General features: G+C 69.6%; 93 protein-coding genes and 4 pseudogenes (1 of these 97 cut by a window edge). 45 read left to right on the forward strand and 52 right to left on the reverse strand.

What is annotated here, in order from left to right; translation table 11 throughout:
* The 22 genes from AB0I53_RS02585 to AB0I53_RS02690 all read right to left on the reverse strand — a co-directional run.
* Window positions 1-8,378: the 5' portion of a non-ribosomal peptide synthase/polyketide synthase gene (locus tag AB0I53_RS02585; RefSeq protein ID WP_358595292.1), read on the reverse strand. 9,556 nt of this gene lie to the left of the window's left edge; the window shows 8,378 of its 17,934 coding nt (coding positions 1-8,378); its start codon is at window positions 8,376-8,378; the stop codon falls past the left edge of the window.
* A 93-nt stretch (window positions 8,379-8,471) separates the two neighbouring features.
* Entirely contained in the window at window positions 8,472-8,603 is a 132-nt protein-coding gene (locus AB0I53_RS02590; protein ID WP_358595295.1) for a hypothetical protein, read from the reverse strand.
* Window positions 8,604-8,645: 42 nt separating this feature from the next.
* A complete protein-coding gene (locus AB0I53_RS02595) occupies window positions 8,646-10,244 on the reverse strand; it encodes a thioester reductase domain-containing protein (RefSeq protein ID WP_358595298.1) in 1,599 nt (532 codons plus the stop codon).
* A complete protein-coding gene (locus AB0I53_RS02600) occupies window positions 10,241-13,780 on the reverse strand; it encodes a MupA/Atu3671 family FMN-dependent luciferase-like monooxygenase (RefSeq protein WP_358595301.1) in 3,540 nt (1,179 codons plus the stop codon). Before AB0I53_RS02600 ends, AB0I53_RS02595 begins: the two co-directional genes overlap by 4 nt.
* Window positions 13,781-13,807: 27 nt before the next feature.
* Window positions 13,808-15,367 (reverse strand): long-chain fatty acid--CoA ligase, encoded by a 1,560-nt coding sequence (locus AB0I53_RS02605; protein WP_358595303.1) that lies wholly within the window; start codon window positions 15,365-15,367, stop codon window positions 13,808-13,810.
* Between the two features lie 30 nt (window positions 15,368-15,397).
* Window positions 15,398-16,099 (reverse strand): DsbA family protein, encoded by a 702-nt coding sequence (locus tag AB0I53_RS02610; protein ID WP_358595306.1) that lies wholly within the window; start codon window positions 16,097-16,099, stop codon window positions 15,398-15,400.
* Between the two features lie 143 nt (window positions 16,100-16,242).
* Entirely contained in the window at window positions 16,243-16,983 is a 741-nt protein-coding gene (fabG, locus tag AB0I53_RS02615; protein ID WP_358595309.1) for a 3-oxoacyl-[acyl-carrier-protein] reductase, read from the reverse strand.
* On the reverse strand, window positions 16,980-17,495 hold the full coding sequence (locus AB0I53_RS02620; RefSeq protein WP_358595312.1) for a 3-hydroxyacyl-ACP dehydratase: 516 nt from the start codon (window positions 17,493-17,495) through the stop codon (window positions 16,980-16,982). The genes fabG and AB0I53_RS02620 overlap by 4 nt, the downstream gene beginning before the upstream one ends.
* Complete coding sequence (locus AB0I53_RS02625; RefSeq protein ID WP_358595315.1) at window positions 17,492-17,863, reverse strand: hypothetical protein; 372 nt, start codon at window positions 17,861-17,863, stop codon at window positions 17,492-17,494. The genes AB0I53_RS02620 and AB0I53_RS02625 overlap by 4 nt, the downstream gene beginning before the upstream one ends.
* A complete protein-coding gene (locus AB0I53_RS02630) occupies window positions 17,863-18,123 on the reverse strand; it encodes a phosphopantetheine-binding protein (RefSeq protein WP_358595318.1) in 261 nt (86 codons plus the stop codon). Before AB0I53_RS02630 ends, AB0I53_RS02625 begins: the two co-directional genes overlap by 1 nt.
* Window positions 18,124-18,153: 30 nt before the next feature.
* Window positions 18,154-19,284, reverse strand: a complete 1,131-nt coding sequence (locus tag AB0I53_RS02635) for a beta-ketoacyl synthase N-terminal-like domain-containing protein (protein WP_358595321.1) — start codon at window positions 19,282-19,284, stop codon at window positions 18,154-18,156.
* Between the two features lie 43 nt (window positions 19,285-19,327).
* Window positions 19,328-19,699 carry a hypothetical protein gene (locus tag AB0I53_RS02640; RefSeq protein WP_358595324.1) on the reverse strand — a complete coding sequence of 124 codons (372 nt, stop codon included), beginning with the start codon at window positions 19,697-19,699 and terminating at the stop codon, window positions 19,328-19,330.
* A gap of 26 nt (window positions 19,700-19,725) precedes the next feature.
* Complete coding sequence (locus AB0I53_RS02645; RefSeq protein WP_358595326.1) at window positions 19,726-20,133, reverse strand: hypothetical protein; 408 nt, start codon at window positions 20,131-20,133, stop codon at window positions 19,726-19,728.
* A gap of 1 nt (window position 20,134) precedes the next feature.
* Window positions 20,135-20,461 carry a hypothetical protein gene (locus tag AB0I53_RS02650; protein ID WP_358595329.1) on the reverse strand — a complete coding sequence of 109 codons (327 nt, stop codon included), beginning with the start codon at window positions 20,459-20,461 and terminating at the stop codon, window positions 20,135-20,137.
* 30 nt (window positions 20,462-20,491) lie between these two features.
* The gene (locus AB0I53_RS02655) at window positions 20,492-21,496 is read right to left on the reverse strand and encodes a hypothetical protein (protein WP_358595332.1); all 1,005 of its coding nucleotides are present in this window, start codon (window positions 21,494-21,496) and stop codon (window positions 20,492-20,494) included.
* 40 nt (window positions 21,497-21,536) lie between these two features.
* Window positions 21,537-22,385: an alpha/beta fold hydrolase gene (locus AB0I53_RS02660; protein ID WP_358595335.1), complete on the reverse strand. Its 849-nt coding sequence runs from the start codon at window positions 22,383-22,385 to the stop codon at window positions 21,537-21,539.
* Entirely contained in the window at window positions 22,382-23,326 is a 945-nt protein-coding gene (locus tag AB0I53_RS02665) for a beta-ketoacyl synthase N-terminal-like domain-containing protein (RefSeq protein WP_358595337.1), read from the reverse strand. The genes AB0I53_RS02660 and AB0I53_RS02665 overlap by 4 nt, the downstream gene beginning before the upstream one ends.
* Complete coding sequence (locus AB0I53_RS02670) at window positions 23,326-24,468, reverse strand: beta-ketoacyl synthase N-terminal-like domain-containing protein (RefSeq protein WP_358595340.1); 1,143 nt, start codon at window positions 24,466-24,468, stop codon at window positions 23,326-23,328. The genes AB0I53_RS02665 and AB0I53_RS02670 overlap by 1 nt, the downstream gene beginning before the upstream one ends.
* A gap of 31 nt (window positions 24,469-24,499) precedes the next feature.
* On the reverse strand, window positions 24,500-25,735 hold the full coding sequence (locus AB0I53_RS02675; RefSeq protein ID WP_358595342.1) for a beta-ketoacyl-[acyl-carrier-protein] synthase family protein: 1,236 nt from the start codon (window positions 25,733-25,735) through the stop codon (window positions 24,500-24,502).
* Window positions 25,736-25,823: 88 nt separating this feature from the next.
* Entirely contained in the window at window positions 25,824-26,075 is a 252-nt protein-coding gene (locus AB0I53_RS02680; protein WP_358595344.1) for an acyl carrier protein, read from the reverse strand.
* 203 nt (window positions 26,076-26,278) lie between these two features.
* Window positions 26,279-27,073 carry a hypothetical protein gene (locus AB0I53_RS02685; RefSeq protein ID WP_358595347.1) on the reverse strand — a complete coding sequence of 265 codons (795 nt, stop codon included), beginning with the start codon at window positions 27,071-27,073 and terminating at the stop codon, window positions 26,279-26,281.
* A gap of 46 nt (window positions 27,074-27,119) precedes the next feature.
* Window positions 27,120-27,938 carry a hypothetical protein gene (locus AB0I53_RS02690; RefSeq protein WP_358595350.1) on the reverse strand — a complete coding sequence of 273 codons (819 nt, stop codon included), beginning with the start codon at window positions 27,936-27,938 and terminating at the stop codon, window positions 27,120-27,122.
* A gap of 1,840 nt (window positions 27,939-29,778) precedes the next feature.
* Here AB0I53_RS02690 and AB0I53_RS02695 point away from each other — a divergent pair.
* Window positions 29,779-31,338, forward strand: a complete 1,560-nt coding sequence (locus AB0I53_RS02695) for an FAD-dependent monooxygenase (RefSeq protein ID WP_358595353.1) — start codon at window positions 29,779-29,781, stop codon at window positions 31,336-31,338.
* Window positions 31,339-31,955: 617 nt separating this feature from the next.
* Here the strand turns inward: AB0I53_RS02695 and AB0I53_RS02700 are convergent.
* The 5 genes and pseudogenes from AB0I53_RS02700 to AB0I53_RS02720 form a co-directional block, all read right to left on the reverse strand.
* Window positions 31,956-32,384 carry a hypothetical protein gene (locus AB0I53_RS02700; protein ID WP_358595356.1) on the reverse strand — a complete coding sequence of 143 codons (429 nt, stop codon included), beginning with the start codon at window positions 32,382-32,384 and terminating at the stop codon, window positions 31,956-31,958.
* Window positions 32,384-33,157, reverse strand: coding sequence for an NAD(P)H-binding protein (locus tag AB0I53_RS02705; protein WP_358595359.1), 774 nt, complete (start codon window positions 33,155-33,157; stop codon window positions 32,384-32,386). The genes AB0I53_RS02700 and AB0I53_RS02705 overlap by 1 nt, the downstream gene beginning before the upstream one ends.
* 38 nt (window positions 33,158-33,195) lie before the next feature.
* Window positions 33,196-34,020, reverse strand: a complete 825-nt coding sequence (locus AB0I53_RS02710; RefSeq protein ID WP_358595362.1) for a sigma factor-like helix-turn-helix DNA-binding protein — start codon at window positions 34,018-34,020, stop codon at window positions 33,196-33,198.
* 286 nt (window positions 34,021-34,306) lie between these two features.
* Window positions 34,307-34,528: pseudogene (locus AB0I53_RS02715) on the reverse strand (transposase); the annotation flags it as partial.
* A 107-nt stretch (window positions 34,529-34,635) separates the two neighbouring features.
* Entirely contained in the window at window positions 34,636-36,537 is a 1,902-nt protein-coding gene (locus AB0I53_RS02720) for a TIGR04222 domain-containing membrane protein (RefSeq protein WP_358595365.1), read from the reverse strand.
* Window positions 36,538-37,281: 744 nt separating this feature from the next.
* On the opposite strand from AB0I53_RS02720, the pseudogene AB0I53_RS02725 reads away from it, so the two are divergent.
* Window positions 37,282-37,991, forward strand: a pseudogene (locus tag AB0I53_RS02725) (SRPBCC family protein).
* Window positions 37,992-38,112: 121 nt separating this feature from the next.
* Entirely contained in the window at window positions 38,113-38,565 is a 453-nt protein-coding gene (locus AB0I53_RS02730) for a hypothetical protein (protein WP_358595368.1), read from the forward strand.
* A 109-nt stretch (window positions 38,566-38,674) separates the two neighbouring features.
* Here AB0I53_RS02730 and AB0I53_RS02735 read toward each other — a convergent pair whose 3' ends face one another.
* Window positions 38,675-39,151: a nitroreductase family deazaflavin-dependent oxidoreductase gene (locus tag AB0I53_RS02735; protein ID WP_358595371.1), complete on the reverse strand. Its 477-nt coding sequence runs from the start codon at window positions 39,149-39,151 to the stop codon at window positions 38,675-38,677.
* A gap of 231 nt (window positions 39,152-39,382) precedes the next feature.
* Entirely contained in the window at window positions 39,383-39,928 is a 546-nt protein-coding gene (locus AB0I53_RS02740) for a helix-turn-helix domain-containing protein (RefSeq protein ID WP_358595374.1), read from the reverse strand.
* A gap of 145 nt (window positions 39,929-40,073) precedes the next feature.
* On the opposite strand from AB0I53_RS02740, the gene AB0I53_RS02745 reads away from it, so the two are divergent.
* Window positions 40,074-41,249 carry a cytochrome P450 gene (locus AB0I53_RS02745; protein ID WP_358595377.1) on the forward strand — a complete coding sequence of 392 codons (1,176 nt, stop codon included), beginning with the start codon at window positions 40,074-40,076 and terminating at the stop codon, window positions 41,247-41,249.
* 45 nt (window positions 41,250-41,294) lie between these two features.
* On the opposite strand, the gene AB0I53_RS02750 is transcribed toward AB0I53_RS02745, so the two are convergent.
* On the reverse strand, window positions 41,295-41,894 hold the full coding sequence (locus AB0I53_RS02750; protein WP_358595380.1) for an XRE family transcriptional regulator: 600 nt from the start codon (window positions 41,892-41,894) through the stop codon (window positions 41,295-41,297).
* 154 nt (window positions 41,895-42,048) lie between these two features.
* On the opposite strand from AB0I53_RS02750, the gene argH reads away from it, so the two are divergent.
* From argH to AB0I53_RS02785, 7 genes are all read left to right on the forward strand, one after another.
* Complete coding sequence (gene argH / locus AB0I53_RS02755) at window positions 42,049-43,473, forward strand: argininosuccinate lyase (protein ID WP_358595383.1); 1,425 nt, start codon at window positions 42,049-42,051, stop codon at window positions 43,471-43,473.
* Window positions 43,470-44,384 carry an amino acid ABC transporter permease gene (locus AB0I53_RS02760; protein ID WP_358595386.1) on the forward strand — a complete coding sequence of 305 codons (915 nt, stop codon included), beginning with the start codon at window positions 43,470-43,472 and terminating at the stop codon, window positions 44,382-44,384. Before argH ends, AB0I53_RS02760 begins: the two co-directional genes overlap by 4 nt.
* Complete coding sequence (locus AB0I53_RS02765; RefSeq protein WP_358595389.1) at window positions 44,384-45,148, forward strand: amino acid ABC transporter ATP-binding protein; 765 nt, start codon at window positions 44,384-44,386, stop codon at window positions 45,146-45,148. Before AB0I53_RS02760 ends, AB0I53_RS02765 begins: the two co-directional genes overlap by 1 nt.
* Window positions 45,149-45,406: 258 nt before the next feature.
* The gene (locus AB0I53_RS02770; RefSeq protein WP_358595392.1) at window positions 45,407-46,285 is read left to right on the forward strand and encodes an ABC transporter substrate-binding protein; all 879 of its coding nucleotides are present in this window, start codon (window positions 45,407-45,409) and stop codon (window positions 46,283-46,285) included.
* A complete protein-coding gene (locus AB0I53_RS02775; RefSeq protein WP_358595395.1) occupies window positions 46,282-47,136 on the forward strand; it encodes a polysaccharide deacetylase in 855 nt (284 codons plus the stop codon). Before AB0I53_RS02770 ends, AB0I53_RS02775 begins: the two co-directional genes overlap by 4 nt.
* Before the next feature lies 1 nt (window position 47,137).
* Window positions 47,138-48,025 (forward strand): polysaccharide deacetylase, encoded by an 888-nt coding sequence (locus tag AB0I53_RS02780; protein ID WP_358595398.1) that lies wholly within the window; start codon window positions 47,138-47,140, stop codon window positions 48,023-48,025.
* On the forward strand, window positions 48,018-49,364 hold the full coding sequence (locus tag AB0I53_RS02785) for an MmgE/PrpD family protein (RefSeq protein ID WP_358595401.1): 1,347 nt from the start codon (window positions 48,018-48,020) through the stop codon (window positions 49,362-49,364). The genes AB0I53_RS02780 and AB0I53_RS02785 overlap by 8 nt, the downstream gene beginning before the upstream one ends.
* Window positions 49,365-49,373: 9 nt before the next feature.
* Here the strand turns inward: AB0I53_RS02785 and AB0I53_RS02790 are convergent, their stop codons facing one another.
* The 5 genes and pseudogenes from AB0I53_RS02790 to AB0I53_RS02810 all read right to left on the reverse strand — a co-directional run bounded on the left by AB0I53_RS02790 (window position 49,374) and on the right by AB0I53_RS02810 (window position 53,248).
* A complete protein-coding gene (locus AB0I53_RS02790; RefSeq protein ID WP_358595673.1) occupies window positions 49,374-50,996 on the reverse strand; it encodes a thiamine pyrophosphate-binding protein in 1,623 nt (540 codons plus the stop codon).
* Between the two features lie 109 nt (window positions 50,997-51,105).
* Window positions 51,106-51,353 (reverse strand): annotated as a pseudogene (locus AB0I53_RS02795) (MFS transporter); the annotation flags it as partial.
* A 36-nt stretch (window positions 51,354-51,389) separates the two neighbouring features.
* A pseudogene (locus tag AB0I53_RS02800) lies at window positions 51,390-51,842 on the reverse strand (siderophore-interacting protein); the annotation flags it as partial.
* Entirely contained in the window at window positions 51,839-52,057 is a 219-nt protein-coding gene (locus AB0I53_RS02805) for an MbtH family protein (protein WP_358595675.1), read from the reverse strand. The gene AB0I53_RS02805 and the pseudogene AB0I53_RS02800, both read right to left, overlap by 4 nt.
* A gap of 54 nt (window positions 52,058-52,111) precedes the next feature.
* Entirely contained in the window at window positions 52,112-53,248 is a 1,137-nt protein-coding gene (locus AB0I53_RS02810; RefSeq protein ID WP_358595404.1) for a 3-deoxy-7-phosphoheptulonate synthase, read from the reverse strand.
* A gap of 224 nt (window positions 53,249-53,472) precedes the next feature.
* Here AB0I53_RS02810 and AB0I53_RS02815 point away from each other — a divergent pair, with 224 nt between their 5' ends.
* The 3 genes from AB0I53_RS02815 to AB0I53_RS02825 all read left to right on the forward strand — a co-directional run bounded on the left by AB0I53_RS02815 (window position 53,473) and on the right by AB0I53_RS02825 (window position 55,689).
* Window positions 53,473-53,796, forward strand: a complete 324-nt coding sequence (locus AB0I53_RS02815; RefSeq protein WP_358595406.1) for a hypothetical protein — start codon at window positions 53,473-53,475, stop codon at window positions 53,794-53,796.
* A 387-nt stretch (window positions 53,797-54,183) separates the two neighbouring features.
* Window positions 54,184-54,411 carry a hypothetical protein gene (locus AB0I53_RS02820; protein WP_358595408.1) on the forward strand — a complete coding sequence of 76 codons (228 nt, stop codon included), beginning with the start codon at window positions 54,184-54,186 and terminating at the stop codon, window positions 54,409-54,411.
* Between the two features lie 327 nt (window positions 54,412-54,738).
* Window positions 54,739-55,689, forward strand: coding sequence for an ATP-binding protein (locus AB0I53_RS02825; RefSeq protein ID WP_358595410.1), 951 nt, complete (start codon window positions 54,739-54,741; stop codon window positions 55,687-55,689).
* Here the strand turns inward: AB0I53_RS02825 and AB0I53_RS02830 are convergent.
* From AB0I53_RS02830 to AB0I53_RS02840, 3 genes are read right to left on the reverse strand one after another with little or no spacing between them, the layout of a single operon-like run.
* The gene (locus AB0I53_RS02830; protein WP_358595413.1) at window positions 55,667-57,490 is read right to left on the reverse strand and encodes a hypothetical protein; all 1,824 of its coding nucleotides are present in this window, start codon (window positions 57,488-57,490) and stop codon (window positions 55,667-55,669) included. The two genes, AB0I53_RS02825 and AB0I53_RS02830, sit on opposite strands and share 23 nt — an antisense overlap.
* Window positions 57,491-57,496: 6 nt before the next feature.
* Complete coding sequence (locus AB0I53_RS02835; RefSeq protein ID WP_358595416.1) at window positions 57,497-58,162, reverse strand: response regulator transcription factor; 666 nt, start codon at window positions 58,160-58,162, stop codon at window positions 57,497-57,499.
* Window positions 58,159-58,698, reverse strand: coding sequence for a histidine kinase (locus AB0I53_RS02840; RefSeq protein ID WP_358595419.1), 540 nt, complete (start codon window positions 58,696-58,698; stop codon window positions 58,159-58,161). The genes AB0I53_RS02835 and AB0I53_RS02840 overlap by 4 nt, the downstream gene beginning before the upstream one ends.
* 160 nt (window positions 58,699-58,858) lie before the next feature.
* Between AB0I53_RS02840 and AB0I53_RS02845 the strand changes: the two genes are divergently transcribed.
* A complete protein-coding gene (locus AB0I53_RS02845) occupies window positions 58,859-60,724 on the forward strand; it encodes an Hsp70 family protein (protein WP_358595422.1) in 1,866 nt (621 codons plus the stop codon).
* A 16-nt stretch (window positions 60,725-60,740) separates the two neighbouring features.
* Here the strand turns inward: AB0I53_RS02845 and AB0I53_RS02850 are convergent, their stop codons facing one another.
* Window positions 60,741-61,247, reverse strand: a complete 507-nt coding sequence (locus AB0I53_RS02850) for a sigma-70 family RNA polymerase sigma factor (RefSeq protein ID WP_358595425.1) — start codon at window positions 61,245-61,247, stop codon at window positions 60,741-60,743.
* Between the two features lie 424 nt (window positions 61,248-61,671).
* Between AB0I53_RS02850 and AB0I53_RS02855 the strand changes: the two genes are divergently transcribed.
* Genes AB0I53_RS02855 through AB0I53_RS02865 form a run of 3 tightly spaced genes read left to right on the forward strand, consistent with a single transcriptional unit; the run spans window position 61,672 to window position 66,623 of the window.
* Entirely contained in the window at window positions 61,672-64,347 is a 2,676-nt protein-coding gene (locus tag AB0I53_RS02855) for a P-loop NTPase fold protein (RefSeq protein WP_358595428.1), read from the forward strand.
* Window position 64,348: 1 nt separating this feature from the next.
* Entirely contained in the window at window positions 64,349-66,103 is a 1,755-nt protein-coding gene (locus tag AB0I53_RS02860; RefSeq protein WP_358595431.1) for a substrate-binding and VWA domain-containing protein, read from the forward strand.
* A 4-nt stretch (window positions 66,104-66,107) separates the two neighbouring features.
* On the forward strand, window positions 66,108-66,623 hold the full coding sequence (locus AB0I53_RS02865; RefSeq protein ID WP_358595434.1) for a hypothetical protein: 516 nt from the start codon (window positions 66,108-66,110) through the stop codon (window positions 66,621-66,623).
* A 64-nt stretch (window positions 66,624-66,687) separates the two neighbouring features.
* Here AB0I53_RS02865 and AB0I53_RS02870 read toward each other — a convergent pair whose 3' ends face one another.
* Entirely contained in the window at window positions 66,688-69,870 is a 3,183-nt protein-coding gene (locus AB0I53_RS02870) for a right-handed parallel beta-helix repeat-containing protein (RefSeq protein ID WP_358595437.1), read from the reverse strand.
* Window positions 69,871-69,944: 74 nt separating this feature from the next.
* On the opposite strand from AB0I53_RS02870, the gene AB0I53_RS02875 reads away from it, so the two are divergent.
* The 4 genes from AB0I53_RS02875 (at window position 69,945) to AB0I53_RS02890 (ending at window position 73,921) form a co-directional block, all read left to right on the forward strand.
* Window positions 69,945-70,262: a hypothetical protein gene (locus tag AB0I53_RS02875; RefSeq protein ID WP_358595440.1), complete on the forward strand. Its 318-nt coding sequence runs from the start codon at window positions 69,945-69,947 to the stop codon at window positions 70,260-70,262.
* A complete protein-coding gene (locus AB0I53_RS02880) occupies window positions 70,259-71,434 on the forward strand; it encodes a S8 family serine peptidase (RefSeq protein WP_358595443.1) in 1,176 nt (391 codons plus the stop codon). The genes AB0I53_RS02875 and AB0I53_RS02880 overlap by 4 nt, the downstream gene beginning before the upstream one ends.
* Before the next feature lie 250 nt (window positions 71,435-71,684).
* Complete coding sequence (locus AB0I53_RS02885; RefSeq protein ID WP_358595446.1) at window positions 71,685-73,037, forward strand: DUF2252 domain-containing protein; 1,353 nt, start codon at window positions 71,685-71,687, stop codon at window positions 73,035-73,037.
* A gap of 170 nt (window positions 73,038-73,207) precedes the next feature.
* Window positions 73,208-73,921: a hypothetical protein gene (locus AB0I53_RS02890; protein ID WP_358595449.1), complete on the forward strand. Its 714-nt coding sequence runs from the start codon at window positions 73,208-73,210 to the stop codon at window positions 73,919-73,921.
* Between the two features lie 153 nt (window positions 73,922-74,074).
* Here AB0I53_RS02890 and AB0I53_RS02895 read toward each other — a convergent pair whose 3' ends face one another.
* Together AB0I53_RS02895 and AB0I53_RS02900 are read right to left on the reverse strand one after the other, a co-directional pair.
* Complete coding sequence (locus AB0I53_RS02895) at window positions 74,075-74,746, reverse strand: DNA alkylation repair protein (protein ID WP_358595677.1); 672 nt, start codon at window positions 74,744-74,746, stop codon at window positions 74,075-74,077.
* A gap of 163 nt (window positions 74,747-74,909) precedes the next feature.
* A complete protein-coding gene (locus tag AB0I53_RS02900) occupies window positions 74,910-75,932 on the reverse strand; it encodes an AsnC family transcriptional regulator (RefSeq protein ID WP_358595452.1) in 1,023 nt (340 codons plus the stop codon).
* A gap of 118 nt (window positions 75,933-76,050) precedes the next feature.
* Between AB0I53_RS02900 and AB0I53_RS02905 the strand changes: the two genes are divergently transcribed.
* The 3 genes from AB0I53_RS02905 to AB0I53_RS02915 all read left to right on the forward strand — a co-directional run bounded on the left by AB0I53_RS02905 (window position 76,051) and on the right by AB0I53_RS02915 (window position 80,183).
* Complete coding sequence (locus AB0I53_RS02905; RefSeq protein WP_358595455.1) at window positions 76,051-77,589, forward strand: AbgT family transporter; 1,539 nt, start codon at window positions 76,051-76,053, stop codon at window positions 77,587-77,589.
* 117 nt (window positions 77,590-77,706) lie between these two features.
* Complete coding sequence (locus AB0I53_RS02910; RefSeq protein ID WP_358595680.1) at window positions 77,707-78,843, forward strand: amidohydrolase; 1,137 nt, start codon at window positions 77,707-77,709, stop codon at window positions 78,841-78,843.
* Window positions 78,844-78,917: 74 nt separating this feature from the next.
* Complete coding sequence (locus AB0I53_RS02915) at window positions 78,918-80,183, forward strand: amidohydrolase family protein (RefSeq protein WP_358595458.1); 1,266 nt, start codon at window positions 78,918-78,920, stop codon at window positions 80,181-80,183.
* Window positions 80,184-80,323: 140 nt separating this feature from the next.
* On the opposite strand, the gene AB0I53_RS02920 is transcribed toward AB0I53_RS02915, so the two are convergent.
* The gene (locus tag AB0I53_RS02920; RefSeq protein ID WP_358595461.1) at window positions 80,324-80,911 is read right to left on the reverse strand and encodes a hypothetical protein; all 588 of its coding nucleotides are present in this window, start codon (window positions 80,909-80,911) and stop codon (window positions 80,324-80,326) included.
* A gap of 200 nt (window positions 80,912-81,111) precedes the next feature.
* Entirely contained in the window at window positions 81,112-81,828 is a 717-nt protein-coding gene (locus tag AB0I53_RS02925; RefSeq protein ID WP_358595464.1) for a YoaK family protein, read from the reverse strand.
* A gap of 481 nt (window positions 81,829-82,309) precedes the next feature.
* On the opposite strand from AB0I53_RS02925, the gene AB0I53_RS02930 reads away from it, so the two are divergent.
* The 5 genes from AB0I53_RS02930 to AB0I53_RS02950 all read left to right on the forward strand — a co-directional run bounded on the left by AB0I53_RS02930 (window position 82,310) and on the right by AB0I53_RS02950 (window position 86,875).
* On the forward strand, window positions 82,310-83,224 hold the full coding sequence (locus AB0I53_RS02930; RefSeq protein ID WP_358595467.1) for an alpha/beta hydrolase: 915 nt from the start codon (window positions 82,310-82,312) through the stop codon (window positions 83,222-83,224).
* A gap of 537 nt (window positions 83,225-83,761) precedes the next feature.
* Window positions 83,762-84,793 carry a P1 family peptidase gene (locus AB0I53_RS02935; RefSeq protein ID WP_358595470.1) on the forward strand — a complete coding sequence of 344 codons (1,032 nt, stop codon included), beginning with the start codon at window positions 83,762-83,764 and terminating at the stop codon, window positions 84,791-84,793.
* A 98-nt stretch (window positions 84,794-84,891) separates the two neighbouring features.
* Window positions 84,892-85,347: a M67 family metallopeptidase gene (locus AB0I53_RS02940; RefSeq protein ID WP_358595473.1), complete on the forward strand. Its 456-nt coding sequence runs from the start codon at window positions 84,892-84,894 to the stop codon at window positions 85,345-85,347.
* Window positions 85,348-85,416: 69 nt separating this feature from the next.
* Complete coding sequence (locus tag AB0I53_RS02945; protein WP_358595476.1) at window positions 85,417-85,695, forward strand: MoaD/ThiS family protein; 279 nt, start codon at window positions 85,417-85,419, stop codon at window positions 85,693-85,695.
* Between the two features lie 229 nt (window positions 85,696-85,924).
* Window positions 85,925-86,875, forward strand: coding sequence for a cysteine synthase (locus tag AB0I53_RS02950; RefSeq protein ID WP_358595478.1), 951 nt, complete (start codon window positions 85,925-85,927; stop codon window positions 86,873-86,875).
* Window positions 86,876-86,943: 68 nt separating this feature from the next.
* Here AB0I53_RS02950 and AB0I53_RS02955 read toward each other — a convergent pair whose 3' ends face one another.
* Window positions 86,944-87,774: an SMP-30/gluconolactonase/LRE family protein gene (locus tag AB0I53_RS02955; protein ID WP_358595481.1), complete on the reverse strand. Its 831-nt coding sequence runs from the start codon at window positions 87,772-87,774 to the stop codon at window positions 86,944-86,946.
* A gap of 185 nt (window positions 87,775-87,959) precedes the next feature.
* Here AB0I53_RS02955 and AB0I53_RS02960 point away from each other — a divergent pair, with 185 nt between their 5' ends.
* From AB0I53_RS02960 to AB0I53_RS02990, 7 genes are all read left to right on the forward strand, one after another.
* On the forward strand, window positions 87,960-88,556 hold the full coding sequence (locus AB0I53_RS02960) for a rhomboid family intramembrane serine protease (protein WP_358595682.1): 597 nt from the start codon (window positions 87,960-87,962) through the stop codon (window positions 88,554-88,556).
* Window positions 88,553-89,368 carry a glutamate racemase gene (gene murI, locus AB0I53_RS02965; RefSeq protein WP_358595483.1) on the forward strand — a complete coding sequence of 272 codons (816 nt, stop codon included), beginning with the start codon at window positions 88,553-88,555 and terminating at the stop codon, window positions 89,366-89,368. The genes AB0I53_RS02960 and murI overlap by 4 nt, the downstream gene beginning before the upstream one ends.
* Window positions 89,365-90,135, forward strand: a complete 771-nt coding sequence (locus tag AB0I53_RS02970) for an MBL fold metallo-hydrolase (RefSeq protein WP_358595486.1) — start codon at window positions 89,365-89,367, stop codon at window positions 90,133-90,135. Before murI ends, AB0I53_RS02970 begins: the two co-directional genes overlap by 4 nt.
* Before the next feature lie 45 nt (window positions 90,136-90,180).
* Window positions 90,181-90,936 (forward strand): ribonuclease PH, encoded by a 756-nt coding sequence (gene rph, locus AB0I53_RS02975; protein ID WP_358595489.1) that lies wholly within the window; start codon window positions 90,181-90,183, stop codon window positions 90,934-90,936.
* Window positions 90,933-91,538: an RdgB/HAM1 family non-canonical purine NTP pyrophosphatase gene (gene rdgB / locus AB0I53_RS02980; RefSeq protein ID WP_358595492.1), complete on the forward strand. Its 606-nt coding sequence runs from the start codon at window positions 90,933-90,935 to the stop codon at window positions 91,536-91,538. The genes rph and rdgB overlap by 4 nt, the downstream gene beginning before the upstream one ends.
* 518 nt (window positions 91,539-92,056) lie before the next feature.
* Window positions 92,057-93,181 (forward strand): Ig-like domain-containing protein, encoded by a 1,125-nt coding sequence (locus AB0I53_RS02985; RefSeq protein WP_358595494.1) that lies wholly within the window; start codon window positions 92,057-92,059, stop codon window positions 93,179-93,181.
* A 28-nt stretch (window positions 93,182-93,209) separates the two neighbouring features.
* Window positions 93,210-93,908, forward strand: a complete 699-nt coding sequence (locus AB0I53_RS02990) for an MOSC N-terminal beta barrel domain-containing protein (protein WP_358595685.1) — start codon at window positions 93,210-93,212, stop codon at window positions 93,906-93,908.
* A gap of 96 nt (window positions 93,909-94,004) precedes the next feature.
* Here the strand turns inward: AB0I53_RS02990 and AB0I53_RS02995 are convergent, their stop codons facing one another.
* A complete protein-coding gene (locus AB0I53_RS02995) occupies window positions 94,005-95,432 on the reverse strand; it encodes a carotenoid oxygenase family protein (protein ID WP_358595497.1) in 1,428 nt (475 codons plus the stop codon).
* A 153-nt stretch (window positions 95,433-95,585) separates the two neighbouring features.
* Between AB0I53_RS02995 and AB0I53_RS03000 the strand changes: the two genes are divergently transcribed.
* The gene (locus AB0I53_RS03000; protein ID WP_358595500.1) at window positions 95,586-96,344 is read left to right on the forward strand and encodes a sulfite exporter TauE/SafE family protein; all 759 of its coding nucleotides are present in this window, start codon (window positions 95,586-95,588) and stop codon (window positions 96,342-96,344) included.
* 222 nt (window positions 96,345-96,566) lie between these two features.
* On the opposite strand, the gene bcp is transcribed toward AB0I53_RS03000, so the two are convergent.
* The gene (gene bcp / locus AB0I53_RS03005; RefSeq protein WP_358595503.1) at window positions 96,567-97,040 is read right to left on the reverse strand and encodes a thioredoxin-dependent thiol peroxidase; all 474 of its coding nucleotides are present in this window, start codon (window positions 97,038-97,040) and stop codon (window positions 96,567-96,569) included.
* Between the two features lie 54 nt (window positions 97,041-97,094).
* Window positions 97,095-97,262 (reverse strand): hypothetical protein, encoded by a 168-nt coding sequence (locus AB0I53_RS03010; protein WP_358595506.1) that lies wholly within the window; start codon window positions 97,260-97,262, stop codon window positions 97,095-97,097.
* Window positions 97,263-97,447: 185 nt separating this feature from the next.
* On the opposite strand from AB0I53_RS03010, the gene AB0I53_RS03015 reads away from it, so the two are divergent.
* The 3 genes from AB0I53_RS03015 (at window position 97,448) to AB0I53_RS03025 (ending at window position 100,449) form a co-directional block, all read left to right on the forward strand.
* On the forward strand, window positions 97,448-99,181 hold the full coding sequence (locus AB0I53_RS03015) for a pyruvate dehydrogenase (RefSeq protein ID WP_358595508.1): 1,734 nt from the start codon (window positions 97,448-97,450) through the stop codon (window positions 99,179-99,181).
* Window positions 99,182-99,408: 227 nt separating this feature from the next.
* Window positions 99,409-100,257 carry a helix-turn-helix transcriptional regulator gene (locus tag AB0I53_RS03020; protein WP_358595510.1) on the forward strand — a complete coding sequence of 283 codons (849 nt, stop codon included), beginning with the start codon at window positions 99,409-99,411 and terminating at the stop codon, window positions 100,255-100,257.
* Window positions 100,258-100,449: a DUF397 domain-containing protein gene (locus tag AB0I53_RS03025; protein ID WP_358595512.1), complete on the forward strand. Its 192-nt coding sequence runs from the start codon at window positions 100,258-100,260 to the stop codon at window positions 100,447-100,449.
* Between the two features lie 63 nt (window positions 100,450-100,512).
* Here the strand turns inward: AB0I53_RS03025 and AB0I53_RS03030 are convergent, their stop codons facing one another.
* The 3 genes from AB0I53_RS03030 to AB0I53_RS03040 form a co-directional block, all read right to left on the reverse strand.
* Complete coding sequence (locus AB0I53_RS03030; RefSeq protein WP_358595514.1) at window positions 100,513-102,099, reverse strand: PH domain-containing protein; 1,587 nt, start codon at window positions 102,097-102,099, stop codon at window positions 100,513-100,515.
* Window positions 102,096-102,611: a PH domain-containing protein gene (locus AB0I53_RS03035; RefSeq protein ID WP_358595516.1), complete on the reverse strand. Its 516-nt coding sequence runs from the start codon at window positions 102,609-102,611 to the stop codon at window positions 102,096-102,098. Before AB0I53_RS03035 ends, AB0I53_RS03030 begins: the two co-directional genes overlap by 4 nt.
* 104 nt (window positions 102,612-102,715) lie before the next feature.
* Entirely contained in the window at window positions 102,716-104,188 is a 1,473-nt protein-coding gene (locus AB0I53_RS03040; RefSeq protein WP_358595519.1) for a glycosyltransferase family 39 protein, read from the reverse strand.
* A gap of 195 nt (window positions 104,189-104,383) precedes the next feature.
* On the opposite strand from AB0I53_RS03040, the gene AB0I53_RS03045 reads away from it, so the two are divergent.
* The 3 genes from AB0I53_RS03045 to AB0I53_RS03055 all read left to right on the forward strand — a co-directional run bounded on the left by AB0I53_RS03045 (window position 104,384) and on the right by AB0I53_RS03055 (window position 107,905).
* A complete protein-coding gene (locus AB0I53_RS03045) occupies window positions 104,384-105,646 on the forward strand; it encodes a histidine kinase (protein WP_358595521.1) in 1,263 nt (420 codons plus the stop codon).
* The gene (locus AB0I53_RS03050; protein ID WP_358595525.1) at window positions 105,639-106,298 is read left to right on the forward strand and encodes a response regulator transcription factor; all 660 of its coding nucleotides are present in this window, start codon (window positions 105,639-105,641) and stop codon (window positions 106,296-106,298) included. The genes AB0I53_RS03045 and AB0I53_RS03050 overlap by 8 nt, the downstream gene beginning before the upstream one ends.
* An 818-nt stretch (window positions 106,299-107,116) precedes the next feature.
* Window positions 107,117-107,905 carry a serine protease gene (locus tag AB0I53_RS03055; RefSeq protein WP_358595527.1) on the forward strand — a complete coding sequence of 263 codons (789 nt, stop codon included), beginning with the start codon at window positions 107,117-107,119 and terminating at the stop codon, window positions 107,903-107,905.
* A 90-nt stretch (window positions 107,906-107,995) separates the two neighbouring features.
* Here the strand turns inward: AB0I53_RS03055 and ileS are convergent, their stop codons facing one another.
* Window positions 107,996-111,136 carry an isoleucine--tRNA ligase gene (gene ileS, locus AB0I53_RS03060; RefSeq protein ID WP_358595530.1) on the reverse strand — a complete coding sequence of 1,047 codons (3,141 nt, stop codon included), beginning with the start codon at window positions 111,134-111,136 and terminating at the stop codon, window positions 107,996-107,998.
* A 98-nt stretch (window positions 111,137-111,234) separates the two neighbouring features.
* Between ileS and AB0I53_RS03065 the strand changes: the two genes are divergently transcribed.
* Entirely contained in the window at window positions 111,235-112,146 is a 912-nt protein-coding gene (locus tag AB0I53_RS03065; protein ID WP_358595533.1) for a pseudouridine-5'-phosphate glycosidase, read from the forward strand.
* Window positions 112,147-112,266: the final 120 nt, after the last annotated feature.

The following is a 112,266-nucleotide window of genomic DNA, read 5'->3' on the forward strand; positions in this document are numbered from 1 at the left end:
GCCAGCGCCCCCCACATCTCCCACACCGAGAAGTCGAACGCGTACGAGTGGAACAAGGTCCACACATCGCCTGGACCCGCATCGATCCGGGAGTCGGCGACCGCCAGCAACCTCGCCACGTTCGCGTGATCGACCACCACGCCCTTCGGCCGTCCCGACGAACCCGACGTGTAGAGGAAGTACGCCGCGTTGCCCACGTGCAGCGGGGCCGCGCGATCGGCATCGGAGAGATCCGCATCCGACATCTCGGCAAGCACGTCGGCCGGGCCTGGGTCATCGACCACCAGACGGGGCGTTCCGGGAGGCAGGGCGTGCTCGACCTCGGTGGTAGTCAGCACTACCGAGGGCTCAGCGTCGGCGAGCATGAACGCGATCCGATCGGCGGGATGGTCCGGATCGATGGGCAAGTAGGCGGCGCCGGCTTTGAGCACGGCCAACATCGCCGAGACCATCGCAGGCGATCGCGGAAACGCCAACCCCACAACACATTCCGGGCCCACTCCGCGATCCGCCAAGCACCGCGCCAGCCGGTTCGCGCGGGAGTTCAGCTCCGCGTAGGTCACCGACTCATCGCCGCACACCACCGCCACGGCATCCGGCGACTCCGCCACCCGAGCCTCGAACAGCTCCGGCAACGTGGAGACCGGAACATCCGTTTCCTGCCCGTTCCACGCTTCGAGCAGCCGGCGCCGCTCCGCCCCGGACAGGACCTCGACCTCCCCGACTCGGACATCGGGGTCGGCCGCGACTGCTTCCAGCACCCGAACCAGCCGCCGGAGCAGGGCCTCGGCGGTGTTCGGCCGGAACAGGTCCGCGCTGAATTCGAGGAAGAGGTCGAGCCCGCCGTCGCTGCCACCGGGCTCGAGTGCGGTGACGGCGAGGTCGAACTTGGCCGTTCGGGTCGCGACCGCCACCCCCTCGACATGGATACCGGGCAGCTGGAGCGACCCGGTTGGTGCGTTGTCGGCCGTGAGCAGGACCTGGAACAGCGGGTGGCGGGCGAGGGATCGCTGCGGGTTGAGTGCTTCGACGAGCCGCTCGAAGGGCAGGTCCTGATGGGCGTACGCGGCCAGGTTCGTCTCCCGGACTCGCGCGAGCAGTTCACGGAAACTCGGATCACCGGAGGTGTCGGTCCGCAACACCAGCGTGTTCACGAAGAACCCCACCAGATCCTCGGTCGCCTGCTCCGTACGCCCGGCGATCGGACTTCCGATCGGGATGTCCGTACCCGCACCCAACCGCGTCAACAACGTTGCCAGCGCAGCCTGGAGCACCATGAAGGTGCTCGCCTGAGACGCCTGGGCCAGCTCGACCAACCGCCGATGCGCCTCGGGTCCGACGGAGGCCGAGTGGGTCCGCCCCTGGTACGAGGCGATTGCCGGGCGGGGCCAGTCGGTGGGGAGGGCGATTTCTTCCGGAAGATCCCGCAGGGTGTCTTCCCAGAACTCCAGCTGGCGGGAGATCACGCTGCCCGGATCTTCTTCACCGCCCAGGATTTCCCGCTGCCACAAAGCAAAATCCGCATACTGCACCGACAGTTCCTGCCAACCCGGCGCCTCACCAGTGCACCGCGCCGCATATGCCGTGGCCAGATCCTGCAGCAACGGACCCACCGACCAGCCGTCACCGGCGATGTGGTGCAACACCACCGACAGCACGACCTCGTGCTCGTCCACCACGAGAATTCGCGCACGGATCGGTGCCTCGCAGGACAGGTCGAAATCCCGCTCGACGTGATCGGCGACCACTTTCTCGACTTCATCAGCCGAGACCTCAAGCACCGGAACGTCCAGGACTTCGCGGGCATCGCCGACCACGCGCTGCAACGGCACTCCCTCCACATCGGGGAACGCCGTCCGCAGGACTTCGTGACGATCGACCACGTTCCACACCGCCGCCTGCAACGCAGGAACGTCGACGTCGCCGGTCAGACGCCACGCCAGCGGAATGTGGTACGCCGAACCAACCGCGTCCAACTTGTCCACGAACCACAACCGGTACTGGGCGAACGAGAGCGGCACCCGCTCCGGCCGCACCATTCCCGCAATCGCGGGGCGCACCGACTCGTCATAGCCATCCAACCGCGCAGCCAGCTCCGCCACCGTCGGCGCCTCGAACACCGCACGCACCGACAACTCGACGGCGAACGCACCACGGATGCGACTCACCAACCGAGTCGCCAACAACGAATGACCACCCAGATCGAAGAAGCTGTCGGCTATCCCCACCTCGTCCACGTCCAGGACTTCGGCGAACAACCCGCACAGCAGTTCCTCGCGCGGCGTCCGCGGTGGCGTTTTCGCCTTCCCGGAGCCGAAGTCGGGAGCAGGCAACGCCTTTCGGTCCAGTTTCCCGTTGGCCGTCAGCGGAAGGCTGTCCAGCAGGACCACCGCTGAAGGCACCATGTGATCCGGTCGGCTGCGGGCCACCTGAGCCCGCACCTCCGCCGGATCGCACCCTCCGGCCTCGGAGACGACATAGGCGATCAGGCGCTTGTCGCCCTCCTGGTCCTCTTTCGCCACGACCACGCACTGCGCCACCCGCGGGTGCGCAGCGACCGCCGCCTCGATTTCGCCCAGTTCGATGCGGAAACCACGAACCTTGACCTGGTCGTCGGCCCGACCGAGGAACTCCAGCTCCCCGTTCCGGTTCCAGCGCACCCGGTCGCCGGTCCGGTACATCCGCCCGCCGGCGGGGCCGAACGGATCGGCCACGAACCGCTGCCCCGTCAAGCCGGGGCGACCCGAATAGCCCCGCGCCACCCCGCCACCGGCGATGTACAGCTCGCCCACCACCCCGGCGGGCACCAGCTCCAGAGCGGGATCCAGCACGTACGCCCTGGTGTTCGGCACCGGCGGGCCGATCGGCACCACCGGCGGCTCGTCACCGTCGGAGTACCAGACCGCGGAGTAGACCGTCGCCTCGGTCGGCCCGTAGAAGTTCATGATCCGGCAGTTCGGGAAGACCGCGCGGATGTCCCGGACCAGCTGGGCGGTGAAGGATTCGCCGCCCAGGATCACCGTGTGCACGCCGTCCGCCCGCGCCTGGCCCCGAATCACCTTCGCCAGGACCGACGGCACGGCGCTGACGAGGCCGCCGTCCGACAGCACCCGCGGGCGCTCCGCCAGGGTCAGCAGATCGGGCACCACCTCGATCCCCCCGCCGGAGGTCAGCGGGGGGAAGATCTCCAGCACCGAGGTGTCGAAGCTCAGCGACGTCGAGGCAAGCACGCGGGCGAGTCGTGCCGGGCCGACGACCGCGTGTGCGCACGCGACGGAATCCGCCATCCCCGAGTGCGTTACGACGACTCCCTTGGGGGTTCCGGTCGAGCCGGAGGTGTACATGACGTAGGCCGGGTTCGCCGGATCCAACGGCCCCTTGCGCTCCGCGTCGGTCAGGTCGGTGTCGGGGTACCCGGACAGCACCTCGACGACGTCGGGATCGTCCAAGACCATTCGGTCGGCCTCGAACTCCTGCTCAACGTCGCCACGGGTGAGCAGGAGTACCGGTGCGGAGTCGGCCACCATGAACGCGAGCCGATCGGCCGGATATGCCGGATCCAGCGGCACATATGCGGCTCCCGCCTTCAGGACGGCGAGCAGCGCCACCACCATCTCCACCGACCGGGGAATCGCCAGCCCCACCGCGGTCTCCGGCCCGGCCCCCTTCTCGACCAGGCATCGGGCCAACCGGTTGGCCCGCGCGTTCAGCTCGGCGTACGTCACCGCGGTCCCGTCGCACAGCACCGCGACCGCGTCTGGGGCACGGGCGACCTGCGCTTCGAAGAGGTCGGGCACGACGGCATCAGGGGCTTCGTGACCGCCGTTCCATTCGTGGAGGAGCCGGTGGCGCTCGGCTGCCGTGAGGACGTCGAGCTCGTGCAGTGGTCGATCGGCATCGGTGGTCGCCCGTTCCAGCATTCGCAGCAATCGCTGGAGGAGCTCCTCGGCGGTGTCCGCGTCGAACAGGTCCACGCTGTACTCCACGGACAGCGCCAGGCCGTCGGGGCAATCTGCCGAGGCCGGGAGTTCAACCGCGGTGAAGGCGAGGTCGAACTTGGCGGTGTTGATGGGGACGGCAATCGGCTCGGCGCTCCCGCCGGGTAGGTCGAGCGCGGCGGTGGGCCCGTTGTTGAGCGCGAGAGCCACCTGGAACAGCGGGTGACGGGCGAGGGATCGCTGCGGGTTGAGCGCTTCGACGAGCCGCTCGAACGGCAAGTCCTGATGGGCGTATGCGGCCAGGTTCGTCTCCCTGACCCGCGCCAACAGTTCACGGAAGCTCGGATCACCCGACGTATCGGTCCGCAACACCAGCGTGTTGACGAACGCACCGACAAGATCGTGCAGCGCCTCATCATCACGCCCAGCGATCGGACTGCCGATCGGGATGTCCGTACCCGCCCCCAACCGCGTCAGCAACGCGGCGAGCGCGGCCTGGAGCACCATGAAGGTGCTCGCCTGGCACTCCCGGGCCAGCTCGACCAATCGGCGGTGCGCACCCGGCTCGACGACGGCCGAAAGAGTCCGACCCCGATACGACGACACCGCCGGCCGAGACCTGTCCACCGGAAGCGCCAGCTCCTCCGGAAGGCCCCGCAGAGCCTGCTTCCAGAAATCCAACTGGCGCGAAATCGCGCTGCCGGGGTCGTCCTCGCTGCCCAGTGTTCTCCGCTGCCACAACGCGAAATCCGAGTACTGCACCGGCAATTCCCGCCAGTCCGGTGCCTCGCCGGTGCACCGTCCCGCGTATGCGGCGGCCAAGTCCCGCACCAGCGGTCCCACCGACCAACCGTCACCGGCGATGTGGTGCAACACCACCAGCAGGACACGGCTACCGCCGGCGATCTCCCAGGACCGCACCCTGATCGGCGGCTCTACCTCCAGGTCGAAGGCCTGCGCAGAATGCTCGGCGACCACCCGCTCAACGTCGTCGGAGCTGATCCTCGCGTCGGTAGTGCCGAAGGCTCGTTCCAGCGCGGTGTCGGCGTCCAGGACCTGCTGCCAGGGGGCGCTGTCCTCGCCCAGTGGGAACACGGTCCGCAGCGCCTCGTGGCGCGCGAGAACGTCCCGCACCGCCGTTTGCAGGGCGGCCATGTCGGTCTCACCGGGGATCCGCCACGCCAGGGGGATGTGGTACGCCGAGCCGGTCGCGTCGAGCTCGCCCACGAACCACAAGCGGTGTTGGGAGAAGGACAGCGGAACCCGTTCCGGCCGCTGCTCGGCGCGCAGCGCCACCTGGTGATGCACGCCCGCCTCGGTGTCGATCCGGATGGCCAGCTGCGCCACTGTTGGCGCCTCGAACACCGCGCGTACTGACAACTCCACGCCGCACTCGGCGCGGACACGGCCGGCCAACCGAGTCGCCAACAACGAATGGCCGCCCAGGTCGAAGAAGCTGTCTCCTACCCCCACCTCCGCAACGCCCAGCACCTGGGCGAACAACCCGCACAACAACACCTCACGCTCAGTCCGAGGCGGGGTTTTCACCTTCCCAGAACCGAAATCGGGAGCAGGCAACGCCTTTCGATCCAGCTTCCCGTTCGCCGTCGACGGAAGGCCGTCGAGAACGACAACCGCCGACGGAACCATGTAGTCGGGCAGGCGCCGAGCAGCGTGCGCCCGCAATTCGGCCGGGTCGCACCCGCCGGCATCGGCCACCACGTAGGCGACCAGGCGCGCTTCGCCCGGCTGGTCCTCTCGGGCGGCCACCACGCACTGAGCTACCGCGGGGTGGGCAGCCAGGGTGGCCTCGACTTCGCCGAGCTCGATGCGGAAACCACGTACCTTGACCTGGTCATCAACGCGGCCAACGAACTCCAGCTCACCACCGTGGTTCCAGCGAGCCAGATCTCCGGTCCGGTACATCCGCCCACCAGGCGGACCGAACGGATCAGCCACGAAACGCTCCGCCGTCAACCCGGCGCGCCCGAGATAGCCCCGCGCCACACCGGAGCCGGCGATGAACAGCTCACCGGTCACTCCGGGAAGCACCGGCCGCAGGTTCGGGCCGAGGACGTAGACGCGGCTGTTGCCCAACGGGTGGCCGATGGTCACCCGACCATCGCTGTCGACCTCCGCCGCCGTCGACCACACCGTGGCCTCCGTGGGCCCGTAGAGGTTGACGACCTCACAAGCCAACTCGCGCAGTCGGACCGCCAGGTGCTCCGGCAAGGCCTCACCACCGGTCAAGACCCGCAACCCGTGAAGCATCCCGGGAGCTTCGGACAGCAGCGCCTGCCACAAAGCGGGTGTCGCCTGCATGACCGTTACCGCGTGGTCGGCCACCAACGCCGCCAACGCCCGCGGATCCCCGACCGCGCCACCACCGGCCACAACCACTGCCGCACCGGCGAGCAGCGGCGCCAGCAACTCCACCACGGCGATGTCGAACGACAACGTCGTCACCGCCAACAGCCGATCCCCCGGCCCCACCTCCAACCACGGATCAACAGCCGCAACGAACCCGCACACATTCCGATGAGTGACCACCACACCCTTCGGCCACCCCGACGAACCCGACGTGAACAACACATACGCCGCATCATCGAGACCCACAGCAACCCGGTCCCCGCCAACGAGATCCGCATCCGAGAGCCCGGCCACCACAGGCTCAGTACCCGGATCATCCACCACGAGAACCGAAAAACCCTGTGGAACCACGTGTTCGGCTTCGACAGTCGTCACCACCAGCACCGGGTCGGCATCGGCGAGCACGAACCCGATGCGCTCAGCCGGAAAACCCGGATCGACCGGCAGATACGCAGCGCCCGCCTTGAGCACCGCCCACACCGCCACGACCATCTCCACCGAACGCGGAACAGCAAGCCCCACAACACAACCCGGCCCGGCACCACGATCGATCAGACACCGAGCCAGCCGATTCACCCGAGCATTCAACTCGGCGTACGACACCGACTCATCGCCACACACCACCGCCGTGGCATCCGGCGACTCCGCCACCTGGGACTCGAACAGCTCCGGCAAAGTCGACTCAGCGGCGACCACACCTTGCCCGTTCCACACCTCAAGCTGCTGGTACCGCTCTTCCTCGGTGAGGACGTCGATATCCGCCACGAGCATGTCGGGATCGGCCGCCATCGACTCCAGCACGCGGACGAATCGCTGAAGAACGACCGCTGCTTCCTCGGCGGTGAAGCAATCCGGCCGGTAGTCCAGGCGCAACGTCAGCTGCTCGTCCCCCGGCAGCACCACCAACGCCAGCCCGTAGTGCGTCGAATCGAGACCTTCGACGTTCGCGACGCGCAGCGAAGCTCCCCCCGCCGCATGGTCTCCCCCGTCGACTGCTGTTCCTGGCTTGGTCGGGTAGTTCTCGTAGATGACCACCGAATCGAACAGCTCACCAACACCAACCGCGCCCTGGATCTCCGGCAACCCCACTTGCCGGTACGGCATCAAGTCAACCTGCGCGGACTGAACCTCCCCCAGCAGATCACCGACACATGTCCCGGACGACCACCGGACTCTCGTCGGAAGCGTGTTGATGCACAACCCCACCAGCGACTCGACACCCCGGACCTCCGGAGGCCGAACCGCCACCACAGAGCCGAAAACCACGTCCCCACAACCGACCAACCCGCCGAGCAACACCCCCCAACCGACCTGAACCACCGACGACAACGTCACACCGCGCTCGGCCGCCAGACTCCGCAATCCACCCAACAAACCCGTCGAGACACCAGCCACCACGCGACCCGGCACCACTCCGGCCCGCCCCGCACCCGGAGCCACCAAAGTCGGCTGTTCCACCCCCGAAAGAGCCTCACCCCACGCCCGAACAGCCCCCGCACCGTCCTGGCCGGACAACCACGCCAAATACTCCCGCCACGCCGGAGCCGGCGGGAGCCCGCTCGCGTCACCGTTGCGGGAGTACAGCTCGACCAGCTCATCGACCACGATCGGCAGCGACCAACCGTCGAACAGCACGTGGTGGCACGTCATCACCAGGCGGACGCGGTCAGCGGCGAACCGCACCGCCACGAAGCGCACGAGCGGCGGTCGCCCCAGGTCGAACCGCTCGTTCCGGTCAGCCGCGAGGAAATCCGCGAAGGCCGTCTCCGGATCGGCTTCCGCCGCCAGGTCGAGCTCGCGCCAGGGCACCCGCACCCGCCGGGCGATCACCTGCACCGGCTCCCGGCCTCCGCGGCGCACGAACGCCGCGCGCAAGCTCGCGTGCCGGTCCGCCAACGCCTGAGCGGCTGCCCGCAACCTCGGGACCTGGCAATCACCTTCGAGCTCGACGCACAGCTGGACGATGTAGACGTCCGGCCCCTGCCCGTCGTACCAGGCGTGGAACAGCAACCCCTCCTGCAGCGGGGTCAGCGGGAGAATGTCCTCGACGGCTGATTTCTTCGCGGTCACGGCAAACCTCACCAGTCCAGCCGGATATCCACTGCAAGGCTAGAACGACAACATCCGAAAGCAAACAGTTGAGATCACCCGGAGGCACACCTTTCAGCGACGGCGGAAACCATGCGACGAAATGTCGGCCACCAATTCGACCATACGGGATTTCACGAGCGCTCGAACGCCACCCAACAGCACACGAAGCAGCCGAATGCCGGAATATTGCTGCTTTTCGAACACCGCCGGGACGCTACCGCCGCCCTCTGCAATTCGCGTTCCAATTCACTCAGCGACCATCGGCGGCTCCACGTGCCCGATCGCGATCAGGTAGTCCAGGCAGCCCGATATCAGTTCCGAGACATCCGCCGGAGGAGCTAGTTCCGAGCCGCCCGCCCGACCCGTTTCAAATTGGTGGCCGCCATTCCGGAGCGGCAGGTCCGGCGCCGGTCCCTCCGCACCCAACAGCGGCAGGAACGGGATCAACGCATTCTCCGCACCTGCTTCCACCGCAGCGCGCAAATCCCGACGCCACTCCTCGTACGGCTTGCGCGACACCCGGTACCCCGAATCGGCGAGTAGGTCCACGATCTCCGCCCAGCGCACGGGCGGAGCGCCCGGCAGGTGGTGCGCTTGACCCAACCCGGTTCCGCTCAACGCGATGTGCGCGATGGACGCAGCCACGAAGTCGACCGGAACCGCGTCGACGAGCAGGTTCAGATCCGGCGCTGATCCTAGCTGGATGCAGCCCTTCAGCCAGGCGCACAAGAACAGCTCCGGCGGGCAGGCACCGGCCGCTCGGGCTCCGACGACCTGCCCGGGACGGTGGATCGCGACCGGGAGGCCGCGCCGCCCAGCCTGTGCGACGAAGCGGTCCGCCACCCACTTGGTCTGCGCGCGACCGCCGATCACATCGTCCGCAGAAGACAGTTCTGCCTCGTCGAAGAGCCGCGCACCCCGGGCGTCGGGGAACGCCTCAAGCGATGACACGTAGTGCACCGGCTTCACGCGGCCTCGGAACGCCAGCCGCAGGACCTCCAAGGTTCCCAACACATTTGTCGTCTTGAGCTGCTGGTAGGGCAGCACGGCGCTCGTCCCGGCGCCGCTGTGCAGCACCAGATCGGCTTGCCGCGCCAGTTCCTCGAACGCGGGACGGCCCAGGCCGAGGTAGGGGCGGCTGAGGTCGGCGGGGACACCGACCAGACGCCGGGCATCCGCCCTGCGCCACAGGCCGTAGGCGGCCAGGTTCTTCCTGACCCGGTTCACCGCGCCGTCCCGGTCGCCGGCCCGCACGAGGACGTGCACGTCGGCATCGGAGCGGTCCAGCACTTCGCGGAGCAGGAAGGCACCCACGAACCCGGTCGCGCCGGTCAGCACGACGTTCCGGAAGGACGCGACCGGCTCGGCGGCCCGTTCTGGCCGGACATCGTCCGGCAGCAGCGCTTCCGCGGCCAGGGCGTCGGGGTCGATACCGCGCGAGAGGTCGCTGGCCACGGTTTCATCGCCGACCAGCCGCGCCAGCTCGGCGATGACGGGCCGTGCGTACAGGTCGTGCAACCCGACTTCGACACCGCACTCCTCCCGCACCCTGGCCAGCAAGTGCGTGGCGGTGAGGGAATTGCCGCCCAGATCGAAGAAGTCGTCCGCCACGCCGACCCGGTGCACGCCGAGCACGTCCTGCCAGATGCCGACCAGCCGAGCTTCGACCGGGCCGGTGGGCGCGGCGTACGCGGTTCCGGTCAGCCCGTCGAGAGACCGGTCGCCGACCACGATCCGCCCCGGGACCATGGCTCCGGGAAGGTGTTCCCGGGCGAAGGCGCGCAGTGCGGCGCGGAACCCGGGCGCCCGCGCCACGGCCAGCGGATCGGTTGCCTCGGTGTTCATGAGCGCCGCTCCACCGGCTCGAAGACGGCGTCGAACTCGTCCAGGCCCCCGTGTTCCGGGACCAGCAACCGGACTCTCGCGCCGTGCCGCTCGCCGAACTCCACGACGCTCTCCGGGTCGACGGCCGACGACTCGTCGACCTCGCACAGCAGCCGCTCCAGCTCCCAGGCGGTGGTGTCGTCCGCAGCCTCGCCGAGCAGTTGGAGCAGCGCCCGCGGGCGCACCAGCCGGCGGTTGGGGATGCCGGTGACGGTCAGGGGGTCGATGCCGATCCGCCGGCCGAGGCCGTCCAGCCCGGCCGGGAGTGCCGACCAGGCCACCGCATCGAAGGCCGGGCCGCCGGGCGGTTCGTCGAGCAGCAGGGTGACGTCGTAGCGGAAGCAGGTCAGCTCGTTGACCGCATGTCCACGCTTGAGCTCGACCCGCGCCTCGCCGACCGCGTCGAGTCTCCTGAAGTACGCGGGCGAAAGGCACAACTCCGGTTCGCCCGCAACGCCTCGCCAGATCGCCGCGGCGATTTCCGCCGCCGACGCCAGCGGCGGGCAGCTCTTGAGTTCCGCCGCCGCGTAGCAGGCATCCAGCTCTGCCAAGCCCCGCACGTCGCCGACGAAAACCGCGTGCCGACCGACCCGGGCGGCCTCGGCGAGAACGCGCTCCAGGTAACCGGTGCTCGGGAAGTACTGGACGACGGAGTTCAGCACCACCACGTCGGCGCTGCCGGTCGGCATGTCGGTGAGAGCGGCAGCGTCGGCTTGGTCGATGACGACGTTGCGCGGTGGCGCAGGCCCGAGCGACTGCCTGGCCGCTCCGATGGCCGTCGAGGAGGGCTCGAATCCGCGATATTCCTTGATGTGCGGGAGCAGCGCGCGCAGCAGCAGTCCGGGGCCGGCACCGACGTCGACGACCGACCGCGGCGCCAGGTCCGCGATGCGGCCGGCGGTGTGGTCCAGCCACTCGCGCATCTCCTGGGGCGGAATCGGTTCGACGGAACCAATTCCCGGGTCGGCAGCGGCGTAGATCCGTTCCCACTCCTGGCCCCAACGTCGCACGTGGGCCTCTTCGGCGACGTGGCCGGACGGCTGGGCCACCGGGGTGACCCGCGCGACCAGCTCCGCGCCATCGGACCGACCGGTACTCGCGGTCACCTCGACGGATTCCACCTGGGCGTGCCGGGAGAGCACGTCCTCCACCTCGGCGGGTTCGACCAGGTGTCCGAGGACGGTCACTCGTCGGTCATCGCGCGCCTGGAGACCCAGGGTTCCGTCCGCCTCGCGACGGACTCGGTCCCCGGTCCGATACGCGGTTCCGGACCGGCTCGCGACGAACCACTGCGCGGTGAGCCCGGGCTGGTCGAGGTAGCCCGCGGCGATCCCGGCCCCGCCGATCAGGAGCTCACCGACGGCTCCGACCGGCACCTCTCGCAGGTCCTCGTCCACCACGAGCACCTCGGTGTCCGGCAGCGGTCGGCCGATGGACGCAGCCGCACCCGGGGCGACTTCGTGGACCGCGGCCGAGAAGGTCGACTCGGGTGATCCGTATGCCGCGAACAACCGCACCCCGGGCAAAGCAGCCGACAGGCGTCGCGCCAGATCCGCCGGGATCGCCTCCCCGCCGACGAGCAGCGCGCGGGCGCCACGCAGCGATTCCAGAGCAGTCGACTGCGCGACCAGCGCAGACAGGAAGGACGGCGTGCACTGCAGCAAGGTGACGTTGTACCGTCGGCAAAGCTGCGCGAACGAGTGCTCGGCGTCGGCGACCTCCTCCTCGTGCAGTTCTTTCAGGCGGTTCAACGTGGGCAGGCCGGCGATCACCTCGTCGACGGCGACCCCGAAGTCGATCAGGCACGCGATCTCGTCCGCACCCGCGGCTTCCAACCTGCGCACCACTTCGGCGCCCTCCGCCGGCGAACCGAACAGGCCGGACCGCTCCAAGTACCTGTCGAGCGCCAGGTCCAGCACCGATTCGAGATCCTCGTCGTTGACGGCGGCGCCGGAGCCGAACAACACCCGGCTGAGCTCCGCGGAGCTGCGCAGGTACTCCCGGAACGGTCCCCTCGCCTGCGCCTTCGCCCGCTCCGCGTCGTCGAGCAGGAACGTGTGCACCATGACCGAGACCCGGCCCGGCCCGGCGAACCCGCAGTCGGCCCTGGCGCGCCGGTACGCCTCGATCTTCACCGCCAGCTCGTCGAGGTCCTGCCCGAGCAGGTGGGTGAGCACGTTCACCCCGGCCGCCCCCGCGCGCTCGAAGGTCTCCACCGAGCCCGCCGAGGTGAGCCAGATCTGGGGCTCGTCCTGCACCGGCGATGGGAAGACCCGCACGTCGACCTGCTGGCCGTCGCCGCCCCGCCGCCGCACCGGTTCCCCGCGCCACAGCCGCCGGAACTCGTCCAGCTGCTCGGCCATCCGCTGCTTGCGGCGCGGGAAGTCGTCCGGGAAGAACACGAAGTCGTTGGTGTTCCAGCCGGATGCGAACGCGAGGCCGACCCGCCCGTTGGAGAGGTTGTCCACCAAGGACCACTCCTCGGCGATGCGAACCGTGTCGTGCAGCGGTGCGACCACGCTGCCGCACCGCAACCCGATCCGATCGGTCACCGTCGCCAGCGCTGCGGCCATCACCGCGGGGTTCGGGTACAGGCCGCCGAAGGAGTGGAAGTGCCGTTCGGGGGTCCACACGGCCTCGAACCCGTGGGCGTCGCCGAACTTCGCGGCCTCCAGCACCAGGCGGTAGCCGTCGCGCCGCTGCTCGTCGGCCGTGGCGGCGGCGAAGAAGAACAAGCTGAAGCCGAGCGGTCGTGCCGGAGGCGCAGCGGCGGGTGCCAGGTTCTCGATCAACCGGTCCCCGGCGACCACGACCTTCGCGCCGCCGGTCAGCGGCCACAGCAGTTCTAGCACCGCAGCGTCGAAGGAGATGCCCGTCAACGCGAGGACGACGTCCGATTCCGTGCAACCGATCCGGTCGCGCATCCCGGCGAAGCGGCTGAGCGCGTTGCGGTGCCGGACCACGATTCCCAACGGCCGACCGTGCGGTCCTGACGTGTACGTGACGTACGCCGGATGTTCACCGTCCACATCGGACTCGGGCGGTGTGGTGGGACGCTGGGCGATCTTCGCCTCGCGCGCGTCAATGCGCACGAGGTGGCGGGCGGGCAGCTCCGCTGCGCCTGCACCGCTGGTGATCAGGCAGTGCAGGTCGGAGTCGGCTGCGATGAGCGCCAGCCGCTTGGCCGGTTCGGCGGGGTCGAGCGGCACGAACGCGCCACCGGCCTTGAGCACCGCCAACAGCGCCACGACCAGGTCCGGCCCACGGCGCAGGCTCACGCCGACCAGGCAGCCCGGCCCCGTGCCCAGCGCGCGCAGGTGGTGTGCGAGCTGGTTCGCCCTGGCGTTGAGCGCCGCGTAGCTCAGCTCGGACCAGCGATGCGCGATCGCCACCGCATCCGGGCTCCGCAGCACCTGGTCCTCGACCGCGCGGTGGATCGTGGACGGTGTCGGGTCCGCGGTGCGATCCGAAGCGGTGCCATCACGAACGCCGACCATGTCGCGCCCCTCCCGGCCTGGCTCGCGTCATCGGTCTGCGGCGACCAGTTCGTGCTCGCCGGTCAGCCGCGCCCGCAGCCCCGCCTTGTCGACCTTCCCGGTGCCGTTGCGCGGCAGGACGTCGCAGTGGTGCACCGCGGTGGGGAGCTTGAACCGCGCCAACCGCTCTCCGAGGAACGCGCGGATCTCCTCCAGGGTGGCCGCGCCGTCCTGGCAGACGACCACGACCGGCGTCTCGTCCCACTTCGGGTGCGGCACGCCCACCACGGCCACCTCGCGGACGCCCGGGAATTCGGCCAGCAGCCGCTCGATCTCGGCGGGGTAGATGTTCTCCCCGCCGCTGATGATCACGTCCTTGAGCCGGTCGACGACGTAGAGGTGGCCCTGCTCGTCCAGGTGGCCGATGTCGCCGGAGTGGAACCAGCCCGCGTCGTCCACCGCCTTGCGAGTCGTGTCCGGGTCGTTCCAGTACCCGGAGATCACGTTCGGCCCGCGGACGCAGATCTCGCCGGCCTCACCCGGTTCGGCGACCACGGCCCCGGTCGTCGGGTCGATCAGCCGGATCTCGGTGTGCGGCATGGGAAAACCCGCCGATCCGGGATGGCCGTCCACCAACTGCGGCGGCAGGTACGTCGCCAGCGGCGCGGTCTCGGTGAGGCCCCACGCCTGCTGCAGCTTCACGCCCCGCGCCGAGTAGTCGCGGACGAGCTGGTCCGGGACCGGCGCGCCACCGACGATCGCGGCGCGCAACGCGGACAGGTCAGCCCGCTCGAAACCGGGGGTCCGGGCTATGGCGTCGAACATCGTCGGAACCGCGATCAGGTTGGCCACCCGGTGCTCCACCAGGTCTTCCAGGCACTGCTCGGCGTTGAACGCGCGGCGGACCACCAAGGTCCCGCCGTGCGCGAGGGTGCCCAGGGTGAAACCGCTGAGTCCGGCGATGTGGAACATGGGCGCGACGACCAAGGCCGTGTCGCGGAACCGGGTTTCGATCGCGGTCGCCGTGTTGACCTGGTTCCACCACAGGTTTCCGTGGGTCAGCAGTGCGCCCTTGGGCCGCCCGGTGGTCCCGGACGTGTACATGAGCAGGGCGACGTCCGCCTCCCGGACGTCGACCGGCTCGTCGTCCCGGTCCGGCGCAGCCGCGGCCGACAAGCTCTCCCAGCGCGGGTGCGCGGGTTCGGCCGCCGAGTCGAGCAGGAAGCGGCGCACCGGGACCGAGTCGGCGATGCCGTCGACCAACGCCCGCTGCTCGTCCTCGACGACCAGCGTGTGCGCGCCGGAATCGTCGAGCAGGAACGCCACTTCGTCGCTGGCCAGCCGGAAGCTCAGCGGCAGGAAGAGCACGCCGAGGTGCGCCGCGGCGAGCGCGGTCTCCAGCAGCAGTGCGCTGTTCCGGCCGAGGTAGGCGACCCGATCACCGCGGCGGAGTCCGCCACCGGACAGCACCGCCGCCAGCCGCCGCACCCGGGCGGACAGCTGCGCGTAGCTGATCTCGGTGCCCTCGTAGACGATCGCCGTGGTGTCACCGGCGACCCGAGCCCACCGGTGGACGGCCGCGGCCGAACTGATGTTGCCTTCCCTCATCTCGCCCTCCAGGTCGCGCGGAATGGTCGTTCAGCCGCAGCCACCGGCATGCCCCTGGTCGCCGCCGAGACCCGGGTCCGGCTCCGCGGCCGCAACGGGCACCGGCGCGGCGGGCGTGCCGGCCATCGAACGGACGAAGGCCGGCAGCCGGTCCACGCCCCAGAACTTGCTGAAGCGGTCCACGAAGAACGGGACCCCGAACACGCCGTCCTCGTCGATGTCGAGCAGCGCTGCGGTCCCTCGCCGACGCAGCTCCTCGTCGTCGACCGCGTTCGAGACGCGGTCCCGCGGAAGCCCGAGCTCGGCGGCGATCTCCGCCATGGTGGCGCGGTCGCAGATGTCGCGCCCTTCCTGCCAACGGGCGCGGTAGACGCGGTCGACGAACTCCCGCCCCCGTCCCTCGTCCAGCGCGACGAAGTAGGGCAGGTGCGGCACCTCCCACACCGGGTCGCGGTCGACCGGCCAGGTCGGTTCGAGACCGCGCTCGCGGGTGAGCCGGCGCACGTCCTGGAGGATGTAGAGGCTCTTGGCGCGGGACATCGCCGCGTACGGGAAGCTGCCGCCCGCATCCGCCAGCATCTGCTCGCTGCGGGCGTCCGGTTCCCAGAACGGTCGCCACTCGACCGCGGCCGCCACCTCGGGGTGCCGGTCCACCAGGTCCCGGTAGGCGAGCCAGGAATACGGGCTGCGCAACGAGAAGTAGAACCTGGGGATGCTGTTCTTCCTCGGCATGACGGGGTTCTCCGCTCCTCGTCCGTATCAGAGCCTGTTGGTGAATGGTCTGGGTGGGTGGTCGCTAAGCGGAACCTGAGAGGTTCCCTGGACTGTGGGCGCCCTCCTTATGTATGTCCAGGACGGCATTCGCCGGCAGGCTCTCAGATGACGATGCCGCCATCGATCTGCAGCACGCTGCCGGTCACGTACTCGGCGGACACCAGGTAGCCGACCATGTCGGCCACCTCTTCCGGTCGGCCGAACCGTCCCAGCGCGATGTTCTCCGCCGCGGCCGCGCGGGTGCTCTCGGACAGTCCGGCGGTCATGTCGGTCTCGATGAAGCCCGGCGCCACCACGTTCGCGCGGATGCCGTACTTCCCGACCTCCTTGGCGAGCGCCTTGGTGAAGCCGATGATCCCGGCCTTGGACGCCGAGTAGTTGGTCTGCGTGGCGTTGCCGTGGACCCCGGCCACCGACGAGATGTTGACGATGCAGCCCCGCTTTCGCTTCATCATCTCGAAGACGACCGAGCGGCAGACGTGGTACGTGCCGTCCAGGTTGGTGTCCAGGACCTGGTGCCAGTCCTCGTCCTTCATCAGCAGCAGCGGGTTGTCCCGGACGATGCCCGCGGAGGTCACCGCGACGTCGATGGACCCGAGTTCGTCCTGGGCGTCGGCGACCAGCGCGCGCACCGCTTCCGCCCGCGACACGTCCGCCTGCTTGGCGACCACCCGCGATCCCAGGTCGCCTGCTTCCTTCTCCAGCAGCGCAGCCGCTTCGGGGTTCGACGCGTAGCAGAACGCCACGTCGAACCCGTCCCGCGCCAGCCGCAGCACGGTCGCCCTGCCGATGCCCCGCGATCCGCCCGTGACCAGGGCGACCCGCCTGCCTGTCCCCGTCATCCGCCTGTCCCCTCCGCTCCGGCCGCGGCCGCGCCGGTGAGTTCGGATGCCGGTCGCAGCGCCATCACCACCTGGTCGATCTCCATCACGGCCTCGCCGCCGACCGCGCTCTCCCCTTCGAAGATCGCCGTGTCGGTGAACGTCCGCGCCAGGCGGACCCGGTGCTCCACGACGTCGCCGGGGCGGACCCGCCCGGTGCGGCGCACGCCGGCGACCCCGCCGAAGAGCATCACCGCGCCGGTGCGCACGTCGGGGTTCGGTTTCGCGCCGACGATGAGCAATCCCGCCGCCTGGCACCAGGATTCGAGCAGGAGCACGGCTGGGTAGTCGTAGTCCTCGTCGTCGGCGTCGTCCGCGATCTCCCGGTACCACGGCTCGTTGCAGGTGACCGCCTTCAGCGCGGTCAGCCGCTCGCCAGGCACGAGATCGACGACCCGGTCGACGAGCAGCATCGGGTGACGGTGCGGCAGGATCCGCTTGATCTCGGCGATTCCGCTGACTCCCGCGGTCACCGCGGCCGCCTCTCCGCGAAGCTGATCCGGACCTGCGCGGCGGGCCCGCGCTCGGTGGCGACCGAGGCTGCGCAGGTCCAGCCCGCACTGCGCCGCCGCCACTTGAGGTCCGCGGTCAACGAATCGCCCGGGAAGACGGGACTGGTGAACCGGACCTTGTCGATGCCCGAAAGTTCCCACCGCCGCTCGGGTTCCGGGACGGTGGCCAGCGCGCCGCGGTGGACGAACTCGACGATGCACACCCCGGGGAAGATGGGGAATCCCGGGTAGTGGCCGGCGAAAACGGGTTCGCCGGGCTCGACGACCATCGCGAGCTCCTGGCCCTCGATCTCGATCGCGCCCGCGATCGGGCTGCACGCCGCATTCATCAGGCGACCCCCAGTTTGGCCGCGAGCAGGTCGTGGGTCCTCGGCAGGGATGTCAGGCCCTGCACCTCCGGCTCGGTGAACTTCACCCCGTACTTCTTCTCCAGCACGACGATGACCTCCAACGCCAGCAGCGAATCGCCGCCGAGGTCCTCCACGAACCGGGCGTCATCGGTCACGTCGGACACCTCGACGTCGAGCACCTCTGCGACGGTGCGCCGCAGGTCCTCCAGGTCGATGGGCGTCGCGTTTGTGTCGGGCATCGTGTGCATCCCTTTCGTGGCGGTACTGCGCTACTTCCCGGATCGGGCGGCTTCCGGGTGGTCGACCAGCTTCAGCAGGGCGGCTCCGACGACGCCGTTCGACTCCGCCGAGGTGACCAGGACCGTCCGGGCACCGGCTGCTCCGCCGTCCTCCGCGAGCGCCAGAACAGCGGCGATCTGGAACGCCGCGGACGCCGCGGAGGTGTCCCCGATGAACTCCGCGCACGGCACGCGCCGGGGGACGGCGGTGCCGAGCACGCCGGCAATGGCCGCGCGTTCCGCCTCGCCGTCGGCCCCGGGCGCCTGCGAGTCGGCGACCGCCCAGATCTCCTCCGGTGCCACCCCGGCCCGGTCCAGCAGGCGGCGCAGGCCGGCCCCGAGGACCGGGCGGATCTCCTGCCCGTCCCGCGCGAAACCGAACTCCAGGCCGACGACTTCGGCGATGCCCGGCCTGCCGTTGGCCCGGGCGGTGTCGGCGCGCTCCAGCAACCACACCGCGGCGCCCTCGCCCAGCACGTTGTCCCGGCGATCGGTGGCGTGCCATTCGAGCCAGGCGCGCGCAGTCGAGAACTCCTCGACCGCGCCGCACAGCAAGGTTTCCGCCCGACCAGCCTTCTGCAGCCGCAGCGCGTACTGGAGGGCCAGCAGCCCGGTGGCCCTCCCGCCGGCGATGGTGGTGTTCGGTCCTTTGAGGCGGTGCCAGATGGCGGACTGACCGGCGGCGCAGTTCATCACCGTGTTCGGGAAGCGCGCCGGGTCGACCAGGTAGGGCCGCTCGCCGACCAGCGAGTCCCGGGTGAAGTCCATCATGCTCTGGGCGCTCCCGGTGCTGGTTCCCAGCGCGAGCCCGGTGTCCTCGCCGACCCCCGGCAACCGCTCGCCGCCGTCGCCGCCCAGCAGGCGGCCGACCGCGGCCACGGCCAGCCCGCTGGCCCGGTCCATCGAGCGGGTGCCGCGCCTGCCCAGCACCGATCTGGTGTCGAAGCCGGGCACCAGGTGCGCCTCCTCGAACGGCACCCGCCACTCGTCGCGGTCGAGCCGGACCGCGGCCTTGCGCCCCGAGCGCACCCCCTCGGCGAACTCGGCACTGCTCAACCCGAAGGGGGAAATGGTGGACCACGCGGAGATGACCGGGTTGCCGACGGCGGTGGTGGGGGCCATTCGTGTTTCCTCCGGCTTGACGGGCGGATCGGGGCGGTCGGGCTCAGAAGAACCAGACCCGTTCGTAGTCGGACCAGCGCGAAGCCGGCTCGTGCGCGGGAACGACGTGCACGCCGGGAACCAGCCGTCCCCGCGCGCTGGGGCCGAGGGCAGCCAGGTCCGGCTCCTCGACCCAGACCCCGACGCCGTCGTCGAGCAGCTGCCGCAGCGAGCGGCGGGGGTCGGGCAGCGCGTCGAGCACCCGGCCCGCGATGCTGATGGCCGGCTCGAACTCGGTGTCCACCGCGTAGGCGGCCGCCGGCCCGCGCAGCGCGATGTCGACACCACCACTCTGGCGGTGCAGTTCGCGGACGAAGTAGAGGACGTCGGCGAACTGCGTCTCGACCGATCCCCGGTAGGCGCGCTCGATGATCATCAGTACGCTTCTGCTCGCCGCCAACGTCAGCACACCCCCATCGCCAGGATCTTGTCGGTCGCTTGCACGTGCTCCCAGAACCTGGCCGGCGGGCGCTTGCGCACCTCCGGGATCTGCTCGGCCGCGCCGCGGTCTTCGCAGCAGAAGCGGCAGACGTACCAGTTGAGCCGGTCCGGGTGCGCGCCGAGCAGGTCACGCACGAGCCGCGCTGTCGACGGGTGATCGGCGTGCCGATCGGCGACGTTGATCGGTTTACTGTCGCCGAGGCTGACCCGGGTCAGGCCGGTGGCGTCGCCGCACGTCCAGACCTGCACGGCGGCACCGCGGTCGAGTAGCGCATCCGCCAGCCGGAACACGCTGGTCACCAGCTCGGTCTGGTGCGGTGCGCCCAGCACCTTCAGCAGCACGTCCGTGGGGGGAACCGTCCACACCATCTCAGTGCCACACCGCCCGCAGTCCGGTCTCCAGCAGTTTCTCGGCGACGTCGGCCATTTCCACCACCCGGGCGCCGGAGACCAGATCTTCGGCGCGCACGGCCCGCTGTTGCAGGGAGAACGAATCCACCCAGAGTTCGCCGCCGTTGCGCAGGAACCCGTCGATGCTCGGGAATGCGTCCCGCACCGCAGCTGGCGCGGCGTTCTCGATGAGCAGGAGCGCCACCGCGTCGCCGCCTTCGAGCAACCGGACCGCGTCGCCGACGAACCGGTCGCATTCGGCGCCCGCTCGGGGGCCGCCGCTGTCGATCAGCAAGTACTCGTGCATGGGTCTCCGTTCCCGCGCCGCCTGGGCCCGTCAACCGCCCAGCGCGCGCACCACGCGCTCGTCGAAGTTGACCAGTCGCCAGTCGCTGCGGCTCTCGATCAGGGCGTAGCCGTGGGTGATCCGCCCGGTGGCGGTCTGCACGAGCCTGCCGTCGCGAACGACGTAGCAGTCCATCCGCGAGGTGTAGGTGAAGTCCTTGAACACGCCCTCGACGGTGTAGGTGGTGTAGAGATCCTCCTCCATCAGGGCCTCGTCCAGGATCTGGATGTTCGAGTGCGGGACGACCGGGATCCACCTGCGGTCGGCCAGCAGTTCCCTGATGGAGATGCCGCGGTCGGCGAGGAACAGGTCGACGACCTCCTCCATCTGCCGCAGGTAGCCCGACATCTGCAGCCGCTCGGTGAAGTGGCAGTACGGGTAGGGGATACGCCACTTCCAGCCGAAGGCGTTCTCCCCGGCGGTGAGCCGCTCCAGGACCGGGTCACCGCCGGTGGTCCCGCGCCCCTGCTGGAGGGCGGTGTTGTCGGCGGGCTCGACGGTCGCGGTGGGGCGCTTGGCGGGCAGGTGCGCGCCGAGCTTGGGCACGACGAAACCGGCCAGTTCTGCGGGTGGTGAGCCGGTGGCGGGCAGGTAGTCCGTTGGGCGCAGCGAAACCTTGACCTTGGCGACCACCGCCTTGGTCGGTTGACCGGCGCGCTCCAGGCTCAGCGTGACGCGAAAGCCGAGCACCGCATCGCCCGGTTTCGTCACCGAGACGACCTCCGCCTCGGCGAGGTCGTCCATGTGCAGCGCGTGCAGGATGCGGGTGTCCAGGTCGACGATGTCCAGCCCCAGGCCGTATTCCTCGAACAGGCTGCGGGCGCCCAGGCCCGCACTGCGGAAGTGCTCCAGCACGGCCTCCTCGACGAGGTAGTTGACGTGCTTGAAGCCGATCCACGTGCAGATGTTGGAGCCCTCGTAGCGGGGCCGCAGCGCCACGTGGGTGGTGTTGGCGAACAGGGACTTCGTCAGTACCGGCTCGGTGTCGGCGGTCATCGGTTGCGCTCCATGTTGGGTGACGGGCTCCTGGCGGTGATCAGGCCGAGAGGGTGCGGAGGAACGTGTTTGCCAGGTCGGCGAACGACTCCGCCGACGCGACCATCGGGAAGTGCTCGCTGCCCGGGAGGATGTGCACCGACGCGTCCGGCAGCGCCTTGCCGAGGGCTTCCGAGTCGGCGGGGAAGGCGATGGAATCCGACTCGCCGCCGATGACGAGGAACGGCATCAGCAGCCGTTCGGTGCGCACCTCCGGCATGCGCAGGTAGGTATCGAGGAACCGGATCCAGCCGTAGGGCCCGATGAGGTCGCGCACCTTCACCGCGATGGCCAGCCGCTGCTCGGGCGAGAGGCGCCTGCTGCCCGGCCGCACCCGCATGCCCGCGGCCAGGATCTGGTCGAAGTTGTGCAGGTAGTAGCCGATCGAATCCCAGTCGAAGTCCTCCTGTTCGGCGCGGTAGAGCGGCGAGACGAGGACGACGCCGCGCATTTCCCGCTCCCCGACCGCGATCCGGCCGCTGGGTCCGGTGTCCTGCCGGTCGAGCCAGCTGAGCACGGCGTTGGTCCCGAAGGAATGAGCGACGACCACGTCCGGGCCGCTCGGAAGTTGGGCGACCGCCTGGTCGATCCACTCCTCGACCGGCTGCGAGGTCCAGCCGGCGATTCCCGTGCCGCGCCAAGGCAGTTCGGCGACCCAGAGCTCGCACCTGGGGTCGGCCAGCGCGACGAACGCGTCCCAGATCGCGGCGTTGCTGCCCAGCCCGTGCACCAGGAGGACGCGAATCGGGTCGTCGGGCACCTCCGCCGTCCTCGCGCACCGCACCGTGACCGGTTTCCGGCCGCCGAGAAGGGCTACCTGGCTCGGCGAAGCCGACGTGTCAGCACTCATCGCTCCCCTTTTCCCGCTGACCGCAACACCATTCCGGCGACCCCGTCGGCCGCGTCGTCGCCCGCGGTGACCAGCGCGGAACCGCCTCCGCCTGCGCCGAACCAGCCGATCGCGGCGGCGCACTGCAGCACGCCGAGCGCGCCGGAGGCGAGCCCGAAGGCACCCGTCACGTCGTGGCGCGGTGTTCCCGGGGTGACCTCTGGCCGTTCGTCGGCGTCCGGGGTGAACCAGATGCCGGGCACGCCTCCGCCAGCGAGCACCCGGTCGACGCATGCGGCGACGCTGCCCTCTCGGGAGTACTGCCCGAGTTCGGCGACCGCCCGGGCACCGCGCGCCCGTGCCGCCTCATCGCTTTCCACCACCAGCGCGACCGCACCGTCCAGCAGGTCGACCTCGCCGGTGAGCGCCTCGACCACGTGGTTGCGCGTCTCCACCCCGACGACGAGGGCGCGTTCGCAACGCCCGGCGGCGACCAGGGCCGCACCCCAGTGCACGGCGTCCAAGCCTGAGGTCGGACCGTTGCAGAGCATCAGGTTCGGGCCGCGCAGGCCGAACTTCATGGCGACCGACGACGCGACGACGTTGCTCGAAGCGTTGGGCAGGGCCATCGGGCTGATGCGATCCGTGGACTCCTCGGCGATGGCCGACGCGACGTCGCAGACGGTGTCCAGGTTGCCGAGGTTCGAGCTCGCCACGACGGCTACCGATTCACCGGCGACGGTCAACCCGCCGTCTGCCGGGAGCAGACCGGCGTCGGCCAGCACCTCCGCTGCCGCACACAAGGCGAGCTGTGAGGCGCGGTCCTTGTAGCGCAAGCCGCGACGTCCGATCCGGGCCCCCGGGTCCACTGGCTCGCCGCGCTGCCCGTCGGTGCGCAGCAGCGCCGCGGGGTCTTCAGCGCCGGGCAGCGCCAGGCCGACACCCGTTACGACGATCCGCATCAGCCGTCCACTCCTTCCACGACGGCGACCGCGTTGACACCGCCGAAGCCGAAGGCGTTGACCTGGGCCAGCCTGAGGTCCGCGTACCGGCGTCGGTCACGGACGAACCGGAAGCGCTCGGCATCGGCCGTCGGGTCGGTCAGGCCGGTGGCGGGTGGGATCTGGCCGGATGCCAGCGCCCGCACGGCGACGATCAGGCTCAACAGCCCCGACCCGCCCGAGGTGTGGCCGGTCATCGACTTCAGCGCCGTCAGCAGCGGCAGCTCGATGTCGGCACCGAAGACCTCGCTGAGCGCGGTTGCCTCCGCCTCGTCGTTGAGCGGGGTTCCGGTGCCGTGCAAAAGGATCAGGTCGATGTCACGAGCTTTGACGCCGGCCAGCTCGTGCGCCGCGCGAATGGCGTCGGCGATGCTGTGCGCGTCGGGCGCGGTCGCGTGGGCCGCGTCGCAGTTCATGCTCGCGGCACGCAGCCGACCGCTGGCTTCGGCCAGCGCCGCGGGGTCGTCCCGGCGCAGCACCACCGCCGCCGCCCCGTCGCCCATGAGCGTGCCCCGGCGGGCCCGGTCGAATGGCCTCACACGGTCCGGTGGATCGAGCTGGACCCGGTCGAGCAGCCCGAACATGCTTTCCGTGACGGTGTCCACGCCGGCGACGACGACGGTGTCGGCGAGCCCGGCGGCGATCATATCGCTGCCCATCGCCAACGTGTGCAGGGAAGCCGAGCAGGCATTGGAGAACGTGTAGGTCCGGGCGGCTCCGAAGCGTTCCCGCAGCGCCGTGCCGAAGTGCAGCCGGTCCAGGTCGAACTCGGCGCCGTCGCGCCACTTCAGCTCGACGGACCGCAGTTCGCGCAGCCCCGTTCCGACGAGCACGGGCACGTCGGACAAGTCTTCGCCGAGGCCGGCGTCCCGCAACGCCTCGGCAACCGCCCGCAGCAGCCAGTCCGTGGCGCGCGATGGCACGTCACCTCCCGACGCCGGGCGGTCATCGATCTCGTAGGCGTTGTTGGCGCGGAACTTGTCGCTGTCGAAGCCCCGCAGCGGTGCCAGGCCGCTGCGGCCCGCGCAGAGCGCGTCGAAGACCTCGTCGGCGGTGTTCCCGATGCTCGCCACCGCTCCGGTGCCGGTGATCAGGCAGCTCATCGGGAACGCCTCTTGTGCGCGCAAAGCCGTGTCACACCCGCTCCTCTTCGTACTTGCCGTAGATCACGACGGCGTTGTTGCCGCCGAACGCGAGGCCGTTGTTCTGCACGATCCGCGGTTGCGCGTCGACCGCCTCGTTGGGCACGCAGTCGACTCCGCACTCCGGGTCGGTCTCGACGTGGTTGATCGTCGGCGGGATGAAGTTCTCGGTGATCGCGAGCACGCAGGCGATCGAGGCGAGCGCGCTCGCAGCGCCCATGGTGTGCCCTAGCATCGATTTGATCGAGATCGTGCGCGGTGCGGTGTCCGCGCCGAACACCCGCCGGATCGCCGAGGCCTCGGTGACGTCGTTGGCCTTGGTCCCGGTGCCGTGCGCGGAGATGAAGTCGACCTCGCCCGGCTTGACGCCCGCGTCGTCGAGGGCGAGCCGCATGCACCGGGCCACGCTGTCCTCGTTCGGCGCGACCGGGTGGAACGCATCGCAGTTGAGCCCGAACCCGAGCACCTCGGCGTGGATGCGGGCTCCACGGGCCAGAGCGGACTCCAGGCTTTCCAGGACGAGGACGCCCGCGCCCTCTCCGGTGAGGATCCCCTTGCGGTCCTTGTCGAAGGGCTGGCACCGCTCCGGGGCGATGGTCCCGATGCGGTAGAACCCGGTGAACGTCTTGCGGCACAGGGCATCCGCGCCGCCGCAGAGCGCGAAGTCCACGTCGCCCGCCCTGATGGCGTCGAAGCCGTAGCCGATGGCGTAGTTCCCGGCGGCGCAGGCGGTCGGGAGGGTCACCGCCTCGACGTCGCGCAGCCCGAACTCGCCGGCGACAGCGGTCGAGAGCCGGCCTGCCGGGACTCGCGCGGCCACCGCCGGGTCCATGTCGTCGGGCCCGGACCGCAGTTCGGTTTCGACCAGCTGGTCCAGGTCGCGTGCCTCGCCGTCGGTCGTGCCGATCGCGCTCACGCAGCGCCGGTCGCGCAGGTCCTCTTCGCTGAGCCCGGCGTCGTCGACGGCCATGCGGGCGGCGGCGACCGAGAACTGGCTCGCCCTGCCGAGGCCGTCGGGCGCGATGTTGCGAATCCACTGCTGCGGTTCGAAATCATCGATCTCGCATCCCAAGGAATGCTCGTACCCGCTGGTGTCGAACGCGCTTATCGGTTTGACCGCACTGTCGCCCGCGCGCAGTCCCGCCAGGAATTCCGGCGCCCCGATGCCGATGCTGGAAACCGCACCGATACCGGTGATGACAACGCGATGGGTCGTGGCGTCGCGCATGGTTTCCTCGCCTCCTAGGCGTTCTGCTTGGGCGTTCGGCAGGAGATTTCGAAGCCGAGAACGGGATCCCGGCGAGCCAGGGCACCGGCTACTTGTCGGCCGCCTCAACGAAAACCGAGTACACACCTTCGAGGTTCACCATCCGACCCAGTTCGGACTGGTCGATGACGACGCCGAACTTCTTCTCCAGGGCCGCGAGGATCTCGATCGCGCGCAGGGAGTCCGCGTCGTGCTCCTCCTTGAAGAGGCTCACGTCCGTCAGCTCGTCGGGATCGATCTCCAGGATGTCGCAGACGATGTCCTTGATCTCTTCCTTGCGTTCTTCCAAAAGCGCAGCCATAACGCCCCTTCCGCCCCAACTCGTGGTTCGCGACTTCCGCGCGAGCGTGGCTCGACGCTATTGCCGGCCCGGATCGAACAACAAGGCCTGCGGCCACAAGCTGCCATCAGCCGCCGGCCGCGCACCGCCGAACAACCTGGTTGGCAACCAACTGCCATTCGAATCCCTTGGTGCACAGGAAGAAACTTTCGAGCAGTGCCCCTTCACGACGCGGGCAGCAATCCGATCTCGGCAGCCCGCACGCCGGCTTGGAAACGCGAGTTCGCCCCCAACAGCTCCACGATTTCGGCTACATAGCGCCGGTACGTGCGGACCGACACGGCGAGTTCCCGCGCGGCCACCTCGTCGGTGTGGCCGTCGTAGAGCATCTTCAACACCCGCTGCGCGAACTCGGTGTGCGCCCGGCCGCCGAAGTCGACGGGCTTCGCCACGGGCCGCGCATTGCGCCAAACGTCGGCGAACAGGTCCCCCAGCGCACGGATCACCGGTGCGGCACGGACGACGACCGCCTGCTCGTCGCACGTCCCGTCCGAACGCACGAGCGCGGTCCGTCCGTCGACGACGACGGCCTCCAGCGAACTGATCCGACCGAACCGCGCCTCGAACGGCGCCCGCTGCTCGTCACCCGCCCGCAAGAGCGTCAGGTCGAGCACCGCCGGGGCGCAGAGCAATCTGACCCGCACCTGGTCGCCCGCGAAGCGAGCGAGGGTGCGCAGCACCGAATGCGCCGACATGCGCAACTCCGAGTTCGAGGCGAGCACCACGTCGACGTTGTTCCGCGCCCGGCCGACCAGGTGCGCCATCGCCTTCAGCGCCGCGTCGACGTCCCGGCCCACGACCGGGAACGCCGGGTCGGACGCGGATTTCTCCCGGTGCTCGGCGACGGTGGCCCCGATGAGCGCACGCACCTCCAGCAACGCCTGCTCGATCCCATCCACCAGGTGCCCCAACTCCGCCTGCTCGCAGGCACCCCCGTGCGTCGCATGGTCCCCGACCATCGAATGCTCCACTGCGTTCGCCTCTCCGCAAACCCGACCCGAGATGTCACGAATCCTGCGCCGTACCCCGCGCGTCCAGCAGGCCCGCTTCGACCGCGAGGGCACCGGCCTGGAACCTCGATTTGGCCCCGAGCTCCTGCATGATGCAGGCCACCTGACGGCGGTAGGTCCGGAGCGAGATGCCGAGCTTCTGCGCCGATTGGGTGTCGGTGTGCCCCGCCCTCAGGTGCTCCAAGATCCGCTGCACCGGCTCCTCGCGCCGGCGTTCGAGGGGAAGCAAGTGGTCCGGCAGCGGCCTGCCGGTCTCCCAGGAGGCGACGAACAGCGACTCCAAGGCCCGGACCACCGCGGGCAGGCGGATGATCGACGCCTGCCGGTCCGCAGGTCCCGAGTTCGACCGCAGCAACGCGACCTGGCCGTCCACCAGGACGACACCCTGCAAGGAGCTCCGGGACAGCCTGATCTCGCATTCCGGCCGACGCAGCATCTCCTTCGCGCGGTCCACCCCCAGTGCTTGCGGCGTGCTGAGCACCCGGACGTCCACCGCGGCGCCGATTCCTGTTTCCGAACAAAGGAGTTCTGCATCGGAGGGCATGGAAACGGCGACGGACAAGGATCTCTCGGCCCGCGCCACCAGCTGTCCCACCGTGCACCGCAGATCCTCGTCGAGCCCGACCATCACGAAGGAGCTCTGCGACGATCGCCGGCGGTGTTCGTGCACCGCGGTCTCGATCAGCTCGTTTGCCTGCAACAGCGAGCGTTCCAGCCCGTCGTCGACGTCACCGACGTCGTCGACATCGCCCCGCCGCACCTTCGCGGCAATCTCGCGCAGGCTCCTTACCGAACCTTCAGAAGCGAAAGCCAATTCGAACACTATTCAACTCCTGGACCATCCAAGTCGCATTCGATCAGCACGAACTGCCAACAAGCCCACCCGACCTTCCCACGAACACAGGAAGTAACCGCTTCGCCGAACGGCGAAACCACGGAACCGATAGCGCCGAATACGCGGAAGAACGGCGCCCACTGCAAACTCCGAGCAGCGGACTACGCCGTCGTGACCGAAATCTTCAGCCACCCACCTGGTCCAACACTAGCCAGCGAGTGGGAAGGCCACCAACCACCTTTCACCCCAGGGTGAACTGACACCGCATTACCGCTTCCCGGCGCCCATCCTCAAAGTCGAACGCGAACCGAGGAACACGACCGGGACGCGTGCCGGCCGCACGGAGCCCACCGGGGAGCCGGTCTCGCGGCCGGCTCCCCGGCCGTTCCCACGACGGACGACGCCCCGCTCCCCGCTGCCTGCCGTCGGCTGCACGATGCGGCGGCCGGCGACGAATTCCTCGTGCGCACGAACAGGATCCGCATTCGGACCTGGCGCAGCTCCACCGTCCGAACGGCACGATCGCCGTTGGAGCGGAAGCCCTTCGGCCGGACGAGCCGACGGCCGCCCGGCCCACCGGCACCGACGGGATTGCTCATCTGCACACCCCCGACGAATGGGAATCGCGACCTAATCGCCGCAAGCGCGATGGTGCTGGCGCTTCTTCGGCAAAAGCACTCGATTGTGATTTCGCACACACCGCGTAGCCGCCACCTTTCACGCTGCCTCGAAAGGATTGCCGGAGGCTGTTCGGGTGATCCAAGCTCGCTTGACCTGCCACTCAGGTGACCGGCGACAAGACGGAACTCACCCGACGAAAGGAATGGACGAGCGGCTCGCAGAAGGTGGGCGCGATGCGAACTCACCCGCTGCCGCGGTTTCGCCCCAACTCCGCCATCGCAGTTCGAACCGGCCCGCACCGCGGCCGGAGCGCTCGTGCGGCGGACCAGGTCGAACATTGCCCTTGCCGCAGGTTCCAACCTCCGCAGTTGCGCCGCGCCCGTCCTTCGCCTCGAACAGTCGCGCATCGATGACGGCGCGGGCCCCATCTTCGTCGGCGACACGGCGTTGCGGCGAAATCGCATCCGGTTCCGTCGCCGAAGGGCCTGATTTTCCGGACGCTGATCACGGCGATATATTGTGGACTGCCTTGATCCGCGCACTCCAGCAGATCGCGCCAAATGACACCCGGTCATTGAGTTGGAGCGCGCTGGCGATCACCAAACGGGACCGCGCCAGCATTGATCGCGTCAGTTCGCGCCGCTCGCTGAACAGTTCTTTCCAGAAATGTCTCTTGTGGACAACTGGGGCGACACCGGACGTCGGCGGTGGCAGGTAACTGCCACCCCTCCGAGGCGCCGTTCGGTGACACGCGAAGCGGTGGCAACTTGCTGTCCAAACGCTTGTGCACAAGATCGCGATCTTCCTACATTCTGCACATTCTCGCAGGAAATCCGGAAGGAGTGGGAACAGTGGCAACCGAAATCCGCGCGGGGGGAAACGGCCTGAGAACCACCCGTCCCGTCGCGGAGCCGGCGTGCCGATCAGGATCGTCCAGCCGGTCAGCGGGACCCGAATCCGGGCCCGCCCAGGGCACCCGCCCGAACGGCATGTGAAAAGCGTGATCAACAGCCCTCGCCACCGCTGTCCCCGGACCAGATCCCGGAGGCGGCCGGAGCGCCGGTTCTACGCCAGCGAAATCCCGCCGCGCCCGGACAACCGCGCGGCGACCGGCGTCCTCGCTGGATCAAGGCCTGGACGCGGTGCTGCGAAGGCAATCGTCGCAAGGTCCCGATAAATCACCCCCGTGGAGCCCAGAATGAGCAGTAAATCAACGACAGACGTGCTGGTGATCGGCGCCGGACCGGCGGGCCTGACGCTCGCCAACTACCTGGCGCTCCAGGGCGTTTCGGTACGACTGATGGACCGGGCCCCCAGCGCGCCCGTGCGGGTGTCGAGCTCGGTGCACGGTCCGGGATCCGAAGTGATGCAGCGGATGGGTTCGCTGGGCAACCTGCCCAACGAGACGCCGCTGCTCACCAGGGCCACCGCCCACCTGGGGCGGCAGCCGATCCGGCTGCGCTACACCACGCCGGGCAAGGAGAACCTGGCTCCCCCGATGCTGATCAACCAGGGGAAGATCGAGGGCGCCCTGCGGGAGCACTGGGCGGGCTTCGGCGGAGCCGTCGAATGGGACTGCGGACTGGTCGACATCGAGCAGGAGCCGACCGGCGTGACCGCGGTGCTCGCCAACGGCGAGAAGGTCCGCGCGCGCTGGCTGGTCGGCTGCGACGGTGCCGAGAGCATGGTCCGGAAGGCCGCCGGGATCGGCTACATCGGCCGCAGCAAGCGCTACCTGTTGGTCGACGCGCACATCGACTGGGACCTCGACCGGGGCGGTCTGACGAGCTGGATCCACCCCGACGGGCGGGTCGGCGCCATGCCGATGATCGACCCGGACGGCGGCAACAACCTGTGGCGCCTCCTGGCGCTCGACCCCGACCAGGGCACCGAGAAGCCCACCGACGACGAGATCGTTTCGCGGGTGCGGACCGTGCTGGCCGAGCGTTCCCCCTACGGCGGCATCGAGTTCCGCGACACGACCACGAAGCTCACGTTCGTCTCGCACGCCAGGATCGTGGACAACTACCGCGAAGGCCGCGTCCTGGTGGCCGGTGACGCGGCCCACCCGCACGTGCCGTTCGGCGGGCCCGCGATCCACACCGGCATGGGCGACGCGGAGAACCTGGCCTGGAAGCTCTCCCTCGTCATCCAGGGCAAGGCGAGCGAGGCGCTGCTGGAGACCTACCAGGGCGAGCGCCGCCCGATCGCGGCCGAGATCGTCCTCGGCAAGACCGCACCCAGCCAGATCGAGAAGATGCGCAACCCGATCGTGCGGTTCGTGCGGGACCAGGTGGTCGCGCCGCTGGTCAAGCTCCCCGGCTTCGAAACCCTGAGCACCTACACCCACTCGCAGCTGTGGGAGACGTACCGGGGCGGCCCGCTGGGCGGTGGATCCCGGTTCGACTCCAAGCCGGTGCCCGGCGACACGGTCGGCGACTTCGAGTGCGTTCGGTCGTCGGACCGTCGCCGCACCCGGCTGTACGACGAGTTCCACGGGCGTTGGGTGCTGCTCGTGCCCGCGGGCGGCGCGGACCCGTGCGTCGACGTGGTCCGGCAGCGGCTGGGCGAAGAGCACTTCGTGGTGCTGGAGCGCAAGGCGTCGAACGCTGCCAGCAAGAAGGGCCGTGGGGAGGCCGACGAGGTCTGGTTGGTGCGACCGGACGGCCACCTGGCGTGGCGCGGTGAACCCCAGTCGGACGGCCTCGACCAGTGGCTGGAAGGCATGCTGCGGTACGGCCGCGCGAAGAAGAAGTGACGCTGCTCCGCGGAAGGGCCGTTGAACGGGCCTTCGCGGCGTGCGACGTCCTCCGGGACACCGCACCGCGGGGCCCGCTCCTCGCCTGACCGAGGCGCGGCGAACCGGAAGGGCCCTCGCAGGATCACTCCTGCGAGGGCCCTTCCGTCACCGCTACCACAAGTCCGGGCGGTTCGAGCACTGACGGCGCCGGGGTCGTGAGTGCGCGCGACGAGCGCTTCGCGGCGCTGGTGGGCCGCGAAGTTCCCGTGCAAGTGGTGAAGGAAATCCTCCAGCGGCCGGTCCACTCGTGTGGTCCGGTTGCCGATTGACGTCGGCTGCATGACAGGGACACCCAAGCCGTCCAACAGCATTCTGACGACGTTGCCGCACCTGCTGCCGCCGTCCATCCCGGAGTCCGCGGAGGTGATGACCGCGACGGTCAAACTGCCGTCGGGCGATCCGGGCACCGCGAGAACCATCACGTCGGCGCAGGCTTCGTCAAACCGTTGCGCGGCCGTCAGGCCTGCCAAGCCGGCTCCGACGACCAACGCCGTCCCGTTCGCCGAGCGCTCTTCATGGCTGCGCGAACTGCGACCCGATGCTCGCCGCCTGGTGCTTTGCCAGCGGCCCGTCGATCACCGATCGGTTCCGGAGCCGGTCCTCGAATCGTCGAAGGTCCGGGGTTCCCGCTCGGTGAGCACGAGCAAACCGGCCGGCAAGGCGATCGCGAGGCCGAGCGCGACCATGAGAAGCGTGGCGGTCGACGGCGCGAGGTGATCGAGCATGGTCAGGTGCACGAGAAAGTGCGGGACCGCCCAAGCCAGGTACATGACGAACGCGGTCCGGGTCATCCACTGTCCCATGTGGATGGTCGCGGCGCCGAGCACGACGGCACTGGCAAGCGTCATGGCGCCGTAGTCACGCATCAGATGCTCGTTGTAGGCCATGCCCATGCCGACCACCTCGAGCGCGAAGAACCGCGCCGGGAGGAATAGCGCCCACACGCCAACGACGGTCTGGGTCGCGGCGAGAAAGCCGAGACCCGCGCGAAGCAGCCGCCGCATCACCGGCTCCGTCCGTGCGCACGGTCTCCGGCCAGGAAGTCGTCGAACGTGACGCGTCCGACCGCCCGCCCCGGGGTGAGGTGATGGCCCGCGCGATAGTCCCGGATTGCCTTGCCAGGCAAGGGAACTGACCACACCGGTCGGCGACGGCCGATCGCCCGGAGATAGGTCCGGGCGAGCTCGGCGGCATCCCGCACCTCCGGCCCGCCCAGGTCCGGCACCCGCTGCGCGGCCGGGCCGTCCGCGATCGCGACGAGTCGGCCGGCCACCTCGGTGACGTCGATCGGCTGGAAACGCACTTTCGACGGCGCCATGTTCACCGGCAGCGCGCGCTGCGCGTCGCAGATCGCGGTGATCAGGTCGTGAAACTGGGTCGTGCGCAGGATCGTCCACGGCAGCCCGGACCGCTCGACCAGTCGTTCGCACGCCAACTTCGCCCGGTAGTAGCCGAGCGCGACCTTGTCGATGCCGACGATCGACACGTACACCAGGTGCGGTTGACCGGCCGCCTCCGCGGCCTCGATCAGATTGCGGGTCGCGGCAACGTCGCCACGTCCGTTGGTGGTCGCCAGGTGGATGATCACGTCCACGTCGGCGACGGCAGCGGCCAGCCCGCGCCCGGTGCGCAGATCGCCGACCACCCACCCGTGCGCGACCTGCTCATGCTCCCGGCGGGTCAGCACCCGCAAGTCGTCGCCCGAGTCGAGCAGCCGCGGCACCAATGCGCGCCCGAGCCGTCCGGTGCCCCCGGTAACCAGAACCTGTTTCGTCATCTCTTGCTCCGTGTGGCCGGAAATCTCGCCTTGCACCACTAGGAACCGGACAACTCCCCGGAATGTGACAGCCGGGCCAACTGCGCGCCGAGGAACCGGAGTTTGTCCGGGTTGGCCACGATCCGGATGCCGGTGATCCGGCCGTCCGCAATCTCCGGGACGAACACGCCGAGCAGTGTCGGCCCGAACCAGCCGAGCAACGCAGGCGTCCCGTTCACCTCCCGGATCGACACCGTGAGGCCTTCGGCGTATCGGCCGGTGACGGTCGCCAGGTACCGCGCCACCTTCTCCGCGCCGCGCACCGGCAACCGGGCGACACCGGGCGTGCCGCCACCGTCGGCGACCGACGTGACGTCCTCGGCGAGCATCCGCTCCAGGCTGGCCAGGTCACCGCCGCGCGCGGCGTCGAGGAACCGCTCGACCAGCGCACGATTCTCGGGGACGTCGCCCCCAGACCGCAGGAGCCGGGCGTCGGCTAGCCGTTTGCGCGCGCGACTGTGCAACTGCCGGCAGTTCGGCTCCGAAAGCTCGACCAGCTCAGCCACCTCGCGATGGCTGTAGCCGAACGCCTCACGCAGCACGAAAACCGCCCGCTCCCCCGGAGTGAGCCGTTCGGCGAGCACCAGGAAGGCCAGCAACACCATGTCTCGTTGCTCGGCCGTCTCCATCGGCCCCAACTCGCCGTCAGAGGTCAGCACGGGCTCGGGCAGCCACGGCCCGGCATGGAGTTCTCGACGACTCGGAGCCGACCCGAGCCGGTTCAGACACAGGTTGGTGGTGACCTTGACCAGCCACGCGGACGGCTTCTCGACCGAGCCGGGCTCGGTGCGGTGGCCACCGCAGGAAAACGTCCTGAACGACATCCTCCGCGTCCGCGGCCGAACCGAGCATCCGGTACGCCAACCCGAACAGCCGTGGCCGCTGCCGCTCGAACTCCACGACCAGCACTGATCCTGGATCTCCCGCTGCGGGGCTCACCGCCGTGGCTCCCACATGACACCGCTGCTGACCACGATCACCATGTTACTTGCGGCGCCGGGCCAGCCTGTCTGGCGCGCTCGTCGTGCCGGACAACGCCCGTTGATCTACTGGGTGATGCGCTATTCGGCCCGCCATCGCGCTGCTGGATTCGTGCTTCCCGCAGTCACCGAGATGTTCCACCGCGATCTCCCGCACGTCCTCGCGCACCTCGTCGGCCTCCCACGCCCCTCGCGACAGTAGGTGCTGCATCCCGTCCGGCGTCGCCTCTTCAGCATGCTGGGCAATCGTCCAGCAGTTCTTGCGCGGCAGATCCGACAGCAAACCCTCCACGAACGCTCGCACCCGCCGACGCGGCTCCACTCGCCTGAACCGCTTCGCCACCCGCGCCATCAGCTCGTCGAACTTGTCCTGCCAGCCCAACCATTCATGATCAACTGGTGGCCGCCCCTGCCTTCCAGCGCCCCCACCAGCCGAGATCACGAAGCCCGGCTGGAGCACTAGCCGGTGAAGCTGGACACCACGGCAGCCGCGATGCTCAGCACCACGGCGAGCAGCAGTGCCCTCGCAACGGACAATCCCGGGACGACTCGATGACGGCTGGCCCGGCCGAAGGGAACGGGAAGCACGATGCCCGGCCAGCCGACCCGGTTGCTGCGGAAGACCGGATACAGCGCATGTGTCAGCCGGTTCCGCACCCGGCGCAGGCTGGGGCGGATCACGATCCGGCCCAGGTGCAGTTGCAGGAGTGCGTGGCGGCGGAACGCGACGAAATGCGGCGTCCAGTCACGGTCGAAGTAGATCAGCCCGTGGATCTGCTCCTTATTCCGGACAGAGCGTTTGCGCGGGTCGGCGGGCAGACCCGCGCGGAAGTACATGTGGGTGCGCTCCCGGAATCGCGCGTATTCCTCGCGGTTGAGCGGGACGAGGACCACCAGTCGTTCCGGCGGCATCAGCGAAGTCGCCTGCGCGAACTCCCACCGCAGACCCTCGCTGTGTCCCGCCGAGATCAGCACGAGCGAGGCGCCGTGCATCAGATTGAGTACTTCGGCCTGCCACCGCTGGAGATCCGGGCCGGGATCCGGTTCCGGCGGAACGTAGATGTGCGCGGGTCCCAGCGCGGGCAGCGGGTTACCGGGATTCCCGATCGCGACGAACGTGCCGAAACGACGGACCGCGGTGGCCAGTTCCTCGAGATACGAGCCTCCGGAGCCCAGAGCGGCCATGAGCGACCGGAACGGCGCATGCCGTTCGAGCAGGGCGTCATGGGCGAACGACCGGAGATACAGCACCGGCGGGGCATAGCTGGTGCGCAACACCTCGCGCCCGTCCGCGGCGAGATGTTTCTTCCCTCGCATCGCCAGCCGGGCGCCGACCGCACTGCAAACCAGGAACAGCGGGATGGAGAACACATTCAGGAACAGCATTCCGGGAAACACAACTCCCAGCGCGAGCACGCCGCATGCCACACCCAGGGCCCGGTAGCGCCATCCGAGATCGCGGCGTGGCCCGGATTTCGGCCTGGCCCTCCGGGTGCCCGGTGTCCAGTACCGTTGGGGTTCAAGATGTTCGCCCCGTTCGGCGCTGTACCCGCTCCAGCCGAGGAAGGGCACCATGCCGGTCGCGGAGTCGATCCATCCGGGAGCCAGACCCCACTCCCCGGCACGCGCGGTGACTGCCTCGCGCACCTTCCGCACCACCGTTTCCGCCGGGACCTTGTCTTTTTTCTTCTGTCTGTCCGTGGGCCGGTACTTGCGCTCCACCGATGCGATCATCGCCCTCAGCCGCTTCGCTCGCCGAGTGCCCGTCAACGGCAGCGACATTCCCCACCAGATGGCGGCGGCAGCGGACACGAAGACCTCGGGGAACAGGGGCAGGCCGGTCGCTTTCGACGCCCATTGCCAGACCACCATCGTGAGCACTGTGAGCGGGAGCAGCGCCCAGGTGATCCATGTGAGGAGCTCGCGTCCTGGGTAGCTGAGCAGGAATCCCGCGGACACCAGCCTGCGCCGCAAGCCGGCGGCGGTCTCGGTCCGGGTGAACGCCCTGGTCAGCGAGTGCAGGTTCGCATGGCTCGGCAACAGCTCGAGTACCTGCCGCTGCACGGGATCCTGAACACGCTGCCCGGCGTCGGGTCGGGGACGGAATTCGGTGGGATCGCCGGGATGGACGGTGACCGCGCCCGAATCCACCAGGCCCGCCAGCGCGGTCTCGACGACCCGGTACGAATAACCGGACACCGCGGCCACGTCGTAGGGCCCCAACGAAGGTGCCGTGCGAGCGACCGCCCTGGACTGCGCCCAGAAGTAGGCGCCCACCCGGACGGCCGAAACCGCGCAGAGCAGGACGGCATACACGGCCACGTACGGCCCGGCCTCGATCGCTTCCGGCGTAAACCCCATGCGAACTCCACCATGCGCATCGTGTCCGGTGGATCCGGCGGACGAATCCGGTGTCCCCACACCGAAGCATTCGTGGTCGAGTCCCCAGAACTCGATACCGGTCCCCGCGACGGCTCGGCAGTCTACCGGCTCCGGCCCGGCCACGAACACCGAACCCGGCCGTCATCCGGGAAAAATACCTTGCGGCGTAAAATATTCGGTGGCCGGATGATCCTCCGGCCACCGACACACGGTTTCCGGCTGGCCGGCCGCGGTCTGGTTCACCGAGTTCGCCGAGAAGTCCGCCGATCCACCCGTTTGCGGGACCAGCGTCCTGATACTCCAACCGTAGATCGTAAGTTCACTGTTCCTGGTCCGTGGCCGCGCCCGTCTTCGCCGGCCTCACCTGCCAAGATCACGAAGTCCGACTGGAGTACTAGGACTGTCGCCCAGGTCGGAATGCCCGGGAACCATTCGTGAGCGAAGAAGCCAGCCCACTGATTGATTCCTCGACCAGGCCGGTGACCGACGCGACGATCATGGAAGGTGCTTGATCTCCACGTGCGACTGGCCTGGTAGCGCTCCCACGGGCTCGTCCCGCCCGCGCCCATCGTCGGTCACCTTCAGGCCGGTCAGCACCACCAACCTCTAGTTAGAGGCTATTACTTTCGCTATTGACACTCACTGCAAGCTGGTTATACCTTCTAACCATCGTTATTAGATATAACACAACGCGAGACCAGCCGCCCAACGAGGAGAAGAATCATGTCCGGCATCCACCCGAGCACCTCGCCGAACCCGCAGGCCCTGCCCCACACCGCACGGACCCGTCGCCGCCGGGGTGGTGCACGTGCCGCCCTGCTCGCGATTCCGCTGGCCGCAGGCATTCTCGGCGCCACCGTCGCTCCAGCCCAGGCCGCCGCGGCCGGTCATGCCGCCGGCCCGGCTTCGCTGACCTGCCGCGGGGAGAAGGTGTCGACCCCGCCGCCAAGGTCCGGTACCGGACCGAGACCTTCATCAAGGCACCGTTGAGCACCGTCTGGAATCTGCAGACCGACGTGGCGCGCTGGCCGTCCTGGCAGGAGCCCGTCGCCTCCGCGAAACGCCTGGACCCGGGCCCGTTCCGGAAGCACTCGCGGTTCCGGTGGACCACCCCGGTGCCTCCCACCCCGGTCAGCCCCGCCACCGCGCTGGTCATCACCTCCACCGTCCAGCAACTGCAGCACAACAAGTGCATCCGCTGGACCGGGCCCGCGGTCGGCGAAGGGCTGCACATCGACGGCGTCCACGTCTGGAACTTCACCAAGGTCAACGGCGGTGTCCTGGTGCGCACCGAGGAAACCCACACCGGCCCGCAGGTCGACGCCAACGTGCCCCTGGCAACCGATCACCTCGGAAAGGGCCTGGAGGCATGGCTGGCGGCCCTCAAGGCCACCGTCGAGTCCGGCAACCACCACCCGACGGACAACGCCTGACGCGCCCCCAGCGGCACCACGCCAAAGAGATCGCGCCGGAGGCATGGCCGTCCGATCAACGCGAACTTAGTCGCGCAGCAACGGATTCCACGCGCTACGCCTCGACTCCAGGAGGAGACGAATGGTCACCGCAACACCGCACCGCAACCGCTTCCCCGCCGCAAGGCTCGTCACCATCTCGGCGTGGGCCACGCCGGTCCTGATCATCGGCCAGTTCGCCATGGTGGCGGTGGTCCCGGTCGTGCTCGTGCTGATCGGCACCCTCAGCGATACACGCCTCCGAGCACTCCGGTGGTGGGCCGCCGCGCTCGCGGCGGTCTACGCCATACCCCTAGCCCTCTGGGCGATCGGACCGGACCGAGCACCAAGCCTGTCCAAGGACATGAACCCGGCCTTCGCGGCCCTCGTAGTCGCCACGGCGATCGCGGTCGCCATAGCCAACCACCGCCAGCGCAGGAATCCCCCGCCGCTTCGCCAGGCGGCAGAACGACCCCGAACGGAACCTGCGGAGGGAGACGGTTCCCGCAGGTACGACGCAGCCCCGGAAAATCACGCCGAGCCACCCCTTGGATGATGCCTCTCGCGATCGGCCAAGCCCGCTCATGAACGACTGGCGGGACGCCTGAGCGACAGGTTTCGGAACTTCGGATTCCTCTCGGCTCCAACGGAAATCCCCGCTGTGTTCAGCGGGATGGTTTGAATGCTATTGCGCGGGTGGCTTCGGCTACCTCGGGCCAGCGGGGGTCCGTTGGGGTTGCCGGGAAGCCGAGGAGTGGCGCGAGGCGCTTCCAGGCTTTCGGGTGGGCCTTCTGGTAGGCCAGCAGCACCTTCTGGACCTCTCGGCCTTCGAGGAAGCGGTGGTCGGGCTCCGGCCATCGGCGTGCGCCGAGGCGCACATCGATGGCCGGGGCCGCTTGGATGTTCCGGTACCAGTCGGGGTTCTTGCCCCACGCCGCCACCACCACGACTTCCGGGACCTCCGGGTCGTAGCCCACGACCTCCACGACCACTTCCCGCCGGGCGCCGGTTCGCCGGCCCCGGTGGGCCAGGTAGAGCAACCGGTGCCCGGCCAGCCACCCGAGTCTCGCCCGGTAGAGCCAGATCGGCGCGCGCAGCAGGATGCGCAGCGCGCCACGCGGTTTCCGGTCGGTCACGGCCATGCTCACTCCCGTCGGCTCTCGGCCGGTCGATTCGCCAGGCATGCCTGGGCTGGGGCTGGCCCTGTCTGGCAGATGATAGGCGCGACGCCCCCGGTCACGGGTACGCGCGTTTCGTCGCTGCCGCCGGGACCGATGACGCTCAGCCTCGCCTGCATGCGGCGTCACCTTCGGGCGCTAGGAGGTATGCGCGGCGAGCAGGCCCGAGCATGCTCGCCGCCCTCCTTGCCGAGTTCAGCGTGATTGGGCGGCTTGGATCACGGCGTGGATCACTCGGGAGATCCGGTCTGCGGCGTGATCGGGGTCGGGTTGACCGGCGTCCAGCCAGGCGATGATCGCTTCGTGGGCGACGGTGGGGACCAGCCGCGCCGCCCAGTCGCGCCACCGGCCTTCCGGGATCACCTCGCTGACATGTCGCTCGGCGATCTCGGTCGACGCGGTTCGGATTGCGTCGACGACGTCCCGGAATTCCGGTTCGCGGGCCGCGTGGCGGAACAGCAGCCGAAACCCATCGGGGTCCGCACCCGCGGCCCGCAGCAACGCGGGGATGCTGGTGTCGTCGAAATCGTCGTCGCCGACGGCCTCGGTGAGCCGGACGCAGGCGCGGTCGAGCACGGCCCGGTAGAGGTCGGCCTTCGAGTCGAAGTGCTGGTAGAGGATCATGCGGCTGACCTCGGCTTCGGCAGCCACGTCGTCGAGCCCGGTCGCCCGGTAGCCACCGCGAGCGAACGATCTGGTGGCCGCCTCCAGGATCTGTGCACGCCGCTGCGCCCGAGCCATGCGCCGCGTCGGTGTCGCAGTCCCCGACGCCGCGGCTCCAGTCGTCCGGCCCGCCATCGTCACCATCCCCTCTTGTTAACTTCAAAGTCTACATCTACATTTATTTACGACAGTGTATACAACCTTGGGTAAATATGGGGGTGTCATGATCGCTCCGATCCAGTTGCCGTTCGAACAGCGGCATCCACTGGAGGTAGCGCCGCAGCTGCGCGACCTGCAGTCACGGCGCGCGGTGCACGAGGTGCGCACCGCGGTGGGCGACAGGGCCTGGCTGGTCACCAGCCATGCCTTGGTGCGCCGACTGCTCGCCGACGAGCGGCTCGGGCGCTCACATCCCGCACCGGAACACGCATCCCGCACCGGGGAGTCCGCGCTGTTCGGCGGCCCGCAGGGCGACTTCGACACCGAGCAGGTCGACCACGCCAGGATGCGCGCACTGCTGCAGCCGCACTTCTCGCCCAGGCAGATGCGCCGGCTGCGGGCCCGCGTCGAGGCGCTGACCGCCCAGCTGCTCGACGACTTGGCCGAACAAGGCCCACCGGCGGACCTGCACGCCGCGCTCGCGCTCCCGCTCCCGATCCTGGTGATCTGCGAACTGATCGGCGTGCCCTACGACGACCGCGACCAGTTCCGCGCGTGGACGCAGGCGGCGGCCGATATCACCGACCGGACGCGCTCCGAACAGGGACTCGCCGACCTGTTCGCCTACGGCCGGCAGCTCGTCGCCCGCAAGCGCCGGGATCCCGGCGACGACATGATCTCCCGGCTGTGCGCCACCGACTCGGTGGGCGATGACGAGATCGCCATGCTTTCCATGGCCCTGCTGTTCGCCGGACACGAGACCACGGTCGTGCAGATCGGCATGGGCGCCCTGCTGCTGTTGGCCGACCCGGCGCAGTGGCGGACGCTGCTGGAACAACCCGGCCTGGTGCCGAACGCGGTGGAGGAAGTCCTGCGCGCCCCTGGCCGAGGCGGCGACGGGATTCCCCGCTACGCCCGGACCGACTTCGACATCGAAGGCGCGACCGTCCACAAAGGAGACCTGGTTCTGCTGCACTCCGGGGCGGCCAACCGCGACGAGACCGTCTTCTCCGATCCCGATCGCTTCGACATCACCCGCGGGACCGCCGGCCACCTGGCATTCGGCCACGGCCCGCGGTACTGCATAGGCGCCCCGCTGGCCCGCATCGAACTCCAGGCGGTGTTCGGCCAGCTGGTTCCCCGGTTCCCGACGATGCAGCTGGCAGTTCCCACCGAGGAGCTGACACTGCGCCGGGACGTGCTCACCGGCGGGCTGGTCGCACTCCCGGTGACCTGGTGAGCACCAGGCCGGCACGTCCGGTCGAGCAGCGCACCCCGCCGTCGCTCAGCCGGTCTTCGGCGTCGTGAGCGCCGGGGCGAGGACCCAGAGGACCCTGGTCGGACTGCCGTCGTCGGTGACGCTGGTGAACGTGTGCGCGGTGTCTCCGGCGAAGGTGAGCGCGTCGCCGGTTTCCAGGGTGATCTCCTCCCCGGCGAGGACGACGCGGAGGCGGCCTTCGAGCACGAAGACGAACTCGACCCCGGTGGGCAGGACGTACGGTTCGTCGCCGCTGCCGCCGCCGGGGCCGATCACGCTCAGGATCGCCTGCACGCGGCGCTCGCCTTCGGGCGTCAGGAGGTACTCGCGCATGCCTTCGCCGCCGAAGCGGATGGACGGGTAGGCGTCGTGCCGGACCACTTCGCCCGCGGCGGCGGCGAAGAAGGTCGATACGGAGACCTCCAGCGCCTCGCAGAGCCGCATCAGCGACGCCACCGACGGGTTGACCTGATCGCGCTCCACTTTGGATAGATAGCCCTTGGTCAGGCCGCTGCGGTCCGCCAGTTCGGCGAGCGTCTTGCGCCTGGACATCCGGATGGCCTTCAGCTGTGCGCCGATGCCTTCGCCGCGCTGTTCGCCGGTGGGTGCCTTGTGGGTACCTGCCACGGGTCGGGACTCCTTGCTCTCGGGCTGGAGTTCCAGGTTGCCATCCCGCGCACTGATGAAACTCGTGTTTCTTATGAAAAACAAGAGTTGACTTGAGGCGTTCGCGGAGCCAGGCTCCCCGTTACTTGGCGCACAGGGGAAGGGCGATGGGACATTGGCTGACACGATTCGCTTGTGGGGCGGGCGGTTTCGCACGCCGTCGGATCCCGCGCTGACCGAACTCTCCCGATCCGACCCGTCGTACTTCCGGATGGCCCCCTACGACCTCGCCGGCTCCCGTGCCCACGTTCGCGAGTTGCAACGAGGGGGCATCCTGGACGAGTCCGAGTGCACGACCGTGCTGGCCGCGATCGACGAGTTGGACGCGGATGTCCGCGCCGGCCGAGTCGCGTCGACGCCGGACGACGAGGACGTGCACACCTTCATCGAGCGGGTCCTGCTCCAGCGACTCGGGCCGCTCGGCGGCAAGGTCAGGGCCGGCCGGTCGCGCAACGACCAGGCCGCCAACGACCTGCGCCTGTTCCTCCGGGACCGGGTGCGCACGATCGTCGCCGAGGTCGCCGACCTGCAGGACGCCCTGATCGCGCAGGCGCGGCAGCACGTCCGGTCGATCGCTCCGGGGTTCACGCACCTGCAGCCGGCGCAGCCGGTGGTGTTCGCCCACCAGCTCCTCGCCCACGCGCAGTCCTTCTCCCGGGACGTCGAGCGCTTGCAGGACTGGGACCGGCGCAGCGCCCGCTCGCCGCTGGGCGCGGCGGCGTTGGCGGGTTCCTCCGTCGCGGTGCGACCGGAGCTCTCGGCGGCCGAGCTCGGATACGCGGCGCCGTGCGAGAACTCCATCGACGCCGTCGCCAGCCGCGACCACGTCGCCGAGTTCCTGTTCGCCACCTCGATGCTCGCGGTCAACGTGTCGCGGTTGGGCGAGGAATTCTGCCTGTGGACCTCGCGGCAGTTCGGTTGGGTGGTGCTCGACGACGGGTTCTCCACCGGCAGTTCGATCATGCCTCAGAAGAAGAATCCCGACATCGCCGAGCTCGCCCGCGGCAAGGCGGGGCGCCTGCTCGGCGACCTGGCCGGTTTGATGTCGGTGCTGAAATCCCTGCCGCTGGCCTACAACCGCGACCTCGCCGAGGACAAGCGGGCGGCGCTGGACAGCGTGGACACGTTGGCGTTGGTGCTACCGGCGATGGCGGGCATGGTGCGCACGATGCGCGTCAACGTGGAGGTGCTGCGCGAGCAGGCCACCGCCGGGTTCACGCTCGCGACCGAGGTGGCGGATTGGCTTGCGGAGCAAGGAGTTCCGTTCAGCGAGGCCCACGAGGTCACCGGCGCCTTGGTCCAGCTGTGCGAGGACAAGGACATCGAGCTGGAAGAGGTGACGGACGCCGACCTGCAGGCCGTGGACGAGCGGCTCGCGCCGGCCGTGCGGGATCGGCTGACGCCGGAGGCGGCCGTGGCGGCCCGCATCGGCTACGGCGGGACCGCTCCGGACCGGGTCGTCGAGCAGATCGACCGGTTGGCGGCGGTCACGGCCGCGCAGCGCGTGTGGTCCGCGGAGTACGAGGGGCCGAGATCATGAGCCCACTGCATCAGGCCGAGTCCGCGGCGGTCGCGGGCGCGGACTGGGAAACGGTGCCGCGCAAGCACCTCGGCCGCTGGGTCGCCGCGGTCGTCGTGCTGGCAGGGGTCGCCTGGTTCGCGCATTCCTTCGCCAACGCCCAGATCGAGTGGTCGGTCGTCCGCGAGTACCTCGCGGCACCCGTGCTGCTCAAGGGCTTGGTGCTCACGGTGGTCCTCACGATCGTCGCGATGGTGCTGGGGATCGTCCTCGGCGTGGTCGTCGCGGTGATGCGCTTGTCGAAGAACCCCATCACCAGCGGTGTCGCCTGGGTCTACGTGTGGATCTTCCGCGGGACCCCGGTGTACCTGCAGCTGCTGATGTGGTTCAACCTGGCGCTGATCTTCCCGGTCGTCTCGATCCCGGGCCTCTACACCGGCCGCACGGTCGAGCTGGTGACGCCGTTCGTCGCCGCCGCGCTCGGCCTGGGCATCAACCAGGGCGCCTACACCAGCGAAGTCGTGCGCGCCGGGATCCTGTCCGTCGACGAGGGCCAGCTGGAGGCGGCACGGGCGATCGGGATGACCCGGCTGAAGGCGTTGCGGCGAATCGTGTTGCCGCAGGCGATGCGGGTGATCATCCCGCCGGTGGGCAACGAGACGATCAGCATGCTGAAGACGACGTCGCTTGCCTCGGCCGTGGGCGTCACCGAGATCGTGCTGGAAGCGCAGCACATCTACTTCGTCAACAACCGGATCATGGAGCTGCTCATCGTCTGTGCCGTCTGGTACCTGGCCGCCGTGTCGGTGCTGTCCGCGCTGCAGTTCTACCTCGAACGGCACTACGCGCGCGGTGCCACGAGCCGTGCGCTGCCGCCTACCCCGCTGCAGAGGTTGCGGGCAGCCGTGCTGCGGCAGAAAGCAGGTGCGTGATGGCGACCGCATTGGTCCGGGCCGAGGGCGTGCACAAGAGCTTCAGCGACCTGCACGTCCTCAAGGGCATCGACCTCGAAGTCGCCGATGGTGAGGTGTTGTGCCTCCTCGGCCCCTCCGGCTCGGGCAAGAGCACCTTCCTGCGCTGCATCAACCACCTGGAGCAGATCAGCCGCGGCCGGATCTGGGTCGGCGACCAGGTCATCGGCTACGAACCGCGCGGCGGGAAGCTCCACGAGCTGGACGAACGGTCGATCGCCCGGCAGCGGCAGTCCATCGGCATGGTTTTCCAGCGCTTCAACCTATTCCCGCACCTGACCGCGCTGCAGAACGTGATCGAGGGCCCGGTGCAGGTCAAGCGGGAGACCAAGGCCACGGCCATCGAGCGAGCCGAGAAGCTCCTGGCTCGCGTCGGGTTGGCCGACAAGCGCGACGCGTATCCGCGGCAGCTCTCGGGCGGTCAGCAGCAGCGCGTGGCGATCGCGCGGGCGCTGGCGATGGAGCCGTCCCTGCTGCTGTTCGACGAACCCACTTCGGCGCTGGATCCCGAACTGGTCGGCGAGGTCCTCGCGGTGATGAAGGACCTGGCGAAGTCGGGCCTGACGATGATCGTGGTCACCCACGAGATCGGCTTCGCCCGCGAGGTGGCCGACCGGGTCGCCTTCATGGATGCCGGCGCGATCGTCGAGATCGGCGCGCCCGGGGCCGTGCTCGACCATCCCGAACATCCCCGCACCCAGGCGTTTCTGCAACGGGTGCTCTGAGGGGTGGTTGCAGATTCGGTTTGCGTGGCGGTGCGGGTAGCGGCCCCCCTGCGGGAGTTACAGACGCCGCCTGGACTGTGGGAGCCCCGACTTACGTAATGCCCAATACGCGGCATCGGGGCTGTCCTCGCCAAGAACCCCGGCGGGGTGGGCACTGTCTGAGAACCCGCGGCGGTGCGAGCTGAGTCCCTCACCGCATGCGGCTGACGCCGCATTCTTAAAGAACCTCTAACCCCCGATTCGTCGAAAGAGGTAGTCATGCTTCGAAATGGGCCGAAGGCTCCCCGGATCCTCACCGCTGCGCTGCTCACCGGGCTGCTCGCCACGGCAGGCTGCGCGGGCGGCAGCACGAACACCGGAGCACCGAACAGCAGCGGATTACCGGATGTCGTGGCGCAATCCGGGACGATCCGGATCGGGATGTCCCCGGATCTGCCGCCGATGGAGTTCCGCGACGAAGCCACCGGTCAGGTGGTCGGCGTCGACGTCGAGATCGCGAACGCCATGGCGCAGCAGCTCGGCGTCAAGGCCGAGTTCGTCGAGCAGCCCTTCGACCAGCTGCTCAACTCCGTGGCCACCGGCCGCGTCGACATCGTCATGTCCGGGCTGTCGGACACCACCGAGCGGCAGAAGACGGTCGACTTCGTCGACTACTTCCTCTCCCGCGCCCAGTTCTACTCGTTGCAGGAGCGCGCCGCCGAGTTCGCCTCGCCGGAGTCGTTGTGCGGCAAGAAACTCGCGGTGAGCAAGAAGACCGACTACTACCTGATGGTGCAGAAGTACGACGCGGAAACGTGCGGCGGCAAGGGACTTCCGGCGATCGAGCTGTTGCCGACCGATTCCGGGTCGGCGGCCCGCCTGCAGCTGGAGCAGCGCCGCGCGGACGTCGCGGTGCAAAGCGGCGAGAACCTGGCGTTCTTCGAGAAGAAGGACCCGGCGAAGTTCGAAACCGTCCTGGAACCGCTGCCCGGCAAGCCCTTCGGCGTGGTGGTCAAGAAGGGCGACCAGCAGATGGCCTCCGCGGTGCAGAAGGCCCTGACCGCGGTGGTCGACAACGGCTCCTACCAGTCGATCCTCGACAAGTGGGGCCTGAGCTACGGCGCCACCAGGCCCGTGGTCAACGGCGTCAAGCCGTGACCGGTGACCGGTTGGTGTGGCGGGGCGGCGCCCAGGTGGCTGTCGCCCTCGCCTTCGACCTCGACGGGCCGACCGGGACGGCCATGCTCGACGGCAGCATCTGGCGGAAGCCGGAGTACTTCACCCTCGGCTCGTACGGCCCGTGGCGGGCGCTGCCGCGGATCCTCGACCTCCTCGACGCGGCCGGTGTTCCGGCCACGTTCTTCATCCCCGCGTGGGTCGTGGAGACGTGGCCGGAGCGCTGCCGGGACGTCGTGGCGCGCGGTCACGAGGTCGCCCACCACGGCTACCAGCACGAATCGTTCCGCGATCTCGACACCGACCAGCAGCGGCGGGTGCTCCGGCGCAGCCAGGAGATCTTCGAGGACGTGCTGGGCGCGCCCGCGGTCGGCTACCGCACTCCGTCCGGGGACTGGGCCGTCGACACTCCGCAACTACTGGTCGAGCACGGCTTCCGCTATTCCAGTTCGATGCGCGGCGACGACCGGCCCTACCGGCACCGCATCGACGGGCGACCGTCACCGCTGGTGGAGATACCGGCGCGCTGGGAACTCGACGACTACGCGTACCTCGCGTACCACCGCCGGCCGGACTACCCGTCCGGGCAGGACCGCATCGCCGGCTATGCGACGACCCTGGACAACTGGCAGCGCGAGTTCGACGGGCACCGAGCCGAAGGGCTGTGCATGACAACTCTGTTCCACCCCAAGGTGGTCGGCAAACCCGGGCGGCTGCAGCTGTTGGAGCGGTTCCTGGCGCACATGCGAACACCGAGCGACGTGTGGTTCGCGACCTGCCGCGACGTCGCCGAGTGGCATCGCGAGGTGCAGGACGTTCCGGAGGCGAGGTGAAATGGCGGCACGAGAACCAACCTGGCCACCCGGGCAGAAGTGCGCCGTAGCGATCACGGTGGATTTCGACGGCGACCTCGCCCTGCTTTCGGCGGATCCCTCGCTGAAGTCGCGAGAAAAGACGCTGTCGCAGTTCCGCTACGGCGCAACACGCGGCGTCGACCGGCTCCTCGACCTGTTCGCCGAGCTTGAGGTGCCGGCGACGTGGTTCATCCCGGGCGCGAATGCCCGCGAACACGGGAAGTTGGTGGAACGCGTCCACAACGCCGGTCATGAGATCGGCAATCACGGCTTCACGCACGAGGACTTCGACCGGCTCGACCTCGCCGGCCAGCGCCGTGCGATCACCGCCGGTCAAGACGCGCTCGCCGAGATCACCGGCGCATGGCCCCGGGGATTCCGCATCCCGCAGGGCGACTTCGCCCGCGGACTTCCCGAAGCGCTGGCGGAAGCAGGAATCGACTGGTCCTCGTCGTGGCGCGGCGACGACCTGCCGTACGTCCACCCCGCCGGGCTGGTGGAAATCCCGCTGCACTACGAGCTCGAAGACGCCCCGTACTTCGTGTTCAACCTCGACCCTCCGATGCCCGCCGGTCAGTGCCGGATCGCCGGCTACGCCGACGTGCTGGACAACTGGTGGCAGGAATTCCAGGCCCACCACCGCTTCGGGCTCTGCTACGTCCTCCGGCTGCACCCGGAGGTCTCCGGAACTCCCGGACGCATCGGGCTCGTCCGCGAACTCCTCCAACGCATCCGCGCCACCGGCGGGGCGTGGTTCGCGACCGGCAGCGAGATCGCCGACTGGTGGCACGAGAACCACCCCGTCAACGAGCCCGGACACCCGGCGGACGTCTTCGCCCGACTGACCGGAGATGGTTTCGATGCCTGAACCCACCGCAAACCTCCTCGGCGAGTTCATCGCCGGAACCACCTTCGCGGGTCTCCCCGGAAGCGTCGCGGACAAGGCCAAACGACACCTCCTCGACACCCTCGGCGCGGCCCTGGCCGGTGCCAGGACACCGGAAACGACCAGGATCACGGCAACCCTCACCGCGCCGACCACCACGGGAGCCGCGATCTGGGGAACCGGCCTGCTCGCCTCGCCTCGCGACGCCGCGCTGGCCAATGGCGTGGCGGCACACGCGCTGGAACTCGACGACACCGGCGGCTGCGACCACTCCGGCGCGGTCGTCGTTCCCGCCGCCCTCGCCGCTCTTTCGCTGACGGACCGAGTCGTTTCCGGCGCAGAACTGCTCGTCGCGATCGTCGTGGGCTACGACCTCGCCAGACGCGCTCTGGAAGGCTGTGGCGGCTACCAAGAGCACAACCAGGCGGGCTGGCACTCCACCGGCACCTGCGGCCCCTTCGGATCGGCCGCCGCGGCAGCCCGCATTCTGGCGCTAGCCCCGGAACAATGCTCCGCGGCGGTCGGCTTCGCCGCCTCGATGAGCGGTGGCCTCTGGGCATTCGTCCACAATGGTGCCTTGAGCAAGCGGCTGCACGCGGGTCGGGCCGCGGAAGCCGGTGTCACCGCTGCCGCGCTCGCCGGAAGCGGAACCTCGGGCCCGGTCCACGCTCTCGACGACGTCTGGGGTGGCTTCCTCAACACCTTCGCCCCGGAAACCGCACAACACTCCGCGCTCACCGACGGGCTCGGTGAGCAGTGGCGAATCCAGCGGTGTGCCATCAAGCCCCACGCATCGTGCCGCGGCACGCACTCGGCCATCGACGCCGTCGCGCAACTCATGCGGGACCACGACCTGCATGCCGACGAGATCCGGGAGGTGCGCGTCCGCCTCAGCCCGTTCCTGGCGGACATGTGCAGCGGCCGCGACACGCGAACCCTCGGCACAGCGCAGCTCAGCCTGCCGTACGCGGTCTCCGCTCAGATCGCGTACGGCACCGCGGACCTCTCGGCATACAGCCCGCAGCGCCGCAGCGACGAGCGGGTGCGAGCCATCATGGATTGCGTCTCGCTCGACGTGGATGCGTCGATGCCGGCTTCCGCCGAACCGATCATCGACCTCATCACCGAAGACGGCAGCCACCCGTGCCAGGTCACCGATCCGCTGGGCTCACCTGCCAACCCGATCGGCGACGACGCCCTGATCGCCAAGTTCCGCAGCCTCGCGGCCGTCCCGGAGCCGACCATCGGGCGGCTGGTCGACACCGTGATGCGCCTCGACGAGTTGCCGGATGCTCGGCAACTGCTGGAACACCTGGTTTGAGCCTCGGCCTCATCCAGGCAGGTGCGTCGGCGCGAACATGCGCAAATTCGCCGGCAACACCACGACGTTCGGCCCCGGCTCCGCCAACGCGGCGGCGAGGTCCCGCTCCAGGCAGTCCGGTGTGGACTTTCGCGCAGGAACTCCGAAAGACTCTGCGAGCGCGACGAAATCGGGCCGGGCGAGCTCGGTCCCGTAGGCGGACCCGAAGGCGTCGGTCATGTACTCGCGGAGGATTCCGTAGCCGCCGTCGTCCACGATCAACCAGGTCACGTTCAACCCCAGCTGCCGGGCCGTGGCCAGCTCGCTGATGCCGTACATCGCGCCGCCATCACCGGAAACCGCCAATGCCGGCCGCCGATCGCCCAGCGCGACAGCTGCACCCAACGCGGCGGGAAACCCGTAGCCGAGTCCACCGGCGCCCTGCGCTGACTGCATCGCGCCCGGGACTCGCGCGTCGAAAGCCGACCAGGCCCAGTAAGCGAGGATCGTCATGTCCCAGAAGCTCGGCGCATCATCGGGCAACGCGGCGCGAACCGCCTCGACTAGTGCGCGTTCGGTTCCCAGGTCCTGGCTGTCGAGCCGTTGCCGGATCTTCGTCAGCAGCTCGCCGACACGCGCCTCCGCCACGCCGTCGGACTCACGCGCGGAGACCGCCGAAGCCAGCGCCGCGAGGGCGAGCCGCGCATCGGCGTGGATGCCCAGCGCCGGGACGTTGGCCTCCAGCTTGGCCAGGTCCGCTTCGACCTGGATGACCCGCCCCCGCGGCCGGAACGTGTGGTAGTTGCTCGACAACTCCCCGAGCCCGCTGCCGACCACGAGCAGAACGTCCGCATCGGCCAGGAAATCCGTGGTGTGCTGATCCTCCAACCAGGACTGCGCCGACAACGGATGCAGCCAGGGGAACGCACCTTTGGCTCCGAAGGTCGTCGCCACCGGGGCGCGCAGCTTCTCGGCGAGTTCCAGCAGGGCGTGCTCGGCCCCGGCGCGCACCACTCCACCACCTGCGAGGATCACCGGGCGCTGCGCGCGATCCAGGTCGGCTGCCGCGGCATGGACCAACTCCGGCAGCGGTGCCGGTACCTGCGGCGTCGCGGTCAGCCCGCGCACGGGCGGAAAATCGGCCTCGGCCAGCAGGACGTCCTGTGGGATCTCGACCCAGACCGGGCCGTGCGGCGGGGTGAGCGCGATCTCCCAGGCGCGGGCGATCGCGCTCGGGATCTGGGACGGGTGCCGGGCCGTTTCGGCGGATTTCACCACCTGTGCGACGCACGCGCGCTGGTCGGGCAGTTCGTGCAGGAAACCCCTGCGCGGGCCGCCCAAACCGGCCGACGGGACCTGACTGCCGATGACGATCACCGGAACCGAGGAGGATGCCGCCTCCTGGAGCGCTGCGAGGCTGATCAGGGCGCCCGGGCCGGTCGACACCAGCAGCGGAGCCGGACGACCGGTGGCGCAGGCGAAACCCGCCGCCGCGAACCCGGCGTTGAGCTCGGTGCGGAAACCCGCGTACCGCAGCCCGGACCCGGCCAGGGCCTGGAAGATCCCGAGCGCGTGCTGGCCGGGCTCGCCGAATACGGTGTCCGCGCCCAAAGCCGCCAGCGACTCGACGACGAGCGATCCTCCGGTGCGCATCACGCGACGAGCTCTCCCTCCGCCACTGCAACAGGCCTGCCGAACTACGAGTAAGACCACCATGAAACATCACGAGTTCTACGGGAAACAAGTGTTTCCTACAGCAGGTGCGCCTGCCGCCGAACCGGCCCGCCAGCCAGCCCGACGCCGGGACGGCCGTGACGACCGCGAGCAGGTGTACGCCGTGGTCACCCATTGGATCTCGGTGACCGAGGCATCGAAGTCGGCGATCGGTTCCCGGATGCCGACGCTGACGATCGTCGCGTCCAGCGTCGCCATGAACGTGCCGAGCACCAGCACGAACGCGGTGCGCCACAACGCCGGGTCGATGCGCTCGCGGGTGGACGCCTCAGCCATCGCTGCTCCGCAGCTGCCCGACGAACCCGGCCGCGTCGGAATCCAGGGCCCGCCGGGCGGGCCGGCCACGTGCATGACGTCGCCGGGCGTGACCGCGCGCGCTCACTCCGAGGCGAGACCGCCGGGGTGCAGCACCATGTCGATGTCGATCTCGCCCGCGACGGGGTCGTACCGGCGCACGGTGTACTCACGCGACGTCGGAGACGGCTTGGGCCAGCGCAACAACAGCCCGTTCTGCTCGGGCAGCCGCAGCCTGCCGTCCGGGTCCGGGAACATGAGCTTGACGTGCTCGCACGGGGCGTGCGCCTCGAAGCCCTCGGTGCCCGCGCCGAGGGTGACGCGGATGAGCCCGGCCCCGAGCATCTCGGTGCGCACGACCTCGGTCTGGCGGATCCGGATCGGGTAGCCCACCTTCTCCGCGTGCCGGCCGGCTCGCACCTGCGCGATCCGGTCCAGGTGCCCGACCCGCTCCGCTTCCGCGCGCGTCATGCGTCCCCCTCCCCCATCGCCACCCGCAGGCTCCTCGGCCGCAGGTCGGTCCAGTTCGCTCGGATGTGGTCCAGGCACGCCTCGCGGGCTTCCGGACCGAACACCCGTCGGCAGCCCGCCGGAACCTCGGCGAACTCCGGCCAGAGCGAGTGCTGCTCCTCGTCGTTGACCAGCACCAGGAAGGTGCCCTCCGGGTCGTCGAACGGGTTCGTCAGGACGTGCTCACCTCGCTCGGATAGTGCTTGACGCCGGCTCGGTGCGCAGGCCGCTCACAGCCCGACCGACCGAGCTCGGGGACGCACCGGCGAAATCCGCCTGCGACGCGCCGCCTCCGCGAGGATGTCCAGGCAGCGCGCGGTCGCGGGCAAGTCCAGGCAGCCGTCGGTGACGCTGACTCCGTAGCGCAGCGGCTTCGCCGCGATGTCCTGACTGCCCGGCTCGAGGAAGGACTCGATCATGAGTCCGCGCAGGCCGCGGTTCCCGGCCGCGACCTGCGCCGCCACGTCCTCGACGACCCCCGGCTGCCGCCGGTAGTCCTTCCCGCTGTTGCCGTGCGAGGCGTCGACCACCACGCCAGCCTCGACGCCCGCGGCGCGCAGTTCGTCCAGCGCCGCGCCAACGGACGTGGCGTCGTAGTTGGGCCGCGCGCCACCGCGAAGCACGACGTGGCAAGCGGAATTTCCCGCGCCGACCACCGCGGACAGAGCTCCGTCGACCGCCAGCGAGGGGAAGGTGTGCGGCGCCCGCGCGGCGCGCACCGCGGCGATCGCGACCTCGACGTCCCCGGTCACGCCGTTCTTCATGCCGACGGGCATCGGCAGCGCCGAGGCGAGCTGCCGGTGCGGCTGGGAGGCCACCGTGCGCGCGCCGAGCGCGCCCCACGACACCAGGTCGAGCACGTACGGGGCGAGGAACGGATCCACGAACTCGTACGCCAGCGGGAGGCCGGAATTCGCTGCGCGCACGAGGAATTCGCGCCCGATCGCCAGCCCCTCGGCCAGGTCTTCGCGGCCGTCCAGGCGCGGGTCGTGCAGCAGCCCCTTCCAACCGACCGAGGTTCGCGGCTTCTCCAGGTACGCACGCAGCACCACCAGCAGGTCGCGGTCGTGCGCCGCGGCGGCGGCCGCCAGTTCGCGCGCATATCGCAACGCGGCGTCCGGGTCGTGCACCGAGCACGGCCCGACGACGACCAGCAGCCGGTCGTCCGTGCCGTCGACGATCTCCCGCACGGCCCGTCGGTGCCCGGCCACCTGGGCACGCAGCCGTTCGCCGCGCGGGAAGCGCTCGGCCAGCTCGGCCGGCGTGGGCAGCGGCCCGAGGATTCGCGCCGAGTCGTCCGGCCATGCCAGGGCGAGCGGTTCGTCCGCGATGGCGGGCAGTTCGAGGGGTACCGCGGGTCCAGCCATGCCGGCGAGCTCCTCCTCCGTCGTGATTCCCGAAGCGGTCGACGCCGGGAGCACGAAGCCCGGCAGGACACTTGGGTTAGCCTAACCTAATAAATTCGGCCGCAGCACTCAAGTGATCAAGGGAACAGCACGGCACGAAAAGGATCATCCAGACGCACGACGGAAACGTGCGTGGCGGCGGACACAGGCTTCCACCATCCCGGCCCCTCGGCAAGACTGAGGGCATGCCGCCGCAAGAACTGCTCGCAAGACCGCAATGGCGACGAACAGGTGACCCGCGCTTCCCGGTCGCCGCCATCGTCGACGGCCGATCTTGGGCCCTGCGGCTCAACAGCTTCCCAGATCATCCACTCTGGACGTTGTTCGTCGATGGCGCGAGGCGCTTCGACATCGACGACCTGCCGTCCACCTGGGGAAAGCCGTCACCCCGGACGGACCCGCCGCTGGACGCCCGTACCGCCGAGGAGATCCTCGCCCCCATCCGGACCTTCGTGGCCTACGGCAGCGAGATCGGCGACCCCTGCGACAACCCGTTCTGCTGCGGTTGAGACTCACCGGCCCGGACTCGGAGCCTTCCCCACCCTCACTCGAATAGAGCACCGCCATCCCCGCAGTCGCTCCCCGCGCCAGCGTGATCATCGGCATTCCCAAGCCCGACGCAACGGTGCGGCGCATCGTTCAGCGTGCGCTCCCCGCAAGGGCCACGGGGCAAATGCGCTGCCCATTCTTCCCTCGCCCGCGACAATTCCGACCGCCCGGGTCACCGCGCTGTTAACTTCGGCCGCAGCGATCAAGTTCGCGGATCGCATTCATCCGCAAGGTCGCCGCAGCGTTGAACCCCGGCTGATCGCGAGCCGGGAATGCCGGTGCGCACCGGCAGCAATCCACTGCGGAAACGCGAATTCGGCGTTTCCCGAGCGATGGAAGGATCCATGATGAAGAAGCTCCTGGCCGGCACCCTCCTGGGGTTCGGCATGCTCGTGGCCACCGCGACGTCCGCGAGCGCGGCCGAGTGGTACTACACCGGCTACTGGTACCACACCGCGGCCGCGTGCGAAGAGGGCTACCAGGATATGGTCGGCGGCCCGGGAGGCCCGGGTGTGGACCTGCCGCACGAATGCAGGTCGGTGAACGGCGTTTACGAGCTGTGGCGGATGCGGTGACGGCTCAGCCCTGACCGAGCGCCCCGAAGCGGGGGCGCGTCCGGCGATCATCGGACGCGCCCCCGCTTTCTGCCGCTAGCCGACAATCCGAGCGGCAAGATCACGAATGCATGAACATCCTCGAAACCCGCACATCCTTCACCGCGGATTTCTCCACCCCTTGGCTCCTCGCCGGACTCAGCGCGGCCCGCCGGACTCCAATTCATATTGTGATCCAGAACACAATTCCCCGAAGAAATGAGCCCTGAGCACGCCATATCCGCAGTTTCCGCCGACGCGCGCCCGGTGGGCCCTCCTGCGCCTCGCGCCACGCGATACCTTCGCAGAGTGCGTGCGCAGGAGAAGCAAGCGATCGAGGCGGTGTCGGACCACCTCGCCAATCTGCAGCGCGCCCCGGACCCGCACGCCCTGGCCCGCGTGATCGGTACCACGCTCGGGGCCACCGGCTGCGCGCTCACCATTGCCGGCGACTGCTACCGGTGGGGGCACGGGGCCGGGCCGTGGCTCGAGCACACCGTCGAGTACGGCGGTCAGCCGCAGGGGATCCTCGCGGTCGCGCCGGAGTCCGCCGGGCCGGTGGCCGCGCTCGCCGCGGTGCTCGGCGCTCCGCTGGCGGAGGTGCGCCTGGCCGCCGAGACCGACCGGCTGCGCCGCGACGGCGATGCCGCGGCGCACGAACTGGTCGACGACCGGTGGCGGGCGACGGTGGAGATGGAGCAGGAACGACGTGGACTGGAACGCGACCTCCACGACGGCGCCCAGCACCACCTCGTCGCGCTGCGGATGGCGCTCGCGCTCGTCGAGCACGCCGGTGCCGCGACGGAGCAGCGACTCGACACCTTGATGTCCAAATTGGACACCGCGGAGAAGGTCCTCGTCGGCACCGCCGCCGGAATACTGCCGATCGCGCTGGCCACCGAAGGCCTGGCGGCCGCGCTCAAGGCCGAACTCGCCGGCCACGAGGACGTCATGCTCAACACCGCGGGATTGCGGCACCGTTACGCGCCCCTGGTCGAGTCCACCGTGTACTTCGCGTGCCTGGAGGCGGTGAACAACGCGCACAAGCACGCGCCGGGCGCGTCCATCGCGGCCACCGTCCGCGACAGCCACCTCGGGCTCGAGTTCGTGGTGTCCGACGACGGCCCCGGATTCACCGTCACCGCACTGAATTCCGGGCTGCCCAACCTGTCCGCGCGGCTCGCGACCGTCGGCGGCACCGTCACGATCCGCTCCGCGCCGGGCCGCGGCACCACGATCACGGGGTTCGTGCCGCGCTGAGCAGTCCCTCCGCCGTGCGCACCAGCACCTCGCACGCCATCCCGTCCCGCCCGCCGGTGCCCGGCTTCCCGGCGTGAGCCCGCCACCGCAGCACCGCCTGCTGCGCCGCGGCCTGCACCTGTTCGTCGTTCGCGTCCGAGTCCAAACCGAGCCGGGCGCGCGGATCGGCGCCGTGCGCGCCGAGCAGCCGCGCGGCGTCCGCGGCAACTCCGTGCAGCACCCGGGTGTCGCCGCTGGAGAGTTCGTCGAGCAGGTCCAGCTCGGTGATCTCGTGCGCCTCGGCGGCGATCCGGTCCACCTCCCACCGCAGCGGATGATCCCCGGGCAGCCCCGGCAACAGCGCGCGCACCGCGACGATGGCGCGGCGGGCGGCGATCACCGGTGCCCACGCGATCAGCTTGCGCGCCAACTGATCCAGGCTCGCGGACTCGCTCAGCTCCACCCGCTGCCGACCCCGGCGCAGCGTCGCCCGGAACGCGGGAGCGGGCGGCACCAGGCACAGCACCGCGTCGACCGATCCGTGCGGGCCGTCATCGGCGAGGAATTCCTCCGCCAGCGCCCAGTCGGCCGGCCCGTCGGCGAAGACCACCGTGACCCCGAGCGCGGACGCGCGGGCCACCTCGGCCGGGTCCACTGCCGCGTCGGCCACCACGGCCAGGCGCGCCGGCTGCGCGAGTCTCGCCGCGATGGCGTCCCAGCGGGGCCGGTCCGGGCCGTCGCCCGCGGCGCGCCGGCCCTGCCGCACCAGGTCCCACACCCGCTGGTACAGGGCGCTGACCTCGGCCCGGGGCGGGGTCGTCGTCGGCGCCATCCGGTCCGCGAGCTGCACCGTGACCACGGCCTCGCCGCCGGTCACCGCGAAGTCCATCGCGCCGCCCAGCACCGCGAGGCGTTCGGCGTCGTGGTCGAGCGCGGCGCGCAAGTCGCTCGCCGACAGCTGTCCGGCCGCGGCGGTCATCCGCGCCCGCAGCGCATCGTCCCGCCCGAACTCCACCACGACGGCGGGATCGGGGCTGATTCCCTTGCCCGCCAACAGGTTCAGCACCGCCGCGACGGCGTGGTAGAAACCGGACTCGACCTGCCAGCCGGCGCGCCGCCCGAGTTCGCCGCCGAACCGGACCGGGTGGGGCAACGTCGCCGCCAGCTCCTCGAGCGCCGCCCGCGAGCCGCGATCCGGCAGCATCGCCGGAAACACCCCGCGCACGACCGTCCGGAAGTTGTCCAGCATTTCGTCCACCGCGGTGCCGAGCTCCGCGAGCTGCGGCAGCGCGGCGTCCTCGGCCAGCAGCTCGCTGAGACCGCGCAGCCGTCGGCGCACGTCGTCGAGATCCTGCTGGGTCGTCGTGGTGATCGCCCGGACGAGCCGGCGCCGCTCGAGATCGCGCACCTGAGCCAGCCGCTCGCGCGCGGTCGTCACCTCCACGCGCAGCCCGCGGGCGCGAGCCTCGGCACAGTCGCGATCCGCGCGCAGCCGGTCCACCTCGGCCGTGACGCCCAGCCAGCCCGCGGTCTCCCGGATCGCGGCCTGCTCGTTCGCGCCCCAACGCCGGGTGCCGGCGACGAGCAGCAGCCCGCCGCCGCGCACCGGCTCCCTGGCGGACTCGCCGGCGAGTCCGCCGCGCACCGAAACGTGCTCCGGCGACGCTGCGACGACATTCAGATCCGCAGGCCGGCCGGCCGCGGGAACGCAGTAGGCGGCCTGCCCGCCGACCGTCTCGGCCAACTGCTGCACCAGCGCGGCGACCAGCCGATGGGGCGGCACGGATGCGACGAGCTCGTGCGCACGCCGGAGCTTCGGCATGCCGGCCTAGCCTTCGATCCGGCTCGCCCGCAGATAGGCGAGCACGGCAAGGACGCGGCGGTGGTGCATGACCTGGTCACGCGGCAGGCCGAGCTTGGTGAAGATCGACGCGATGTGCTTCTCGACGACCTTGGCGGAGACGAACAACTCCTTGGCGATCGCGTTGTTGGCGTGCCCCTCGGCCATCAGGCGCAGCACGTCGAGCTCCCGCTCGGTCAGCGAGGCGATGGGACTGTCCGCGCGACCGGCCGGCGCCTCGACGAGGCGCTTGGCGAGCACCGGTTCGATCACGATTTCACCCGCGGCGATGCGGTCCAGTGTGTCGGCGAGCACCTGCACGCCCGCGACGCGCTCCTTGAGCCGGTAACCGATGCGCTCCGCGTCGATCTCCAGCACGCGCATCAGGTAGTGCGTCTCGGCGTAGTGCGACAGCAGCAGCAGGCCGGTCTCGGGGCTGCGGGCCCGAATCCGCTCCGCGGTGATCAGTCCGCCGTCGGGCTCGGGTGGCATTCGGATGTCGAGGATCGCGACGTCCACCGGCTCGGTGGCGACGATCGCCAGCAGCGCGTCACCGTCGCCGACGCAGCCGACCACCTCGTGTCCCGCCGCCTCCAGCAGCATGACCAGGCCTTCCCGGAACAGCGCGCCGTCCTCTGCGATGGCCACCCTCATCCCAGCACCGCCCGGAAATGCCGCCGCTGCGCCGAACCCGGCCGCTGCTCGGTGATGTGCACGCGCACGAACCTCCTGCCCCGCACTCGCACCTGCACGATGGTGCCCGACTCCAGGGTACGCAGGTGATCGGCGACGAGGAGACCCATCCGGGCCGATGCGTGTGCACCGAGATCGTGGTCCGGCAGGTCCAGCCGCAACCGCAGGTCGCAGTGCTCGGCGACGGACAACCACGCCGGTTCGAGGCCGGCGACGAGCGCCGGCGGATGGATGGTCGCGCCGAGCAGCCGCACGCGGTCGACGAGTAGGCAGACAGCGTCCCGCAGTGCGTCGACCCGGGCCGCGAGCTGCGGATCACCAGCCGCGGCGGAGATCAGACCCAACTCGATGGCCAGCGCCGACAGACCCGCCGCCGGGCCGTCGTGCAGCTCCCGTTCCAGCTCACACCGGAACTCGGCGGCACCCCGGCCGGGCGCGCGCAGCCAGCCTGGCAGCCGCCTGCCCAGCCCGGTGATCTTGCGCGCGATGCCGCCCATCACACCAGCCTCACCCTCGCGAGAATCGGGAGAAAGGGTGCAAACCCCCTGTGGGGGTAGGGATATCCCCCATTTCGCGTGCACCATAGGATTGATCTCGCTTGGGTTGTGTTGGGTTGTGGTTGTCTTCGCTTTCGCAGGCGTGAAAGGGGCGCACGTAGTGCGGTATGGCGTTGGTATCGATCTCGGAACCTCATTCGCCTCCGCCGCGATCAGCGGCCCGGACGGTACCCGCATGGTGCCGATGTCCCCTGCCATGGTCGTACCGTCGGTAGCCTACCGGGCACCTGACGGTGAGTTGCTGACCGGCGACGCGGCGCTGAACGCCGCGTCCGACCCGGCGCGGACCGCCCGCAACTTCAAGCGCCGCCTCGGCGACCCGACGCCGCTGGTGCTCGGCGGGTCCACCTACTCCCCCGCCGCGCTGATGGCCGCGCAGCTGCGCGACGTGCTCGCCGCCGTGACCCGGGGCGCGGGCAGCCCGCCGGAGTCGGTCGTGCTGACCTACCCGGCGATCTGGGGCCCGTACCGGCGGGAGCACTTCACCGAGGTTCCTCGGCTGGCAGGCGTGGACGACTTCCGCCTGATCACCGAGCCGGAGGCGGCGGCGACGCACTACTCCAGCGAGCGCAGGCTCGGTGACGGCGAGGTGGTCGCCGTCTACGACCTCGGCGGCGGCACGTTCGACACCACCATCCTGCGGATGCGCGCGGGCCGGATGGAGATCCTCGGCACACCGGAAGGCATCGAGCACCTCGGCGGCATCGACTTCGACGAGGCGCTGCTCGCCCACATCGATCAGCGGCTCGACCGCGCGATCAGCGACCTGGACGTGACCGATCCGGAGGCGGCGGCCGCGCTCGCGGCGATCCAGGCGATTTGCGTGCGCGCCAAGGAAGAACTGTCCATCGAGCCGGACGTGCGGCTGACCATCCCGCTGCCCTCCGGACCGCGCGAGGTGACCATCACGCGGCTGGAGTTCAACGAGATGATCAAGCCGTCGGTGCGGTTGACCACCGATGCGCTGCACCGCACCACGGCGTCGGCCGGGCTGCGGGTCGACGACCTGTCCGCGGTGCTGCTCGCCGGCGGCTCGTCCCGCGTCCCGCTGGTGGCCCAGCAGGTGGCGCAGGAGTTCAACAAGCCGGTGCGGGTGACGCTGCACCCGAAGTTCACCGTGGCGCTCGGAGCCGCCCTCATTTCCGCGCAACCGCGGCCCGCCACCCCGCCGCCGAACCCGCGCCCGGCACCCGTCGGCCCCCCGCCACCCGCGGGCCGGCCCCCCGCCGGTCCCCCGCAGTCGGCCGCGCCGCGGCCGAGCCGCCGGAAGTGGCTGGTGCCCGCGATCGCGGCGGGGGCCGCCCTGATCATCGGCATCGCCGTGACGACGTTCCTCACCACCGGCGACGACACGCCCGGCGCGGCCGAGAAGCCGGTCGCCGCGAAGTCCTCGCCACCGAACGGTCCGCTGAAGATCTACGACGGCAAGGCCGTCAACCCGTTCGTCGGTTTCGTCGCCTCCGACGTCAACTGGGGCGGCACCAAGCTCTCCGCGAGCGGCGCGGAGCAGCCGCCGATGATCAAGGCGACGCCCGACCCGGGCAGCAACGGCGTGCGGGTGGCCTGGACGGCTGACTCGCCGGGGCAGTTCTACCTGCAGACCTCGAACCAGAACGACTCGATCGACCTCTCGCCCTATGTGGACAACGGGGGCGCGCTGGTCTTCGACGCGGTGCTGCACGCGCCGCCGACCGGCGACACCACGCAGATCGCGGTGCACTGCCATCACCCGTGCAAAGCCGAGCTGCCGGCCACCGGGCTGTTCACCAAGCTGCCGGTGGAGCAGCAGGCCACGGTGAAGATCCCGCTGTCCTGCTTCGTGTCGGAGGGACTGGATCCGAGGGCGGTCAACACCCCGTTCGTGGTGTACTCGCAGCGGCGGATGGACGTCACGTTCTCGAACGTGCGCTTGGAAACCGGCGCCGCGGACGACGCCGACGCCACGCCCTGCACCGAATTGCGCTGACCGGCCGGCGCAGCCGTCACGCGGCTTCCATGAGCGGGCGGGGGAACTGGTCGCGCAACGTGCGAAGTGCGTTGTGCAGCCTGCTTTTCACGGTGCCGACGGGAACGCCGAGCGCGGAGGCCACGGACGTCGCGGTGCGATCGGTGAAGTAGACCTCCACCACCGCGCTGCGGTGCACCGGGGAGAGGTGATCGAGGAGCTCGCCCACGACCATGCGGTTCTCCACCTCGTCGCTGGGCGCCGACTGCACGGCGGTGTTCGCCAGCGCTTCGCCGTCGAAGCCGACCTCGGTCGGCCGGGCCCGCCGGCCGCGGTGCAGGTCGATGGCGACGTTGTGCGCGATGCGCAGCAGCCAGCCGCGCACCGAGCCGTTGCCGTTGGTGAGGCGGTCGGCGTGGCGCCAGGCCCGCAGCCACGTTTCCTGCACGACGTCCTCGGCCAGGTACCGGTCGCCGGTGAGGCGGGTGGCGTAGGAAAGCAGCGCGGCACCGTGTTCCCGGATGACACTGTCCATGGTGTTCATTTCGCATTCCCTTCCCGGCGGATGTGCTGGGCGATCCCCTGGTGTCGACAGGAATGCTTCCGTTGATCGGCGCGGGAATCGTCGGGTCTGTCCCTCCGTTCCCCGGTGCTGTCCCGCTGGTTTTCCGGTGGCTGCCCCACCCCGCGAGGTAGGGCTGTCCCCCAGGCCGGACCCGTTCCCGGACTCGTCCGCGCGCCTTCTCCTGGAGTCACGGCAGCGTGATGCCGTTCGGTTCAGAACTGCTCGCAGGTGGTTTCCCGCGGCCGGGGCCGGTCTTCCCGGATCAGCAGCCACCACACCCCGTTTCCCCTGGTAAGGCCGTGGCGCGGGCCGACCGGTCTCGGGGTCTGCACGGCGAAGGCGTTGCCTTTCTTCCCGAATCCGCGTGTGCCCGGTCTTGATCGCGATAGTGTCGGTGATCACTATGACGAGCACTCCGGAACCGTTCGCGGGCCATCGCGGCGCCGTTCGCGCCATCGCCGTTTTCCCGGACGGCCGCAGGTTCGTCACCGGCGGCGACGACGCCACGGTCCGGGTCTGGGACCTGCGCACCGGCGTGCTGCTGGACAAGCACTCCGAGCACGATGACGCCGTGCTCGCCGTCTCGGTCACCGCCGACGACCGAGTCGTTTCGTGCGGCCGGACCGCGACGGTCGACTGGACGGTCCCGAACCGTGGGACTTCCCCCGCGCGGCACCGCGTTCGCGTCACGGCAGCCGCCATCTCGCCCAGCGGCGACGCCGTCGCGGCCATCGACCTCGCGGGAACCGTCCTGCAACCGCCCGACGGCAGCAGCTGGCCCAGCGGGCACCGGCTCGTCGAGAGCATCGCGGTGACCAGGAATCGGCAGGTCGTCACCGCCGGCTCCGACCCGCTCATCCGCGTCACGGACTGGTCCGGCGAGGAACTGGGCCGGCTGAACGGCCATGCTCCCGGCAACGCCGCGGTGGCGGCTTCCCCCGGCGGCACGCGCGTCGCCTGCGCAACCCTGGACGGCGTGCTCTGCTGGAACCGCGGGCAGAAGGAAAGCACGGTGCAGCTGACCGGCTGCGAAGACGTGGTCGCGGTGGCCGTGACGCACGACGGGCGACAGGTCGTCGCGGGCGATTTCAACGGCGGGGTCTGGGCCTGGGAACCGGAGCGCCCCACCAAGCCGATGCAGATGCACGGCAGGCACGACGGCGCCGTGCGATCCTTCGCCGTCACTCCCAACAGCAGGCTGCTCATCAGCGGGGCCGAGGACGGCTCGATCCGCGTCTGGGACCTGACGACGGGCGGCCCCGCGGATCCTGGCACGAAGCAGCGCCCGCAGGCCGGGCTCGCCAGCGACCAGGAGAGCGACGAAGACCTGCTCGACTTCGCCGACGACGTGCGCGGCCTCGCCGAGCTCGTCCTCGACCGGGAAACCAGGCCACCGCTGGCGATCGCACTGCTCGGCCGCTGGGGATCGGGCAAGTCGAGTTTCCTGCGCCAGCTCGAGAAGAACGTCGATCGGCTCGCGAGGGAAGCCGGCCGGAATCCGGCGCGCAGCGTCTTCGCGACGGCGGTGCGCCAGGTGCGCTTCGACGCGTGGCACTACAACGACGACCACCTGTGGGTCGGGATCGTGGAGCACCTGTTCGCCACCCTCGCCGAACCCGTGCCCCCCGACGCCGATGACGTCCGCACCGAACGCACCACCCTCCGCAAGGAGCTCCACGCCCTCGAAGAGCTGGCCGATCCCGAAGCCGGCCTCGGCCGGCGGCTGCGTGCGCGCATGCGGTTGTGGTGGGCGAAGCTCGTGCCCCGGCGTGCTCGTCTCGCATGGGCAGGCGGATTCGCACTGCTGCTCGCCGCCGCGACCGGCTTGGTGGTGTGGCTGACCGGCGGCGCCGTCTGGGCGTGGCTGGTGGGCGCGGTGAGCACCGTGCTGCCGGTCATCGAACTGATCACCACGACGTGGCCCACGGCCCGACGGCTCACCGCGGGCGACTGCCCGAACCTGGACAGCCGCGTGCGGGACACCAAGATGCAGCTCGCGAAGCTCGACGCCGCCCAGGAGCTGGCGCTGGTGATCGAGGAGGCCCGGTCCGGCGGTTACGAGCAGTACCGCGGGTTGTTCGGCCGCGCGCACGCCGATCTGCGCAGGCTCAGCGAATCCGCCGAGAAGGCGTTCGCGGAGTGGGACCAGGCCGACGAGCAGCAGCGGGCGGCCTCCGCGGGTTCGCCGCCGCTGGAACGGGTCATCCTCCACATCGACGACCTCGACCGCTGCTCGCCGCGCAAGGCCGTAGACGTGCTCGCCGCCGTGCACATGCTGCTCGCGCTCCGGCTTTTCGTCGTGGTCGTCGCGGTGGATCCCCGGTGGCTGCGGCGCTGCCTGGAGCAGTACCACTCGGAACTGTTCGGCGGCCACGCCGATGGGGAGGACGGCGCGACGCCGCTGGACTACCTCGACAAGATCTTCCAGGTGGTGTTCGGCTTGCGCCCCATGGGAACCGAGGCCGAGCGGTTCGTCGAGGCGCTCGTGCCGACCGAAACCGCGTTGCCGACGGCACCGGCGCCGGACGCCCCGCGGTCGGGCGGTGTCAGTCCGGAGATGTTCGCGCCGGAGGGCGCAAGACCGGCCGAGTCCCGGCCGCGGTCGCCCGATCCGCAGCCGGAGAAGCTGTGGCTGCAGACCGACGAGCTGGAGTTCATCCAGCGGCTCCGCCCGCTGCTGGCCACTCCTCGCGCGGTGAAGCGGTTCGTGAACCTCTACCGCCTCGTGCGCACGACCGTCCTCGACGAGAAGGACTTCATCCGCACCGGGGAGTACCAGGCCGTTCTCGTGCTCCTGGCGGTGCTCGTCGCCGCACCGGAAGGATGCCGGGCCCTCATCGCGATGCTGCGCGACCCGAGCCACGTGGGGGATGTCGTTGCGCTGGTGGAGGAACTCGCCGCCGCCGAACAGTCGGCACGAGTGCGCGACATCTGGGCGCGGTTGCTGGGCGTGCTGAGCCGAGGACCCGCAGTGCACGGGAATCCTTCGACCTACCGCCGCTGGGCGGGTACGATCGCTCGGTTCAGCTTCGAGACCTGGGACCTGACCGAGCCTCGCACGCGATCTGGGGAGGACTGACGTGGCTCGACTCGTTCAGCGACGTCACGTGCTCGGCGGGATCGCCGGTGTCGCGCTGGCCGGCGCGGCCGGCGCCATTTCGCTGTCCACCTCGACCGGATGCAGCCGGACGGAGACCATCCGCGTCAGCTCGTCGTCGGAGAAGGCCGCCCTCATGGCGGAACTCATCAAGAAGTACAACGACGCGCACCGCGCGGTGGGCGATCTGTGCGCGCGCGTGGAAATGAGCGCGCTCACCTCGGGGAAGATGAAGAACCTGCTCGCCGAGGGCGCGAAACCGCCGGAGGTGTGGCTGCCGACGTCATCGATGTGGTTGCGGCTGCTCGAACACGAGGGCCACGGCGACCTGCTGGTGCCGGGCGCCCGGTCGATCACCAGGAGCACGCTGGTCATCGCCATGCCGGGGTCGGTGGCCGCGGCGCTCGAACAGCGCAACAGGCCGCTCAGCACGTGGGCCGACGTGCTCCAGCTGGCCCAGTCCGGTTGGTCCAACTACGGAAAGCCGGACTGGGACGACTTCATCCTCGGCAGGGACAACGCCGAGACCTCGACCTCCGGCTTGGCCGCCACGGTCGTCACCTACAACGCGGCACCGGGCGAGTTGACCCGGGAACGGCTGAACGCCGTCGAGGTTCAGCAGTTCGTGCGCGACATCGAGCTGTCGGTGTCCAACTACGGCGACGAGGCCGTGCAGTACATGCAGACGATCTACGACCAGGAACAGCGCTGGGACAGCAACGACCCGGCTTACCGGCCGTACCTCGACGCCGTCGTGATCCAGGAGCAGATGGCTTACGTCTACAACCTCGGCGCGCCGACCGGTGACCCCGGTCAGATCAACAGCCAGGGCCCGAAGAATCCGCTGCGCGCGGTGCACCCGCGGGACGGGACGCTGGAGCTCGATCATCCTTTCGTCGTCATGTCGGCGGCGACCGGTGAACAGCGGGCCATCGCGGAGGACTTCTACCGGTTCCTGATCGAGCCCGACCAGCAGAAGCGCTTCGCCGACCTCGGCTTCCGCCCCCTCGACGACGCGACGCGGCCGACCGATCAGCTCAGGCGAACCCTTCACGTGCCGGCCGATCAGCAGCTGAACTTCGTGCCGCCGCCCGACGGCCAGTTGCTGGCGGCGATGCTGGAGAGCTGGCAGAACGTGCGCCGCAAGGCACGCGTGCTGCTGCTGCTCGACCTCTCGGGGTCCATGAAGGAATCCGTCAACGACCCGGACACGAACCAGGATCCGTCGAAGCTGCAGCTGATGATCCCGGCGGCCCAGCGGGCGCTGGATCTGCTCAACGTCGACGACGAGGTGGGCCTGTGGACGTTCTCGTCGAACCCGTCCGTCATCAAGGTGGTGCCGGTCTCCCGCGTCGGTGACGTGCGCGAGGAGCTCAAGGCCAAGATCCAGGGTCTGACGGCGGTCGGGGAAACGGCGTTGTACCAGGCGATCGATGAGGCGTACCAGACGATGACGAGAGATGCGAACCCGGATCGCATCAACGCGATCGTGCTGCTCAGCGACGGCGCGAACACCGAGCCCTACGCCGGCGGCGCACCGGCACTGCTGGCGAAGCTCGACCCGCGGATCCGGGAAACGACGATCCCCATCTTCACCATCCCCTATGGACGGTCGGGGGATGAGAACATCAAAACGCTGCAGGAGATTTCCAGGATCACCAAGGCCACGTACAACGACACGACCAATCCCCTGGACATCGACCAGACGTTTGAACGCGTCTTCCGGAACTTCGGGTGAGCACATGCCGTTTCCAGAGCGGTTCCGCGATCGGGTGGCGGTCGCCGAGGCGGTCATCTTCGGATTGCTGGGCGGGATCTTCGCGCTGTGGTGGCCGTGGCCGTGGCTGGCGGCGGTCACCGGACCGGCGATCGCCGTCGTGGTGTTCCTGATCGCCACGTGGCGCAAGCGCACGCCGGCCCCGCCCCGGCCGGACCACACCGAGTTCGACATCGAGGAACGGGTCCGCGTCTGGGCGAGGAACGCCGGCGACAACGCCCGCGGGCACGCCGACCAGGCCGTCGAGCTGGCCGGTGACATCGTGATCCTGAAGTTCCAGTGCGAGCGGGCCATGCAGTTCGTCGAAGACGACTCCGCGCGAGCGGAGGCGGCGAAGCGGCTGCGCACGATCGTCGACTTCGTCGAGACGCGCAAGCACGCCCCGGAACAAGCGGTCGGGTGGGACGTGCTGGTGAGGCACCTCCGGACGGCCCGCGAAGAACTCGAGGGAGAACTCCAGAAACTCCCCCGGAACTCGTGAACAGCGAACGGGCCGGCTCCGCTCGCGCAGAGCCGGCCCGTTCGCCACGTCGCATCCCGGCAGCTCAGCCGCTGGCGACCTCGCCCGCGGCGGGCACGTCCTCCGGCAGCAGCAGGCAGAGGTCCTCCAGCGTCGGCGACGCGGTCAACCGCAGCCGCTTGGCGTGCCGGGTCACCGCCGCGTCCATCACCTGCCGCGCATACCGGCCGTTGCCGAACGACGGGCCGCGCTGCGCGGCAACGAAGTGCGAGCGCAGCGCCGCGACGGTCGGGCCGGTGCACTCGTAGCCCGCCGACGCGGCGTGCTGGGTGACGATGGTGACCAGCTCGTCGTTGCTGTAGTCGGCGAACCTGACCCGCTGGGAGAACCGGGAGGACAGGCCCGGGTTGGCCGCCAGGAACTCCTCCATCTGCTCCTCGTACCCGGCCGCGACCACCACCACCTCGTCGCGGTGGTCCTCCATCAGCTTCACGAGGGTGTCGATCGCCTCCTGCCCGAAGTCCCCGCCCGAGGATCGCTTCACGGACAGCGTGTAGGCCTCGTCGATGAACAGCACGCCGCCGCGCGCCCGGTCGAACGCCTCGGTCGTCCGGTGCGCCGTGTGTCCGATGTATTCGCCCACCAGGTCCGCGCGGCCGACCTCGACCACCTGGCCGCGCGCCAGGATCCCCAGCGCGGCGAGGATTTCGCCGTAGAGCCGGGCGATGGTCGTCTTGCCGGTGCCGGGCGGGCCGCCGAAGATCAGGTGCCTGCTCAACGACGGCACCGGCAGGCCGGCGGCCTGGCGCTGCCGCGCCGAGGCGAGCAGGTCGACCATGTTGCCGACCTCCTGCTTGACGTCGCCGAGCCCGACCATCTGGTGCAGCTTGTTGAGCAGGTGGTCCACCTTGGCCAGGTCGGCGTTCGCCGCGCCGGCCCCGACGCCGCTGCCGGGCAGCGCGCCGATGTCCTCCGGAAGCAGCCGGGTCATCGCGACGGGGTTCAGCTCCGGATCGTCGGCCAGCCGGTACGCCTGGCGCCCGATCATCTCCTCGAAGACCTTCCTGGCGGTTCGACCGTTGCCGAAGGACTCGTCGCGCGGCAGCTTGTCGAAGTAGGACAGCACCGCCTCCTTCGTCTCGAACTCCAGCCGGTAGTCGTTCGACCGGCACATACCCTCGACGATCGTGACCAGTTCCGCCGAGGAGTAGTCGGCGAACTCGATCGTGCGGGAGAACCGGGAGCCGAGCCCCGGGTTGGTGGCCAGGAACTTGCGCATCTCGAGGGTGTAACCGGCGACGATCACCACGACGTCGTCGCGGTGGTCCTCCATCAGCTTGACCAGGGTGTCGACCGCTTCCTGCCCGAAGTCCGGGCCGCCACCACCGGCCGCCGACAGGGTGTAGGCCTCGTCGATGAACAGCACGCCGCCCAACGCCTTCTCGAAGCACTCGGTCGTCTTCAGCGCCGTGCCGCCGACGATGCTGGCCACGAGGTCGGCGCGGCCCACCTCGATGAGCTGGCCGGTGCGCAGCACCCCCAGCTCCGCCAGGATCTTGCCGTAGAGCCGGGCGACGGTGGTCTTGCCCGTACCGGGCGCGCCGGCGAACACCAGGTGCCTGCTCATCGGCGGCATCGGCAGGCCGACCGCCGCCCGCTTCTCGGCCATCTGCTCCAGCCGGGTCAGCACCTCCACCTCGCGCTTGACGTCGGTGAGCCCGACCAGCGCGTCCAGCTCGCCGAGCAGGTCGCCGAGCGGTCCCTCGGAACTCCGCTTGACCGGCGCGTCCGCGGTGGACGCCGGCTTCTCCGGGCCGGACGGTTCCTGCGGTGTCCGCGAGCTGCCGAACTGCTGCGGTTCGGTGGGCGCTGCGGGTTCGGCCGCGGACGAGTCGTCGCTTTCCGGGTCCCCGTTCTGCCTGCTGGTGAGGGCGTTGACCCGCAGGTTGTCCCGCCGGACGAGCACCCGAACCCCGGCGCCGCCGTTGTCCCGGGTGAGGCAGTCGCGGACGGTGATGGACTCGGTGGAGCCGACGGTGACGCCGTCGGCTCCGTTGCCGAAGATCTCGCAACTGTCCAGCACGCCGGAGGAACCGGCCGACCATTCCAGGCCGCTGCCTTCGGAATCCCGGATCCTGCTCCGCTCCAAGGCGATCGAGGAAGCACCGGAGGCCAACAGCCCTTGCTGCCCCGCCGCCGAGAGCTCGCAGCCGCGCAGGACAGCCTGGCCGTCCGACACCAGCACGTTGATCTCGCCGCTGTCGGACACGGTGACGTCGCGCAGATCCGCCGACGCCTCCGCCGAAATCTTGACGCCGTTCCCCGCGGCGCCCGAAATCACGACGTCATCGACTTCCAGGCGCGCCTTCTCGAGCAGCAGCACACCGTCGGCTGCCGGTTCGGTCACGGTGCCGCCGTTGATGGTCGCCGTCGCGGACCGGATCTCCATCGCGGACCCACCTGCTCGCCGCAGGCTGAGGTCGCGGAAGGAGGCCTTGCCGTTGTCGGTGACGACCACCGCCTGTCCACCGGAGCCGCTCACGGTCAGGTCGGCGAAGGACGGGGCCGAGTCGGAGATCCACACGCCCGCGTCGTGCGGCTCCGAAACCGAGCATTCGGCGAAGGTTCCGCCCGACCGCTCCACCACGTGCACGCCGTACCCGCCGGGCTTGTGGACCTGCAGACCGCGAACTTCGGGCTCGGCCTGCTGCATCAGCACCAGGCCCTGCGAGACGGGGGAATCGATCCGGCAGTTCTCGATCAGCGGCGTGGACTGCGATGCGACCAGCAATCCCACGCCATTGGTTTCGGCGATCGTGGTTCCGGTGACCCGCAACGCGCTGCGGCCCTCGACGACCACGGCCGGGCTGCCGGCCCGCATGATCCGGCAGTCGCGCACCGCGCCTTGCGCACGCTCGGCGGCCAGCACGGCGCTGCCTTCGATGTCGACGATCGTGCAGTCGACGAACTGCGGGCTCGCGCCCGTGCGGATCACCACCGCGGCGGACTTGAAGCCGCTGAGCTCGCAGCCGGTGAACTGGCCCTGCGCACCGTCCACCGCGATCACACCGGCGCCGACCGGGTTGGTGAACTCGCAGCCCGTGGCGCTGCCTTCCACCTGCCCGTGCGCGTATAACGCCGCCGCGGACGCCGCCTCGACGCGGCACTCCTCCAGCCGCAGCCGCCCGGTGGGCAGATCGATCGCGGAGGTTTCGAGACCACTGTGGACGATGGTGAGCCCGGACAGGACCGCCGTTTCGGCGGCCATCACGATCGTCGGGTCGCCGCTGGACTCGATCCGGGTTCATCCTCGTCGACGACTACGACCTGCTGGCCTCCGGCATGGGCGGACCGCTGGACGCCCTGCTGGACCTGCTCCCGCAGGCCACCGACATCGGCCTGCACGTCATCCTGGCCCGCAGCGCGGCCGGGTCGTCCCGGTTGTCGATGGATTCCGTGGTGCGGCGCATGCAGGAGTCCAACACGCCGGACCTGGCGCTGTCCTGCCCGCCGACGGAAATGCCGCTGCTGAACGGGATGCGCCCGCAGCAGTTGCCCGCCGGGCGCGCGCATCTGGTGACCCGCCGGAGCGCGACGCTGCTGCAGACCGGCTGGCTCGAACCGCGCGGTGCGGCGGCGGAGATCGGGAGCCGGGCATGAGGGGCCGAGCCCTTGCGGTGACAACAGCGCTCGTGGTGTCGGCGCTCGCCTGGGTCGCACCGCCGCTGGCCGCGCAGCAGCAGTGCGCCCCGCCCGCCGACAAGGTGAGCCAGGCGGCGGGATGGTCCCTGCAGCGGCTGGCCCCGGAGCGCGTGTGGGGTTTCAGCCGCGGTGAATCGACGATCGTCGCCGTCGTCGGGACCGGCGTCAGCGCCGCGAGCCCGGCCCTGGCCGGGTCCGTCCACTCCGGACAGAACCTGGCCGGGGCGGGACCGGCCGACAACGACTGCTCCGGCCGCGACACGTTCATAGCCGGGGTGATCGCGGCCCACCCGATGCCCGGAACCGGATTCACCGGGATCGCGCCGGGAGCGCAGATCCTGCCGATCCGGGTGACCGACGATGCGTCGAAGGTCGACCCGGGCAGGCTGGCCGCGGGCATCCGGCAGGCCGCCGATTCGGGCGCCCGGGTCATCGCGGTCACGGTCGGCACGCCGGTCGCGGCGCCGGACCTGCGAGCCGCGGTGACCTACGCCCTCTCCCGCGACGCGCTGGTCGTCGCCGCCGCCGACGCGGATGCCGGAAAGGACGCGATCCCGTATCCGGCCGGTTTCCCGGAGGCGCTCGCGGTCGCGGGCATCGACGAACAAGGATCACCGATCACGTCGGCGGTGCGCCCCTCGCTGGTGGCGCCGGGCAAGAACGTCGTCAGCATCGGTCCCGCCGGTGCCGGGCACCTCGTCGCCTCCGCGGGAGGCATCGGCGTCGGGTTCGTCGCCGGTGCCGCCGCGCTGGTGCGCGACTACCACCGCGACCTCTCGCCCGCGGAGGTCCGGCACCGCCTGGAGTCGACCGCGGACCACCCGTCGACGGCGCTGCCCGATCCGCAGCGCGGCTACGGAGTGGTCAATCCGCATGCCGCGGTCACAACGGTGCTGCCCGCCGAATCCGGGGAACAGCCGATGCCCGTCCGAGCACCGAGCGTCCAGCTCCCATCTGTTCCCGTGGTCGACCCGCTACCCAACGCGGTGGCGCTGGTGGTGACGACCGTGGTGGGCGCGGCGATGCTGACCGGCGCGATCGCGGCCGCGCTCGTCCGGCGCGCCCGCAAGCGAGGCTGGCGATCGGCCTGGAACGCGCCGCCGAAGGACGGCCAGCCAGCGCGCTCCTGACCCGGCTGGCCCGGCACTCGCGGTAGCCGGCCGTGCTCGTTCGGCGAGCGCGGCACAGCGCCGCTCCCAGGTGACCGGCAGGTGTCGCGTTTCCTTCCGCACGATGGATTGCCGAAAACGCTTGGTACGCAAGTGAACACCCGTGACCAAATGGGACTTCCCAGTCGAATCTACCGAAATCAGGGCATGTTCGCGCTCCCACGCGCCGGTCTAGGCTTGCGGTCGGCGACAGATGCACGGAGGGTGTGCCATGGCTGAATTCGAGCGCCTCCTCGAGGCGGACGCCCCTGCGGAGCGCAGGAGCTGGATCGTCGAAACCCTGGTGGGCACGTTCTCCGAATTGATGGAACGCGATCCGTCGGCATTCCGGACGAAGTTCCGGAAGATGGCCGCGGACCCGTTCGCCTTCTACCGCGGCAGCGCCTGCCTGTTCTACGCCGATGTGATCCGCTTGCCCGATCCGTGGGCGGACGAGCGCACCAGCCGGGTGTGGATCCAAGGCGACCTGCACGCGCAGAACTTCGGCACCTACATGGACGGCTCCGGTGTCCTGGTCTTCGACGTCAACGACTTCGACGAGGCCTACCTCGGGCACTTCACCTGGGACCTGCAGCGATTCGCAGCCAGCCTGGCCCTGCTGGGGTGGAGCAAGGCCCTGCCCGACGACGACATCGTCGCGTTCGTCGAGCGCGCTGCGGCGTCCTATCTGGACCAGGTGCGGATCTTCGCCGAGGGCAACAGCGACTCGCAGTACTCGCTGCGGCTGGCGACCACCGAGGGAACGATCCACGAACTGCTGCAGCAGACGCGGCTGAGCAACCGGGCCGCCATGCTGGACCGGATGACCGAGCCCGAGGGGTACGACCGGCGTTTCCGCGACGCCGGCGGAGTCCGCCGGATCGGCGCCGCGGAGCGCGAGAAGGTCGAGGCGGCATTCCAGCAGTACCTCGGCACGATTCCGCCCGAGGCCCGGATGCGCGATGTCGCCTACACCATCAAGGACGTGGTCGGCAGGAGCGGGTTCGGCATCGGCAGCGCGGGCCTGCCCGCGTACAACATCCTCATCGAGGGGCGGACGGAGGCGCTCGAGAACGACATCGTGCTGTCGATGAAGCAGGGCAACGTTGCCGCGCCCTCGCGCGTCGTGACCGACGAGCGCATCCGCGACTACTTCCTCCACCACGGCCACCGCACCGCGGTGTCCCAGCGCGCCCTGCAGGCGCACGCGGATCCGCTGCTGGGCTACGCCGAGATCGACGGGGTCGGTTACGTCGTCGACGAACTGTCCCCGTACGAAGAGGACCTGGACTGGCAGGAACTGACCGAGCCCGAGGAGATTCTCCCGGTGCTGGACTACCTGGGGCGGGCGATCGCCAAGGTCCACTGCGTCTCGGACGCCCAATCCGACACCCAGCTGGTGCAGTTCCAGACCGAGGACGCGATCACGGCGGCGGTCGGCGGGCGGGAGAAGGACTTCACCGCTTGGCTGGCCGAATTCGCGCTCCGCTACGCCGACGTGGTGCGCGACGACCACCGCCTGTTCGTCGAGGCGTTCCGAAACGGCGAGATCGGCGGTGTCAAGTCCACCGCCGTCGACGACTGACCCACCTCAACCACTCGGTAGCCCACTGGCCACCCTGCGTTTGCCGCGGGCAGCCGGGGCCGCGGCAGGCACAGCACGCTGGGTAAGTCAACCCACGCGCTGCGTGAGCAACCGTGAATTTTCGCTCACCTGGAACACCGATCGGCGCAGGTGTGCCAGGGTCTGGGCTCATGCTGATAGCTGAGCTCGCCACGTGGATCTCCGCCGGCCTGGCGATCGTGGCCGTCGGGCTCGCAGGCTGGCAGCTCTGGCTGGCCCGCCGCGCGGCCCGCGAAGCGCTGGAACGAGCGGAGGTGATGCGCCGACTGGCGACGGCCTCCGAAGGCAACGCCGCCAAGGCGGCGGGAGCTGCCCAAGCCGCACGCGCACAGGCCGAACGCGCCTGGGAACAGGTCAAGCTGGCCGACCGGCAACTCGACGAGGCGCGGCAGGAGCGCCAGGCCAGCACCCAGACGGAACAATGGGAATGGGCCTACGCGGTGACCACGGTCGCCCGGGAGCTCGTCGACACCGGCCAGGAACTGATCCGCAGCGCCCTGGACACCCACGTGGCCCCGCACCACCGCGTCGCCGCCGAACGGTACTACCGCCAAACCTCCAGGCGCTGGCAAGAAACGATGATCAAGGCGGTGGCCCGCACGTCTCCGCCGCTGGAGGTGCAGCAGCAGTTCGTCACGTTCGCCGACGTGCACCAACGCCTGCACGGCCACCTCGGCGTGCTGCTGCGCGCGGTCGAAACGAGCACGCTCGCCGAGAACGACGCCCTGACCAAGCAGATCCTGGGCCTGCGCCACGAGCTGAACAACGCGCACCGGAACCTGCAGCGAACCGTCAGCGCAAGCCTGACGGCCCCGGACTCTCCAACCCAGCAGATCACCGCCTGACCACCGTTGCGGGACTGCTTGGCGTCAGCGAGGTCGTCTCCGCAACGCGACGGTTGCGGTGTGTGACGGCTTTCGGTGGTCTGCGCGGACGAAGGTCACGTTCCGCACCGCAAGCTCGTCGCCCGGGGCCCGCGAACCCGTGGCGGGATCTCGCTATTTCTCGTGCTGACGGCGCACCATCTCGGCGATCCAGACGGGCGCGAACGGAGACGTGCAGTTCGGGGGTGTCGGGTAGTCCTTGAGCACTTCCAGGCGCTCGCCGATGTCGATCGCGCGGGCGCGGAGCTCGGCGTGCTGAATCCCGATCTGAGCCAGGCAGTTGTTCATCGCCCACTGCAGACGATCCGGGGCGTCCTTCATCTCCGCCTCGATGACATCGAGCAATCCCGCGAGGTCGAGGCCCTCGGGCTTCTTCGCCACCCGCTCGGCGGTCAGCGCCCATCCGGCGCTCGCGACCACTGGATCCGGATCCTCGAACCAGGCGAGGCGCAGCTCTTCGGAGCACGGGTTCTTCTTCACCACGTAGTTCACGAGCCAGTCGTGCACCTTGGGGGTACGCGCCTCGCGCAGCATGGTGTCCAGCTCGTCGCGCTCGAACGCCTTCGGACGACAGATCAGGATCGCCAGGAGCCTCGCCGCGGTGTCACCCGTCGCCCAGAGCTCGCGCGCGAGATCCTGCTGCGTCTTGAGCTGCTTCGCGAGCGCGCGTAGCTTGCCGAGGTTCACGCCGTGATCGTCACCGTGCTTCTCGTTCACCGCGCGAATCTTCGGGTCCTCGAGCACGGCCAGCTCGGCCATCACCTCCGCCACCGTCGTCCCGGCCACCTCAGCCTCCTGTCCGTCGCGCATGAATGTCACCCTACGACTGAACGCTCCCGCCTCGCCAAATGCGCGCCGCACCGCACTCCGGCCAACGCCGAAGGGACGTTCCTCAATCCTGTCGCGAGTAGCGCGATGTCGATCACGGAGTGGTCCGTTTCGCCTGTCGTCAGTCGTTCCACATGGCCAGCGGGACCATGTCGCCGGCGAGGTCGCCGTCGTGCAGCAGTCGCCCCGCGCGCTTCACGTGGCGGAGGCAGAGGGCTCGGTCCACGATGCTCAGTTGCGGGGACAGGTCGGCGAGTCGGCGCTCGATGAGCTGGAGTTCTTTCGGCCTGCGGAGCCAGACGCTGAACAGGAGGTTCGCCGCGCCGCCGGTGATCCCGGCGCACGCCCTCGTTTCGGGCAGCGATGCGATCAGCGCGGCGGCGTTGGACAGGTCGGCGGGCGGCACGTTCGCCCAGACCGTGGCCGACATCGGAACCTCGGCGAGCACCCGGGACACCTCACAGCGCATGCCGACCATCCCGGACGCCAGCAGCGCGTCGACACGGCGGCGCGCCGTGCTGACGCTGATTCCCGCCTCCTTGGCGAGATCCGTGTACGACGCGCGCGGCGATTTCGCCAACAACCGCACCAGGTTTCGGTCGACCGGCCGAAGCGCTTGGATCGAGAATCCCGTGCTGCTGGGCCGCGAGCGCCTGATCCGCTCCTGCTGAGCGGCATCGAGCCCGCCGAGGTTCCAGTCCCCGCCCTGGGCGTACAGCTCCGTGACGACCTGCACCCGGGTGGTCTGCGCGCCCGGGATCCGCTGCAGGTCACCGAGCAGGAACTCGGTCAGCTCGCCGAGATCGCCGACCATCACCGTGAAGTACAGATCACGGCCGCCGGTGACGTGCTCCGCGGTGACCACGGCCGACAAATGCGAGGCCTGTTCGGCCACCGCCAGCGCCTGCCCCTGGGCGCAGTCGACCTCGATGAAGGCCATGCAGACCGGATCCGGGTAGCACGGGCCGGGATAGCAGGTCAGCCAGACCGCCCCGGCCTCGCTCAGGCGCTCCCAGCGCCGGGCCGCGGTTGCCGCGTCGACCTGCAGCACCTCGCCGACCAGCGCCCACGGAGCACGCGGAGCGATCTGCAGGGCACTGATCAGATCCAGATCCAGCTCGTCGAGATTGACAACTTCTCGCATTCGATCTTCCTAGAAACCATTTTCACGCATCTTAGCCCGGTCAGCCGAAAACAGTACCCAGGATGTGCGCACGAACGACCACCCATAAGCACTAGGGGACTCAGTGGCGAGGACCAAGTTGAGAACGAAGCCAGGGGCCGGCGGCAGGGCGTTGGCAACGACGTTGAACGTCGTGGAGCGGATCGGCAACGCGTTGCCGCACCCGTTCATGCTGTTCGTGTACCTGTCGATCTTGATCGCGGCGTTGTCGGCGGTGGCCAGCTGGTTCGGGGCGTCGGTGGTGCACCCGGGGACCGGCAAGCAGGTCGTGATCCACAGCATCCTCTCCGGCGAGGGCCTGACCTACGTGGTGACCAGCGCGCTGGAGAACTTCGTGAGTTTCCCACCGCTGCCGCTGGTCGTGGTGCTCATGCTCGGCATCGGCCTCGCCCAGCAAGTCGGGCTCATCGAGGCGGTCCTGCGCAAGGCACTCGCCGGCGTGAAGCCCCGGTACGTGACGCTCACGGTGATGCTGGTCGGCATCATCAGCCACCTGGCCTCGGACGCCTCGGCGCTCATCGTTCCGCCGCTCGCGGCGATGGTCTTCCTCAAGATGGGCCGGCATCCGCTGGCCGGGCTGGCCGCCGGCTTCGCCGCCACCGGCGCGGCGTTCACGGCGAACTTCGTGATCACCAGTACCGATGTGCTGCTGTCCGGCATCACCACCGCTGCCGCCGGGATCGTCGCCCCCGGAACCACCGTGTCGCCGCTGGCGAACTACTTCTTCATGCCCGCATCGGCGGTCATGCTCGCGATCGTCGGCACGATCGTCACGGAGAAGATCATCGAGCCCCGGCTGGGCACCTACGTCCCCGATCCGGACGACGACGCCGAAAGCCCGGCCGCGGAGCCCACGCTGAACGGCAAAGCCCTGCGCAACGCCGGGATCACCGCCGTGCTGTACGTGCTCGCGGTCGCGATCGTCACCGCTTTACCCGGTTCCCCGCTCCGCAATCCGGAAACCGGTGGCCTGCTCAAGTCCCCGCTGCTGGAAGGGATCGTGCCGATCCTGCTGATGTTCTTCGTCAGCACTGCCATCGCCTACGGCGTCACCGCCCGCACGATCACCAGCACCTCCGACATCCCCGCGCTGATGAGCAAGTCGATCAAGGAGCTCTCCGGCTTCCTCGTGCTGATCTTCGTCGCGGCCCAGGCGATCGCCTGGTTCACCTGGTCCAACCTCGGGCTGCTGCTGGCCGTCCACGGTGCCGCGCTGCTGAAGTCCCTCGGCATCGGCGGCATCCTCGGGCTGGTCGGCTTCAGCCTGCTCACCGCCGCGCTGAGCCTGGTCATCGCCAGCGGATCGGCGTTGTGGTCGCTGGAGGCGCCGACGTTCGTGCCGATGTTCATGCTCCAGGGCGTCAACCCGGCTTACGTCCAGGCCGCCTACCGCATCGCGGACTCCTCGACCAACATGATGGTGCCGCTGAGTCCGTACATCGCCATCCTGCTCGGCTTCATCCAGCGCTACGACAAGAAAGCGCGCCTGGGCACGCTGTTCTCGCTCATGCTGCCTTACACGGCCGCGTTCTACGCCAGCTGGCTGCTGTTCTTCATCGTGTGGACAGCGCTCGGCATCCCCATCGGGCCGGGCGAGACGTTCCACATCGGACGCTGACCTGCCACTCCCAACATCGGAAAATCGCTCATCCAGGAGGAAGCCCTGTCCACCCAGAATTCCGGCACCGCCCTGCTCGACACCATCACCGGCCTGGTCGAGGGGCTGCGAACGGAGATCCTCGACGTCAGCCACCGGATCCACGAACAGCCCGAGATTCGTTTCACCGAGCACCACGCCGCCAAGCTGCTCTGCGACTCGCTGCGCGCGCACGGGTTCGACGTCCGGGAGCGGGTCGCTGATCTGGACACCGCGTTCGTCGCGGAGTTCACCAACGCCGGCGACCACGACGGCCACCTGCCGACGATCGCGATCTTCCTGGAGTACGACGCGTTGGAGGGCCTGGGGCATGGTTGCGGGCACAACACGATCGCCGCGGCCGGCCTCGGAGCCGCGATCGCCGCGAAGCGCTGGCTGGCCGAGCACCCGGACGTCGCTGCGCGAATCCTCGCGGTCGGCAGCCCCGGCGAGGAAGGCGGTGGCGGCAAGGCCTATCTGATCGAGGCGGGCGTGCTGTCCGATGTGGACGCCGCCATGATGGTCCACCCGACCGGTGGGAACCGCGTCCACATGCCCTCGTTGGCGCGCGAGGCCGTGGAATTCGTGTTCACCGGCGTCCCCGCGCACGCCGCCGACACTCCCCACGAGGGACGCAACGCCCTGGACGCCGCCACGCTCGCGCTCAACGCCATCGGCCTGTTGCGCCAGCAGATCCGCCCGGAATCCCGCGTCCACGCGATCATCACCGACGGCGGGCAGGCGCCCAACATCATCCCGGAGCGGGCAGCGATCAAGGCCTTCGTCCGCTCCCCCGACACCCGCTACCTCACCGATCGACTGGTCCCCGCGGTCCACGACTGCGCACGGGGAGCCGCGCTGGCCACCGGAACCGAGGTCGAGATCCGCCGGTCCGCACCCGCCTACGCCGCCATGCGCAGCAACGCCGTGCTCGCCGAACTCATCACCGGCACGCTCGTCGCGATGGGCCGGGAGCCCGGCGCGGAACTGCCGAACCGCGCCGGGGGCTCGACCGACATGGGCAACGTCAGCCAGATGGTGCCATCGGCGCATCCGCTCCTCGAGCTGGTCCCCGGCGTCACCATGCACACCCACGAAGCCGCCGAGGCGGCCGGAACCGAAGCCGGCGACCGGGTCGTCTTGGACGGAGCGACGCTGCTGGCCACCACGACGATCCAGCTGCTGACCACGCCGGATCTGCTGCAGCAGGCGAAGAACGCGTTCGCCCAGGAGTGATCGGCGAATCGACCAGTGCTGCCCCGCAGTTTCAGGTCTCCTGCCGAACGAATCCAACGAGAGAGCGAGGAACTATGAGTCACGGCGGAACGATCCGGTTGACCAACGTGCGCATCATCGACGGCACCGGCGGGTCCCCCGTGGAGAACGGCGAGGTCGTTGCGACGGATGGGCGGTTGACCTACGTCGGTCCCCGGCGCGAGCAGGCCGCCGAGACCGGTCCGGTCCGGACGGTCGACGGGGGTGGCCGCACCGTGCTGCCCGGCTTCTTCGACACCCACGTGCACGCCACCATCGCGGTCGAGGAGAACGCGCGGAACGTGGTGTCCGACGCCGGAAGCTACGCGACGCTCAAGACCGCCCAGCGGCTGCGCCGGACGCTCGACGCCGGCATCACCACCATCCGCGACCTCGGCGGACTCGACCACGGGCTGCAGCGCGCCCTGAACGACGGGCTGATCACCGGCCCCCGAGCCCGGATCGCGGTCCAGGTGATCTCGCCGACCGGTGGCCACGCCGACCTGACCCTGCCCAACGGCAAGGTCATGCCGCTGGTGAACGTTCCAAGCCTCTGCGTGGCCGATACCGACGAGGAAGTGCTCACCACGGTGCGCACCCTGATCCGCTCCGGCGCCGACGTCATCAAGGTCTGCACCACCGGCGGAGTGTCGAGCCCGACCGACCAGCCGGACGACCTCGGGATCACCGAACACCAGATCGCGCTGATCCGAGCCGAGCTCGACCGCCACTCGCGGCCCCGCCAGATCGCCGCGCACGCGCAGGGCACCGCCGGCATCCTGGCGGCGATCCGTGGCGGCGTCGACAGCGTCGAGCACGGCTACGAGATCGACGACGAGGGCATTGAACTGATGCTCGAGAAGGGCACCTTCCTGGTTCCGACGCTCAGCGCGGCCCTGCGGGTACCGGATCCGGCGCTCGTGCCGCCGTACCTGTACGAGAAGAAGGTGCGGTGGTCGGAGATCGCCCGCGAGAACCTCGCCAGGGCCGTCCAGGCCGGGGTCGAGGTCGCGCTCGGCACCGACGCCGGCGTCTGCCCGCACGCGCGCAACCTGCTCGAACTGGCGCACATGGTGGACCTGGGAATGTCCCCGACGGACGCCATCGTCGCCGGCACCGCCAACGCGGCCCGGCTGCTAGGACTCGCCGGCGAACTCGGCACCCTAGAGGCCGGCAAGATCGCCGACCTGGTGGCCGTGTCGGTCGGCCCGCTGACCGACATCGCCGCCCTCGCCGACCCGGATGCCATCGAACTGGTCATCAAGGACGGTGCGGTCGTCAAGGACCTCACCACCGCCACAGCGGCCGACATGGCCGCGTGACGTTCGACGAGGCCCGCCGACCTGCGCTCCTGCGCCGTGTCGGCGGGCACTTCGTCGGCACCTCTTGATCAAGTCCATAAGAGACAGTGGACAGCGAAAACGCCGGAACCGCGTGACAAGCTGGTGCAGCGAAGCCGCGGTCATTCCTGGTCTTCTCGCCAGCTGTCGAATTCCGCCGCGGTGGTCACGCCGTGGTCCAGCACGGCGCGGTACACCTCGTAGCTGGCAACGCCGTCGGCCGGTCGACTCGCGAGTTCTTCCTTGATGGCCAGCACCAGGGCGCGGTGGTCGTCGTCGAGCCGCGGCGCGAGGGTGCGCAGGTGTTCGAGGTCCGGCTGCCGGTCGGGGCGGTCGACGAACCAGATGTCCAGCGTCCAGTCCGCCCCGTCCAGCGCGCGGTAGGACACGCCAAGGTACAGGCCGTCCGGGTAGCGGGGATCGGTGTTCCACATCCCGGTGTCGTCGCGGAACCGGACCTCCCGAACCCGTTCCAGCACGGCGAGATCCGCACCGATGCGCGCGACGGCCAGGTGAGCGGCCCGGTCCAGTTCCCGGCAGACGACGGTGACATCGAGATCCCGCCGCACCATGACCCCCAGCGCCGAGCTGCCGACCCGCACCGGCTCACCGACCGCGCCGAGGATCGCCATCAGGTCGAGTTCGGCGGCTACCTGGTGAGCTTCACTGCTGATGCTTTCTTGCCGTTCCAGAAGGCGTTTCGTCGTCACGACCCGGATTCTGCCGTGACCACCCGCCCGCCTCGCACGGGGAGGGGCTGTCTGCCCATGAATGCCCGGCCACTCGCCGGTGCGACCGCGCTCTACGGTTCCGCGGTGTATTCGAATCGATCTCTACCGGTGACATAGGTCGTGCTTGGTGCGGCGATCCCGACGACAGACCACTGTGGACACCAATCGGACGGTCTACGTCACTTTCCCGCGCGGCTGGATCGCCGGACGGCGCGGTGGTGGAACGTGGCGGTGCCAATGACCACCGCCAGGGCCGCCAGTGGTAGCAGCGGCAACGCCCACGGCACCACGAGCATCGCGATCCCGCCCGATGCGGCGCCGGCCACCACCGCCAGCAGGATCGCCGTTCCCCGCACGTCGAACGACCTCGGCCGGTCGCCGGTCGCGAGCCCCGCGACCACGCCGGTCAACGTGCCGGTCAGGTACGTCGTGGACACCTTCGTCCGGCTCCCCAGCCCGCGCATCGCCGCGCTCTGCAGCCCCATCCCGACCGATGCCAGCACCAGCAGTCCGAGCTGCCAGGCCCCACTCGGCCGCGCGCCGGTGGCGACCCAGCCACCGGCGAACCCGGCGAGCACGACCGCTTCGACCAGCAGGACCGCGGTGACCCGCACCGGCCAGAGCGGGCCGTGCGGAGGCGGCGACCCGGTGATGCGGCTACCCGCCGCCACACCCGCGACGTAGCCCGCGAAAGCGACGAGTGCGTGCACTGCCAGCGGAGCAGAAGCGCTCGCGATCGCAAGACCGAGCAGCACCAGATTGCCGGTCATCACACTGCTGAACACATCTCCGAGCCGGGTGAAGCTCGCGACGTCCACGGCTCCGGCACCGAATGCCAGCACCACCGTCATCGCACCCAACGACGGAATTCCGTCCTCATTCCGGGCAGCGCTCAAAACAGCCCCTCCGCCGCTGCGCCCGCGCGGCTGGATCGCCGCGGCGCACCCCGCCGCGCTCGATCGACGAAAGCACCGTCGCAGCCCACACCGACCTTCACGGCGCACCACCCTCCGGGAAGCGAAGTTCCGGGTCAGTCCCCCTGTGTACCGCCACCGGCCGGCTCCCGCCCGCCCACACCGGAATGGCGGCCGATTGCGACCGGCGAATCCAGCGATCAGTTGTCGGCGCTGTGCCATATTCGGGTTTGGTGTGCTGATGCCGCTCGTGGAACACGTGTCGCGGAGATCGCAACTTGAGAGCGGGGGTCAGTTCCATCCCTGGATAGCCGTGTCCGGGGATGAGAACTTCCATTGCAGCAGTGCAGAACGCGTGTGAGTCTTGATGACGTGGCCGAGGGGACTTCCCGGCCGACAGGAATTGCAGGAATTCCATTTCCGCAATTCCAATCTTGATCCTGCGAAAGAAGACGCGAAGTAGATGAAGACGAACGTCACCTTCCCCAGCGCCGGCCTCGCCCTCGCCGGCCTTGTGTTCACCCCGGACGACCACACGGGCGCTCCGCTGCCGGCCGTCGTCGTCTCCCACCCCGGCGGCGGCGTCAAGGAGCAGACCGCCAGCATCTACGCAGAGCACCTGGCCCGGGCCGGCTACGCCGCCCTCGTCTTCGACGCCGCCTACCAGGGCGAGAGCGAAGGCACTCCGCGCGGCTTGGAGAACCCGTTCCAGCGCGCCGAGGACGTCCGGGCCGCGGTGACCTACCTGACCACCCGCGACGACATCGATCCCGCCCGCATCGGCGCCCTGGGCATCTGCGCCTCCGGTGGTTACGTCCCGTTCGCCGCCCAGACCGACCACCGCATCAAGGCGGTCGCCACCGTCAGCGCCGTCGACATCCGCAGCCTGCTGGTCGAGGGGCTCGGCCGCACCCAGGGCCCGGAGGTCCTGCAGGCCATGCTCGACCAGGCCGGCGCCCTGCGCACCGCCGAGGCCCGCGGCGAGGCCCCGGCCGTGCAGAACTGGGCTCCCGAAAGCCCCGAGGGCCTGGAGAACGCCCCCACCCTGTACCGCGAAGCCCAGGACTACTACCGCACTTCACGGGGCGGGCACTGCAACTCCACCAACGAATGGCCGCTGCGCAGCATCGACCAGATCGCCCAGTACGACTCGTACGCGATGATCGAGCTCATCTCGCCACGCCCGCTGCTGATGATCATCGGCTCCGAAGCGGACACCGGCTACTTCAGCCGCGAGGCCATCGAGAAGGCCAACGAGCCCAAGGAACTGTTCGTCATCGACGGCGCCACCCACGTCGCCCTCTACGACGAGGACGAGTACGTCAGCCCGGCCGTGGCCAAGCTCGGCGAGTTCTTCGGCGACAACCTGACCGCCTGATCTGAGGAGACCAGAAAATGGAATCGGTGCGATTCAAGAACCGGACCTGGGACGTGGCAGCAGACCTCCGGCTCCCGGAGGGCTTCGACGGGTCGAAGAAGTACCCGGCGATCATCTGCGCCCACCCGATCAGCAGCTGCAAGGAACAGACCGCCGGCAACATCTACGCCGACCGGCTCACCAGGCTGGGCTACGTGACCCTCGCGTTCGACGCCTCGCACCAGGGCGACAGCGGCGGCGAACCGCGGTACCTCGAAGACCCGGCCACCCGGGTCGAGGACTTCCGGTGCGCGGTGGACCACCTGCTGACCCTGGACTACATCGACGCCGACCACATCGGCGTCCTGGGCGTCTGCGGTGGCGGGGGGGTAGCCGCCCACCCCCCCAATAACGAAAACCCGATCGATGCGCGGGCCACCCGGGGCGCCGTCCCCCCGGCGGCGTCCAGGTGTCTGGCGCCCCCGGGGCCGTCCTCTTTTTGGCCCGATAACCCCCCCAAAAACCACCCACGGCCCCGGACGGAAGGAGCCTGTAGGAATGCTGCGATCGGGAGGGCTCGACGCGATCGTCGACGTCGACGGAGTGCGGGTCGGGCACGAACAGCGGCTCGACGAGAACTGGGCCACCGGCACCAGCGTGGTCCTGGTGCCGGAGGGCGCGACGGCGGCGGTGGACGTGCGCGGCGGCGGCCCGGGAACCCGCGAAACGGACGTGCTCGAACCGAGCCACCTGGTGCAGCAGGTGCACGGCGTGGTCCTCACCGGCGGCAGCGCCTACGGCCTGGCGGCGGCCGACGGCGTGATGCGCTGGCTCGGCGAGCGCGGGCACGGCGTGCGGGTCGGCGCCGATCCGTCGCACGTGGTTCCGGTGGTGCCGGGCGCGGTGATCTTCGACGTGCCGATGAGCGACTGGGGCAACCGGCCCGACGCCGGGTTCGGCCACCGGGCCTGCGAGAACGCGACCCGCACCGAAGCCCGGCAGGGCAACGTCGGCGCGGGCACCGGCGCGGTCGTGGGGACGGTGAAGGGCGGCATCGGCACGGCCAGCGCCGTGCTGGACGACGGCACCACGGTCGGCGCCTTGGTGGCGGTCAACGCGGCCGGCTCGGCGATCGACCCCGACACCGGGCTGCCGTGGATCCCGACGCCCGGCCTGCGCCCACCCGATCCCGCCGAGGTCGAAGCGGGCCGGCGGCTGTTCGGGAAGCGGCCCGGGCGGCACGGCCCGATCGAGCGGCCGCTGAACACCACGATCGGCGTGGTCGCGACCGACCTGAAGCTTTCGAAGGCCGAGTGCCAGCGGCTGGCGGTCGCCGCGCAGGACGGGCTGGCCCGCACCGTCCGGCCCGCGCACCTCCTGGTCGACGGCGACACGATGTTCGCGCTGGCCACCGGCACCGGCGCGGCCCTGCCCGCCCCGGGCGAGCCGGACTGGGCGGCGCGGCTGGACGCGGTGTGCGCGGTCGCGGCCGATGTCGTCGCGCGGGCGATCGTGCGCGGCGTGCTGGCCGCCGAACCGGTCGATGAGGTGACTTCCTACACGCGGCTCTACCCCTCGGCGCGGGAATGAATCATCGTGTACCTGCGTTTTCGCCCGACGAAGCCGCACCGGTAGCGGGATCTTCCACATCGTGGGAGGCCGGTGCCTCACCTACTAGGATGGTTGCTGTGCTGGTGATCCGACGCGACCTGGTCGATGCGATGGTCGCGCATGCCCGACGGGACCACCCGGACGAGGCGTGCGGCGTGATTTCCGGCCCGGAAGGGTCGGACCGCCCGACGCGCCTGATCGAGATGATCAACGCCGAGCGCTCGCCCACCTTCTACCGGTTCGACTCCGCCGAACAGCTGAAGGTGTGGCGCGAGATGGACGCACGAGACGAGGAGCCGGTGGTCATCTACCACTCGCACACCTCGACCGAGGCGTACCCATCGCGCACGGACGTCTCCTACGCCTCGGAGCCCAACGCGCACTACGTGCTCGTGTCCACCCGGGACCCGAAGACCCATGAGCTGCGTTCCTACCGGATCCTCGACGGTCAGGTGACCGAGGAGCCGGTGGAGGTCGTGGAGTCGTACATGTTCGCCCACACCGGTGCCGACGAGGTTCCAGACCTCGACTGAGCCGCGGCTCGCCCACCAGTGTTCGCGTCCCGATCCCAACGAAGTCCTTCGTGGACAGGAGGTTCCCCAATGGCAGTCAAGGTTTCGATCCCGACCATCCTGCGCACCCACACCGGTGGCGAGAAGTCGGTCGAGGCGAAGGGCAACACCGTGGCCGAGGTGATCAACGACCTCGACACCAACTTCAACGGCCTGAAGGACCGCCTGGTCAAGGAAGGCAATCTGCACCGCTTCGTCAACGTCTACGTCAACGACGAGGACGTCCGCTTCGCGGGCGGCCTGGAGGCCAAGGTCGCCGACGGCGACAGCGTCACCATCCTCCCGGCCGTCGCAGGCGGCATGCGCTAAAAGCCTTTCTTGGACCCGCTTTGCGTAGCGGTGCAGGTGGCGGAACCTCAGAGGCCTTCTCGCTGCGGGATCCCCGACACACGTATGTCCACGTCGCGTCGGGGCTGTCCTCGCGAGAAGACCTCTGAGAACCCGCGGCGGTGCCGGTTGCGAGGGTGGGCTAAGCGGCTGCGCCGCTTAAGAACGAAAGGCATTTCTCTGCGCGTAGAGGGTGAGGAGGAGACGCACCGTGGCTCGTTACGACTCTTTGCTGGACGCGCTCGGTGACACCCCGCTGGTGGGACTGCCCCACCTGTCACCGGCGCCGGACGTCCGGCTGTGGGCCAAGCTGGAGGACCGCAACCCGACCGGTTCGATCAAGGACCGGGCGGCGCTGGCCATGATCGAAGCGGCCGAGAAGGAAGGCCGGCTCACCCACGGCTGCACCATCCTGGAGCCGACCTCCGGCAACACCGGGATCTCACTGGCGATGGCGGCCAAGCTCAAGGGCTACGGCCTGGTCTGCGTGATGCCGGAGAACACCTCGGAGGAACGCCGCCAGCTGCTGCAGGCCTACGGGGCGCGGATCATCTCCTCGCCCGCGGCGGGCGGCTCGAACCAGGCGGTGGCGGTGGCCAAGGAGCTGGCCGAGCAGAACCCGGACTGGGTGATGCTCTACCAGTACGGCAACCCGGCCAACGCCGAGGCGCACTTCCGCACCACCGGCCCGGAGATCCTGCGCGACCTGCCGACGGTGACGCACTTCGTAGCCGGGCTGGGCACCACCGGCACCCTGGTCGGGGTGGGCCGGTACCTGCGCGGGCAGAAGCCGGACGTGCAGATCGTCGCGGCCGAACCGCGCTACGGCGAACTGGTCTACGGCCTGCGCAACCTCGACGAGGGCTTCGTTCCGGAGCTGTACGACCCGGACGTGCTGACCCGCCGGTTCTCGGTCGGCTCCTACGACGCGCTGCGCCGCACCCGCCAGCTGCTTGAGAGCGAGGGCATCTTCGCCGGGATCTCCACCGGCGGCGTGCTGCACGCGGCGCTGACGATCGCGGAAAAGGCTGCGGCAGAAGGAGAATCGGCGGACATCGCGTTCATCGTGGCGGACGCGGGCTGGAAGTACCTCTCGACGGGCGCCTACAGCGGCACCATCGACGAAGCGGCCCAACGCCTCGAAGGCCAACTCTGGGCGTAGGCCCCGGAAATCACGTGCTCGTGAGTGTTCGTTCCGGTTCTTACCGGAACGAACACTCACGAACGGGATCAGCCGGTGAAGGCGAAGGGGCGGGTGCCGGTGCCGATGTTCGGCAGGACCAGCAGGGCTCCGTCCTCCTCGGCCGGGTCCGGGAGGCCGTCGCGGGCCGTGGTGACGTAGAGGTCGGTGAGGTCCGGGCCGCCGAAGCAGCAGTCCGTCGGGCGCCGGGCCGGCAGCGGGATCGTCCGCTCCAGCTCGCCTTCCGGGCTGTAGCAGTGGATTTCGCCCCGGTCGCGCACGGCGACCCAGACCCTGCCCGCGTCGTCGACGCACAGTCCGCCGGGTTCGCCGTCAACGTCGCAGAGCGCTCGGCGGTCGCCGGCCGTGCCGGCGACGAGGTCGAAATCCAGCACGTCGATGCGCCGTGCCGCGCCGTCCGACAGGTACATCCGGGTGTCGTCCGGGCTCCAGCCGATGCCGTGCCCGGCGACCAGGTCCGGCAGCACGATGCTCGCCGCGCCGTCCGCCGTCACGCGGGCCAGCCAGCCCCCGGTGCCCACCGTCGTCGCCCACAACCGGCCCTTGCTGTCGATCATCGTCGCCCCGGCTTCGACGCCGTCGCGCGCCCAGTAGGCCAGCCACGTGCGCTGCTCGCCGCCGGCGTCGAACAGGGCGATGCCTTCGGCCAGGTGCAGCACCAGCCCGCCGCGGCTGCGCGGTTTCGCGCCGCCGACCTGCTGCGGCAGCCCCATCACGTGATCGGTTTGCCCTGGGACGTAGCGGTGCGCGGTGTGGGCGGGCGCGTCGGTCCAGAGCAGCGTGTCGGTGCCGACGTCCCAGGTCGGTGCCTGTCCGGACCGCGCCTGCGCGGGTACCGCGATGTCGACCTGGGATTGCACAAGTCACCTTTCGGGGGACGAACACACCGATCCGGAACCTTACCGGGGCACCTCTTGTTGATCATGGTTCGGCCCCGGTGAAGTGCGGTCAACGGCGAAAACCAGGGTTATCCCCGAGACCTGGAGGGACTCCGCCGCGTAGCCTCGTTGGTGTGAACCGACTGCCTGAACGCCGCCGGGCGCGAGTGCTGCCCCAGAATCCGCTGCGCGCCGCGGTGGGCATGCTCATCGCCGTCGCGGCGCTCTACGGCATCGAGTTCTACGACGTCGCGAACCCTGTTGCGCACCTCGACGGCTACGGCATCGAGCCGCGAGACGTCGACGGCCTGGACGGCATCCTGTGGGCGCCGCTGCTGCATGCCGGCTGGGGACACCTGTGGGCGAACACGTTGCCGTTCCTGGTGCTCGGCTGGTTGGTGCTGGCCGGTGGGCTGCGGCAGTTCATCGTGGTGACCGCGACGGTCTGGATCGTCGGCGGCATCGGCACCTGGCTGGTCGGCGCGTCCGGCGTGCACGTCGGCGCGTCCGGCGTGATCTTCGGCTGGATGGTGTTCCTGCTGATGCGCGGCTTCTTCCAGCGCAGCTTCGCGCAGATCCTGGTCGCGGTGGTGCTGTTCTTCTACTGGGGCGGCATGTTGTGGGGCGTGCTGCCTGGCCAGCCCGGAATCTCCTGGGAGGGGCACCTGTTCGGCGCGCTGGGCGGCGTGCTCGCGGCCTGGCTGGTGGCGCGCAGCACTCGTCGGCAGGGCGCCGAGCCCGCGCCTGGCAAACTGGCCGAGTGACTGACGCCCCGATCGGGATCTTCGACTCCGGCCTCGGTGGACTGACCGTGACCCGCGCGGTCATGGACCAGTTGCCGGGCGAAACGGTGCACTACGTCGGCGACACCGCCAACGCCCCGTACGGCCCGATGCCGCTGGCCGAGATCCGCGCCCGCACCCTCGCGATCACCGACTCGCTGGTCGACGAGGGCGTGAAGATGCTGGTGATCGCCTGCAACACCGCGTCGGCGGCCTGCCTGCGCGACGCCCGGGAGCGCTACGAGATCCCGGTGGTCGAGGTGGTCTTGCCCGCGGTGCGGCGGGCGGTGGCGACGACCCGCAACGGCCGCGTCGGCGTGATCGGCACCAAGGCCACCATCCAGTCCCGCGCCTACGACGACGCGTTCACCGCAGCCCGGGACATCACGCTCACCACGGTCGCGTGCCCGCGCTTCGTGGAGTTCGTCGAGCGCGGCATCACCAGCGGCCGGCAGATCCTCGGCCTAGCGCAGAGCTACCTGGACCCGTTGCAGCAGGCCGACGTCGACACCCTGGTGCTCGGCTGCACGCACTATCCGATGCTCACCGGCGTGCTGCAGCTCGCGATGGGCGATCATGTGACGCTGGTCTCCAGCGCGGAGGAAACGGCCAAGGACGTGCTGCGGGCGCTCACCGAGAACGACCTGCTCGCCGACCCGGAGACGGTGCCCGAGCACGAGTTCCGCGCCACCGGCGCGCCGGAGAGGTTTGCCCGGTTGGCGGCTCGCTTCCTCGGTCCGGCCGTGGTGGCCGATGCCGTTCGGCCGCTGACCGTGTCAAGCTCCATCGCATGAAGCTGACGATCCTCGGTTGTTCCGGCAGCTTTCCCGGCCCGGATTCGCCGTCGTCCGGATACCTGCTGGAGTCCGGCGGCACGCGCATCGCGCTCGATCTCGGCAACGGCACGCTCGGCGCGATGCAGCGGTTCGTCGACCCGTTCCAGCTCGACGCGTTGTTCCTCAGCCACCTGCACCCTGACCACTGCGCGGACTTCGCCGCGCTGACGGTGCTGCGCCGCTACCACCCGAGGCCCCCGTACGACGCGACCGCGCGGCGGTTACCGGTGATCGCGCCCGAGAACGCCCCGGAGCGGTTCGCGGCCCTCTACGCGCCGAACGCCGCGGAGCGCGCCGAAACCGATCTGTCGGATGTGTTCGACTTCATCCCGATTGCCGCGGAGCCGGTGCGCGTCGGCCCGTTCGAGGTGCAGGCGGTGCCGATGGCGCATCTGTGCGAGGCCTGGGGATTTCGCGTGGCGGCCGAGGGCAAGGTGCTGGCCTACACCGGCGACACCGGGCCGTGCCCGCAGCTGACCGAGCTCGCCGCGGACGCCGACGTGCTGCTGTCGGAGGCGTCCTGGGCGGACTTCCCGGACGCGCCGGAAGGCGTGCACCTGTCCGGGCGTCAGGCGGCGGAGGTGGCGAAAACGGCCCGAGTCCGCCGCCTGCTGCTCACGCACCTCGTGCCGTGGGCGGATCGCGAGGAGATCCTCGCCGAGGCGAAGGCGGCGTTCGACGGCCCGACCGAGCTCGTCGCCGCCGACCGCACCTACGACGTCTAGGCACCCGCGACGGGTCCGCTGCAGGGCGGGCTTAGGGTTGGGGGCGTGGCACGAGCGGATGGGCGGAGCGATGACCAGCTCCGAGAGGTGCGGATCACGCGCGGATACCAGGACTGGCCGGCCGGTTCGGTGCTGGTGGAATTCGGCAAGACCCGGGTGTTGTGCGCGGCCAGCGTCCAGGAGGGCGTCCCGCGCTGGCGGACCGGCTCCGGACTCGGCTGGGTGACCGCCGAGTACGCGATGCTGCCGTCGTCGACGAACACCCGCAGCGCCCGCGAGTCGGTGAAGGGCCGCATCGGCGGCCGCACGCACGAGATCAGCCGGTTGGTTGGCCGCTCGTTGCGGGCTTGCATCGACATGGCGGCGCTCGGCGAGAACACCATCACGCTGGACTGCGACGTGATCCAGGCCGACGGCGGCACCCGCACCGCCGCGATCACCGGCGCCTACGTGGCGCTGGCCGACGCGGTGACGTGGCTGGGCGCGGCCGGTCGCCTGTCCGACCCGAAGCCGCTGTCCTGCTCGGTCGCGGCGGTGAGCGTCGGTGTGGTGGACGGCCGGGTGCGGCTGGACCTGCCCTACGAGGAGGACTCCCGCGCCGAGGTGGACATGAACGTGGTGGCCACCGACCACGGCACCCTGGTGGAGGTGCAGGGCACCGGCGAGGGCGCCACCTACACGCGGTCCACGATGGACAAGATGATCGACTTCGCGCTGGACGGCTGCGCCAAGCTGGCCCAGCTCCAGTCGGCGGCGCTGGCCGAGCCCTACCCGGGCGAACTCCCGGGGAGCGCGGCATGACGCGAGTGCTGCTGGCCACGCGGAACCAGAAGAAGCTGGTGGAGCTGCGCCGAATCCTGGTCGCCGAGGGCGTGACGGGTGTGGAGGTCATCGGCCTGGCCGACGTCCCGGAGTTCCCGGAGGCTCCGGAAACCGGCGCGACGTTCGAGGAGAACGCGGTCGCCAAGGCCGCGGACGCGGCGAAGGCCACCGGCCTGCCGGCGATCGCGGACGATTCGGGCATCGCGGTCGACGCGCTCAACGGGATGCCGGGAGTCCTGTCGGCCCGCTGGTCGGGCAAGCACGGAGACGACCAGGCGAACCTGGACCTCCTGCTGGGCCAGCTCGCGGACGTCCCGGACGAGCGCCGAGGAGCGGCGTTCGTGTCGGCGTCGGCGCTGGTGCTGCCGGACGGCAAGGAAACCGTGGTGCGCGGCGAATGGCGAGGCAAGGTGATCCGCGCGGAGCGCGGAGCCAACGGCTTCGGCTACGACCCGATCTTCGTCCCAGAAGGAGAAACCCGGACCAGCGCGGAGCTTTCGCCGGAGGAAAAGGACGCGGACTCCCACCGAGGCCGGGCACTGCGACTCCTGCTCCCGGCGCTGCGCGAACTCGCGGGCTGAACCAGACACCCACAGCGTTACGAATGAGCGCCTTTGGCCGGCATCGTCGGTCAAAGGCGCTCTTCATTTCAGGGGTTCGGTGCACACGACGGAACTTCTCGGCTGGGAGAAGGGAAGCTGATCGACAACCGTGACACCGGCACTTGATCGCTGCCTGGCTCACAGGCAAGGCCGATCTTCCTGGGAATCGCCGGTTTCGGCCGGTTTCGGACAAATGTGCTGGTCAATTGAGATGAGTCATTGCCAGGGCAGGGGCTCGCCGGAGGCTGTGGTGTGCGCGGGGTGTGACGAATGGTCGTAGTGCCGGAACATTCCGTGATTGAATACGGGGCAATTCCGCTGAATTCGGATTAATTGCGTCGATGCGACATCTCGTTGTTCTTGCTCTGTTGTGCCGCGTGATTCGCCGACGGCGGGGAAACCGGTCTTCTGAGTAGGCTGGGAAAATGAGCCGTGGTATTCGACAGCGGGAATTTGCCCGTTTTCGGGTCTTTGTTGTAGGTCTTGTTCTCGGGACGTTGGTCGGAGTCTCCGGCTGCTCTCCGGCCGGAGGTGGTGGGCAGGGTGCTGTGCCGCCTCCGAAGCTCGCGCCGGTGGTCGACATCACGGCCGCCGGTGGCGACCAGGTGAACCCGACCACGCCAATCGAGGTTCGGGTTCAGAACGGCAGGCTCACGGCCGTCACCGTGACCAATCCCGACGGCAAGCAGGTCTCCGGGCAGATGGCCGACGGCCAGACCGACTGGCGCACCACCGAAGTGCTCGCCTACGACAAGGCCTACGACGTGACCGCGACGGTCGTCGACGGCGACGGGAAGACCACCACCGAGCACAAGTCGATCCACACGCTCGCCCCCAAGGCGCAGGCGTACCCGAGCGTCGTCCCGGCGCCTTCCACCCACGACGTGGGTGTCGGGCAGCCCATCGTCGTCCGGTTCGACCACGCCATCACCGACCACGCCGCCGCGGAGAAGGCGCTGCAGATCAGCAGCACTCCCGGCCAGCCTGGCGGCTGGTACTGGCTTTCCGACAAGGAAGTGCACTACCGGCCGCAGAACTACTGGAAGCCGGGCACGAAGGTCTCGCTGAAGATCAACCTCTACGGCGTCGACCTCGGCGGCGGTGTGTACGGGGAAACCGACCGCAGCATCGACTTCGCGGTGCACGATTCCTGGATCGCGAAGGCCGACGGCAACACCGAGCAGATGCAGGTCTTCCACAACGGTCAGCTCGTCAACACGATGCCCATCAGCATGGGCAAGGACATCACTCCGACCCACCTCGGTGCGCACGTGATCTCGGACAAGCAGCAGAAGTACACGATGGACTCCTGCACCTACGGCGTGTGCCCGCCCGACCCGAAGGCTTACCGGTCCGACGAGTTCTTCGCCGAACGCATCTCCAACGACGGCGAGTTCGTGCACGAGAACCCGGCCAGCGTCGCCCAGCAGGGCAGCTCCAACGTCTCGCACGGTTGCATCAACCTCGACCAGGCAAACGCGCAGTGGTTCTTCGACCACTTCGGGCTCGGCGACGTCGTCGAGATCACCAACTCCGGCGGCCCGGCGCTGCCGGTGTGGGACACCTACGGCGACTGGTCGTTGTCCTGGGACCAGTGGCAGGCCGGCAGTGCCCTCCACTAGCGGCGGCGTCGGTAGCCTCGTCCGGGTGATGGGAGTGGTCGAGCGGATCTGGCGGTACCCGATCAAGTCGACCGGCGGTGAGCCGCTGCACCGGGTCGACGTCGATGCGCGAGGTCTTCGCGGGGACCGGCTTTTCGCGGTGCGCGACGCCGAGGGCAAGTTCGGTTCGGGGAAGAGCACCCGTCGCTTCCGGCGGATGCCCGGCCTGCTGGAGCTGCGTTCTCGCTACCTGGACGACGCCGACGAGCCGGAACTGCTGGACCCGCGCGGCGTGGCCGTTGCGGACCCGACGGCCTACGTTCGCGACTACCTCGGCCGGGACGATGTCGAAGTGGCGCGCGAGGGAGCCATCTCCCACTTCGACCAGCTCCCGCTGAGCGTCCTGACCACCGCCACCCTCGGCTGGGTGCGCTCGGTCGTCCCCGATGTTCCGGTCGACGAGCGGCGGTTCCGGCCGAATCTCCTGGTTCGCACGCCGCCGGGCACCCCTCCCTTCGTGGAGGACGAGTGGTTCGGGAGCAAGGCGCGGATCGGGAGCGGCCTGTGCGTCGAGTTCGTGCGATCGAGCGAGCGGTGCGTGATGATCAACGAGGCCCAACAGGATCTGCCGCACTCATCGATGGTGCTGCGAGCCATCGCCAAGGCGCACGACACCCGCCTGGATGCGCTGGCGACGGTCGCGACCCCGGGGTCGGTGCAGGTCGGGGACGCCGTCGTACTCCTCTGACGCGTGCCGCGATCGCACTGGGGCGAATGTGCTGGGGCGAATGTGCTGGTCGGGTGTCGTGAGTGATCGTTTCCGGTAAGAACCGGAAACGATCACTCACGAGCTCGATGGGACCCAGTTGCCGTGGAAGCCGTTGGGGACCCGGTCCGGGAGTTGGACTTCTGCCACCGTTTCCAGGGTTTCCGCGTCCAGCAGCAGTAGGTCGCTGCGTTCCTCCGTCGCCGAGTAGCGCAGGCCCATCAGGACTCCGTCGTCTTCCGCCGCTTCCGGGGTTCTCGGTTCGAAGACGAACTCGCCGACCTGGTTTTCCCTGCCGAAACTGCGGGTTTCCGTCTTCCCGGTCGTCATGTCGTGCTTGAACAGGGTGTCTCCGCCGACTGAGTAGCCGTAGCGGTGGCGCTTGCCGACCAGCCGCTCGTCCACCCGCGGGAACTCCTGCTCGCGGTCGTCGAGGCGCTCCTCCCGGACGCGGCCGGTCTTGAAGTCCACCGTCCAGCGGTCCAGCGTCGGGGCTCCTTCGGTGGGGCCGTGCAGGTTCGAGTCGAAGACCTTCGCGTGCCGCACGATCTCCAGGACCAGGCCGGTTTCGGTCTCGTAGGCGTTCAGCGGGTGGAAGACGTAGCACGGCCCGACGTCGAACCAGCGGACGTCGCGTGCGCCGCCGCGTCGCGGCAGCACGCCGATCCGCGCCGGATAGCGCGGATTCCAGCGGTACGGGAACGACCGGTTCGCCGGGACGAAGCTGCCCATCCGCGCGGTGATCGGGTCCGGCACCCGGACCCGGCCGATCAGCGCCGACACCACCAGCTGGGCCGGGCGGCGCAGCCACGCCGGAACGGTGCCCTCGACCGCCTGGCGCGCGTCGAAGCTCACCGGCAGGTCGTAGAGCACCACGTAGTTCTCGGTCAGCGAGAAGTCGTGCATCATCGGGCTGCCGGACACGGCCACGTCGACCGTGCGCCGGGCGCGCCCGTCCGCCCCGATCACCGAGTACTGCACCGTGTTGCCACGGCCGAAGAAGTACGACACCGCGTGCAGTTCGCCGGTTTCCGGATCGCGCTTGGGATGCGCGGTGTAGCCGCCCGGCAGCGTGCCGTCGAAGTCGCACGGGCCGACCGTGTCCAGTTCGTCGGTCAGCTCGTAGTTCGTCGCCCCGCCCTCGACCAGGGCGAGCGTGCGCCCGGCGTGGCCGATGACGTTGGTGTTCGCACCGAGGACGTCCAGCCCGGCGCGGGGATTGCGCGGGCGCGGTGGTTCGCCGAGCGCTTTGGTGGCGGCGGGGGAGCGGACCCAGCGGTTGCGGTACCACTCGGCCTTCCCGTCGCGGAGCCGGATGCCGTGCACCATCCCGTCGCCCATGAACCAGTTGTAGGTGTCGGGGTCGATTTCGGAGATCGGGTTGGGGCCGTTGCGCAGGTAGCGGCCGTCCAGGTGGTCGGGGATCTCGCCGACGACGGTCAGATCGGTGCAGGTGCGCTCCTGCCGGACCGGTGCGTAGTTGCCCTGCGTGAACGGGTTGCTCACGGCGAATACCCTTCTGCGAGGTTTCATAACGAGGTTATGAAACGGTAGTGGTGTTCCCGAGGCGGGGCAATCGTCCCGTCGGGCGGGATCGCGGTGTGATGCCGCTCGCCCCGGTGTGAACTTGAGTCGTTCCAGAAGCTAACTTCAGAAGTCGTGTTCACGGATTGGCTCGAACTGGCGCTGCTCGTCGTCGTCGGCTTCCTGTCCGGCGCGATCAACGCCGTGGCCGGAGGCGGCTCCCTGCTGGTCTTCCCGGCCCTGCTGGCGACCGGGATGTCGCCGCTGGTGGCCAACGTGACCAACTCGGTGGCGCAGGGCCCCGGATTCGTCGGGGCCGCGATCAGCCAGCGCAAGGACCTCACCGGCACGCCGCGGCGGCTGTGGCTGACCACGGTGGCCGCGGCTGTCGGATCGGCGCTGGGCTGCGTGCTGCTGATGGTCCTGCCGGGCAAGGTGTTCGACGCCGTGGTGCCCGCGCTGGTGGGGCTGTCCGCCGTGCTGATGGCGTTCCAGAACACCATCCGCAAGTGGCTGGGCACGCCCGGCGAGGACGCCCCGGACCGCACCGTGCTGCTGACGGTGGGAATCTTCCTGGCCTCGATCTACGGCGGCTACTTCGGCGGCGCGCGCAGCGTCATCCTGATCGCGATCCTGGTGCTGGCCGCCACCGACAGCATGCGCCGGCTCAACGCGCTGAAGAGCTGGCTGGGCATGATCGGCAGCGCCGTGACGCTGGTCGTCTACGCGCTGATCGCGCCGGTGGACTGGATCGCGGTGCTGATGCTGGTGCCCACCACGGTGCTCGGCGGCTTCGTCGGCGGGAAGCTGGCCCAGAAGCTCCCGTCGAACCTGCTGCGCTACCTGGTGGTGGTGATCGCAGCCGGAGTGGCGATCTACATGGCCCTCGACTGACGGGCGGGAGAACGCCCGATTTCAGGCAAAATCGGAACCCCACCAACCGGGGCGAGGCCCTCGTGGGGGCCAGCGCGGCTGCCCAGTTCTTAGGCAAAATCGGAGCCCCGCCGATCAGGACGAGGCCCTCTTGGTCACGTGGGCGCCGGGGTGGGCTGCCCCATTTCAGGCAAAATTGGAAGGCGAAATGGGAGGGGCACCGGCCGGGTCGGTGCCCAACGGTCAGACTCCGAGATCCTTGCGGAGCCGGTCCACGTGGCCAGTGGCCTTCACGTTGTACAGCGCCTTGGCGATCTTGCCCTCCGCGTCCACCACGAAGGTCGACCGGATCACGCCCTGCACCGTCTTGCCGTAGTTCTGCTTCTCGCCGAACGCGCCCCACGCCGTCATCACGGACTTGTCCGCGTCCGACAGCAGCGGGAAGGTCAGGCCCTCCTCGTCGCGGAACTTCGCCAGCTTTGCCGGCTGGTCCGGGGAGACCCCGAGGACGTCGAAGCCCGCGTCGTTGAGCACCGCCAGGCTGTCCCGGAAGTCGCAGGCCTCCTTGGTGCAGCCGGGCGTGCTCGCCGCCGGGTAGAAGTAGACCACCACGGAACGGCCCCGGTAGTCGTTCAGGGACACGGTGTTGCCGTCGGCGTCCTGCAGCGCGAATTCGGGTGCCTTGTCGCCGGTCGAGAGTCGATTCTGTTCGCTCATGCTCCCGACGCTAGCCGATGCGCCCGACCGGCTCGTGGGGCGGTGAAGCGACGATCACTCGCGCGGGAGCTCGCCGGTGGCCGGGATCAGCTGCGAGACCTGGGTGATCTGCGGTTGGGCGGGGACGCGGTCCGCTGTCGCGATGAGTCCGCCGACGAGCAGTCCGGCGACCGCCGAGACGGTCAGGGCCAGCGCGCAGGTGGTGTACAGGCGGACGGACACCGCGATTTCCTTCCGGTGGCAGGGGATTTCGACGATTTCGTTGTCGACGTGTTGCAGATCGACTCCGCCGCCCGGTTCGTTACCGGCGTCCCCCGGAAGGGCTATCGCCGGTTTCGAGTTGCGGGTCGCGAACACCCCGCGTAGACGGGTGGGTGGCCCGCCTCACCGATCGCCGGAGGATCACCATGCCCACCGTCGCCGACCAGTTCATCGAAGTGCTCGTGCAGGCCGGCGTGCGCCGGATCTACGGCATCGTCGGGGACAGCCTCAACCCGGTGGTAGACGCGGTCCGCCGCACCGAAGGCATCGAGTGGGTGCACGTGCGCCACGAGGAGGCCGCAGCGTTCGCCGCCGGTGCCGAAGCGCAGCTGACCGGGCGGCTGGCGGTGTGCGCGGGCAGCTGCGGGCCGGGCAACCTGCACCTGATCAACGGCCTGTTCGACGCGCACCGCAGCGGCGCGCCGGTGCTGGCGCTCGCCTCGCACATCCCGTCCGAGCAGATCGGGACCGGGTTCTTCCAGGAGACCCATCCCGAGGAGTTGTTCAACGAGTGCAGCCACTTCTGCGAGCTGCTCTCGCAGCCCGAGCAGATGCCGCGCCTGCTGCGCACCGCGATCCAGACCGCGTCCGGCCGGCGCGGCGTCTCGGTGCTGGTGCTGCCGGGCGATGTCGCGCAGAAGCCGGCCGCCCGGCCCACCGGCCAGGGCATCGTCGAGTGCGAGCCGCCGGTGGTGGTGCCGTCCGGGGACCAGGTGGCCGCGCTGGCGGAGAAGCTGAATGCGGCGGAGCGGCCGATGTTGTTCTGCGGTTCGGGAACCCGTGGCGCGCACCAGGAGGTCATGGAACTCGCCGGGCGGCTGAACGCGCCGGTCGGGCATGCGCTGCGGGGCAAGGAGTGGATCCAGTACGACAACCCCTTCGACGTCGGGATGAGCGGGCTGCTCGGCTACGGCGCCTGCTACGACGCGATGCACCGCGCGGACCTGGTCGTGCTGCTGGGCACCGACTTCCCGTACGACAACTTCCTGCCGCAGGCCCACACCGTGCAGGTCGACATCGAACCCGCGCACCTCGGGCGGCGCACGGTGCTGGACCTCGCCGTGCACGGCGACGTCGCGGAGACCATCCGCGCCGTCCTGCCGCGCGTTTCGCAGAAGGCGGACCGGTCCTTCCTGGACCGGATGCTGCGCGAGCACGCCGGCCAGCTGGAGCGCGTCGTCGACGCCTACACGCGGAACGTCGAGACGCAGGTGCCGATCCACCCGGAGTACGTCGCCGACGTCCTCGACGACCTCGCCGCCGACGACGCGGTGTTCACAGTGGACACCGGGATGTGCAACGTGTGGGCGGCCCGCTACATCACGCCGAACGGCCGGCGGCGGGTGCTCGGTTCCTTCGTGCACGGTTCGATGGCCAACGCGCTGCCGCAGGCCATCGGCGTGCAGATCGCCGAGCCGCGGCGCCAGGTGATCTCGATGTCCGGCGACGGCGGGCTTTCCATGCTGCTCGGCGACCTGCTGACGCTGCGCACCCACCGGCTGCCGGTGAAGGTCGTGGTCTTCAACAACTCCTCGCTGGGCATGGTGAAGCTGGAGATGCTGGTCGACGGGCTGCCCGACTTCGGCACCGATCACGAGCACGTCGACTTCGCCGCGCTGGCGGCCGCCGCCGGGATGTACTCGGTGCGGGTGGAGAAGCCAGGCGAGGTGCGCGACGCGCTGGCCGACGCGTTGGGCCGACCGGGGCCGGCGCTGGTGGACGTGGTGACCGATCCCAACGCGCTGTCGATCCCGCCGCGGATCACCGGTGATCAGGTGAAGGGGTTCGCGCTCGCGGTCAGCCGCACGGTTCTCTCCGGCGGCGTGGGCAAGATGGTGCAGCTCGCGCGCAGCAACCTGCGCAACGTGCCGCGGCCGTAAGCCGCCGTTCCGCGACCGAGCGGCGCCCCGTCCTGCGAGCCAGGGCGGGGCGCCGCTGCGTTGTGCCGCGCGGATTCGCTTTTGCCTGCCACGGCAAACGGGAGCCTGGCGAGCCGCAATCCGGGTGACGCCCATTCGGCGCAATCACCGGAATATGCCGGTGACACTTATGTCGTAAGGGTGATGGGGTGGTGACGCAATGTGGGGATGCGTGGAGTATGGGGATCATGACAGTCAGTCCCACGGTGCGCCGTCGTCGCCTGGCCGCGGAATTGCGGCGGCTGCGGGCGCAAGCCGAGGTCACCCAGCAGCAGGCCGCCACCCACCTCGGCTGCACGCAGGCCAAGATCGGGCGCTTCGAAACCGCCAAGCGGTCGCCTTCTGTCGGCGATGTCTCGGCACTGCTGGACTTCTACGGGGTGGACAGGGCCGAGCGGGACCAGCTGATCAACCTGGCGCGAGATGCCAGGAAACACGGTTGGTGGCATTCCTACAGCGATGTGCTGCCGGAGTGGTACGAGACCTACGTAGGGCTGGAAGCCGAAGCATCTTCAATTCACACCTACGAGTCCGAGGCCATTCCGGGATTGCTCCAAACGCGCGAATACGCGTATGCGCTGACCAAGGCGACGCTCATTCGAGCGGATGATTCGGAAATTATCCGAAGAGTCGATCTGCGAATACAGCGCCAGCAGCGGGTCGTCGGTGCGAACCCGCTGGAGCTGTGGGCGGTCGTCGGAGAAGCGGCGTTGCGGCGCTGCGTCGGTGGCAACGGAGTGCTGCGCCGCCAGCTGGAACACGTGCTCAAGCTGGTGGAAATGCCGCACGTGACGCTGCAGGTCATGCCGCTGGACGCCGGTGCCCATCCCGCCCAGGCCGGGCCGTTCGTCATCCTGCGCTACCCGAATCAAATTGACCCGGACGTGGTTTATCTGGAAACCCATGTGGGCGGGCTTTACCTCGAAAGGGAGATCGAGCTATCGAACTACGTGATGATGATGGACCATTTACGGGCGCATGCGATAGATCCTGAAGGTTCCATTCAACTCCTTCAACAACGTATAGGAGAGCTGTAGATGGCAAGCATCACCGGCTGGCGCACGAGCACCCGGACCCAGGGCCAGGGCCAGTGCGTCGAAGTCGGCTTCGGTTCCGACTTCGTCGGAGTTCGCGACACGAAGAACCGTGCCGCCGGCCAGATAACCGTCGCGGTACAGCGCTGGAACGAGTTCGTGCGCGGCCTGAAGCACGGCAGCTTCGACTCCTGACCAGCAGTGGCTCCGCTCCCGGGGAGAGCGGAGCCACCATCCACCGGACAGGCGCCCGGCAGGTCAGCCCCGTTGCAGGAACGGCGCGAGCAGCCCCGGGACCGCCTCCTCCGCCAGCCGCAGGCCCGCCTCGGTGCTCACGTCGTGCACCTCGTAGACGCTGTTCCCGGCTGCTGTCGTCGCACCGATGGTCAACAGATCCGAGCGCCGCTGGAACACGGTCCGGTTGATGCGCCAGCCGATGATCCCCTCGCGTTGCAGGGCGACAGTGCGGCGAATCCCGGTGCCGGAGCGGGCGATCAGGTAGCGATCGGTGATCTCGTGGCCGAGGTTGCGGTAGGCGTCGAGCGCGAAACCGACCGCCACCGCGACCGTGACCACCCCCACGGCCACGGTCGCCGCGACCGGCAACCAGCCGAACACCGCGGCCACCACGGCCGCCGCGATGAACGGCACGGCCGAAACGAGAGCCCAGGTGATGCGCCGCCGCAGCGCGGCTCGCGGGTGCCGGCGCAGTTCGCCGCGGAAGGGCGACTCCCGCTCCCGCAGGGCCTCGGTCGCCACCCGGTGCGCCTCCGCGCGGGGAGCCGGCGGCAGCAGGGTCTTGTTGTCCGGCTGGTGTTCTTCCTGCTTCTGGTTCAACCCGGTGGCAACGGCGTGCAGCCGCGCGCCGCGGGCCCAGCGCAGCAGCAGCGGCTCCGCCAGTTCGACGCCACGCAGGCGGCGTTCCTCCAGCGAGACCGACCGGGTGGTGAGCAACCCGCGCTTCACCCGCAGCGTGTCGCCCCGCTCCCGGGTCAGCCGGAAGCCCCACCACATCTCCACGGACAGAACGATGGCACCGAGCACGCCCACGACCAGCGCGATGGCGGCCGTGGCCCCGATGACCAGCCACAGCGACGACGCCAGCACGGCGTGCGCGATGCTGTCGAAGACGCCGAAATTCGCCAGCAGTTCTTTGAACGACCCGACGGCCGAGGCGATCGCGCCCCAGACGATCAGCATGAACGACACGGTCAGCGCGGAGAAGCGGAACCACGCGGGGTTGAGGCGGGCGAGCGTGGTCTCGCCGATCCCGGCGCTCGCCGCGGTGCTGCCGGAGGTGCTGCCCGCCGCGGTGCCCGCCGCGGTGCCCGCCGCGATGGCCGGCTCGGTGGCCGGCTCGCGGTACGGTGCAGTGTCCGAAGTGGACGAACTGCCGAACAGCAGTTCCTGGCGCAGGGATTCGGCGTGGTGGCGGGAGATCGCGTCGAGCTTGAGCTCGCTGGCATCGCTGGCCTGGCCACCGGTGCCGACCTTGACCGTGGTGACCCGGAACAGCCGGTGGCTCGGATCCGCCGTGAGGTCGACGCTGCGGATCCGCTCGCGCGGGATCCAGCGGTGGTTACGGGTCAGGACGCCGTGGCGCAGCTCGAAGCGCTCCTCGGTGATCCGGTACCAGGTGAGCCACCAGTCCGCCGCGGTGTACCCGGAGATCAGCACCGCGATGCCGCCCCAGATCAGCGCGGTGACCAGCAGGGTTCCGGGCTTGGCGTCCGACAGGAACATGATCCCCGCGGTCGGCACCAGCGGCGCCAGCACCAGGACGGCGGCCGCCGCGATGGTCTTCGGATCCAGACGCCGCCACTGCCCGTCGATGACGCTGCTCATGTGGCATCTCCCGGAGTGGCCTGCGTGGTGGCCGTCAGGTGCTCGACGAGCGACGCCGCGACGTCCCGGTCGAGGCCGGCGATCGTCAGCGGGCCGGCCGCGGACGCCGTGGTGACCGTGACGCTGGACAGGTTGAACAGCTGCTGCAGCGGGCCGCGCACGGTGTCCACCGTCTGGATGCGGGACATCGGCGCGATGCGCCATTCCTGGCTCAGCCAGCCCTCGGCCGTGTAGACGGCGTCCTCGGTGGTTTCCCAGCGGTGCACGCGGTACCGCCATTGCGGCATCACCAGCACGTAGGGCACGCCGAGCACGGCGACCACGACGAGCGCGAGGAGCAGCCAGAACCGCGCCGGTGGGATGAACACCGCCGTGACCGCCAGCGCGATCAGCAGCGGGGCGACGAAGACCAGGGCCTGCGTCGTCCACCAGCCGATGGCGCGGCGTTCGACCCGGTTGCGCGGTGGCCGGAGCCGGAGCCCGGCGGAGTTCGTGTTGGTTCGGGCGGCCACTGTCGGCCCCTCTCTGTCTCGCCTTGGTGCGGCCATTGTCGCAGCGCCTCGCGGGTTTCCCGGCCGGCCGGTACCGGCCGGGAAACCGGTGCGGTGCGGCAGGCTCACAGCGACTTGAGCTGCGGCCAGATTTCCGTCCAGGCGCCGAGTTTGCCGGTGCAGAGCCAGATCGGAATTTCGCCGTCGGTCAACTGACGGACGTCGGAGAACCGCGTCCGCAGATCGGTCGGGTCGCCGACGACGAGCACGGAGTCGATCTCCTCGGTCGGCGGCGGGAAGTAGCCGTAGCCGCGGTGCGGGCTGTAGACCTGCGGCAGTTCGTGTTGCGCGCCACCGACTTCGAGCATCGCGGCGACGATGTAGCTGTCGCCGAGGATCGCGGTGTGCTGCTGCTGTTCCGGCGGCAGCGCCGTGTACGCGGCGGAGGCGTCGCGGGCCAGCGAATCCGCGTCCGCCGTCCCGAACATCTGGGTCATGGTCGTGGACGCCCACATCATGTAGCCCGCCGCCGCGCCCGACAGCGCGAAGGCCGGCCAAGCCGTCCAGCCGAATCGGGTCCGCCGGGATTCCCGGCGCCGCTGGAACCCGACGGCTCCGGCGGCGATCGACACGCCGTAGAGACCGATCAGGTAGTACGGCCGCGCGGCCGTTGCGATGAAGAAGACGTACAGCAGCACGGTCGCGATGGCGAAGAACCGGTACGACCGCAGCTCGGGGGAGCGCATGAGCCGCCACAGTCCGAACAGGAACAGCGCGGTGCCGGCGACACCGGCGAAGAGCACGAGGTTCACGGCGGTGCCGCCGCGGCCACCGGAGAGTATCGGCGACTCGTCCGCGACGATCGCGCCCATCTGCAGCTGCGGCCAGCCGTTGAACGCCTGCCAGAGCACCGTCGGCAGGGCGATCAGCGCCGCGATGCCGACGCCGCCCCAGAACATCGGGCGGCGCAGGATGTCCCGCGGGCCGACCAGGAGCACGCTGATCAGCAACGCCACGCACAGGATCGCGACCTGGAACTTCATCTGCATGTTGATGCCGAGCGCCACGCCGAACAGCAGCAGCAGTCGATCATCCGGCCGGCCCAGGTCGCGCAGCCGGACCCAGCGCACCAAGCACCACGTGAGCACGAGCCACAGCAGCGGTTCGAAGGTGTATGGCGTGACCCAGTGCCCGACCAGCACGGTCCACAGGCCGGTGGCTCCGGCCGCGCCGGCCACCGCCTGGGCCCGCCGGTCGCCGCCGAACTCGCGGGCCAGCATCGCGGTCAGCACGACGATCGCGGCGGTCGCGAGCACCGCGGGCAGCCGGAGCACCGGCAGCATCCCCGGGGCGATCCAGTCCATCGCCGCCGCGATCAGCGGCGCCAACGGCGGCTGGTCGACGTAGCCCCAGTCCGGGTGGTACTTCCCGGCCGCGAGCATGTAGACCTCGTCGATCCAGTAGCCGCCGAACGGGCTGAACGCCAGCTGGGCGGCCGCGGCGAGACCCGCGATGGTGTACACCGGCCCCTTCGCGAGCGGCGGTATCTCGGTTCGGGTCGGCGGTGGTGGTTGCGGGCTGAGCAGCTGGGCGCTCATCATTTCCCCCAGGTCTCGACTGGATTGTGAATCCATTGAAGCCGGGTTGATCATCTCGCCGACACTGCGCTTCGTAGCGCTTCGATCGACCGAAAGTTGCGGCTCCCGGAGGCGGGTGCAACTTTCGTCTACGTCTGGCCGTCGCGAGTGGGTTCCTCGCCGATCCCGAACATCCGGTTAACTAACGTGTTCCACGTGAAGCGCCCGTTGTGGCGGCTGTTGTGGAACTCCAAGCGCGAGGCCGCGTTCGACGTGTGCCTCGTGATCGGGTTGCACCTGCTCGGCCGCGTCCTCGAAGCCCTCTACCCGTCGGACACCCCGCCCGAGGTGTACGACTGGATCGGCGGGCTGTGGGCGAACGACCTGCTGATGACCCTGCTGGCCATATCGTTGCTGGTCCGGCGACGCTTCCCGGTGACGATCATGGCCGTCAACACGGTGCTCTCGATCGCGCAGGTGCTGCTGATCGAGTTCGGACCGGGGCCGCTGCTGGGGATCAACCAGCACGGCGATCCGTGGGTCCCGGGCCTGACGCCGTGGATCATCTACGCCGTCGCGGCCTACACGCAGGGCCGCACCAAGCAGTTCATCGCCTGGGACATGGTCGCCATCGTCACCGTGCTCGCGATGCGGCCGTGGGACCCGAACTTCCGCGAACTCTTGGTCGTCTCGGTGATCTGGACGATCTTCCCAGCCGTCCTGGGGCTCTACATCGGTGCGCGCCGCCGCCTCGTGCAGGCGTTGCGGGAACGCGTCGAGCGGGCCGAGTACGAGCAGGAGCTGCTCGCCGAGCAGGCCCGGGCGGACGAGCGGACGCGGCTGGCCACCGAGATGCACGACGTGGTCACGCACCGGGTCAGCCTCATGGTGCTGCAGGCCGGTGCGCTGGGTGTGGCCGCCAAGGATCCGGAGATCAGGCAGGCCGCCGAGGAGCTGCGCACCAGTGGCTGCGAGGCGTTGGAGGAACTGCGGGATCTCGTCGGCGTGCTGCGGCGCGGCTCGACCGACGACGACGGCCTCCCTACCGCGGCCCCGCCGACCGAGGTGCCGGATCTGTCGGAGCTGATCGGGCGGTCCGAGGCGGTCGGGGTGCCCGTTGAGTTCACTGTGGACGGTGATCCGGCGATGGTTTCGGCGGCCGTCGGGCGGACCGCTTACCGAGTGGTGCAGGAGGCGCTGACGAACGTCCACAAGCACGCGTTCGGTTCGCGGGTGAGCGTGCACGTGCTCTACAGCGACGACCGGCTGCGGCTGGTCATCCGCAACACCGAGCCGACGGGCCGCGCCGCGGAAGACCTGGCGGGCAGCGGATCTGGATCCGGCCTGCTGGGGCTGCAGCAGCGGGTGGAGCTGGTCGGTGGCACGTTCCACGCCCGACCTGGCGCCGACGGCGGCTTCGAGGTGGATGTGATACTCCCTGCGTACGTGCCCACTGGGGAGGCGGTCGGCGATGAGTGATCCCATCCGTGTCGTCGTGGTGGACGACGAGCCGATGGTCTGCGCGCACCTGCGCACCATCCTCGGTTCGGCCGAGGACATCGAGGTCGTCGACGACGCGCAGGACGGCGCGGCGGCCGTCGAGTGCGTGGTGCGGCACCGGCCGCACGTGGTGCTGATGGATCTGCGGATGCCCGGCGTGGACGGGCTGACCGGGATCGAGCGCATCTGCAAGCTGCCCGATCCGCCGGCCGTGGTGGCTCTGACGACCTTCGACGCCGACAAGTACGTGCTGCGCGCGTTGCGGGCCGGGGCGGCGGGATTCCTGGTCAAGTCGACGCCGCCGGAGGATCTGATCGGGCTGGTGCGGGTCGCCGCCGACGGGCACACCGTGCTCTCGCAGGAGGCGAAGAAGCGGCTGCTCGCGGCGTCCGGGGAGGAGCAGAGCAGCCGGCAGCGGGCGGTGGAGCTGGCGCGGGACCTCACCGACCGCGAGATCGAGGTGCTCACCTGCCTGGGGCAGGGGCTGTCCAACGCGCAGATCGCCGAGCGGCTGTTCCTGTCGGAGGCGACGGTGAAGAGCTACGTGTCGCGGATGCTGGTGAAGCTGTCCTGCGCGAACCGGCTGCAGGCCGGGCTGCTCGCCTACGACGCGGGCCTGGTGCCGCGGTAGAGATTGTTTCCAAACTCGTTTTGCCTGGCGGTGCGGGTGGCGGCCCCCCTGCGGGAGTTACAGACGCCGCCTGGCTGTGGGATCCCCGACTTATGTATGTCCAATACGCGGCGTCGGGGCTGTCCTCGCTAGGCACCGTCTGAGAACCCGCGGCGGTGCCGGTTGCGAGGGTGGGCTAAGCGGCTGCGCCGCTTCAAAGCCAGCGGTAGGTCATCCGAGGTGGTCGCGGGCGTTACGCCGAGAGGTTCAACGATCAACCTGTTGGGCTCCCCCGATTGGCTCTGGAATATTCCACCGGGAATTAGGTAAACCAGACGTGGCACGTTCCGATCGAGGCGGTCGGGGCCTCGGAACGCGCCTGCCGTCGGTTCGGGGATCGATGGCGAACACCGGTCGGAGGGGTCCGGCCGAGGTTGGGGTGTCCCCGGTGCAAATCGGGGTGCACCGGGGACATTTCCAGTCGCTGCGCGCTCCGGGCGCCGGAAAGTCGAGCATTCCAAGGGATTCGCGAACCGTTCGTCTGATTGGCGGCGGGAGTTCGCGCTGCGTTCGTGCCGGATCGTGGTGAATCCGCTTCGGTGGCAAGGAAAAAGTGGTCGAGCAGGTTGACGCGCGGCACCCCGCGGTGTAGGCCGTTCGGGCTCCGAACTGTGGAAAGTGGTTGCGCGGACTGGTTAAAACGGCAAATTCGGAGGCTTTCCCGGTAGGCGGGGCGCCGATATCGTTTCGATCAAGTTCGTCGCTGTGCGTAACGGCCCGGCGGAAGGCAGGCCGCCGGGCAGGATTCGCAAGCGACCCTTGGGACAAGGAGTACAACGATGGTCGATGCCCCACGTCGCCTGGCCCGGTTCGCCGGAGTCGCAGCGATCGCCGTCGCCGGTCTGACCACGGCCTCCGTCGCGCAAGCGCAGCCGTCGGACGTCAGCCCGTTCATCGTCGGCGGCGAAGACGCCAACATCGCCGACCACCCGTTCACCGTCGCGCTGGTGACCCCGGACGGCCAGCAGTTCTGCGGCGGCTCGCTGGTCGCCCCGGACAAGGTCCTCACCGCCGCGCACTGCACCGTCGGCTCGCAGCCGACCGACATCAACGTGGTCAGCGGCCGCACCGTGATCTCCTCGGACGAGGGCACCGTCTCGAAGGTGACCAACGTCTGGGTGCACCCCGAGTACCAGGACGCCGCGCAGGGCTTCGACGTCTCGGTGCTCACCCTCGAAGCGCCGGTGCAGGAGGCGCCCATCGAGCTGGCCACGGCCGACGACCCGGGCTACGCGCCGGACAGCCAGGCGACGATCCTGGGCTGGGGCAACACCACCGAGGGCGGCCAGCAGGCCGACAACCTGCAGAAGGCCACCGTGCCGGTGGTCTCGGACGAGACCTGCAGCGGCGCGTACGGCGAGTACAACAAGGACGCCATGGTGTGCGCCGGCGTGCCGGAAGGCGGCGTGGACACCTGCCAGGGTGACTCGGGCGGCCCGATGGTCGTGGACAACAAGCTGATCGGCGTCACGTCGTGGGGCGAGGGCTGCGCCCGCCCGGGCAAGCCCGGCGTGTACGCCCGCGTCGGCGCCTACCACGACGACATCGCGGCGCAGATCGGTTCCTGACCCCGATGCCGTGAGCGGTGCTGGCTGACAGGCCATCACGACTCACGACCAGAAGTAGAAAGCCGCGGGTGGTGCGCCACCCGCGGCTTTCTACTGCGCGGTGATCTTGCGCAGCCAGACCGACAGGCCGAGCTCGGCATCGGAGTGTTCGGCGAAATCCCCGGCGGGAGCGGGGGTTTCGCCGATCTCGACGGCCAGGACGGCGGCGGCGATCTCCTCGGCGTGCGCCTGCAGAGCCTCGCGCAGCTCGCCGGTCGCCCGCCAGCGCAACGCGATCCGGTCGGCGATGTCGAGCCCGTCCCGCTTGCGGCAGTCCTGCACGAAGCGGATCGCCTCGCGGGCCAGCCCCGCGCGCCTGAGATCCGGGGTGATCGCGGTGTCCAGTGCGATGGTCACCTCACGCTGCGATTCCACCACCCAGCCGGTGCGCGGCACCTCGCTGATGATCACGTCTTCGCCGGTGAGCGGCTCCGCCCGCCCGTCGACTTCGATCGTGGCCCGGCCCGTCGCGCGCAGCTCCCGGGCCAGGGCAGCCGGATCGGCGGAGCCGACCGCCGCCGCGGCCTGCTGGGTGCGGTTGCCGAACCGCTTGCCCAGGGCGCGGAAGTTCGGCTTCACCGACACGTCCAGCACCTCGCCCGCGGCGCTGCCGAGCGGTTCGATGCGCCGCACGTTGAGCTCGTCGGCGAGGTCGGCGAGCAGTTCCGCCGGCAACGTGGCGCTGACCAGCGCGCGGCCGAGCGGCTGACGCACCTTGATGCCGCTGCTCTTGCGCGCGGCGCGGCCCGCCTCGGCGAGCCGGCGCTCGACGTCCACTTCGGACAGCAGGGCGGCCTCGACCAGCGCGAGATCCGGTTCCGGCCAGGTGGCGAGGTGCACCGACTCCGGCGCGCCCGGCCTGCCCGGGCGGATGATGTCCTGCCACACCTGCTCGGTGATGAACGGCACGAACGGCGCGAGCAGCCTGGTCAGCACGTCCAGGCAGTCGTACAGCGTGCGCAGGGCGTTGCCGTCGCCGTCCCAGAAGCGCTGCCGCGAGCGGCGGACGTACCAGTTCGACAGGTCGTCGACGAACTCCGCCAGCGCCCGCCCGGCGCCCGCGGTGTCGTAGTCCTCCAGCCGAGCGTCGACCTGCTCGGCGAGCAGGTTGACCCGCGCGAGCACCCAGCGATCCAGGATCGGGCGCTCTGCGGGCGGATCGGCGTCCGCCGGGATCCAGTCGACGAGCGAGGCGTAGCGGCTGAAGAACGACGCGGTGTTCCAGTACGTCATGAGCACCTTGCGGACGATCTCCTGCAGCGGCCCGTGCCCCACCCGCCGCGCCGACCAGGGCGAACCCGTGCAGAGCATGAACCACCGCAGGGCGTCGGCGCCGTGCGCCTCCATCAGCGGCAGCGGCTCCAGCACGTTGCCGAGGTGCTTGCTCATCTTCCGGCCGTCCTCGGCCATGATGTGCCCCAGGCACACGACGTTCTCGTACGCGGAGCGGTCGAACAGCAGCGTCCCGACCGCCATCAGGGTGTAGAACCAGCCGCGGGTCTGATCGATCGCCTCGCAGATGTACTGCGCCGGATATGTCCTCGCCAGCTCCGCGACGCTGCCGGGTGCGTGCGGGTAGCCGAGCTGCGCGAAGGGCATCGAGCCCGAGTCGAACCACGCGTCGACGACCTCGGGCACCCGCGCCGCCGAGCGCCGGCAGGTCGGGCAGGGGAACTCGATCTCGTCCAGGTACGGCCGGTGCGGATCGAGGTCGGTGAAGTCCTGGCCGGTCAGCCCGCCCAGCTCGGCGCGGGATCCGATCGCCGTGACGTGACCTTCCGGGCACCGCCACAGCGGCAGCGGCGTGCCCCAGTAGCGGCTGCGCGACAGCGCCCAGTCGACGTTGTTGTCCAGCCAGTTCCCGTAGCGGCCGTGCTTGACGTTCGCCGGGAACCAGTTCGTGCGCTCGTTCTCCCGCTGCAGCGCTTCCCGGATCGCCGTGGTGCGGATGTACCAGGAGAGCTGCGCGTAGTACATCAGCGGCGTGTGGCAGCGCCAGCAGTGCGGGTACGGGTGCTCGAAAGTGCTGTAGTGGAACAGCAAATCGCGGTGCTGGAGATCTTCGACCAGCACCGCGTCGGCGTCCTTGAAGAACATTCCGCCGACCAGCGGGACATCGGCGGCGAACCGGCCGTTGCCGGCGATCGGGTTCACCACCGGCAGGTCGTTCTCGCGGCAGACGGCCAGGTCGTCGGCGCCGAAGGCGGGCGCCTGGTGCACCAGGCCGGTGCCGTCCTCCGTGGACACGTACTCGGCGAGCACCACGCGGTGCGCGTCCGGGATGTCGACCAGGTCGAACGGCCGCCGGTACCGCAGCCCGGCCAGCTCGGCGCCCGGCAGCGTCGCGAGCACCTCGCCGTCCGCGCCGAGCACCGCCTCGACCAGCGGCTCGGCCACCACGACGGTGCCGCGCACGGTACGCACCACCTGGTAGTCGACCGCCGGGTGCACCGCGACCGCGGTGTTGGAAACCAGCGTCCACGGCGTGGTCGTCCAGATCAGCAGGTCGACGTCGTGGTGCCCGGCGATCGGGCCGTCGACGGGGAACCGCACGTAGACCGACGGGTCGTGCACGTTCTCGTAGCCCTGCGCCACCTCGTGGTCGGACAGCGTCGTCTCGTCGCGCGGGCAGTACGGAGCCACCCGGTAGTCCTCGACCAGCAGGCCGGCGGCGAAGATCTGCTTCAGCGCCCACCACACGCTGTCCACGTAGCCCGGCGACATCGTCCAGTAGGCCTCGGACAGGTCGATCCAGTAGCCCATCCGCCTCGTCACCGCCTCGAACTCGCCGACGTAGCGCTGCACCGACTCCCGGCAGCGGGCGTTGAACTCGGCGACGCCGATGCGCTCGATGTCCGGCTTGCCGCTGATGCCGAGCTCCTGCTCGACGGCCAGCTCCACCGGCAGCCCGTGGCAGTCCCAGCCCGCGCGGCGCGGCACGGAGCAGCCCTTCATCGTCTTGAACCGCGGGAAGACGTCCTTGAACGCCCGCGCCTCGACGTGGTGCGTGCCGGGCATCCCGTTGGCCGTCGGCGGGCCCTCGTAGAACACCCAGCGCGGACCGCCGGCGGACTGGGCGAGGCTGCGCTCGAACACCTCGCGGGCGCGCCACCACTCGATGATGTGCCGCTCCATGGCCGGCAGCTCGATCGCGGGCGCGACCGGCCGAAACGGCGTATCCGGCTGCTGCATCCCTATATGCTCACATCTTCCCCGGTCGCGGACCGGGGGAAATTCCCCGCGCGGCGCACCGCGTCGGCGTTGTCCTCGCGAGACGGCTGGAGGATGCGATGTCGCTGCCGGTGGTGTCCGACGAGGTCCGGCAGGCAGTCGCCGAGGGCCGCCCGGTCGTGGCGCTGGAGTCGACGATCATCACCCACGGGCTGCCGCGCCCGGAAAACGGCGAGGTGGCCCGGGCCGCCGAGCGGCAGATCCGCGCGGCCGGAGCGGTGCCCGCGACGATCGGCGTCGTCGACGGAGTCGCGACGGTGGGCCTGACCGGCGCGCAGCTCGACCGGCTGGCCGACGACCGCGCCGCGGTGAAGGCGAGCGTTCGGGACCTGCCGGTCGCGGCGGCGAAGCGCCGCAACGCCGGGACCACCGTCGCGGCGACGTCGTTCTTGGCGCACCGCGCGGGTATCCGCGTGTTCGCCACCGGCGGGCTCGGCGGAGTGCACCACGGCGCGACGACGAGCTTCGACGAATCGGCCGACCTGGTGACCCTGGCCGGCACGCCGCTGGTGGTGGTCAGCGCCGGGGTGAAGTCCATTTTGGACGTTGCCGCCACGCTGGAACGGCTGGAGACGCTGAACATCCCGGTGCTCGGCTACCGGACGTTGCGCTTCCCCGGCTTCTACGTCGCCGATTCCGGCCACGAGATCGAGTATTCGGCCGACACGCCGGAGGAAGTCGCGGCGGTGGTGGCGGCCCGGGACGAGCTGGGCTTGCGCTCTGCTGTGCTGGTGGCGAACCCGGTTCCGGCGGACGAGCAGCTCGACCCGGGCCTGCACGAACGGGCGCTGGCCGAGGCGTGGGAGGACGCCCGGCGGCAGGGCGTCGGCGGCCACGACATCACGCCGTTCCTGCTGGACCGGATCCGCAGCGCCACCGGCGGGCGCAGCCTGGCGGTCAACATCGCGGTCTACCGGAACAACATCGCGCTGGCCACCGACATCGCCACCGCCCTGACCGGGGCGGATTAGCTGGCGTTTCAGCTGGTCACGGGGCCGTGAGTCTTTCGTGCAGCCAGTTCGAGACCGGCCCGCCGGGCACCCGCTTAACGGTGATCGCGGCGAGGTGCGGACGCGAAGGCGGGGAGGAGA

This window comes from Saccharopolyspora sp. NPDC050389, assembly GCF_040655595.1.
In the GTDB taxonomy this organism is placed as follows: Bacteria; Actinomycetota; Actinomycetes; order Mycobacteriales; family Pseudonocardiaceae; genus Saccharopolyspora.

What these genes read in the sequence shown, in the direction of transcription:
- AB0I53_RS02745 (WP_358595377.1), top strand. Translation starts at nt 40,074, where the DNA reads ATGATCGCTCCGATCCAGTTGCCGTTCGAACAGCGGCATCCACTGGAG.
- AB0I53_RS02670 (WP_358595340.1), bottom strand. Translation starts at nt 24,468, where the DNA reads ATGAGCTGCCTGATCACCGGCACCGGAGCGGTGGCGAGCATCGGGAAC.
- AB0I53_RS02935 (WP_358595470.1), top strand. Translation starts at nt 83,762, where the DNA reads ATGCTGCGATCGGGAGGGCTCGACGCGATCGTCGACGTCGACGGAGTG.
- AB0I53_RS02820 (WP_358595408.1), top strand. Translation starts at nt 54,184, where the DNA reads ATGAAGAAGCTCCTGGCCGGCACCCTCCTGGGGTTCGGCATGCTCGTG.
- AB0I53_RS03020 (WP_358595510.1), top strand. Translation starts at nt 99,409, where the DNA reads ATGACAGTCAGTCCCACGGTGCGCCGTCGTCGCCTGGCCGCGGAATTG.
- AB0I53_RS02645 (WP_358595326.1), bottom strand. Translation starts at nt 20,133, where the DNA reads ATGGTGTGGACGGTTCCCCCCACGGACGTGCTGCTGAAGGTGCTGGGC.
- AB0I53_RS02770 (WP_358595392.1), top strand. Translation starts at nt 45,407, where the DNA reads ATGCTTCGAAATGGGCCGAAGGCTCCCCGGATCCTCACCGCTGCGCTG.
- AB0I53_RS02685 (WP_358595347.1), bottom strand. Translation starts at nt 27,073, where the DNA reads ATGGTCGGGGACCATGCGACGCACGGGGGTGCCTGCGAGCAGGCGGAG.
- AB0I53_RS02875 (WP_358595440.1), top strand. Translation starts at nt 69,945, where the DNA reads ATGGGCGGACCGCTGGACGCCCTGCTGGACCTGCTCCCGCAGGCCACC.
- AB0I53_RS02695 (WP_358595353.1), top strand. Translation starts at nt 29,779, where the DNA reads ATGAGCAGTAAATCAACGACAGACGTGCTGGTGATCGGCGCCGGACCG.
- AB0I53_RS02790 (WP_358595673.1), bottom strand. Translation starts at nt 50,996, where the DNA reads ATGCGCACCGGAGGATCGCTCGTCGTCGAGTCGCTGGCGGCTTTGGGC.
- AB0I53_RS03055 (WP_358595527.1), top strand. Translation starts at nt 107,117, where the DNA reads ATGGTCGATGCCCCACGTCGCCTGGCCCGGTTCGCCGGAGTCGCAGCG.
- AB0I53_RS02915 (WP_358595458.1), top strand. Translation starts at nt 78,918, where the DNA reads ATGAGTCACGGCGGAACGATCCGGTTGACCAACGTGCGCATCATCGAC.
- AB0I53_RS02840 (WP_358595419.1), bottom strand. Translation starts at nt 58,698, where the DNA reads ATGGGCGGCATCGCGCGCAAGATCACCGGGCTGGGCAGGCGGCTGCCA.
- AB0I53_RS02730 (WP_358595368.1), top strand. Translation starts at nt 38,113, where the DNA reads ATGGTCACCGCAACACCGCACCGCAACCGCTTCCCCGCCGCAAGGCTC.
- AB0I53_RS02885 (WP_358595446.1), top strand. Translation starts at nt 71,685, where the DNA reads ATGGCTGAATTCGAGCGCCTCCTCGAGGCGGACGCCCCTGCGGAGCGC.
- fabG (WP_358595309.1), bottom strand. Translation starts at nt 16,983, where the DNA reads ATGACGGGGACAGGCAGGCGGGTCGCCCTGGTCACGGGCGGATCGCGG.
- AB0I53_RS03050 (WP_358595525.1), top strand. Translation starts at nt 105,639, where the DNA reads ATGAGTGATCCCATCCGTGTCGTCGTGGTGGACGACGAGCCGATGGTC.
- AB0I53_RS03015 (WP_358595508.1), top strand. Translation starts at nt 97,448, where the DNA reads ATGCCCACCGTCGCCGACCAGTTCATCGAAGTGCTCGTGCAGGCCGGC.
- AB0I53_RS02835 (WP_358595416.1), bottom strand. Translation starts at nt 58,162, where the DNA reads ATGAGGGTGGCCATCGCAGAGGACGGCGCGCTGTTCCGGGAAGGCCTG.
- AB0I53_RS02945 (WP_358595476.1), top strand. Translation starts at nt 85,417, where the DNA reads ATGGCAGTCAAGGTTTCGATCCCGACCATCCTGCGCACCCACACCGGT.
- AB0I53_RS02650 (WP_358595329.1), bottom strand. Translation starts at nt 20,461, where the DNA reads ATGCACGAGTACTTGCTGATCGACAGCGGCGGCCCCCGAGCGGGCGCC.
- AB0I53_RS02605 (WP_358595303.1), bottom strand. Translation starts at nt 15,367, where the DNA reads ATGAGGGAAGGCAACATCAGTTCGGCCGCGGCCGTCCACCGGTGGGCT.
- AB0I53_RS02760 (WP_358595386.1), top strand. Translation starts at nt 43,470, where the DNA reads ATGAGCCCACTGCATCAGGCCGAGTCCGCGGCGGTCGCGGGCGCGGAC.
- AB0I53_RS02765 (WP_358595389.1), top strand. Translation starts at nt 44,384, where the DNA reads ATGGCGACCGCATTGGTCCGGGCCGAGGGCGTGCACAAGAGCTTCAGC.
- AB0I53_RS02625 (WP_358595315.1), bottom strand. Translation starts at nt 17,863, where the DNA reads ATGAATGCGGCGTGCAGCCCGATCGCGGGCGCGATCGAGATCGAGGGC.
- AB0I53_RS02710 (WP_358595362.1), bottom strand. Translation starts at nt 34,020, where the DNA reads ATGTCGTTCAGGACGTTTTCCTGCGGTGGCCACCGCACCGAGCCCGGC.
- AB0I53_RS02610 (WP_358595306.1), bottom strand. Translation starts at nt 16,099, where the DNA reads ATGCCGAGGAAGAACAGCATCCCCAGGTTCTACTTCTCGTTGCGCAGC.
- AB0I53_RS02705 (WP_358595359.1), bottom strand. Translation starts at nt 33,157, where the DNA reads ATGACGAAACAGGTTCTGGTTACCGGGGGCACCGGACGGCTCGGGCGC.
- rdgB (WP_358595492.1), top strand. Translation starts at nt 90,933, where the DNA reads ATGACGCGAGTGCTGCTGGCCACGCGGAACCAGAAGAAGCTGGTGGAG.
- AB0I53_RS02810 (WP_358595404.1), bottom strand. Translation starts at nt 53,248, where the DNA reads ATGGCTGGACCCGCGGTACCCCTCGAACTGCCCGCCATCGCGGACGAA.
- AB0I53_RS02680 (WP_358595344.1), bottom strand. Translation starts at nt 26,075, where the DNA reads ATGGCTGCGCTTTTGGAAGAACGCAAGGAAGAGATCAAGGACATCGTC.
- AB0I53_RS02815 (WP_358595406.1), top strand. Translation starts at nt 53,473, where the DNA reads ATGCCGCCGCAAGAACTGCTCGCAAGACCGCAATGGCGACGAACAGGT.
- AB0I53_RS02990 (WP_358595685.1), top strand. Translation starts at nt 93,210, where the DNA reads ATGGGAGTGGTCGAGCGGATCTGGCGGTACCCGATCAAGTCGACCGGC.
- AB0I53_RS02595 (WP_358595298.1), bottom strand. Translation starts at nt 10,244, where the DNA reads ATGAACACCGAGGCAACCGATCCGCTGGCCGTGGCGCGGGCGCCCGGG.
- AB0I53_RS02930 (WP_358595467.1), top strand. Translation starts at nt 82,310, where the DNA reads ATGAAGACGAACGTCACCTTCCCCAGCGCCGGCCTCGCCCTCGCCGGC.
- AB0I53_RS02880 (WP_358595443.1), top strand. Translation starts at nt 70,259, where the DNA reads ATGAGGGGCCGAGCCCTTGCGGTGACAACAGCGCTCGTGGTGTCGGCG.
- AB0I53_RS02780 (WP_358595398.1), top strand. Translation starts at nt 47,138, where the DNA reads ATGGCGGCACGAGAACCAACCTGGCCACCCGGGCAGAAGTGCGCCGTA.
- AB0I53_RS02740 (WP_358595374.1), bottom strand. Translation starts at nt 39,928, where the DNA reads ATGGCTCGGGCGCAGCGGCGTGCACAGATCCTGGAGGCGGCCACCAGA.
- AB0I53_RS02660 (WP_358595335.1), bottom strand. Translation starts at nt 22,385, where the DNA reads ATGAGTGCTGACACGTCGGCTTCGCCGAGCCAGGTAGCCCTTCTCGGC.
- AB0I53_RS02970 (WP_358595486.1), top strand. Translation starts at nt 89,365, where the DNA reads ATGAAGCTGACGATCCTCGGTTGTTCCGGCAGCTTTCCCGGCCCGGAT.
- AB0I53_RS02865 (WP_358595434.1), top strand. Translation starts at nt 66,108, where the DNA reads ATGCCGTTTCCAGAGCGGTTCCGCGATCGGGTGGCGGTCGCCGAGGCG.
- AB0I53_RS02665 (WP_358595337.1), bottom strand. Translation starts at nt 23,326, where the DNA reads ATGCGGATCGTCGTAACGGGTGTCGGCCTGGCGCTGCCCGGCGCTGAA.
- AB0I53_RS02870 (WP_358595437.1), bottom strand. Translation starts at nt 69,870, where the DNA reads ATGGCCGCCGAAACGGCGGTCCTGTCCGGGCTCACCATCGTCCACAGT.
- AB0I53_RS02830 (WP_358595413.1), bottom strand. Translation starts at nt 57,490, where the DNA reads ATGCCGAAGCTCCGGCGTGCGCACGAGCTCGTCGCATCCGTGCCGCCC.
- AB0I53_RS03025 (WP_358595512.1), top strand. Translation starts at nt 100,258, where the DNA reads ATGGCAAGCATCACCGGCTGGCGCACGAGCACCCGGACCCAGGGCCAG.
- AB0I53_RS02890 (WP_358595449.1), top strand. Translation starts at nt 73,208, where the DNA reads ATGCTGATAGCTGAGCTCGCCACGTGGATCTCCGCCGGCCTGGCGATC.
- AB0I53_RS02600 (WP_358595301.1), bottom strand. Translation starts at nt 13,780, where the DNA reads ATGGTCGGCGTTCGTGATGGCACCGCTTCGGATCGCACCGCGGACCCG.
- AB0I53_RS02630 (WP_358595318.1), bottom strand. Translation starts at nt 18,123, where the DNA reads ATGCCCGACACAAACGCGACGCCCATCGACCTGGAGGACCTGCGGCGC.
- AB0I53_RS02900 (WP_358595452.1), bottom strand. Translation starts at nt 75,932, where the DNA reads ATGCGAGAAGTTGTCAATCTCGACGAGCTGGATCTGGATCTGATCAGT.
- AB0I53_RS02640 (WP_358595324.1), bottom strand. Translation starts at nt 19,699, where the DNA reads ATGATCATCGAGCGCGCCTACCGGGGATCGGTCGAGACGCAGTTCGCC.
- AB0I53_RS02735 (WP_358595371.1), bottom strand. Translation starts at nt 39,151, where the DNA reads ATGGCCGTGACCGACCGGAAACCGCGTGGCGCGCTGCGCATCCTGCTG.
- AB0I53_RS02850 (WP_358595425.1), bottom strand. Translation starts at nt 61,247, where the DNA reads ATGAACACCATGGACAGTGTCATCCGGGAACACGGTGCCGCGCTGCTT.
- AB0I53_RS03030 (WP_358595514.1), bottom strand. Translation starts at nt 102,099, where the DNA reads ATGAGCAGCGTCATCGACGGGCAGTGGCGGCGTCTGGATCCGAAGACC.
- AB0I53_RS03040 (WP_358595519.1), bottom strand. Translation starts at nt 104,188, where the DNA reads ATGAGCGCCCAGCTGCTCAGCCCGCAACCACCACCGCCGACCCGAACC.
- AB0I53_RS02635 (WP_358595321.1), bottom strand. Translation starts at nt 19,284, where the DNA reads ATGGCCCCCACCACCGCCGTCGGCAACCCGGTCATCTCCGCGTGGTCC.
- AB0I53_RS03065 (WP_358595533.1), top strand. Translation starts at nt 111,235, where the DNA reads ATGTCGCTGCCGGTGGTGTCCGACGAGGTCCGGCAGGCAGTCGCCGAG.
- AB0I53_RS02855 (WP_358595428.1), top strand. Translation starts at nt 61,672, where the DNA reads ATGACGAGCACTCCGGAACCGTTCGCGGGCCATCGCGGCGCCGTTCGC.
- AB0I53_RS02655 (WP_358595332.1), bottom strand. Translation starts at nt 21,496, where the DNA reads ATGACCGCCGACACCGAGCCGGTACTGACGAAGTCCCTGTTCGCCAAC.
- bcp (WP_358595503.1), bottom strand. Translation starts at nt 97,040, where the DNA reads ATGAGCGAACAGAATCGACTCTCGACCGGCGACAAGGCACCCGAATTC.
- AB0I53_RS02700 (WP_358595356.1), bottom strand. Translation starts at nt 32,384, where the DNA reads ATGCGGCGGCTGCTTCGCGCGGGTCTCGGCTTTCTCGCCGCGACCCAG.
- AB0I53_RS02675 (WP_358595342.1), bottom strand. Translation starts at nt 25,735, where the DNA reads ATGCGCGACGCCACGACCCATCGCGTTGTCATCACCGGTATCGGTGCG.
- AB0I53_RS02785 (WP_358595401.1), top strand. Translation starts at nt 48,018, where the DNA reads ATGCCTGAACCCACCGCAAACCTCCTCGGCGAGTTCATCGCCGGAACC.
- ileS (WP_358595530.1), bottom strand. Translation starts at nt 111,136, where the DNA reads ATGCAGCAGCCGGATACGCCGTTTCGGCCGGTCGCGCCCGCGATCGAG.
- AB0I53_RS02720 (WP_358595365.1), bottom strand. Translation starts at nt 36,537, where the DNA reads ATGGGGTTTACGCCGGAAGCGATCGAGGCCGGGCCGTACGTGGCCGTG.